At 55.1% G+C, this 115343-nt stretch carries 109 protein-coding genes and 4 tRNA genes (2 of these 113 only partly in view); 51 read left to right on the top strand and 62 right to left on the bottom strand.

Annotation, left to right across the window (positions count from 1 at the left end):
• From AC22LX_RS19910 to pmbA, 4 genes are all read right to left on the bottom strand, one after another.
• Nucleotides 1–76, bottom strand: the start of a protein-coding gene (locus AC22LX_RS19910) for an SFCGS family glycine-rich protein (RefSeq protein ID WP_015368576.1). The gene continues 287 nt to the left of window position 1, outside the view; the window shows 76 of its 363 coding nt (coding positions 1–76); it begins with the start codon at nt 74–76; the stop codon falls past the left edge of the window.
• 10 nt (nt 77–86) lie between these two features.
• Nucleotides 87–425, bottom strand: a complete 339-nt coding sequence (locus tag AC22LX_RS19905; RefSeq protein ID WP_015368577.1) for a PRD domain-containing protein — start codon at nt 423–425, stop codon at nt 87–89.
• A 289-nt stretch (nt 426–714) separates the two neighbouring features.
• Complete coding sequence (gene cybC, locus AC22LX_RS19900; protein ID WP_015368578.1) at nt 715–1101, bottom strand: cytochrome b562; 387 nt, start codon at nt 1099–1101, stop codon at nt 715–717.
• Between the two features lie 64 nt (nt 1102–1165).
• A complete protein-coding gene (gene pmbA / locus AC22LX_RS19895) occupies nt 1166–2518 on the bottom strand; it encodes a metalloprotease PmbA (RefSeq protein ID WP_045360325.1) in 1353 nt (450 codons plus the stop codon).
• Nucleotides 2519–2612: 94 nt separating this feature from the next.
• On the opposite strand from pmbA, the gene yjgA reads away from it, so the two are divergent.
• Nucleotides 2613–3164, top strand: a complete 552-nt coding sequence (gene yjgA, locus AC22LX_RS19890) for a ribosome biogenesis factor YjgA (RefSeq protein WP_015368580.1) — start codon at nt 2613–2615, stop codon at nt 3162–3164.
• A gap of 101 nt (nt 3165–3265) precedes the next feature.
• On the opposite strand, the gene AC22LX_RS19885 is transcribed toward yjgA, so the two are convergent.
• Both AC22LX_RS19885 and mpl read right to left on the bottom strand, forming a co-directional pair.
• Complete coding sequence (locus AC22LX_RS19885; RefSeq protein WP_487334160.1) at nt 3266–3787, bottom strand: GNAT family N-acetyltransferase; 522 nt, start codon at nt 3785–3787, stop codon at nt 3266–3268.
• Between the two features lie 68 nt (nt 3788–3855).
• A complete protein-coding gene (mpl, locus tag AC22LX_RS19880) occupies nt 3856–5229 on the bottom strand; it encodes a UDP-N-acetylmuramate:L-alanyl-gamma-D-glutamyl-meso-diaminopimelate ligase (protein WP_032709697.1) in 1374 nt (457 codons plus the stop codon).
• Nucleotides 5230–5403: 174 nt separating this feature from the next.
• On the opposite strand from mpl, the gene fbp reads away from it, so the two are divergent.
• Complete coding sequence (gene fbp, locus AC22LX_RS19875) at nt 5404–6402, top strand: class 1 fructose-bisphosphatase (RefSeq protein WP_015368583.1); 999 nt, start codon at nt 5404–5406, stop codon at nt 6400–6402.
• Nucleotides 6403–6444: 42 nt separating this feature from the next.
• Here the strand turns inward: fbp and yjfF are convergent, their stop codons facing one another.
• From yjfF to ytfQ, 4 genes are all read right to left on the bottom strand, one after another.
• On the bottom strand, nt 6445–7443 hold the full coding sequence (gene yjfF, locus AC22LX_RS19870) for a galactofuranose ABC transporter, permease protein YjfF (RefSeq protein ID WP_487334159.1): 999 nt from the start codon (nt 7441–7443) through the stop codon (nt 6445–6447).
• Nucleotides 7430–8455: a galactofuranose ABC transporter, ATP-binding protein YtfT gene (ytfT, locus tag AC22LX_RS19865; protein ID WP_049059431.1), complete on the bottom strand. Its 1026-nt coding sequence runs from the start codon at nt 8453–8455 to the stop codon at nt 7430–7432. Before ytfT ends, yjfF begins: the two co-directional genes overlap by 14 nt.
• A gap of 10 nt (nt 8456–8465) precedes the next feature.
• Nucleotides 8466–9968, bottom strand: a complete 1503-nt coding sequence (gene ytfR / locus AC22LX_RS19860) for a galactofuranose ABC transporter, ATP-binding protein YtfR (RefSeq protein ID WP_045394681.1) — start codon at nt 9966–9968, stop codon at nt 8466–8468.
• A gap of 103 nt (nt 9969–10071) precedes the next feature.
• Nucleotides 10072–11028: a galactofuranose ABC transporter, galactofuranose-binding protein YtfQ gene (ytfQ, locus tag AC22LX_RS19855; protein ID WP_015704195.1), complete on the bottom strand. Its 957-nt coding sequence runs from the start codon at nt 11026–11028 to the stop codon at nt 10072–10074.
• Between the two features lie 404 nt (nt 11029–11432).
• Here ytfQ and ppa point away from each other — a divergent pair, with 404 nt between their 5' ends.
• Both ppa and AC22LX_RS19845 read left to right on the top strand, forming a co-directional pair.
• Nucleotides 11433–11963 carry an inorganic diphosphatase gene (ppa, locus tag AC22LX_RS19850; RefSeq protein ID WP_015368588.1) on the top strand — a complete coding sequence of 177 codons (531 nt, stop codon included), beginning with the start codon at nt 11433–11435 and terminating at the stop codon, nt 11961–11963.
• A 74-nt stretch (nt 11964–12037) separates the two neighbouring features.
• Nucleotides 12038–13225 (top strand): hypothetical protein, encoded by a 1188-nt coding sequence (locus AC22LX_RS19845; protein WP_063447584.1) that lies wholly within the window; start codon nt 12038–12040, stop codon nt 13223–13225.
• A 188-nt stretch (nt 13226–13413) separates the two neighbouring features.
• On the opposite strand, the gene AC22LX_RS19840 is transcribed toward AC22LX_RS19845, so the two are convergent.
• From AC22LX_RS19840 to tamA, 3 genes are read right to left on the bottom strand one after another with little or no spacing between them, the layout of a single operon-like run.
• Nucleotides 13414–13755: a gamma-glutamylcyclotransferase family protein gene (locus AC22LX_RS19840; protein WP_015704194.1), complete on the bottom strand. Its 342-nt coding sequence runs from the start codon at nt 13753–13755 to the stop codon at nt 13414–13416.
• 2 nt (nt 13756–13757) lie between these two features.
• Complete coding sequence (gene tamB, locus AC22LX_RS19835) at nt 13758–17534, bottom strand: autotransporter assembly complex protein TamB (protein WP_049059252.1); 3777 nt, start codon at nt 17532–17534, stop codon at nt 13758–13760.
• Entirely contained in the window at nt 17531–19264 is a 1734-nt protein-coding gene (gene tamA / locus AC22LX_RS19830) for an autotransporter assembly complex protein TamA (RefSeq protein ID WP_049059251.1), read from the bottom strand. Before tamA ends, tamB begins: the two co-directional genes overlap by 4 nt.
• 202 nt (nt 19265–19466) lie before the next feature.
• Here tamA and msrA point away from each other — a divergent pair, with 202 nt between their 5' ends.
• Both msrA and paeA read left to right on the top strand, forming a co-directional pair.
• A complete protein-coding gene (gene msrA / locus AC22LX_RS19825) occupies nt 19467–20105 on the top strand; it encodes a peptide-methionine (S)-S-oxide reductase MsrA (protein WP_047065991.1) in 639 nt (212 codons plus the stop codon).
• 181 nt (nt 20106–20286) lie between these two features.
• Complete coding sequence (gene paeA / locus AC22LX_RS19820) at nt 20287–21639, top strand: polyamine export protein PaeA (RefSeq protein ID WP_045411099.1); 1353 nt, start codon at nt 20287–20289, stop codon at nt 21637–21639.
• A 63-nt stretch (nt 21640–21702) separates the two neighbouring features.
• On the opposite strand, the gene AC22LX_RS19815 is transcribed toward paeA, so the two are convergent.
• Nucleotides 21703–21909, bottom strand: coding sequence for a DUF1107 domain-containing protein (locus AC22LX_RS19815; RefSeq protein ID WP_015368594.1), 207 nt, complete (start codon nt 21907–21909; stop codon nt 21703–21705).
• A 319-nt stretch (nt 21910–22228) separates the two neighbouring features.
• Here AC22LX_RS19815 and AC22LX_RS19810 point away from each other — a divergent pair, with 319 nt between their 5' ends.
• Entirely contained in the window at nt 22229–22786 is a 558-nt protein-coding gene (locus AC22LX_RS19810; RefSeq protein WP_045396912.1) for a YtfJ family protein, read from the top strand.
• Here the strand turns inward: AC22LX_RS19810 and cysQ are convergent.
• Nucleotides 22776–23519: a 3'(2'),5'-bisphosphate nucleotidase CysQ gene (cysQ, locus tag AC22LX_RS19805; RefSeq protein WP_015704189.1), complete on the bottom strand. Its 744-nt coding sequence runs from the start codon at nt 23517–23519 to the stop codon at nt 22776–22778. The two genes, AC22LX_RS19810 and cysQ, sit on opposite strands and share 11 nt — an antisense overlap.
• Nucleotides 23520–23710: 191 nt before the next feature.
• Here cysQ and cpdB point away from each other — a divergent pair, with 191 nt between their 5' ends.
• On the top strand, nt 23711–25654 hold the full coding sequence (gene cpdB, locus AC22LX_RS19800) for a 2',3'-cyclic-nucleotide 2'-phosphodiesterase (RefSeq protein ID WP_049060294.1): 1944 nt from the start codon (nt 23711–23713) through the stop codon (nt 25652–25654).
• A 790-nt stretch (nt 25655–26444) separates the two neighbouring features.
• On the opposite strand, the gene AC22LX_RS19795 is transcribed toward cpdB, so the two are convergent.
• Complete coding sequence (locus AC22LX_RS19795; protein WP_015704186.1) at nt 26445–26816, bottom strand: winged helix-turn-helix transcriptional regulator; 372 nt, start codon at nt 26814–26816, stop codon at nt 26445–26447.
• Between the two features lie 89 nt (nt 26817–26905).
• On the opposite strand from AC22LX_RS19795, the gene AC22LX_RS19790 reads away from it, so the two are divergent.
• From AC22LX_RS19790 to ytfE, 4 genes are all read left to right on the top strand, one after another.
• Nucleotides 26906–27754 (top strand): SDR family oxidoreductase, encoded by an 849-nt coding sequence (locus AC22LX_RS19790; protein WP_032709690.1) that lies wholly within the window; start codon nt 26906–26908, stop codon nt 27752–27754.
• 80 nt (nt 27755–27834) lie between these two features.
• Nucleotides 27835–28659, top strand: coding sequence for an AraC family transcriptional regulator (locus AC22LX_RS19785; RefSeq protein ID WP_487334158.1), 825 nt, complete (start codon nt 27835–27837; stop codon nt 28657–28659).
• Nucleotides 28660–28735: 76 nt separating this feature from the next.
• Complete coding sequence (locus AC22LX_RS19780) at nt 28736–29710, top strand: DMT family transporter (RefSeq protein WP_063447591.1); 975 nt, start codon at nt 28736–28738, stop codon at nt 29708–29710.
• Nucleotides 29711–29792: 82 nt separating this feature from the next.
• The gene (gene ytfE / locus AC22LX_RS19775) at nt 29793–30458 is read left to right on the top strand and encodes an iron-sulfur cluster repair protein YtfE (RefSeq protein WP_045396903.1); all 666 of its coding nucleotides are present in this window, start codon (nt 29793–29795) and stop codon (nt 30456–30458) included.
• A 64-nt stretch (nt 30459–30522) separates the two neighbouring features.
• Here ytfE and cycA read toward each other — a convergent pair whose 3' ends face one another.
• The gene (cycA, locus tag AC22LX_RS19770) at nt 30523–31926 is read right to left on the bottom strand and encodes a D-serine/D-alanine/glycine transporter (protein WP_015368603.1); all 1404 of its coding nucleotides are present in this window, start codon (nt 31924–31926) and stop codon (nt 30523–30525) included.
• Nucleotides 31927–32233: 307 nt separating this feature from the next.
• A complete protein-coding gene (bamJ, locus tag AC22LX_RS19765) occupies nt 32234–32854 on the bottom strand; it encodes a BamJ family beta-barrel-assembly machinery protein (protein WP_002886687.1) in 621 nt (206 codons plus the stop codon).
• A 209-nt stretch (nt 32855–33063) separates the two neighbouring features.
• Here bamJ and AC22LX_RS19760 point away from each other — a divergent pair, with 209 nt between their 5' ends.
• Entirely contained in the window at nt 33064–33735 is a 672-nt protein-coding gene (locus tag AC22LX_RS19760) for a LysM-like peptidoglycan-binding domain-containing protein (RefSeq protein ID WP_047046269.1), read from the top strand.
• Nucleotides 33736–33767: 32 nt separating this feature from the next.
• Here AC22LX_RS19760 and AC22LX_RS19755 read toward each other — a convergent pair whose 3' ends face one another.
• The 5 genes from AC22LX_RS19755 to rpsF form a co-directional block, all read right to left on the bottom strand.
• The gene (locus AC22LX_RS19755; RefSeq protein WP_045396899.1) at nt 33768–34703 is read right to left on the bottom strand and encodes a DMT family transporter; all 936 of its coding nucleotides are present in this window, start codon (nt 34701–34703) and stop codon (nt 33768–33770) included.
• Nucleotides 34704–34848: 145 nt separating this feature from the next.
• Entirely contained in the window at nt 34849–35298 is a 450-nt protein-coding gene (gene rplI / locus AC22LX_RS19750; RefSeq protein ID WP_015368607.1) for a 50S ribosomal protein L9, read from the bottom strand.
• Nucleotides 35299–35339: 41 nt separating this feature from the next.
• Entirely contained in the window at nt 35340–35567 is a 228-nt protein-coding gene (gene rpsR / locus AC22LX_RS19745) for a 30S ribosomal protein S18 (protein WP_000135199.1), read from the bottom strand.
• 4 nt (nt 35568–35571) lie between these two features.
• Nucleotides 35572–35886: a primosomal replication protein N gene (gene priB / locus AC22LX_RS19740; protein ID WP_015704181.1), complete on the bottom strand. Its 315-nt coding sequence runs from the start codon at nt 35884–35886 to the stop codon at nt 35572–35574.
• 5 nt (nt 35887–35891) lie between these two features.
• The gene (rpsF, locus tag AC22LX_RS19735; RefSeq protein ID WP_004098001.1) at nt 35892–36287 is read right to left on the bottom strand and encodes a 30S ribosomal protein S6; all 396 of its coding nucleotides are present in this window, start codon (nt 36285–36287) and stop codon (nt 35892–35894) included.
• A 339-nt stretch (nt 36288–36626) separates the two neighbouring features.
• Here rpsF and AC22LX_RS19730 point away from each other — a divergent pair, with 339 nt between their 5' ends.
• Both AC22LX_RS19730 and AC22LX_RS19725 read left to right on the top strand, forming a co-directional pair.
• On the top strand, nt 36627–36902 hold the full coding sequence (locus AC22LX_RS19730) for a YdgH/BhsA/McbA family protein (protein WP_045396896.1): 276 nt from the start codon (nt 36627–36629) through the stop codon (nt 36900–36902).
• Nucleotides 36903–37050: 148 nt separating this feature from the next.
• Entirely contained in the window at nt 37051–38244 is a 1194-nt protein-coding gene (locus AC22LX_RS19725) for an MFS transporter (protein ID WP_045396893.1), read from the top strand.
• A gap of 61 nt (nt 38245–38305) precedes the next feature.
• Here the strand turns inward: AC22LX_RS19725 and AC22LX_RS19720 are convergent, their stop codons facing one another.
• Genes AC22LX_RS19720 through ulaA form a run of 6 tightly spaced genes read right to left on the bottom strand, consistent with a single transcriptional unit; the run spans nt 38306 to nt 42720 of the window.
• The gene (locus tag AC22LX_RS19720; protein WP_015704178.1) at nt 38306–38992 is read right to left on the bottom strand and encodes an L-ribulose-5-phosphate 4-epimerase; all 687 of its coding nucleotides are present in this window, start codon (nt 38990–38992) and stop codon (nt 38306–38308) included.
• On the bottom strand, nt 38992–39846 hold the full coding sequence (locus tag AC22LX_RS19715; protein WP_045396890.1) for an L-ribulose-5-phosphate 3-epimerase: 855 nt from the start codon (nt 39844–39846) through the stop codon (nt 38992–38994). Before AC22LX_RS19715 ends, AC22LX_RS19720 begins: the two co-directional genes overlap by 1 nt.
• A gap of 9 nt (nt 39847–39855) precedes the next feature.
• The gene (ulaD, locus tag AC22LX_RS19710) at nt 39856–40509 is read right to left on the bottom strand and encodes a 3-keto-L-gulonate-6-phosphate decarboxylase UlaD (RefSeq protein ID WP_015368613.1); all 654 of its coding nucleotides are present in this window, start codon (nt 40507–40509) and stop codon (nt 39856–39858) included.
• Nucleotides 40510–40524: 15 nt separating this feature from the next.
• Entirely contained in the window at nt 40525–40992 is a 468-nt protein-coding gene (gene ulaC, locus AC22LX_RS19705) for a PTS ascorbate transporter subunit IIA (RefSeq protein ID WP_015368614.1), read from the bottom strand.
• Between the two features lie 9 nt (nt 40993–41001).
• Nucleotides 41002–41307, bottom strand: a complete 306-nt coding sequence (gene ulaB / locus AC22LX_RS19700; RefSeq protein ID WP_001577590.1) for a PTS ascorbate transporter subunit IIB — start codon at nt 41305–41307, stop codon at nt 41002–41004.
• 12 nt (nt 41308–41319) lie between these two features.
• Nucleotides 41320–42720, bottom strand: coding sequence for a PTS ascorbate transporter subunit IIC (gene ulaA / locus AC22LX_RS19695; protein ID WP_015368616.1), 1401 nt, complete (start codon nt 42718–42720; stop codon nt 41320–41322).
• Nucleotides 42721–43084: 364 nt separating this feature from the next.
• Here ulaA and ulaG point away from each other — a divergent pair, with 364 nt between their 5' ends.
• Nucleotides 43085–44149, top strand: coding sequence for an L-ascorbate 6-phosphate lactonase (gene ulaG / locus AC22LX_RS19690; protein ID WP_045396887.1), 1065 nt, complete (start codon nt 43085–43087; stop codon nt 44147–44149).
• A 103-nt stretch (nt 44150–44252) separates the two neighbouring features.
• Nucleotides 44253–45008: an HTH-type transcriptional regulator UlaR gene (gene ulaR, locus AC22LX_RS19685; protein ID WP_015368619.1), complete on the top strand. Its 756-nt coding sequence runs from the start codon at nt 44253–44255 to the stop codon at nt 45006–45008.
• On the opposite strand, the gene yjfP is transcribed toward ulaR, so the two are convergent.
• Nucleotides 45005–45721, bottom strand: coding sequence for an esterase (gene yjfP, locus AC22LX_RS19680; RefSeq protein WP_213292853.1), 717 nt, complete (start codon nt 45719–45721; stop codon nt 45005–45007). The two genes, ulaR and yjfP, sit on opposite strands and share 4 nt — an antisense overlap.
• 208 nt (nt 45722–45929) lie before the next feature.
• Here yjfP and bsmA point away from each other — a divergent pair, with 208 nt between their 5' ends.
• Both bsmA and yjfN read left to right on the top strand, forming a co-directional pair.
• Entirely contained in the window at nt 45930–46238 is a 309-nt protein-coding gene (bsmA, locus tag AC22LX_RS19675) for a biofilm peroxide resistance protein BsmA (RefSeq protein ID WP_015368621.1), read from the top strand.
• A gap of 140 nt (nt 46239–46378) precedes the next feature.
• A complete protein-coding gene (yjfN, locus tag AC22LX_RS19670) occupies nt 46379–46654 on the top strand; it encodes a DUF1471 family protease activator YjfN (protein ID WP_020079815.1) in 276 nt (91 codons plus the stop codon).
• On the opposite strand, the gene AC22LX_RS19665 is transcribed toward yjfN, so the two are convergent.
• On the bottom strand, nt 46645–48282 hold the full coding sequence (locus AC22LX_RS19665; protein ID WP_487334157.1) for an isovaleryl-CoA dehydrogenase: 1638 nt from the start codon (nt 48280–48282) through the stop codon (nt 46645–46647). The two genes, yjfN and AC22LX_RS19665, sit on opposite strands and share 10 nt — an antisense overlap.
• 179 nt (nt 48283–48461) lie before the next feature.
• Between AC22LX_RS19665 and AC22LX_RS19660 the strand changes: the two genes are divergently transcribed.
• Nucleotides 48462–49757 (top strand): MFS transporter, encoded by a 1296-nt coding sequence (locus AC22LX_RS19660; protein WP_063416161.1) that lies wholly within the window; start codon nt 48462–48464, stop codon nt 49755–49757.
• Nucleotides 49758–49777: 20 nt separating this feature from the next.
• Here AC22LX_RS19660 and rlmB read toward each other — a convergent pair whose 3' ends face one another.
• From rlmB to nnr, 14 genes are all read right to left on the bottom strand, one after another.
• Nucleotides 49778–50509 (bottom strand): 23S rRNA (guanosine(2251)-2'-O)-methyltransferase RlmB, encoded by a 732-nt coding sequence (gene rlmB, locus AC22LX_RS19655; RefSeq protein ID WP_015704174.1) that lies wholly within the window; start codon nt 50507–50509, stop codon nt 49778–49780.
• Between the two features lie 81 nt (nt 50510–50590).
• On the bottom strand, nt 50591–53032 hold the full coding sequence (rnr, locus tag AC22LX_RS19650; protein WP_063447478.1) for a ribonuclease R: 2442 nt from the start codon (nt 53030–53032) through the stop codon (nt 50591–50593).
• A gap of 91 nt (nt 53033–53123) precedes the next feature.
• Nucleotides 53124–53558, bottom strand: coding sequence for a nitric oxide-sensing transcriptional repressor NsrR (gene nsrR, locus AC22LX_RS19645; protein WP_045379682.1), 435 nt, complete (start codon nt 53556–53558; stop codon nt 53124–53126).
• Between the two features lie 150 nt (nt 53559–53708).
• Nucleotides 53709–55007, bottom strand: coding sequence for an adenylosuccinate synthase (locus tag AC22LX_RS19640; RefSeq protein WP_045396875.1), 1299 nt, complete (start codon nt 55005–55007; stop codon nt 53709–53711).
• A 103-nt stretch (nt 55008–55110) separates the two neighbouring features.
• The gene (locus AC22LX_RS19635; protein WP_015368629.1) at nt 55111–55308 is read right to left on the bottom strand and encodes a DUF2065 domain-containing protein; all 198 of its coding nucleotides are present in this window, start codon (nt 55306–55308) and stop codon (nt 55111–55113) included.
• Between the two features lie 197 nt (nt 55309–55505).
• A complete protein-coding gene (gene hflC / locus AC22LX_RS19630) occupies nt 55506–56510 on the bottom strand; it encodes a protease modulator HflC (RefSeq protein WP_015368630.1) in 1005 nt (334 codons plus the stop codon).
• 2 nt (nt 56511–56512) lie between these two features.
• On the bottom strand, nt 56513–57775 hold the full coding sequence (hflK, locus tag AC22LX_RS19625; protein WP_045396872.1) for an FtsH protease activity modulator HflK: 1263 nt from the start codon (nt 57773–57775) through the stop codon (nt 56513–56515).
• 58 nt (nt 57776–57833) lie between these two features.
• Nucleotides 57834–59114 carry a ribosome rescue GTPase HflX gene (gene hflX, locus AC22LX_RS19620; RefSeq protein WP_032713510.1) on the bottom strand — a complete coding sequence of 427 codons (1281 nt, stop codon included), beginning with the start codon at nt 59112–59114 and terminating at the stop codon, nt 57834–57836.
• A gap of 75 nt (nt 59115–59189) precedes the next feature.
• A complete protein-coding gene (gene hfq / locus AC22LX_RS19615) occupies nt 59190–59498 on the bottom strand; it encodes an RNA chaperone Hfq (protein WP_045396870.1) in 309 nt (102 codons plus the stop codon).
• Nucleotides 59499–59590: 92 nt separating this feature from the next.
• Nucleotides 59591–60541: a tRNA (adenosine(37)-N6)-dimethylallyltransferase MiaA gene (miaA, locus tag AC22LX_RS19610; protein WP_032706712.1), complete on the bottom strand. Its 951-nt coding sequence runs from the start codon at nt 60539–60541 to the stop codon at nt 59591–59593.
• The gene (gene mutL, locus AC22LX_RS19605) at nt 60534–62402 is read right to left on the bottom strand and encodes a DNA mismatch repair endonuclease MutL (RefSeq protein WP_049059546.1); all 1869 of its coding nucleotides are present in this window, start codon (nt 62400–62402) and stop codon (nt 60534–60536) included. The genes miaA and mutL overlap by 8 nt, the downstream gene beginning before the upstream one ends.
• Before the next feature lie 10 nt (nt 62403–62412).
• Nucleotides 62413–63765 (bottom strand): N-acetylmuramoyl-L-alanine amidase AmiB, encoded by a 1353-nt coding sequence (amiB, locus tag AC22LX_RS19600; RefSeq protein ID WP_063447479.1) that lies wholly within the window; start codon nt 63763–63765, stop codon nt 62413–62415.
• Between the two features lie 16 nt (nt 63766–63781).
• On the bottom strand, nt 63782–64243 hold the full coding sequence (gene tsaE / locus AC22LX_RS19595) for a tRNA (adenosine(37)-N6)-threonylcarbamoyltransferase complex ATPase subunit type 1 TsaE (RefSeq protein ID WP_032715469.1): 462 nt from the start codon (nt 64241–64243) through the stop codon (nt 63782–63784).
• Nucleotides 64236–65747, bottom strand: a complete 1512-nt coding sequence (nnr, locus tag AC22LX_RS19590) for a bifunctional ADP-dependent NAD(P)H-hydrate dehydratase/NAD(P)H-hydrate epimerase (protein ID WP_163310980.1) — start codon at nt 65745–65747, stop codon at nt 64236–64238. The genes tsaE and nnr overlap by 8 nt, the downstream gene beginning before the upstream one ends.
• A 13-nt stretch (nt 65748–65760) precedes the next feature.
• Between nnr and queG the strand changes: the two genes are divergently transcribed.
• Nucleotides 65761–66900: a tRNA epoxyqueuosine(34) reductase QueG gene (gene queG, locus AC22LX_RS19585; RefSeq protein ID WP_045396859.1), complete on the top strand. Its 1140-nt coding sequence runs from the start codon at nt 65761–65763 to the stop codon at nt 66898–66900.
• A gap of 270 nt (nt 66901–67170) precedes the next feature.
• Here queG and AC22LX_RS19580 read toward each other — a convergent pair.
• From AC22LX_RS19580 to AC22LX_RS19570, 3 genes are all read right to left on the bottom strand, one after another.
• A tRNA-Gly gene (locus AC22LX_RS19580) sits at nt 67171–67246 on the bottom strand.
• A gap of 71 nt (nt 67247–67317) precedes the next feature.
• Nucleotides 67318–67393: transfer RNA gene (locus AC22LX_RS19575), tRNA-Gly, on the bottom strand.
• A gap of 71 nt (nt 67394–67464) precedes the next feature.
• Nucleotides 67465–67540: transfer RNA gene (locus tag AC22LX_RS19570), tRNA-Gly, on the bottom strand.
• 292 nt (nt 67541–67832) lie between these two features.
• Here AC22LX_RS19570 and AC22LX_RS19565 point away from each other — a divergent pair.
• The gene (locus AC22LX_RS19565; RefSeq protein WP_045396538.1) at nt 67833–68564 is read left to right on the top strand and encodes an arginine ABC transporter substrate-binding protein; all 732 of its coding nucleotides are present in this window, start codon (nt 67833–67835) and stop codon (nt 68562–68564) included.
• Nucleotides 68565–68605: 41 nt separating this feature from the next.
• Here AC22LX_RS19565 and orn read toward each other — a convergent pair whose 3' ends face one another.
• Nucleotides 68606–69151 (bottom strand): oligoribonuclease, encoded by a 546-nt coding sequence (orn, locus tag AC22LX_RS19560; RefSeq protein ID WP_015704162.1) that lies wholly within the window; start codon nt 69149–69151, stop codon nt 68606–68608.
• 94 nt (nt 69152–69245) lie between these two features.
• On the opposite strand from orn, the gene rsgA reads away from it, so the two are divergent.
• From rsgA to mscM, 3 genes are all read left to right on the top strand, one after another.
• Nucleotides 69246–70307, top strand: coding sequence for a small ribosomal subunit biogenesis GTPase RsgA (gene rsgA, locus AC22LX_RS19555; protein WP_015368642.1), 1062 nt, complete (start codon nt 69246–69248; stop codon nt 70305–70307).
• Nucleotides 70308–70457: 150 nt separating this feature from the next.
• On the top strand, nt 70458–71420 hold the full coding sequence (gene asd, locus AC22LX_RS19550) for an archaetidylserine decarboxylase (RefSeq protein ID WP_063447482.1): 963 nt from the start codon (nt 70458–70460) through the stop codon (nt 71418–71420).
• Between the two features lie 24 nt (nt 71421–71444).
• On the top strand, nt 71445–74771 hold the full coding sequence (gene mscM / locus AC22LX_RS19545) for a miniconductance mechanosensitive channel MscM (protein ID WP_063447483.1): 3327 nt from the start codon (nt 71445–71447) through the stop codon (nt 74769–74771).
• 43 nt (nt 74772–74814) lie between these two features.
• Here mscM and yjeM read toward each other — a convergent pair whose 3' ends face one another.
• Nucleotides 74815–76317, bottom strand: a complete 1503-nt coding sequence (yjeM, locus tag AC22LX_RS19540; RefSeq protein WP_045396398.1) for a glutamate/gamma-aminobutyrate family transporter YjeM — start codon at nt 76315–76317, stop codon at nt 74815–74817.
• A gap of 202 nt (nt 76318–76519) precedes the next feature.
• The gene (epmA, locus tag AC22LX_RS19535; protein ID WP_045380118.1) at nt 76520–77497 is read right to left on the bottom strand and encodes an elongation factor P--(R)-beta-lysine ligase; all 978 of its coding nucleotides are present in this window, start codon (nt 77495–77497) and stop codon (nt 76520–76522) included.
• A 277-nt stretch (nt 77498–77774) separates the two neighbouring features.
• Between epmA and frdA the strand changes: the two genes are divergently transcribed.
• The 5 genes from frdA to AC22LX_RS19510 all read left to right on the top strand — a co-directional run bounded on the left by frdA (nt 77775) and on the right by AC22LX_RS19510 (nt 81712).
• Nucleotides 77775–79565, top strand: coding sequence for a fumarate reductase (quinol) flavoprotein subunit (gene frdA, locus AC22LX_RS19530; protein ID WP_032713498.1), 1791 nt, complete (start codon nt 77775–77777; stop codon nt 79563–79565).
• The gene (gene frdB, locus AC22LX_RS19525; RefSeq protein WP_045362546.1) at nt 79558–80292 is read left to right on the top strand and encodes a fumarate reductase iron-sulfur protein; all 735 of its coding nucleotides are present in this window, start codon (nt 79558–79560) and stop codon (nt 80290–80292) included. Before frdA ends, frdB begins: the two co-directional genes overlap by 8 nt.
• A gap of 10 nt (nt 80293–80302) precedes the next feature.
• A complete protein-coding gene (gene frdC / locus AC22LX_RS19520) occupies nt 80303–80698 on the top strand; it encodes a fumarate reductase subunit FrdC (protein WP_487334156.1) in 396 nt (131 codons plus the stop codon).
• Nucleotides 80699–80708: 10 nt separating this feature from the next.
• Nucleotides 80709–81068 (top strand): fumarate reductase subunit FrdD, encoded by a 360-nt coding sequence (gene frdD / locus AC22LX_RS19515; protein WP_015368650.1) that lies wholly within the window; start codon nt 80709–80711, stop codon nt 81066–81068.
• Nucleotides 81069–81181: 113 nt separating this feature from the next.
• Nucleotides 81182–81712 carry a lipocalin family protein gene (locus tag AC22LX_RS19510; protein ID WP_047046300.1) on the top strand — a complete coding sequence of 177 codons (531 nt, stop codon included), beginning with the start codon at nt 81182–81184 and terminating at the stop codon, nt 81710–81712.
• On the opposite strand, the gene sugE is transcribed toward AC22LX_RS19510, so the two are convergent.
• The 4 genes from sugE to efp form a co-directional block, all read right to left on the bottom strand.
• Nucleotides 81709–82026: a quaternary ammonium compound efflux SMR transporter SugE gene (sugE, locus tag AC22LX_RS19505; protein WP_045380130.1), complete on the bottom strand. Its 318-nt coding sequence runs from the start codon at nt 82024–82026 to the stop codon at nt 81709–81711. The genes AC22LX_RS19510 and sugE overlap by 4 nt on opposite strands.
• A gap of 138 nt (nt 82027–82164) precedes the next feature.
• A complete protein-coding gene (gene ecnB, locus AC22LX_RS19500; protein WP_015368653.1) occupies nt 82165–82311 on the bottom strand; it encodes a lipoprotein toxin entericidin B in 147 nt (48 codons plus the stop codon).
• 151 nt (nt 82312–82462) lie between these two features.
• Nucleotides 82463–82594, bottom strand: coding sequence for an entericidin A/B family lipoprotein (locus tag AC22LX_RS19495; RefSeq protein ID WP_047066041.1), 132 nt, complete (start codon nt 82592–82594; stop codon nt 82463–82465).
• 64 nt (nt 82595–82658) lie between these two features.
• Complete coding sequence (efp, locus tag AC22LX_RS19490) at nt 82659–83225, bottom strand: elongation factor P (RefSeq protein ID WP_003855940.1); 567 nt, start codon at nt 83223–83225, stop codon at nt 82659–82661.
• Between the two features lie 42 nt (nt 83226–83267).
• Between efp and epmB the strand changes: the two genes are divergently transcribed.
• The gene (gene epmB / locus AC22LX_RS19485; protein ID WP_487334155.1) at nt 83268–84299 is read left to right on the top strand and encodes an EF-P beta-lysylation protein EpmB; all 1032 of its coding nucleotides are present in this window, start codon (nt 83268–83270) and stop codon (nt 84297–84299) included.
• Between the two features lie 164 nt (nt 84300–84463).
• Here epmB and AC22LX_RS19480 read toward each other — a convergent pair whose 3' ends face one another.
• Entirely contained in the window at nt 84464–85021 is a 558-nt protein-coding gene (locus AC22LX_RS19480) for a winged helix-turn-helix domain-containing protein (protein WP_045396416.1), read from the bottom strand.
• A 500-nt stretch (nt 85022–85521) separates the two neighbouring features.
• Between AC22LX_RS19480 and AC22LX_RS19475 the strand changes: the two genes are divergently transcribed.
• From AC22LX_RS19475 to yjeJ, 8 genes are all read left to right on the top strand, one after another.
• A complete protein-coding gene (locus AC22LX_RS19475) occupies nt 85522–86085 on the top strand; it encodes a fimbrial protein (protein ID WP_045396419.1) in 564 nt (187 codons plus the stop codon).
• Nucleotides 86086–86142: 57 nt separating this feature from the next.
• The gene (locus AC22LX_RS19470) at nt 86143–86829 is read left to right on the top strand and encodes a fimbrial biogenesis chaperone (RefSeq protein ID WP_213292857.1); all 687 of its coding nucleotides are present in this window, start codon (nt 86143–86145) and stop codon (nt 86827–86829) included.
• A 35-nt stretch (nt 86830–86864) separates the two neighbouring features.
• Nucleotides 86865–89408 carry a fimbria/pilus outer membrane usher protein gene (locus AC22LX_RS19465; RefSeq protein ID WP_487334154.1) on the top strand — a complete coding sequence of 848 codons (2544 nt, stop codon included), beginning with the start codon at nt 86865–86867 and terminating at the stop codon, nt 89406–89408.
• Nucleotides 89409–89431: 23 nt separating this feature from the next.
• Nucleotides 89432–90448, top strand: a complete 1017-nt coding sequence (locus tag AC22LX_RS19460; protein ID WP_049061538.1) for a fimbrial protein — start codon at nt 89432–89434, stop codon at nt 90446–90448.
• A gap of 132 nt (nt 90449–90580) precedes the next feature.
• Nucleotides 90581–90952: a hypothetical protein gene (locus AC22LX_RS19455; protein WP_045396432.1), complete on the top strand. Its 372-nt coding sequence runs from the start codon at nt 90581–90583 to the stop codon at nt 90950–90952.
• Between the two features lie 71 nt (nt 90953–91023).
• Nucleotides 91024–92313 carry an HlyD family secretion protein gene (locus AC22LX_RS19450; RefSeq protein WP_487334153.1) on the top strand — a complete coding sequence of 430 codons (1290 nt, stop codon included), beginning with the start codon at nt 91024–91026 and terminating at the stop codon, nt 92311–92313.
• Nucleotides 92306–94429 (top strand): peptidase domain-containing ABC transporter, encoded by a 2124-nt coding sequence (locus AC22LX_RS19445; RefSeq protein WP_487334152.1) that lies wholly within the window; start codon nt 92306–92308, stop codon nt 94427–94429. The genes AC22LX_RS19450 and AC22LX_RS19445 overlap by 8 nt, the downstream gene beginning before the upstream one ends.
• Nucleotides 94430–94439: 10 nt before the next feature.
• The gene (gene yjeJ / locus AC22LX_RS19440; RefSeq protein WP_045396441.1) at nt 94440–95303 is read left to right on the top strand and encodes a YjeJ family protein; all 864 of its coding nucleotides are present in this window, start codon (nt 94440–94442) and stop codon (nt 95301–95303) included.
• Between the two features lie 42 nt (nt 95304–95345).
• Here the strand turns inward: yjeJ and AC22LX_RS19435 are convergent, their stop codons facing one another.
• The 3 genes from AC22LX_RS19435 to AC22LX_RS19425 all read right to left on the bottom strand — a co-directional run bounded on the left by AC22LX_RS19435 (nt 95346) and on the right by AC22LX_RS19425 (nt 97804).
• Nucleotides 95346–95699: a DUF4156 domain-containing protein gene (locus AC22LX_RS19435; RefSeq protein WP_015368664.1), complete on the bottom strand. Its 354-nt coding sequence runs from the start codon at nt 95697–95699 to the stop codon at nt 95346–95348.
• Between the two features lie 127 nt (nt 95700–95826).
• Nucleotides 95827–97473 (bottom strand): chaperonin GroEL, encoded by a 1647-nt coding sequence (gene groL, locus AC22LX_RS19430; protein WP_015368665.1) that lies wholly within the window; start codon nt 97471–97473, stop codon nt 95827–95829.
• A 37-nt stretch (nt 97474–97510) separates the two neighbouring features.
• Nucleotides 97511–97804, bottom strand: a complete 294-nt coding sequence (locus AC22LX_RS19425) for a co-chaperone GroES (RefSeq protein WP_003855929.1) — start codon at nt 97802–97804, stop codon at nt 97511–97513.
• A 231-nt stretch (nt 97805–98035) separates the two neighbouring features.
• Between AC22LX_RS19425 and yjeH the strand changes: the two genes are divergently transcribed.
• On the top strand, nt 98036–99283 hold the full coding sequence (gene yjeH, locus AC22LX_RS19420) for an L-methionine/branched-chain amino acid transporter (protein ID WP_487334151.1): 1248 nt from the start codon (nt 98036–98038) through the stop codon (nt 99281–99283).
• Nucleotides 99284–99314: 31 nt separating this feature from the next.
• On the opposite strand, the gene AC22LX_RS19415 is transcribed toward yjeH, so the two are convergent.
• On the bottom strand, nt 99315–99785 hold the full coding sequence (locus AC22LX_RS19415; protein WP_015368667.1) for an FxsA family protein: 471 nt from the start codon (nt 99783–99785) through the stop codon (nt 99315–99317).
• Nucleotides 99786–100120: 335 nt separating this feature from the next.
• On the opposite strand from AC22LX_RS19415, the gene aspA reads away from it, so the two are divergent.
• From aspA to AC22LX_RS19370, 9 genes are all read left to right on the top strand, one after another.
• Nucleotides 100121–101557: an aspartate ammonia-lyase gene (aspA, locus tag AC22LX_RS19410; RefSeq protein ID WP_045380159.1), complete on the top strand. Its 1437-nt coding sequence runs from the start codon at nt 100121–100123 to the stop codon at nt 101555–101557.
• 116 nt (nt 101558–101673) lie between these two features.
• Nucleotides 101674–102975, top strand: a complete 1302-nt coding sequence (locus tag AC22LX_RS19405) for an anaerobic C4-dicarboxylate transporter (protein WP_015368669.1) — start codon at nt 101674–101676, stop codon at nt 102973–102975.
• A gap of 99 nt (nt 102976–103074) precedes the next feature.
• Nucleotides 103075–103398 (top strand): divalent cation tolerance protein CutA, encoded by a 324-nt coding sequence (gene cutA / locus AC22LX_RS19400; protein ID WP_045396450.1) that lies wholly within the window; start codon nt 103075–103077, stop codon nt 103396–103398.
• A complete protein-coding gene (locus tag AC22LX_RS19395; protein ID WP_045396452.1) occupies nt 103374–105098 on the top strand; it encodes a protein-disulfide reductase DsbD in 1725 nt (574 codons plus the stop codon). Before cutA ends, AC22LX_RS19395 begins: the two co-directional genes overlap by 25 nt.
• A gap of 35 nt (nt 105099–105133) precedes the next feature.
• Nucleotides 105134–105709 carry a transcriptional regulator gene (locus AC22LX_RS19390; protein ID WP_047046398.1) on the top strand — a complete coding sequence of 192 codons (576 nt, stop codon included), beginning with the start codon at nt 105134–105136 and terminating at the stop codon, nt 105707–105709.
• Nucleotides 105710–105774: 65 nt separating this feature from the next.
• Nucleotides 105775–107862, top strand: coding sequence for a DUF1176 domain-containing protein (locus AC22LX_RS19385; protein ID WP_487334150.1), 2088 nt, complete (start codon nt 105775–105777; stop codon nt 107860–107862).
• Between the two features lie 114 nt (nt 107863–107976).
• A tRNA-Phe gene (locus AC22LX_RS19380) sits at nt 107977–108052 on the top strand.
• A 1212-nt stretch (nt 108053–109264) separates the two neighbouring features.
• The gene (locus AC22LX_RS19375) at nt 109265–110098 is read left to right on the top strand and encodes an RNase A-like domain-containing protein (RefSeq protein ID WP_047078504.1); all 834 of its coding nucleotides are present in this window, start codon (nt 109265–109267) and stop codon (nt 110096–110098) included.
• A gap of 13 nt (nt 110099–110111) precedes the next feature.
• Complete coding sequence (locus tag AC22LX_RS19370; protein WP_045396464.1) at nt 110112–110438, top strand: contact-dependent growth inhibition system immunity protein; 327 nt, start codon at nt 110112–110114, stop codon at nt 110436–110438.
• A gap of 61 nt (nt 110439–110499) precedes the next feature.
• On the opposite strand, the gene AC22LX_RS19365 is transcribed toward AC22LX_RS19370, so the two are convergent.
• The gene (locus AC22LX_RS19365; RefSeq protein ID WP_020079839.1) at nt 110500–110787 is read right to left on the bottom strand and encodes a PerC family transcriptional regulator; all 288 of its coding nucleotides are present in this window, start codon (nt 110785–110787) and stop codon (nt 110500–110502) included.
• Nucleotides 110788–111118: 331 nt separating this feature from the next.
• Nucleotides 111119–111685 carry a helix-turn-helix transcriptional regulator gene (locus AC22LX_RS19360; protein WP_045396469.1) on the bottom strand — a complete coding sequence of 189 codons (567 nt, stop codon included), beginning with the start codon at nt 111683–111685 and terminating at the stop codon, nt 111119–111121.
• 650 nt (nt 111686–112335) lie between these two features.
• On the opposite strand from AC22LX_RS19360, the gene pgaA reads away from it, so the two are divergent.
• Both pgaA and pgaB read left to right on the top strand, forming a co-directional pair.
• A complete protein-coding gene (pgaA, locus tag AC22LX_RS19355; RefSeq protein ID WP_213292864.1) occupies nt 112336–114783 on the top strand; it encodes a poly-beta-1,6 N-acetyl-D-glucosamine export porin PgaA in 2448 nt (815 codons plus the stop codon).
• 38 nt (nt 114784–114821) lie between these two features.
• A protein-coding gene (gene pgaB, locus AC22LX_RS19350) for a poly-beta-1,6-N-acetyl-D-glucosamine N-deacetylase PgaB (protein ID WP_487334176.1) crosses the window boundary here: on the top strand, nt 114822–115343 show its 5' end (the start). 1464 nt of this gene lie beyond the right edge of the window; the window shows 522 of its 1986 coding nt (coding positions 1–522); its start codon is at nt 114822–114824; the stop codon falls past the right edge of the window.

The raw sequence follows: 115343 nt of genomic DNA, 5'->3' as shown, positions 1-115343 counted from the left end.
CGGCTTTTTCTGCGCCTGCCGCGACTTTTTGTCCTTTACCCAGACGGTCGCCAATAACTACGGTGATTTGTTCCATGTTTTGCTCCTTACAGGTTTTCTTTTGCGACTTCGAAGTGGACGGACAGCAACCAAGCCTCTTCATCAGGCAGGTTGCCGAACTGCGCGACCACTTCGCGGGCCAGCATCATTGAATCTTCAGAAATTTCTTCGAACAGACTGGCATCCACTTCCGGTAGCGGTTCGCCACTGATTGACCGGTGGGCCATGGCCCGCACGTGGGAAGTCAGCATTTGCTCCTGAACGTCGTTAGGGACGATGTCGTGACGGCTTAACAGGGCGAATACCTGCTGTAACATCTTGTCAGCCAGGCGTTCGGTCTGCGCCGCCTGCTCCCCTACGTCGTTTATTACCGCTCCGTTATTCACTTGTGTTACCCCGCTGATGTCTCTGGAATCCAAAGTAGCGCCGGGGGTCAGGAGTTTGTAGCGAGTTGTTTTCCACTTCGAAGTGGAAAGGGAGAAGGCTTAGGTGATCGACTCCACATATTCACCGGATAAATGTAAAAACAGGCGATATGGCGTGATGCTCATCACAACAATGCGCGAGGTTTAGCGGAAAACGACGATGGAAAAACCGGAAAAAGAAAAGGGAAAAATGTGATGCGGGTAGGCTTTTAGGCGGGAGACATCGGCTGACGCCTCCCGAAAACGGCGATTAGCGATACTTCTTATGGTAGGTATTGCGGGTAGTTTTGAAGTCCTCCGCGGCGGCCTGCGCCTCTTTCAGCTTACCGGCGTCAGCTAACTTCAGCGCGCCGTCGATCTGGCCGACCAGCGTTTCCAGACCGTGGCGGAAATCTTTCATCTCCGGGCTATCGGCCGCTTTGCCTTCCAGTTTTGGCGGCGTCTCTTTCTGCGCGTCAACCGCAGCAGTACGCATCTTATTCAGCGCCGCTTTCAACTCGCCAATGTCTGAGGTTTTCTGTACCACCTGCAGATTTTCCGCAAGGGTGTCCATGTCTTCGCCAAGGTCGGCAAACGCCGATGCCGAACCGAGCGCAAAAGCAGAGACGGCCAGCATCGCTAACAGTTTTTTACGCATTGCTCACTTCCTTTTTATTATGAAGATATCAAGCGGGCGCGGCAGGACGCGCCCGGCACACAGGTCATTGACCGGCGATTTTCATCTCCGGCAGCAGCACGGAACCACACTGAATATTGCTGCGCGTTTCGATATCGTCGCCGACGGTGACAATATTACGCCACATTTCTTTCAGATTTCCGGCGATGGTGATCTCACTAACCGGATACTGAATCTCGCCGTTTTCTACCCAGAAACCGGATGCGCCGCGCGAGTAGTCGCCGGTCACGCCACTGACACCCTGCCCCATCAATTCGGTGACCACAAGCCCGGTGCCCATCTCTTTAAGCATCTTTGCAAAACTCAGGCCGCGGCCGTTGATGCGCCAGTTATGGATGCCGCCGGCGTGGCCGGTGCTTTTCATACCCAGCTTGCGCGCGGAATAGTTGGTCAGTAACCACTGGGTCAGCACGCCGTCTTTGATGATGTCGCGACGTTCGGTGCGCACGCCTTCGCTGTCGAACGGCGTGGAAGCCAGCCCCTTCAGCAGATGCGGATGTTCTTCGATGGTCAGCCACTCCGGCAGGATCTGTTTGCCGAGGGAGTCGAGCAGGAAGGTCGATTTACGGTAGACCGCGCCGCCGGCAATCGCCCCGACCAGATGGCCAAACAGCCCGGTCGCGACTTCGTTGGCGAAGATAACCGGCGCTTTCATCGTCGACAGCTTACGCGGCGCCAGGCGCGACAAGGTGCGGCGGGCGCATTCGTTGCCGACCCACTCCGGGGTCTGTAAATCGCCAAGGGCGCGGCCAATGGTGTAGGCGTAGTCGCGTTCCATATCGCCGTTTTCTTCGGCAATCACGCAGCTGGAGAGCGAGTGGCGAGTCGAACAGTAGCTCTGGAGCATGCCATAGCTGTTACCGAACACTTTAATTCCATAGTGGCTGTTGAAGCTGCCGCCTTCGGTATTGGTAATGCGTTTGTCGGCCTGCAGGGCGGCCTGCTCGGCGCGGGCGGCCAGCTCGATGGCTTCATCGGGGGAGACCTCCGCCGGATGGAACAGGTCCAGATCCGGGGCGTCAAAGGCCAGCAGTTCTTTATCCGCCACGCCGGCAAACGGGTCCGGCGAAGTGTAACGCGCGATATCCAGCGCCGCCTGCACGGTACGCGCGATAGCGTCCGGGCTCAGGTCGGTCGAAGAGGCGCTGCCTTTACGATTTTGATGATAAACGGTGATGCCAAGCGCGCCGTCGCTATTGAATTCAACATTCTCCACCTCACCGTAGCGGGTGCTGACGCCGATGCCGGTGGTCTTGCTGACGGAGACTTCCGCACCGTCGGATTTGCCTGCCGCCAGTTCCAGTGCCGTACTAACGGCTTCTTCCAGCGTCTTACGCTGCTGTGCAACCTGAGAGATGACTTTCATTGCTAATGCCATAATGTAAGAAGGAGTTAACTGAAGTCTAACAGAGAACCGTTTTTCAGTGCGCGCCTTAACTGGTAACATTAGCCTCTTTTTTAAGGAGCCTGAGATGACAAAGCAGCCCGAAGACTGGCTCGACGACGTGCCCGGTGATGACGTTGAAGATGAAGATGATGAAATTATCTGGGTCAGCAAGAGTGAAATTAAGCGCGACGCGGAAGAACTGAAGCGTCTTGGCGCGGAAATGGTAGACCTCGGTAAGAACGCGCTGGATAAGCTGCCGCTCGATACCGACCTGCGCGACGCCATTGAACTCGCCCAGCGTATCAAGAAAGAAGGCCGCCGCCGCCAGCTGCAGCTGATTGGTAAAATGCTGCGTAATCGCGACGTCGATCCGATTCGCCAGGCGCTGGATAAGCTGAAGAACCGTCACAACCAGCAGGTGGCGCTGTTCCATAAGCTGGAACAAATCCGCGATCGCCTGATTGATAATGGCGATGATGCGGTCGTAGAGGTATTGAACCTGTGGCCAGACGCTGATCGTCAGCAGCTGCGCTCACTGATCCGCAATGCCAAAAAAGAGAAAGAAGGCAACAAGCCGCCGAAATCCGCGCGCCTGATCTTCCAGTATCTGCGCGAACTGGCCGAGAACGAAGGCTAGTTCCCACGCTAACCGCCATCTCCCGGATGGCGGCGCGTTGCGCCTTATCCGGGCTACGAATCGGTATCCGGTGGCTAGCTCCGGTCAGCGCATCGCAAACCTTACCTCATGACCTCGTGCCCTAAATCGCTGGCAAACTGCTGATACCGCGCCACATCGATCGGCTGCGGATAGCTCAACACCAGCAGTTCATGATCGTCGATCCCTTGATGATAGGTTGGATGGCGGTGCGCCCAGGCATTGGCATGGAATCCCATCGACTGGTAAAAGCGCAGCCGTTTATGGGCGATTTCGCTGGTGAGCGGATCGATTTCCAGAATAGTCAGCGGCGCGCGCGTCAGGATCTGCGCCAGCAGCTGTTTGCCATAGCCGCGCGAACGCAGGGTGTCGTCAATCGCCAGATGTTCGATATAGCTATAACCGGCAAACTGCCAGCAGCCGCTCAGGCCAATAAATACCCCGTTATCAAACCACGCTTCCAGCGCATAGTGCGGGTTGCTCAACGCCTGAAGTTTGGCGTCGCTTTCGCGCTGTTCGTGCCACGGAAAGGCACGGGCGTACAGCGCGTCAAGCGCGGCGAAATGGGGCGAGTCGGTAGAAATGACTTTTTCACAGGTCAGCATCAGACAATCCCTGGTGGCGAAAACAAAACTGCCCTCACGCGGAGGGCAGTAACCGGAGGCGTTCGCGCTTACTCTGCCGCGGCCGCTTTTTGCGCCAGTTTATCCAGCAGCTTCTGATGAATGCCGCCGAAACCGCCATTGCTCATCACCAGAATATGGTCGCCCGGATGCGCGGTTTTCACGATCATATCCACCAGCGTATCAACGTCGGCGCTCCAGTGCGCCGGCTGTACGCAGGCTTCCGCCACTTCCGCCACCTGCCACGGGATATGCTGCGGCTGCAGCAGGAAGACTTCATCGGCGCGGCCGAGAGACGGCGCCAGATCGTCTTTACAGACGCCCATTTTCATGGTGTTGGAACGTGGCTCCAGCACCGCCAGAATACGCGCGGTGCCGCCGACTTTGCCGCGCAGCGCCTGCAGCGTCGCGAGAATGGCCGTCGGATGGTGGGCAAAATCGTCGTAGACGGTCACGCCGTTGGCTTCGCCGCGCAGCTCAAGGCGGCGGCGGGCGTTGATAAAGCTGCCCAGCGCGTTAGCGGCATCCGCCGGCACCACGCCGACATGACGCGCCGCGGCAATCGCCATCAGGCCGTTGTGCATATTATGCTCGCCAACCAGCGCCCAGTTCACCTCGCCGACCTTTTCGCCGTCGAGCAGGACTTCCCACTGCGAGGCATCGGCGTTGAGTTTCTTCGCCTGCCAGTGCCCCTGCTCGCCCACCAGCTCCTGTTCGCTCCAGCAGCCCATCGCCATCACCTGCTTCAGGTTGATGTCGCTCTCCGGCAGAATAATCTTGCCTTTGCCCGGCACGATGCGCACCAGGTGGTGGAACTGTTTCTGAATCGCTTTCAGGTCGTCAAAGATATCCGCGTGGTCAAACTCAAGGTTATTGAGGATCAGCGTGCGCGGGCAGTAGTGAACGAACTTGGAACGCTTGTCGAAGAAGGCGCAGTCATATTCGTCGGCTTCAATCACGAAGAACGGGCTGTCGCCCAGGCGTGCGGAAACATCGAAGTTCCCCGGTACGCCGCCGATAACGAAGCCCGGCTTATAGCCGCAGGCTTCGAGGATCCATGTCGCCATGCCGGCGGTGGTGGTTTTACCGTGGGTACCGGCAACGGCCAGCACCCAGCGGTCGCGCAGGACGAAGTCGTGCAGCCACTGCGGGCCGGACATGTACGGAATGTTGTTTTCCAGCACCGCTTCGACGCACGGATTACCGCGGGTCATGGCGTTACCGATAATCACCAGATCCGGCTGCGGGTCCAGTTGGCTGGCGTCGTAGCCCTGAATCAGATCGATACCCTGATTTTCCAGCAGGGTGCTCATTGGCGGATAAACGTTAGCATCCGAGCCGGTTACTTGATGCCCGAGGGAACGTGCCAGCATTGCCAGCCCCCCCATAAACGTGCCACAGATTCCTAAAATATGAATGCGCATTCGTTACTTCCCTCATTAATCTGACCCGCATTTTACCCATATGTATGCCCCCTGAGAAATGCATTTCAGGCAAATCTGCATTTGCTGGCGCGATTCACCTGTGCGCAGTTTTTTTATTATTTGTTAAGATTGTTGCGTTCGTTTTACTCAACATAAAAATGCAGGGAACGAGTTATGAAAACGTTAGGTGAATTTATTGTCGAAAAGCAGCACGAGTTCTCCCACGCTACCGGTGAGCTGACTGCTTTGTTGTCGGCAATAAAACTGGGCGCCAAGATCATCCACCGCGATATCAATAAGGCCGGTCTGGTCGATATCCTGGGTGCCAGCGGTGCGGAAAACGTTCAGGGTGAAGTTCAGCAGAAGCTGGACCTGTTCGCGAATGAAAAATTAAAAGCTGCACTGCGCGCACGTGATATCGTCGCCGGTATCGCCTCGGAAGAAGAAGATGAAATCGTGGTCTTCGAAGGGTGCGAACACGCCAAATACGTTGTGCTGATGGATCCGCTGGATGGCTCCTCCAACATTGACGTTAACGTCTCCGTGGGGACTATCTTCTCTATCTACCGCCGCGTCACGCCGGTCGGTACGCCGGTCACCGAAGAAGACTTCCTGCAGCCGGGTAACAAACAGGTTGCCGCGGGTTATGTGGTTTACGGCTCCTCCACCATGCTGGTCTACACCACCGGCTGCGGCGTGCACGCCTTTACCTACGACCCGTCACTCGGCGTCTTCTGCCTGAGCCAGGAGCGGATGCGCTTCCCGGAGAAAGGCAAAACCTACTCCATCAACGAAGGTAACTATATCAAGTTCCCGATGGGCGTGAAGAAGTACATCAAGTACTGTCAGGAAGAAGATAAAGAGACCCAGCGCCCGTACACCTCGCGCTATATCGGTTCTCTGGTGGCCGACTTCCACCGTAACCTGCTGAAAGGCGGCATCTACCTGTATCCGAGCACCGCCAGCCACCCGCAAGGGAAACTGCGTTTACTGTACGAATGCAACCCGATGGCGATGCTGGCGGAACAGGCGGGCGGCAAAGCCAGCGATGGTAAAGAGCGTATTCTCGATATCATCCCGGAAAGCCTGCACCAGCGCCGTTCGTTCTTTGTCGGCAACGACCACATGGTAGAAGACGTCGAGAACTTCATTAAAGAGTTCCCGGACGCTTAATTTCTGCCTTCCCTTCCCGCCTTGCGGGAAGGGAGCTCCCTGTCAGCGATTCACCGCCCCACCCACGCGAGTCACCGCCGCATTCTGGCGATTTTCCCAAAGCACCGTCAGCCCGCGCTGCAGCGCAATGAAGATAAACAGCAGGATACCGATGGCAATCTTCGTCCACCATGAACTGAGCGTACCGTCAAAGTTGATGTAGGTCTGAATAAGCCCCTGAATCGCCACGCCGAACAGCGTCCCCAGCACCGTTCCGACGCCGCCGCTCAGCAGCGTGCCGCCTATCACCACCGAGGCGATAGCGTCCAGCTCCACGCCGACGCCCGCCAGCGCGTAGCCCGCCTGGGTGTAGATAGAGAAGACGATTCCGGCAAGCGTCGCCAGGCCGGTCGACAGCATATAGATGCGAATAGTGGTGCTACGCGTGGAAATGCCCATCAAATTGGCCGACGTGGCGTTGCCGCCGATAGCATAAACCTGATTGCCAAAGCGGGTACGGTGGGCGAGGAAAATGCCCAGCACCACCACCACCAGCATCAGCAGCCCCATCGCGCTCAGGCGGCCGCCGCCGGGGATGGTCCACGCCAGCCCGGACAGAGTGTCATACAGCGGATGGTTAATAGGAATCGACTCTTCCGAGACCAGATAGCTCACGCCGCGCAGGAAAAACATACCGGCGAGGGTGATGATAAATGCCGGGATCTTCAGCGCATCGATCAGCAATCCCATAAACGCGCCAAAGGCGCAGCCCATGGCCAGTACCAGCGGAAAGGCCAGCAGCGGCGAGATCCCCCAAAAGCCGATCGCTTTGGCGAGAAACACGCCGGTGAAGGCAATCACCGACCCGACCGACAGATCGATACCGCCGCTGAGGATCACGAAGGTCATGCCGACGGCGATAATGCCAAGGAAAGCGTTATCGGTCAGGATATTGCAAATCACCCGCGTCGACGCAAACCCCGGAAACTGGGTCAGGCAGTAGAGATAGCCCAGCACGAATACCGCGAGGGTAATCATCAAAGGTAAATTACGTTTTATCACGGCCGCGTACTCCTTTCAGTAGACCGATAAAGCGCGGCGACTGAACGATCAGTACGCACAGCACCACCACCGCTTTCACCACCTGGTTAAGCTCCGGCGGGAAACCGGAGAGTAAAATCCCGGTGTTCATCCCCTGGATAATCAACGCCCCCACAACCGACAGCAGCAGATTGAAGCGCCCGCCCATTAGCGAACCGCCGCCGATCACTACCGCCAGAATGGCGTCCAGCTCCAGCCATAATCCGGCGTTGTTGGCGTCGGCGCCGCGGATATCCGCCGCCACGATAATGCCGGCTATCGCCGCGCAGATGCCGCTTAGTACATAGGCCAGCATCACCACGATGCGGGTGTTCACCCCGGCATTTTTCGCCGCGCGGATATTAATCCCCACCGCTTCAATAAACATGCCGAGCGCGGTCCGGCGGGTAAACAGCCAGAACAGCAGCAGCGTTGCGACGGCGATAATCACCGGCGTCGGCAGCAGCAATAGCGAGCCGCTGCCAATCCAGGAAAGCGCCGGCGAATCAAAGGTGACTATCTGCCCGGAGGTAATCAACTGCGCGACGCCGCGCCCGGCAACCATCAGGATAAGCGTGGCCACGAAGGGCTGGATCTTCAGCACGGCCACCAGAATGCCGTTCCACAGGCCGGCCAGCGCGCCTGCGCCTAACGCGGCGAGCAGCACTACCGGCAGGCTGTGCCCGGCGACGGTCATCGAGGCGGCGGTCGCCCCGGCGATGGCCATCACCGCGCCGACCGACAGATCGATGCCGCCGGTGGCGATGACCAGCGTCATACCAATCGCCAGCAGCGCCACCGGCGCCGCGCGGTTGAGAATGTCAATCGGGCTGCCGAACAGCCGCCCATCCTGCAGCAGAATCTGGAAGAAATGCGGCGCCACCAGGCTATCCACCGCCAGTACCAGCAATAGCGCGATAATTTGCGGCATTCCTTTCGGCCAGCTAAAGCGCCGTTTTGGCTGTCCGCTTTGTGAAACAGTTCTGGGCATCATGCTGGGCTCCTTATGCCGCAATCGCGTTCATGATCGCCGGGACCGATAGCTCGGCGAGCGGGATTTCCGCTACCTGCTGGCGATCGCGCATGATAATCACCCGGTCGGCGTAGCCCACCAGTTCTTCAAGCTCCGAGGAGATAACCAGTAGCGCCAGGCCATCGGCGCAGAGGGTTTCTATCAGACGAATAATCTCGGCGTGGGCGCCGACGTCGATACCGCGTGTCGGCTCATCGAGGATCAAGAACTGGGGTTTGGTCAGCAGCCAGCGCGACAGCAATACCTTCTGCTGGTTGCCGCCGGAGAGAAATTCGATTGGCTGTTCGGCGCTGGGCGTCCTGATACCTAACTGGCGAATAAAGCGTTCGGCAATCTCATGCTGTTCACGGCGCGGGATCGGCCGCAGCCAGCCGCGCTGCGCCTGTAGCGCCAGCACAATATTTTCCCGCACCGAAGCAGCGGCGATGATGCCGTCGGTTTTGCGGTCTTCCGGGCAGAAGCCAATGCCGAGGCAGGAGGCCTGATGCGGCGAGCGCAGCGTTTGCGGCTTGCCCTTGATCCACGCTTTACCGCTGTCGGCGGGCTTGATGCCGAAGATGACCTCCGCCGTTTCAGTGCGACCGGATCCCAACAGCCCGGCCAGGCCGACGATCTCGCCCGGCCGCACCTGCAGAGTAAACGGCGCAATCGTGCCCTTCTTGCCAAAATCTTCAAACGCCGCCACCGGCTTATCGCTGAGCAGCGTGCGCCCGGCGCGCTGCAGCGCCTGATGGTCCAGCTCGCGCCCCAGCATCATTTTGACCAGTTCGATTTGCGGCAGCTCGCGGGTCTCCCGACAGCCGACGAAGCTGCCGTTGCGCAGCACGGTAATACGGTCGCTGACGGCATAGACCTGGTCGAGAAAATGGGTCACGAAAATCAGGCTAACGCCGTTATCGCGCAGCTGGCGCATCAGGGTGAACAGCATTTCCACTTCCTGAGTGTCGAGGCTGGCGGTCGGTTCATCGAGGATTAGTACTTTCGCCGACAGGTCGATGGCCCGGCAGATAGCGACGATTTGCTGCATCGCCACCGAAAAACGGTTTAGCGGTTCGCGCACGTCGAGCGAGAAGCCGTAAGAGGCCATCAGCGCGGTGGCGCGCTTTTCCATCTCTTTGCGCCGCAGCAGGCCAAAACGCTTCGGCTCGCGACCAATAAACAAATTATCCGCCACCGACATATTCGGCAGCAGGTTAACTTCCTGGTAAACGGTACCGATACCCAACTGCTGAGCGTGGGCGGTGTTTTTCGGCGAAATTTGCTGGCCTTCCAGCCAAATCGCTCCGCGTTCGGCATGGTACACGCCGGTGAGCGCTTTAATCAGCGTCGATTTTCCGGCGCCGTTTTCGCCCAGCAGGGCCATGATTTCGCCACGCCGCAGGCTGAAATTGACATTATCCAGCGCCTTCACGCCGGGGAAGAATTTGCTGAGTCCTTCGGTACGAAGGATCTCCTGGTGTTGGTCGCTGGTCATGGTTCCCCCTGCATCACGCCGGATGGCGCTGCGCTTATCCGGCCTACAAAAGAGCGAAATGTAGGCCGGGCAAGCGTAGTGCCCCCGGCATTTTCATGAAGGCTTAGTAACCCATATTTTTCTTCTTCTCTAACTCTTCTTTTGCCGTATCCGGCAGATAAAGAGTTGATTTGGTAATGGTCAGCTTCTCAGGCAGGGTGCCGTCTTTTTTGTATTTTTCCAGCGCATCAAACGCCGGACCGGCCATATTCGGCGTCAGCTCGACGCTGGCATTCGCCTCGCCGGCGATCATGGCTTTATAGATATCCGGCACGCCGTCGATAGAGCCGGTGAGGATATCTTTGCCCGGCTTCAGCCCGGCCTCTTTAATGGCCTGGATCGCGCCAATGACCATGTCATCGTTATGGGCGTAGACCATGCAGATGTTCTTGCCGTTATTCTCCGCTTTGATAAAGCTCTCCATCACCTCTTTCCCCTTACTGCGGGTGAAGTCGCCGGACTGCGAGCGGATAATCTTGATGTTGGGGGCTTTGGCAATCGCCTCGGCGAAGCCTTTCTTACGATCGATAGCGACGCTGGCGCCCACGGTGCCCTGGAGCTCCACAACGTTACACGGCTTGCCATCGACGGTTTTCACCAACCAGTCGCCAATCAGTTGGCCTTCCAGCACGTTGTTGGCGGTGACCGTGGTCATATACAGCGACTTATCTTTAACGTCGATCGAACGGTCGAGGAGGAACACCGGGATATTGGCCTCTTTCGCTTCTTTCAGTACCGGCTCCCAACCGGTCGCCACCACCGGCGCGATAAAGATCGCGTCCACGCCCTGGGCAATGAACGAGCGCACGGCTTTAATCTGGTTTTCCTGTTTTTGCTGACCGTCGGCAATCTTCAGAGTGATGCCACGCTTCGCCGCTTCTTCCTTAGCAACATTCGTTTCGGCCGCGCGCCAGCCCGATTCAGAGCCGACCTGCGAAAATCCTACGGTCAGGTTGGCGGCCATCGCCATAGACGACATAGCTGCCGAAACCGCGGTGACAAGAAGTAAGCGCTTCCACATAAGATGATCCTCGTAGGGTTATTGTTGGTTAAATGCTCACCTGCGAACAAACTATAGACAATCCGTTATGTAACTGAATGCGTTACATCACACTTCGAAAAAGTAAATAAAATGTTAATTACTGCGATTTATCTGAGCTGAGCGGCGATAAGGCTTCCCGCCCAACGGCATGGCCTGCGCCAATGGCGAAAATTTGTCTTCTGGATAACCGCCGTTCGCGATAATGAAAGCGTTTACACAATTTTATTCAGAATGTAGCTATCTTTATGGATTTTAGGGTTATCTGATGAGGAGAAATTCAGACGCTTCCCCCTGCATCAGGGCAAAAAGAAGCGAAGACATTCGATGTGAGTTGGCTATAATACCGGGCACTTGTTTGCCAAACATTTTTAAAGGAAACAGACATGAGCTTACTCAACGTACCTGCGGGCAAAGAGCTGCCGGAAGACATCTACGTCGTTATCGAAATCCCAGCTAACGCAGACCCAATCAAATACGAAGTTGACAAAGAGAGCGGCGCGCTGTTTGTTGACCGTTTCATGTCCACTGCGATGTTCTATCCGTGCAACTACGGCTACATCAACCACACCCTGTCTCTGGACGGCGACCCGGTTGACGTGCTGGTCCCGACCCCGTACCCGCTGCAGCCAGGCTCAGTTATCCGCTGCCGTCCGGTTGGCGTACTGAAAATGACCGACGAATCCGGTGAAGATGCCAAGCTGGTTGCGGTACCGCACACCAAGCTGAGCAAAGAATACGATCACATCAAAGATGTGAACGACCTGCCGGAACTGCTGAAAGCCCAGATCACTCACTTCTTCGAGCACTACAAAGATCTGGAAAAAGGCAAGTGGGTTAAAGTCGACGGTTGGGACAACGCTGAAGCGGCGAAAGCTGAAATCGTTGCTTCCTTCGAGCGCGCTAAACAGAAGTAATTCTGTCTCAGGCAGGGTCATCCCCTGCCTGACTGCGGCACGGATTGCCGCAATATCACCATGGAGGGTACCCCGTGAAAAGCACTCGCTATTTCACCCTGAACTATTCCGGTTTCACCACAGCAGCCTCTGAAGGGCAAACCTATTTGCGCCTCATTGCTGGCGAGCATGTCTTTTATACCAATAAACGCCATTTTAGCGATCCCACGCTTTTTGACCGCCTGCAGCTTAACTACCCCCTGCACATCGGCGCCCGCCGCTTGCGTAACGGTTGCTACTGGATCCACTGGTTGAGCGACGGCACAACGCTACTTGAACCTGACCAATTAGCAAAGCCATGGGCCCGGCCGCTGCTGTTGGTTAGCCTACTGGTCCTCATCGCAACGCTCATCCCTGTCATTTACATCGATTCAGAATGGGGAAAGATGGGCTTCGGCATTATCGCGGTACTGGCGTTAATCGCGCTGCTGTCTGGCCTCTGCGAGCTACTGTTTCGCCCGGCGTTAAAACGCCTCCCCGATATGCGCGATCTGCTGGCGAAGATGAATTTGGCGCGCCGCGGCGACTTCTCATTTTGTCAGGCGATACAGGCAACGCCGCCGGTCGATCGTCAGGCGGCGCTGGCTTTTACCGAAACGCTTCCGCAACGCTATGCCCTCAGGACGGGAAAAATTAGCAATATCATTTTTAAGAAGTGGTTCACGGGAACCCCAACGCGGGAATACCACGGTGTTGGGATGCAATGCGATGCTGCGCCGCTGGCTTTCTTCTGGCAGATCGGTTTCGCCAATTTCGGCCTGCATCCCCTTTTTTACCGCCGTCAACCGCCCTTTCTCGCTATCGGCGATCGGATAGTCGCCGTTTACCAACGGGAAAATAACGACATCCATGCGTTATACAACGTCAGCGACGGGGGCGCTTTTCTGAAAAATCATTCCTGTTATCCCGGCGACCGGCAAATGTCGCTACTCTATAACCTGTTCTATGGCATCGCGCTGGTGCTGTACTTACTCGTACTTGGCATGGAGTTAAATAACCCCTACAAGTCAGGCAGGGATTTTTGGTGGTTGCTTCGCGATTCACTGGACATGTTGTCTCTCTTACTACTTTGCTTCAGCGGAACGCTGGTAATCCTGGAGCTTATCGGCCCAGTTGCCCGCTGTTTGTCACAAAGCGTACGTGACTGGCTGGGGCTGCGAACGGCGGTAAGAGGTTACCTCAGGCGAGTCGCCGCCAACACCCCATTACAGGAGATAACATAATGTTCAGCACCCTAACACGGCGGTTGTTGTTTCTCGCGCTCACCACGCTGGCGGCCCTCCTGTTGCTTGGCAAGAGTCATTTTCATTTGTGGTAATGGTATAGCGATTAAACGAGGAATATACGCTGACAGCTAATGGCCACAAGGTAAAAAAACAACGCCACCCGAAGGTGGCGTTGCCGTTTTCAATTACTGGTCTCTGTCCAACCAGTTTCCGCTCTCAATCTGCGCAAACCCCTCGACGGAGCGCTGGTAGACATACATCCACGCGCTGCCGTAAGGCGTTTGGATCAGATGGCGCGCGTATTCACCGCCCTTGGTGCGCAGCGCATCCAGCTCGGCCAGCGTCGATGCGTCGATACGATACACTTCACCATGTACTGTGCCCTCGCCCGGCACCGCGCCTGGATAGTGGCCCAGGCTGTACAGCTGATAATCGTCGACACTATGAGCGCCCAGCAACTGGGCGTTGGTCATCCAGTGGCTGTTGCCTTGTTTGCGTCGTAAACTGCCGTAAACAAATATTCGCATTGCTAAAACTCAAACTGATAGAGCAAATCGAGAGCCTGGTCTACGCCAGACACCGCTTCCATATATAGCTTAGGCATCAGGCGATAACGCAGGGTAAGCGTCGCCAAAGAGTCGAAGATGCCGACGCCGTATTTTACCTGAAGACCCGGCAGCACATAGCCGCTGACCACCACCTGGGAGGAGTCGCCTACCCCCTGGGTATCCAGCGCCAAATTGCTTACGCCAAACGTCTCGCCGATTTTACCCACAACCTGACCACTTTGTGCAACCCCCATTCCAATAAGCATTGAGGTCATCGCCGCACTATCGCTCTGTTCGCTGCCTAAACCCTGGCCGCGCAGCAGATAAGAAAGCGCCTCCTGCTGGGACATTGCCGGGTCGGAGAAGATCTCGGCCTTCGGCTGATCGGCAGAACCGGTGACGCGAACGCCGGCGATCACGTCGTCTTCCGTGGCTTCCGGGTTACGAATCGCTTCGATATTAAGCAGCGGCTGATCCGGCGGCCCGGAGAACAGCAGCTCGCCTTTACGCACGATCAGGTCCTGACCGTAAGCGTGGAAACGGCCTTCCGGAATATTAATCTGGCCGTTGAGCCCCAGCCCCTGCTTATCCTGCGCCACTTTCAGATCGCCGGTCAGACGCGCTTTCAGGCCGAAAGCGTCCAGACGCACGTTGTTGCCGACGTGAATCGTCAGGTTGCTGTTGATCGGAATACCGGCGCTCTGCGGCTTGATCGGTTTCAGATCTTTATCCAGCATCACCTCATCGGAAGAGACGCCCACCGCGCTCTCCGGCACCTCGTTCACGACGATGCGCGCCCACGGTACGTCAACGCGGCCATCGAGGTTAAACAGGCTTGGCGTCGCGGTAAACACCACATCCGGAGAAACATCCAGGCGGACCATCGGCGGCACGGTAATGCGCACCCGGCTGCCCTTCGCCGCAATCTGCGCGCGCCAGTTATCGATTTGCGTCCAGTCGGCGTTGCCGCTCAGCGCAATCTGTCCCTGTTTGGTATTCACCGTCCCCTGCAGGGTCGAGCGAGTCCCGTTGAAGTTCATCGCCAGCTGGCTCGGCTGCATATCAAACGGCATAAAGTTGCCGTCGATATCGACGCCGCTCAACTGCATCTGGCCAAACAGCTGCGGGCTCTGCAGATTACCGCCCAGACGCAGACGGGCATTAAGCTTGCCTTCCGCTTTCTCGCCGCGAGCGAAGATCGGGTTAATCATCGCCAGCGAGAAGTTGCTGATGTTGACGTTGCCGCCAAGGTTACGCCGCCCCTGCGGGTCGGTCACTTCCACCTGGCCATCAAGCTGGCCGTTATTGGTCAGGCGTATCAGCCAGCCCAACTGCGCCCGGTTGTTATGCAGGTCGGCGCTGAGGTTAAGCGTATCGAACGCCACCGGCAGCGGCGCGTCGTTGACCGTCTGGGTAACTTTGACGTTGCGCCCGCTGAGGGTGACTTTGCCCTGCGGCAGCCCCTCTTTGGTAGTATCCCAGCTCACATCGGCGTTACCGCTAAACACGCCGCTTGCCTGGGTCGCGTCCGGCATAAACGGCTTCAGCATCGCCAGATCGAAACGGTTGAGATTGACCACCGCGCGCCCGCTGGCGCCGGCATCAATGGTTTGCGGTACGCACAGCTCGGCGTTCGGGTTGCTCCAGCAGTGCGGCCCGATGCTGATTTTCTGTTCCTGATTACGATAATCCAGCGCGATGTTGCGCGTCAGCGCTACCGGCCCGACCGGCGTCTGGAAACGGGTATTGCTCAGGGTGCCCTTCCAGCGCTCCTCTTTACGATCGAAGCTGCCCGCCAGCGTCAGCTGGCCCGACACCGGCTCGCCCTGTACGCGCAGCTGTAAATCATGCTGCTTCTCGGTACCTTTGGCATTCAGCTGCACCAGGCTGATGTTGACGCCCGGCTGGCTGATGCGATCGACGCGTACGTCAAGATTACCGCCAATCTGATCGCTGGACCTCACGTCGCCTTTGACGTTGACCTGGGCCACCGTCAGTTCCTGCCAGCGTAAAGCGCGGGCGGTGATATCCGCCAGCAGCTGCGGCGCGTCGATGGTGCCGCGCACCTTCAGCAGACCTTTCGCCGTGCCGCCAAGCCCCGGCAGCGCGTTGTCGAGATGCGGCGCGTCGATGGTGGCGTCAAGGTTGAGGTCTTTCACTCCCAGCTCGCCTTTTACGTCGGCGCTGTTTGGGCCAAGCGCCAGATGCAGTCCCGGCACTTTCCACTGCATATAGCTGTTACCCTGCAGCGAACCGTGGACATCCACTTTATTCTGTTTCACGTTGCCGGTAATTTTCAGCTCGGGAACCGCCATCTGCCAGCTGCTGCCGTACAGGCTACCCTGGGTTTTGATAATCCCGTTCAGCTTCGACGGCCAGTCCGGCACCTCTTTGGCGGTATTAATGCCATCGAGCGTCAATTCACCGCGCCAGCTGATCGCCTGCTGCCAGTCGAGCAACGCTTTCAGTTCGGTTTTCCCCTCCAGCGCCGCTACGGTCAGCTTATCGAGATTTACCTGCTGTTCGTTGCCTTTAGCATTAAGGGTAATTTTAGCCGGCGGCAGCGACTGCCCTTTCACCGCGGTACTGAACGCCATGGTGTAGTCGGTCATTTTGCCGCTGAATTTCAGCTGCAGATCATCCGCCTGGAACTGTTTCTCGCCGGTAAACGGCCAGTACAGCTGTTTACTCTTCACTTCCATATTCAGCGGCAGACCGGCTTCCGCCAGCTGCGCTTCGGCGCGCAGGGTCATGGCCACCGAGCCGGCTAAATCCACGCCGACCTGCAGTTTTTTACGCAGCTCGCCGCCTACTTTCAGCTTCACCTTCTCGCCTTTCAGCGGGTCGATGTTCAGCGTGCTGTCGAGGGTGATATCAACCGGCCAGTTATCCTGCAGTTGCGCGGTGCCGGAAGCGGTAACCTTGCCCTGGTCGGAATCGACGTCCAGCGCATCGAGCTTCATCTGCCCGTCGATGCTGCTGACCTTCAGCAGCAGGTTGTAGACGGTCATATCGGTGTCGCCGGTCAGGCGCAGCTGTTCGCCGCGGAACTCCTGAATATTAAGATTCAGCGGCAGATGCACATCGACCATTTCCGGCAGCACCGGCTGCGAGAACAGATCTTTCATCGTCTCGCCGAGCGGTTTCTCTTCCGGTTTCGGATGGTCAATTTTCGGCTCCACCACCTGCTCCTGCGCCACTTTCGCCACCTTCGGCAGGGCGATGAGCAAGCCCTGGAGCGAAGTCGGCGTCAGGGTCAGGTTTTTCTCCTGCCAGTTCAGGCCGGTGGAGAAATCGCGCAGCGAAACGGCGGTGTCGTCGATTTTGACATTGACGTTATGCAGCGCCACGCGGCTGAGGGTAATAGGATATGGCGTCGACAGGTTCAGCGGGCCGGAATCTTCTTCCTCTACCGGCGTCGAAGGCGGCATCTTTTTGGTATCGATAGCGACGTAGATATCGCGCAGCGAGATATCATTAACGCACAGGCTGCTATCCCACAGACAGCGCAGCTTGACGCCGAGATGGAACTGGCCGGCCGTCACCGCTACGCCCGGCTGTTCGAAGCGCACATTCTGTAAGGTCAAGTCACGCCAGCCGCCGGTGACCTTGCCGATCTCCAGCCCCGGCACCCAGCGGTCCGCCGCTTTCAGTACCAGATGCAGACCTGTCGTGGTGCCGACTAAAAAGCCGACCGCGCCAATCAGCAACACTAAAAAGAGTAATACGCCGAGGCTTATCTTCTTCCATAAACTCATAATTCAGGCCCCAGACCGATATAAAACTGTAAACCGTGTTCTTCTTTGTCGCCGATGGGTCGGGCGATATCCAGCTTGATCGGCCCAACCGGCGACTGCCAGCGCACGCCGACGCCCGCGCCGGTTTTAAAATCGCTTTTGCGGATATCGCTCACCGCTTCGCCGCTGTCGATAAACGCCGCGCCCCACCATTTCCCGGTGACGTTGTATTGATACTCCAGCGAGCCTGTCGCCAGCTTTGACGCACCGATCAGCTTGCCGTCGTCGTCTTTCGGCGAGATCGACTTGTATTTATAACCACGAATGCTGCGGTCGCCACCGGCGAAGAAACGCAGATCCGGCGGGACTTTGCTGAAGTCATCGGCTTCAATCCAGCCGAGGTTGCCGCGCACCACGAAGCGGTGGCGGTCATAGAGGGTGCGGATCCACACGTCCTGCGCCTGCATGACGATAAAGTTAATGTCCGAGCCCCACATGGTGTTGGAGTAGTCCACCGAATAGCGCTGAGAATCGCCCCAGGTCGGCATCAGGCCGCCGCGGGAACGGGTGCGGTTTACCGAGACGCCGGGATAAAGCAGCATGGTGGTATTGGTGACGTTGGCCTGGGTAAAGTGGTCCAGACTCCAGCGCAGGTTAATCGCGCGCTGCCAGCCGCTCGACATCTCCCAATAGCGCGACAGCGCCAGGGTGGTGGAGTCGGCCTTGGTATCGTTAAGGTCGGTACGCTTAAAACCGCCCTGCATCAGGTAATACTGCTCAAGCGGGCTTTTTAACAGCGGGACTTTGTAGCTGAAATCGAGCTGCTGTTCCGGCGCGGAGAGGCTGACGCTGGAGGTCAGGCTGTGGCCGTAGGAGTTCATCCACGGCTTTTTCCACGTCGCTTTCACGCGCGGTCCGACGTCTGTCGAATAACCGATCCCGGTTTCCACGGTGTTCTCTTTGCGTGGCGAAACGACGCCCTGCAGAGGCAGCACCTTGGTTTTACGTGATTTATCAAACTGCGGCGCGACGACCACCGAGTTAAACCAGCCGGTCGCCGCCAGGCGGCGGTTCAGCTCCGCCAAATCCTGTGAGGTGTAATAATCACCCTGTTTAAAGGGCACCAGGTTTTGCAGGTACTCTTCGCGGATCTGCGAACCGGTAAAACTTACCGGGCCAAAGCGGTAACGCTCGCCGCTGTTGTAATCGATGTCCCAGAAAGCCTGATGGCGATCGAGCGATACGCCAAGCTGGCTTTTATTGAACTCGCTATCGAAATAGCCTTTGCGCAGCGCCACCTTGGTGAGCGAGCTCTTGAAGCCGTCATAGTCGCTGTGATTGAGCACCGAGCCAATTGCCGGACGCGTTTTCAGCAGATCCAGGTAATCGTGGTCGGTGCGCGCGCCGCCGCGCAGGATCACCTCGGTACCGCCAATGCGCACCGGCTCGCCGGGAGTTACTTTGGCAATCAGTACCTGGCGCCCTTTCTTGGGCGGCGGACGTAGATCGAAATCGATGGTGGGTTCATAGTAACCCAGCGCTTTCAGCCCCTCGCGGATGGCGTCATCGACGCGCGCGCGAAAACGACGGTCCGGCGTGACTTCATCGCTCTGGATCGTGGATAGTTGGGCGCGGACGTTTTTTTCCAGTTCCCCGGATAACCCCTCAACCTGCAAACGCACATTCGCTGCGCTGGCGACCCCGCTGACCAGCAAAAGGCTGGTAACGCATATCTGGCGGATTTGTTGCACGTGTTCTCCTGAATATCCTTGTTTCCCCCCGAAGGAAACGCAAGTGCCGCTCCACGGCTTAACAAAACCCTAACAACTAAGGGTTGAAAAAGTGACGGTAACCCAAATAATTCTTATGTTTAAATTTAGACGTATTGAGCGTGTTTATTGTCTAAAAAGATACGCGACGTTACAACCTTAACCACAAATTGCGAGGCCAACCGTGAGTCTATTTGATAAAACGCATCTTGTCGCCCAGGCGGATGCGCTGCCGGGGCGCAACACGCCGATGCCGGTAGCAACGCTCCACGCCGTTAACGGCCACTCAATGACCAACGTTCCTGAAGGAATGGAGGTAGCGCTGTTCGCGATGGGCTGCTTCTGGGGCGTCGAGCGTCTGTTCTGGCAATTGCCGGGGGTCTACAGCACCGCGGCGGGCTATACCGGCGGTTACACGCCAAACCCGACCTATCGTGAAGTGTGCAGCGGCGAGACCGGGCACGCGGAAGCGGTGCGCGTGGTATATGACCCGCAGGTCATCAGCTATGAGCAGCTGCTGCAGGTTTTCTGGGAGAATCACGATCCGGCGCAAGGGATGCAGCAGGGTAACGACCACGGCACGCAGTACCGTTCGGCTATCTACCCGCTGACGCCGGAGCAGCTTGAAGCGGCGCAGGCCAGCCTGGCGCGCTTCCAGAAGGCGATGCACGAGGCCAACGATACCCGCGAGATCACCACCGAGATCGCCACGGCAAAACCGTTCTACTACGCCGAGGACGATCATCAGCAGTACCTGCACAAAAACCCGTACGGCTACTGCGGTATCGGCGGGATTGGCGTTTGCCTCCCCCCGCAGGCGTAATCCTGAAGAATAAGGCCGCTGGCGAGAATAATTATCGCTCTGGTGGCTTTACAGACATTTACGCTATACTACGCTGTGTCATAGCCGGTCCAGCGCCTTCGGACCGGTTTTTTATGTATTCCACATTAAAAGAGTTATCCACTTCCCTTCCGAGGATCTGGCCTCAACGGTCAGAAAAGATATGTTAAACAGTATTTTAGTAATACTTTTCCTTATTGCCGTCAGTGCGTTTTTTTCGATCTCTGAAATCTCACTGGCCGCATCGCGTAAAATCAAACTCAAATTGCTGGCTGATGAAGGCAATGTGAACGCGCAGCGCGTTCTCAAAATGCAGGAAAACCCTGGCACCTTCTTCACCGTCGTGCAGATCGGCCTCAACGCCGTGGCCATTCTGGGTGGTATCGTCGGCGACGCCGCCTTTTCCCCTGCTTTCCACAGCGTGCTGAGCCGCTACATGTCGCCGGAGCTTTCCGAGCAGCTGAGCTTTATTTTCTCCTTCACCCTGGTCACCAGCTTATTCATCCTGTTTGCTGACCTGACGCCGAAACGCATCGGTATGATTGCGCCAGAAGCCGTGGCTTTGCGCATCATCAACCCGATGCGCTTCTGTTTACTGGTCTTCCGCCCGCTGGTGTGGCTGTTTAACGGCATGGCGAACAACATCTTCCGTCTGTTTAAAATCCCGATGGTGCGTAAAGACGACATCACCTCCGATGATATCTACGCGGTGGTGGAGGCCGGCGCGCTGGCCGGGGTGCTGCGTAAACAAGAACACGAATTAATTGAAAACGTCTTTGAGCTGGAATCCCGTACCGTTCCCTCTTCAATGACGCCGCGCGAAAACGTGATCTGGTTCGATCTGCACGAAGACGAGCAGAGCCTGAAGAATAAAGTGGCGGAGCATCCGCACTCCAAGTTCCTGGTGTGTAACGAAGATATCGATCACATCATCGGCTACGTCGATTCCAAAGACCTGCTGAACCGCGTGCTGGCAAACCAGAGCCTGGTGTTAACCGGCGGCGTGCAGATCCGCAATACGCTGATCGTGCCGGATACCCTGACGCTCTCTGAAGCGCTGGAAAGCTTTAAAACCGCCGGCGAAGACTTCGCGGTGATCATGAACGAATACGCGCTGGTGGTAGGGATCATCACCCTCAACGACGTCATGACCACCCTGATGGGCGACCTGGTCGGCCAGGGGCTGGAAGAACAAATTGTCGCCCGCGATGAGAACTCATGGCTGATTGACGGCGGTACGCCAATTGATGACGTAATGCGCGTGCTCGATATCGATGAGTTCCCGCAGTCCGATAATTACGAGACTATCGGCGGCTTTATGATGTTTATGCTGCGCAAGATCCCGAAACGCACCGATGCGGTGAAGTTCTCCGGCTACAAGTTTGAAGTGGTGGATATCGATAACTACCGTATCGACCAGCTGCTGGTCACCCGTATCGATAACAAACCAACGGTGCTGGTACCGAAACTGCCTGATGTCGAAGACGCGGCAAAAAAAGAGAAAGGTGCGGCGTAAGCGGCCCTGAAAACATCAACGGCTCCCATCGGGAGCCGTTTTTTTTCGTGCCGTCATACCACGTTATGCGGTCTCTGTTTGCAGACGCATAACCTGACGATTGACCTCGGACATCACTGAGAAGTGCAGCTTGTCCTTAACCTTCGGGATAAGGATTTTGCCCTTATCAAATTCAAAAGCGCCAACGTCCTTGATGTACAACCGTCCACGAAACAGGATCTTCACGTACTTCGCCACTTGCAGCGGATTGTAGCGTTGGAAAATTTTCATTGTTGTCTCCTGCCAGGGTTACGCTCCTGCGGTGCCACAGTTAGCCCGCGTATCGGGAGCGCAAATTTTAATGCCCTAAAACTATAGTCCAGATTTCCGAAGTCACCCAGTCTGTAGAAGTTTTTTTACCCTTTGATGACAATAATTCAGAATTTTCGTTTCAGGCATACGTAGTTGTTAGTATAAGTTTCCGTTTTTTATTGAATGTGTGCGTTGGCACGCAAACTGGCATCACGCTTGCGGGTAATGGCGACAATTCGCACTTATCATTAAACAAGACCAAGTGGTCGGATCACCTGCATATAAAAAAGGATATCTCATGACCCTACGTAAGTTGCTGGCGGTTTCCGCCCTCCTGTTGCCGTTAATGGCTTCGGCACATAATTTTGTCGACGGTCAACGCGTCGCGCCGGTAGGCATCGCCGACCGCGGAGAACTGGTACTGAGTAACGATAAGTTTAGCTACAAAAACTGGAATAGCTCGCAGCTGGCGGGAAAAGTGCGCGTCATCCAGCATATTGCCGGGCGCACCTCGGCAAAAGAGAAAAATGCCAATCTGATTGAAGCGATTAAGGCGGCTGGCCTGCCGCACGACCGCTACCAGACCACCACCATCGTCAATACCGATGACGCGATCCCCGGTTCCGGGATGTTCGTGCGCAGCAGCATTGAGAGCAATAAACAGCTCTATCCGTGGTCGCAGTTTATCGTCGACAGCAACGGTCTCGCACGCAAAGCCTGGCAGCTCGATGAAGGCAGTTCGGCGATTGTGGTGTTAGACAAAGACGGACGCGTTCAGTGGGCAAAAGACGGCGCGCTGACCCAGCAAGAGGTACAGCAGGTCGTCGACCTGCTGCATAAGCTGCTTAATAAATAGAGACGCGGAAGCCGGGGTTGAGGAAGGATTCACGCGGCGTGTAGTCGAGGGTTTTACCCTGCCAGTCGTGAACGTGCGCCCCGGCGGCTACCGCGACCGCATGACCGGCGGCGGTATCCCAGGTGCTGGTCGGCCCGAAGCGCGGATAGAGCTGCGCCTGGCCTTCCGCCACCAGGCAGAACTTCAGCGACGAACCGATTGAGGTGGTCTGGTGCTCGCCCAGTTGCTCCAGATACTCCTGTAGTTCCGGGTCATTACCGTGGGAGCGGCTAATTACCACCAGCGGCGGGCGAGCATCGCGAACCTGAATCTGCTTGCGCACGCCGCACTCTTCTTTCCACGCCTTGCCATTTTGCGCGCTGTACATCACTTTCATCACCGGCGCGTACACCACGCCCAGCGTTGGTTTGCCGTTTTCAATCAGCGCGATATTGACGGTGAATTCACCGTTGCGCTTGATAAATTCTTTGGTGCCGTCCAGCGGGTCCACCAGCCAGTAGCGCTGCCAGTGCTGCCGCACTTCCCACGCCGGCGGATCTTCTTCCGACAGGATGGGGATTGCTGCATCCAGCGCCTGCAGGCCGCTGACAATGACTTTATGCGCGGCGATATCCGCCGCGGTAACGGGAGAATCATCCTTTTTGCTGCTCACATCCATCGGCTGGTTCCCATCGTAGACATCCATGATGGCATCGCCCGCGGTCCGTGCAAGCTGACATACTTGTTCTAACATTCTCCACCTCTTCTGGTTACAGTGGCGTTAACTCGTTGTTTTATTTATATCGCATCATCACCAGTTCCGCTATCTGTGATAACACTAGCGGTTTCCATTCACGCTTTTCTGGCAGAATTCACAATTCTGTAAGCAACAGAATGTAAATACATTTTCTTTTGTGCCATTGCTCATAAAAAAGGACGCCTCTGATGATTAAGTTTAGCGCAACGCTGCTGGCCACGCTGGTGGCGGCCAGCGTCAACGCGGCGACGGTCGACCTGCGGATCATGGAAACCACCGATCTGCACAGCAATATGATGGATTTCGATTACTACAAAGATGCCGCGACGGAAAAATTCGGCCTGGTCAGAACCGCCAACCTGATTGAAAAAGCCCGCGCGGAAGCGAAAAACAGCGTGCTGGTGGATAACGGCGATGTTATTCAGGGTAGCCCACTGGGCGACTATATGGCGGCAAAAGGACTCAAAGAGGGGGATGTGCACCCGGTTTATAAGGCGATGAACACCCTGAATTACGCCGTCGGCAACCTGGGCAACCATGAATTCAACTACGGTCTCGACTTCCTGCACAAGGCGCTTGCCGGGGCGAAATTCCCCTACGTTAACGCCAACATTATCGATCTCAAAACCGGCAAACCGATGTTTACGCCCTACCTGATTCAGGATACCCAGGTTCAGGATAGCGATGGTCAATCCCATACCCTGCGCATCGGCTATATCGGTTTTGTGCCGCCGCAGATCATGACCTGGGATAAAGCCAACCTCAACGGCAAGGTGAAGGTCAACGACATCACTGAAACCGCGCGTAAGTACGTGCCGGAGATGCGCGCGAAAGGCGCTGATGTGGTGGTCGTGGTTGCGCATTCCGGCCTCTCCGCCGACCCCTATCAGGCGATGGCGGAAAACTCGGTCTACTACTTAAGCCAGGTACCCGGCGTTGACGCCATTATGTTCGGCCACGCCCACGCGGTGTTCCCCGGTAAAGACTTCGCCACTATTAAAGGCGCGGATATCGCCAAAGGTACGCTAAACGGTATTCCGGCGGTGATGCCGGGAATGTGGGGCGATCATCTCGGGGTGGTCGATTTGGTGCTGAATAACGACAGCGGTAAATGGCAAGTGACGCAGGCCAAAGCCGAAGCGCGGCCTATTTACGACCCGGTGGCGAAAAAGTCGCTGGCGGCGGAAGATAGTAAAATGGTGGCGGTGCTGAAAGCCGATCACGACGCTACTCGCGAATTCGTCAGCAAACCTATCGGCAAGTCCGCCGACAACATGTACAGCTACCTGGCGCTGGTGCAGGACGACCCAACGGTGCAGGTGGTCAACATGGCTCAAAAGGCCTATGTCGAACACTACATCCAGGGCGATCCGGATCTGGCGAAGCTGCCGGTGCTTTCCGCCGCCGCGCCGTTTAAAGTCGGCGGACGTAAAAACGATCCGGCAAGCTTTGTCGAAGTGGAAAAAGGCCAGCTCACCTTCCGTAACGCCGCCGACCTCTATCTCTACCCGAACACGCTGGTGGTGATGAAGGTAAGCGGTAAAGAGGTCAAGGAGTGGCTCGAATGCTCCGCCGGGCAGTTTAATCAGATTGACACCGCCAGCAGCAAACCACAGTCGCTGATTAACTGGGACGGGTTCCGCACCTATAACTTCGACGTGATTGACGGCGTAAACTATCAGATCGACGTGAGTCAACCGGCGCGCTACGACGGCGAGTGCCAGATGATTCACCCGCAGTCAGAGCGCATCAAAGACCTGACCTTTAACGGTAAGCCTATCGATCCGCAGGCCACCTTCCTGGTCGCCACCAATAACTATCGCGCCTACGGCGGCAAATTCGCCGGTACCGGCGACAGCCATATCGCTTTTGCCTCCCCGGACGAAAACCGTTCGGTGCTGGCGGCGTGGATTGGCGCGCAGTCGAAGAAAGATGGCGCGATCCATCCGGCGGCGGATAACAACTGGCGGCTGGCGCCGATCCTCAGCAAAACGCCGCTGGATATTCGCTTTGAGACCTCGCCAGGCGACAAAGCCGCGGCGTTTATCAAAGAGAAAGCGCAGTATCCGATGCGGCAGGTAGCGACCGATGATATCGGCTTCGCTATTTATCAGCTGGATTTGAGTCAGTAATGCCTGTTCCCCGGTGGCGCTGCGCTTACCGGGGCTACAAAGTGAAGCTGGCTGGTAGCCCGGATAAGGCGCCAGCCGCTATCCGGGTATAGCTACCCGGTGGCGCTGCGCTTACCGGGGCTACAAAGCGAAGCTGGCCGGTAGCCCGGATAAGGCGCCAGCCGCTATCCGGGTACAGCTCCCCGGTGGCGCGGCGCTTACCGGGGCTACAAAGCGGAGCTGGCTGGTAGCCCGGATAAGGCGTAAGCCGCTATCCGGGTATAGCCCGTACGGCCTGCCGTTAATTTATTCACCATGCAGGCTGAAACTGCCGGTGTTGGTGGCCTCAAAATCGCTGAGACGTTCCCGGAAGGCCGGGGCAGCCCGCATGGATGCGGGCTGAGGGCCGTGATTTGCAGGGACGCTGCCTCGGCCCGACCCGGAGCCTGCCGGGATAAGTCGAAGGCACCACGAAGTGGCGATTTTGGCGGCCAGAGCCCGGGAGTACAGAGGGCGGCGGCGACTGGCCGCCCTCTGTGCGCTACCCGCGCCATGAGAAACATAACGCAGGAGACAGTTCGGGAGCGCAATGTGCTCTGAATGAATACAAAACAACGGTTTTTCCCGGACCAAAACAGTTGCAAACCGATAACACCGGGTACCCCGGTGGCGCTGTGCTTACCGGGGCTACAAAGCGGAGCTGACTAGTAGCCCGGATAAGGCGCCAGCCGCTATCCGGGTACAGCTCCCCGGTGACGCTACGCTTACCGGGGCTACAAAGCGAAGCGGGCTGGTAGCCCGGGATACATTTTCACTCCCCGTGGTTAGCCAGCACCGCGGGGAGATTCAGCTCGATCCAGTCCGCCAGCGCCGCCACCTTCTCGCTCACCTGCAGGCCGAGCGGCGTCAGGCTATATTCAACATGCGGCGGCACCACCGGATACGAAACGCGGTCGATAAAGCCATCCTGTTCCAGCGCCTGTAAGGACTGCGCCAGCATCTTTTCACTGACGCCGCCCATTTTGCGCCGCAGATCGCTAAAGCGGTGGGTCCCCTCGCGTAGCGCCACCAGAATCAACACGCCCCAGCGGCTGGTCACGTGTTTTAGCACATCACGCGACGGGCACTGTTCAGCAAACAGATTCCCGTTGCGCAGTTTGTCGCTCAGCGTCGGTTCGGCCATTTTATACTTACCTTTTTGTACGTACTTACTAAAAGTTAGTTAAGGTGTTAGCTTACCACAACTGCCAATGAACACGAAGGAGAAGACCTATGATCGCGATTACCGGCGCTACCGGCCAGCTTGGCCAGCACGTACTGCATGATCTGTTAAAAACCGTTCCCGCCAGCCAGATTGTGGCGATTGTCCGCAACCCGGCAAAGGCGCAAGCGCTCAGCCAGCAGGGCGTCGTCGTGCGCCAGGCCGAGTACGGCGATGAAGCCGCGCTTACCGCCGCGCTGCAAGGGGTTGATAAACTGTTATTAATCTCTTCAAGCGAAGTCGGCCAGCGCGCCGTTCAGCACCGTAACGTCATTAACGCCGCTAAAGCCGCTGGGGTGAAATTTATCGCCTATACCAGCCTGCTGCATGCCGATACCTCACCGCTGGGCCTGGCCGGTGAACATATCGAAACCGAACAAATGCTGGCCGATTCCGGTATTCCTTACGCGCTGCTGCGCAACGGCTGGTATACCGAAAACTATTTGGCCAGCGCGCCGCCAGCGCTGGAACACGGCGTGTTTATCGGCGCCGCCGGCGAAGGTAAAATCGCCTCCGCCACCCGTGCCGATTATGCCGCCGCCGCCGCTCACGTTATCGCCGGTGAGGGCCATGCCGGGAAAGTTTACGAACTGGCGGGAGATAACGCCTGGACCCTGAGCGAACTGGCAGCCGAGCTGAGCAAGCAAAGCGGGAAAAATGTGGTTTATCAAAACCTCAGCGAAGCCGATTTCGCCGCCGCGCTGAAAAACGTCGGCCTACCGGCCGGGCTTGCCGATATGCTGGCGGATTCCGATACCGGCGCGTCGAAAGGCGGACTATTTGACGACAGCCGCACCCTGAGCAAACTGATTGGCCGCCCGACCACGTCGCTTGCCGATAGCGTGAAAGGCATCATCTAATCGCTCCCTGTCAGTTTTTGCGGTTGCTTCCCGGCGCTTCATCTCTAATATTGAAGGGATGAATCGTCGGGAGACACGGCATGCAGGGCGTACCACCACAATTTAGCGATGAAAAAGACCACGCGCGCTTTCGCCATCTCGAACAACTCCCCGGCGTTGAGCTCTATCACGCCCATATTTCCCGCTATGCCTTTGAACCGCATACCCACGAAGCCTTCGGCATCGGCGTGATTGAACAAGGCGCCGAACGCTTTCGCTATCGCGGTAGTCAGCACGTCGCCTCAGCCAATTCCATCGTCACCATGAATCCGGATGAGCTCCATACCGGCGAGGCGGAAACCGCCGAAGGCTGGCGCTACCGGATGATTTATCTGGAGCCGGATCGGCTGGAAGCCTTCACCGGCGTTCGCCACTGGTGGTTCAGCGAGGTCGTGCGCCAGGAGCCGCAGCGCGCCCGGCAAATCGGCCAACTGATTTACGGCCTGTGGCACGCAGACGATCCGCTGGCGCAGCAGGGGATACTGCTCGACCTGGTTGATACCTTCCGCCCGCTGGCTCACCATTCGCCAATGGCGCCGGAAGCGGCGCATCGCTTCGATCGGGTACGCGACTACCTGCACGATAACTATATGCGTGCCGTCAGTCTTGATGAACTGGCGCAGGTCGCGGCGCTCAGCCCCTATCACTTCCAGCGCCAGTTTAAAGCCCACTTTCACGTTACCCCGCACCAGATGCTGATGGCGATTCGCCTGTGGCGCGCCAAGGCGCTTTTGACCCACGGCATGCCCGCCGCCGAAGTGGCCATCGCCGCCGGGTTAACCGACCAATCGCACTTAACCCGCGCCTTCACCCGCCGCTACGGCATTACGCCGGTGCGTTATCAAAAGCAGGTCGCCGGGCGCTAAAGCGCAATCTCATACAATATTCTTTCCCCCACGCCCTTCTACACTTGGCGCAAGCAAACTGAAGATGGATGTCATCATGATTAGCGGCGTGTTGTATGCCCTGCTGGCGGGGTTAATGTGGGGGCTGATTTTCGTCGGCCCGTTGCTGGTGCCGGAATATCCGGCGGTGCTGCAGTCGATGGGGCGCTATCTGGCGTTGGGACTTATCGCCCTGCCGCTGGCGTGGCTCGGCCGCGCGCGTCTACGCCAGCTGAACGGTAAGGACTGGTGGACCGCGCTGGCGCTGACCATGATGGGGAACCTGATCTATTACTTCTGTCTGGCCAGCGCCATTCAGCGCACCGGCGCGCCGGTATCGACGATGATTATCGGCACCCTGCCGGTGGTACTGCCGGTGTGCGCCAACCTGCTTTATAGCCAGCGCGATGGCAAGCTGCCGTGGCGGCGGCTATTTCCGGCGCTAATCTGTATTGCGCTGGGGCTGGTATGCGTCAACGTAGCGGAGCTGCAGCACGGGCTTCCTGATTTCAGCCCGTGGCGCTATGGTTCGGGCATTCTTCTCGCGCTGATCTCCGTCGTCTGCTGGGCGTGGTATGCCCTGCGCAACGCTCGCTGGCTGCGTGAAAACCCGGATAAGCCGCCAATGATGTGGGCTACCGCGCAGGCGTTGGTCACCCTTCCGGTCTCGCTGGTCGGTTATATCGCCGCCTGTGGGTGGCTGCAGAACCAGCATATCGACTTCCCGCTCCCCTTCGGCCCGCGCCCGGCGGTGTTCACCGTCCTGATGCTGGCGATCGCCGTACTCTGTTCATGGGTCGGCGCACTGTGCTGGAATATTGCCAGCCAGCGTCTGCCGACGGTGATCCTCGGGCCGCTGATCGTCTTCGAGACGCTGGCCGGTTTGCTGTACACCTTCCTGCTCCGCCAGAGCCTGCCGCCGCTGCTGACGCTCAGCGGTATCCTGCTGCTGGTGCTCGGCGTGGTGTCGGCGGTTCGCGCCCGCCCGGAGAAACCGGTCCTGCAGGAACTGCGCGTTGAGCCAAAAAAATAGCCTGGTATCCCAAAGGGGTATTCCCATCGATATAAGATGCATTTAATATGCATCTTATATTTTTGATGACGAGGTAATTGCTATGGCTTTCCGTGACCAACCTTTGGGCGAGCTGGCGCTGAGCATCCCGCGCGCCTCCGCGCTGTTCCGTCAATACGATATGGATTACTGCTGCGGCGGCAAACAAACCCTGGAGCGCGCGGCGACGCGCAAAGCGCTGGATGTTGCGGCGATTGAAGCCGAGCTGGCGAAACTGGCCGAGCAGCCGGTCGAGCGCGACTGGCGCGCCGCGCCGTTCGCCGACATCATCGACCACATCATCGTTCGCTATCATGATCGCCACCGCGAACAGCTGCCGGAATTGATCCTGCAGGCAACCAAGGTTGAACGCGTCCACGCCGATAAACCGAACGTACCAAAAGGGCTAACCAAATATCTGACCATGCTGCACCAGGAACTCTCCAGCCACATGATGAAAGAGGAGCAGATCCTGTTCCCGATGATCAAGCAGGGCATGGGCGCTCAGGCCGGTGGTCCTATCAGCGTAATGGAAAGCGAGCATGACGAAGCGGGCGAACTGCTGGAAGTGATCAAGCACATCACCCATAACGTGACGCCGCCGCCGGAAGCCTGCACTACCTGGAAAGCGATGTACAACGGCATTAACGAGATGATTGACGACCTGATGGAGCACATCAGTCTGGAAAATAACGTGCTGTTCCCGCGTGCCCTCGCCGGAAAATCATAAAAAAAGGCGCCCGCAGGCGCCCTCTCGACATTGTCAGTTTATTGGCCACTCCGGGTGGCCTTTTTTATTTCGCCAGACGTTTTTTACCGGCAAACAGCCAGCCCGCGCCCAGCAGAACAAACCACAACGGGGTGACCATCAGCGCTTCGCGGGTATCATCTTCCAGCGTCAACAGCACCAGTACGAAGACGAAGAAAGCCATGCACACCCAGCACATCACTTTACCCAGCGGCATCTTATAGATGGACTTCTCGTGCAGCTGCGGACGCTTTTTACGATAGACCAGATAAGAGCAGAGGATAATAGTCCAGACGAACATGAACAGAATCGCCGACACCGTGGTGATCATGGTGAAGGCGGCAATCACGCTCGGGTTGACCATCAGCATTACCACGCCGCCCAGCAGACACATGCAGGAGAAGGTTAAGCCCTTCGCCGGCACCGCGCGCTTCGACAGCTTGGCGAACATTTTCGGCGCCTGACCTTCCTGCGCCAGACCGAATAGCATACGGCTAGTGGAGAACACTCCGCTGTTAGCGGAAGAGGCGGCGGAAGTCAGTACCACGAAGTTGATCAGGCTGGCGGCAGCCGGCAGGCCGACCAGTACAAACAGCTCAACGAACGGACTCTTGCTCGGCACGACAGAGCTCCACGGCGTCACCGACATAATCACAATCAGCGCGAAGACGTAGAACATAATGATACGTAGCGGGATGGAGTTAATCGCCCGCGGCAGCGATTTTTCCGGATCCTTGGTTTCCGCCGCGGTGGTACCAACCAGCTCAATACCCACGAAGGCGAATACCGCTATCTGGAAGCCGGCAAAGAAACCGCTGAGGCCTTTCGGGAACCAGCCGCCGTCATTCCACAGATGCGCGAATGAGGCTTCGACGCCGGTCGGCGATTTAAAGTGCATCATCACCATCACCAGGCCGACCACAATCAGCGCCACAATGGCGACGATTTTGATCATCGCGAACCAGAACTCCATTTCGCCAAACATCTTCACGGTTGCGAGGTTCAGGCCCAGCAGCAGCAGGATAACCGCTAACGAAGCGACCCAGTCAGAAAGTCCGGGGAACCAGAACTGCGCGTAGGCGGTGATGGCGACAACGTCCGCCATCCCGGTGACCACCCAGCAGAACCAGTAGGTCCAGCCGGTAAAATACCCCGCCCACGGCCCTAACAGGTCGGAGGCGAAGTCACTGAATGATTTATATTCGAGGTTCGACAGCAGTAATTCGCCCATCGCACGCATGACGAAGAACAGCATAAAACCGATGATCATATAAACAAAAATAATGGATGGCCCGGCGAGACTGATGGTCTTGCCAGACCCCATAAACAGCCCGGTGCCGATCGCCCCGCCGATAGCAATAAGCTGAATATGCCGGTTAGTGAGATTTCGCCGTAGCGATTGTTCAGTCGTCTCCTGCTCGTCGGCAACGACTTTGACCTGATCTACCATGTGATTTTCTTCCTGTTGTACCTGTCTGTGTTGTTCAGGCTCTGTTGGCCTGTCATTTGTCGCAACCCTGGCAAGAGGGTTTATCGATATTAGGTAAGAATCGGAGGGATGAATACTATGATTTAGATATAATGTTAATTTTATGTTTAAAGTGAGTGTTATATCACCAATGTAACGCGAAACAGCTCACAAAAATACACTCAACGAACTTATATGCAATACAAAATTCCAATAAATTTATAACTTAAGGATTTTACACTGTTTTTATTGGCTCCCTCCCCCTGACAGGAGAGGAAGCCCCTGGTGCTTAAATAATGTCCAGCAGCTCAACTTCAAAGATGAGGGTGCTGAATGGCGGGATAGAAGCACCCGCGCCGCGCTCGCCATAAGCCAGGTTGTGCGGAATAGTCAGTTCCCATTTGGAACCCACCGGCATCAGAGTCAGCGCTTCGATCCAGCCGCCGATCACGCCGGTCACCGGGAATTCAGCCGGTTCGCCGCGGGCCACGGAGCTATCGAACACGGTACCGTCGATAAGTTTGCCGGTGTAGTGAACGCGTACGCGGTCGGTGCGCGCCGGGATCGGGCCTTCGCCCTGCGTCAGTACGCGGAACTGCAGGCCGGATTCAGTGCTGTTCACGCCTTCTTTTTCACGGTTTTCATCGAGGTATTTCTGGCCATCAGCGGCCATCGCCTGGAAGCGCTCGCGACGCACGGCGTCAGCGCGTTCATGGATTTCACGCAGCGCGCGGTGTACGGCTTCAACCGGCACCTGCGGCTGATTACCTTCCAGCGCATCGGCAATGCCGGCAACCAGCGCTTCCGGCAGCAGCCCCTGCAGGCCGGATTCGCTCAGTTGTTGTCCAACCTGCAAGCCGATACCGTAACTTGCCTGCGCTTCGATAGTGTCAAAAGTCGGGGTTGCCATCTTTGTTCCTTTTTTGGGTGATAAACATCTTGAGAAAAGCGTTCGAAAGCATAACAGCCATAGAGGAATGGGTAAAACTTTGTCGGCGGATGATGACAAATCTCAGCGAAACAGAAACAATAGGCGATATCAGGTTAACCTCTACCTTCAGGACGTTAGCCGTCTATACTCATAAGCAGGATAAAAATATGCGGAGCAGGAGGAAAGCCATGCCCGGGCGCTTTGAACTGACATCTACCCTGGCGAAGATCTGGCACGCCCCGGATCAACTTCGTCTCATGGATCCGCTACCGCCCATGCATCGCCGCGGCATCATCGCCGGCTTCCTGCTGGTGATTATTGGTTTCCTGCTCCCCTCCGGCGATAACAGCACGCCGACCCAGGCAAGCCGTGAAGCCAGTCTCGATTTGCAGTCCCAGTCTCAGCCGCAAGGTTCGGGTAATCAGGCCGTGCCGCTTCCGCCAATCACCAATACGCCGACGGTCAGCGATGCCGATCAGGTTGCGCCTGTGGCGCCTGAAGCCATTCAGGATGAACAGCCTGACCAGCCGCAAACGTCTTCCTCTTCTCAGCCGTATCAACAACCGGCGCAGCAGCAGTCTGCGCCGGGTATTGAACAGCAGTGGCGCACCTACCGGATTGAATCGGGCAAAACGCTGGCGCAACTGTTCCGCGACCACGGTCTGCCAGCCACTGACGTCTACGCCATGGCGCAGGTCGAAGGCGCCGGCAAACCATTAAGCACCTTGCAGAGTGGACAGACGGTGCAAATTCGCCAGAACGCCAACGGCGTCGTCACCGGCCTCACTATTGATACCGGCAACGGCCAGCAGGTGCTGTTCACCCGCCAGTCGAACGGCAGCTTCGTGCGTGCGCGATAAACGCTTCGCTTAGGCCGGGTTGTACGCCCGGCCTAACGCGCCTGGCTTTTGTTCACCCAGCGGATCCCTACACACACCAGGACCAGCGCGATCGCGTACTTCCACTCAAAGATATTCTCGCCAAGAAAGATCGCTGACAGCACCGTCCCGGCCACCGGGATAACAAAGTTAAACGGCGCAATCATACTGACGCGATTGTGCTTGAGCAGCACGCTCCATAGCGCAAAAGCTATCGACGACAGCAGAGTTAAATAGCCAAGGATCATCGCTGCGGTCAGGCTGTGCATCCGTAGCTCCCCGCCGGTCAGATACCCGCCCGCCACCAGCACCAGACCGCCGAAGGCCAGCTGCCAGCCGGTCATCACCGTCGGGTCGACGGTTTGCGAGATGCGTTTGCCGTAGAGCGTCGCCGCCGAGAGGATGAACGCCGCCAGCACGACAAAGCCATCACCCTGCCAGACAAAATTAAAATCGCCCAATGAGGCGTTGAAGTTCACCAACATCACGCCGACGAAGCCAAGCACGCAGCCGATAGTTTTGTTGTAGCTGAGCCGGTCATTCTGATAGATAAAATGCGCCAGCAGAACGCTGAAGAACGTCCCGGTGGCATTCATGATCGATCCCTTCACTCCAGTGGTGAACGCCAGGCCGACGTAGAAGAAGGCGTACTGGATAGCGGTCTGCGTTAGCCCCAGCATCGCCAGCTGCCCGCACTGGCGGCCATTGAGCCGGGCGATGGGTTTGCGCTGCGCCAGCGCAAACAGCAGCAACAATAAGCCCGCAAACAGAAAGCGATATCCGGCAAAAACAATTTTTGAGGGAACATCATCGGTGGCGATGTGCAGAAGCTCATACCCGTTTTTTATCGCGGGATAAGAACTGCCCCATAGCAGACAGCATAGCGTCGCGCAGACATAAGCAACTTTTTTATTGGCAAAAATCGAAGAGGTTGGAGAGGAAGCGTCCATTAGCTTTACCGGAAATAAAATCGTGTTTTATTTTATTATCCAGAAAGCGGCGAGAATAGCTACCATACCAGATAAAAATCAGGCAGGCGCTAAAAAGCAAAACGCCGGCACAAGGCCGGCGCATCGACGTGAGTTGAGTAAAAAATTACTCAGCTACAACGTTAACAACCAGTTTAGCGAAGACTTCGCTGTGAACCTGGAAGTCTACTTCGTGCTCACCGGTGGTGCGCAGAACGCCGTTCGGCAGGCGAACTTCGCTCTTCGCAACGGCAACGCCAGCTGCAGAAACAGCGTCAGCGATGTCGCGAGTACCGATGGAACCGAACAGTTTACCTTCGTCGCCAGATTTGGACGCGATGGTAACGGTGCCCAGTGCGTTGATTGCTTCAGCACGTGCGTTAGCAGCGGCCAGAACGTCAGCCAGTTTGGCTTCCAGTTCAGCGCGGCGCGCTTCGAAGAACTCAACGTTTTTCTTGGTAGCTGGAACAGCTTTACCCTGTGGTACCAGGAAGTTACGAGCATAGCCCGCTTTAACGTTTACCTGATCACCCAGGCTACCCAGGTTTGCTACTTTATCAAGCAGAATAACTTGCATTACCTTATCCTCTCAAAGTCGTATTAATGGACCGTGACCGATTACTGATGACGATCAGTGTACGGCAGCAGGGACAGGTAGCGTGCGCGTTTGATAGCGCGAGCCAGCTGACGCTGATATTTTGCACGGGTACCGGTGATACGGCTTGGGACAATCTTACCGCTTTCGGTGATGTAGTTTTTCAGCGTAGCGATATCTTTATAGTCGATCTCTTGAACGCCTTCCGCGGTGAAACGGCAGAACTTGCGACGACGGAAATAACGTGCCATATGGCTAGTCTCCAGAATCTATCAATTCAATCTGCTCGGCATGCAGAACCATTTTACTCAAGCCGTTCTTTGCCTTATGGCAACTAATGAACCCTTGAACGGTGACTGCGCTACCGACCGTTATACTGTGAGTAATGGCCTGGTTCTCGTGTCCGCTAATAATAACGGGCATTTGGCACCACGCCTGCCGGTGAAAACCGGCTTCCTCCTGCACAGAACGATGCTCAAGCACGAACTGGCAATGAGGAATTCCTGACGGGCTGACCTTTCGAAGGGGCATCCTGCACACGGTGCCGGACAACACCAGACGGTTGGTCATCAGGATTACTCTTCAGAATCCCCAGCTTCAGAATCATCTGCGGTTTCGTTAGCGAAATCTTCACGACGCTCACGGCGCTCGTCTTTCGCTTTAACCATCGGAGATGCTTCGGTAACAGCGTGCTTAGTACGCATTACCATGCTGCGGATAACGGCGTCGTTGAAGCGGAAGTTAGTTTCCAGCTCATCGATCGCTTCCTGCGGCGCTTCAACGTTCAGCAGAACGTAGTGAGCTTTGTGCAGTTTGTTGATCGGATAAGCCAGCTGACGGCGGCCCCAGTCTTCCAGACGGTGGATCGTACCTTCTGCTGCAGTGATTGCACCAGTGTAACGTTCGATCATGCCCGGAACCTGTTCGCTCTGGTCAGGATGGACCATAAAAACGATTTCGTAATGACGCATCGAATTGCTCCTTACGGATTATTCAGCCTCCTGTCTGGGTCAGCCGCGGCCCATGGAGGCAAGGAACGTGTTAAAGGGCGGCTGAAAAATTGACGCGTCATTCTAATTGCGCCCCCCCAGGAACACAAGCGCATTTGCACAAATAATTCGCACTAAGCGCCAAGCTGGGCTAAGTGGGTGATTTAAAATTAACCAATAAGGAACGCGGCATTTTTTTGAACAACTGCATCAGAAAAGGTCGCTATCAGGCGGCACGCCAGCGATTACAATTTAATCAATAGCCAGACACCAGCAAGAGGAGTCCAGCGTTTTACCCGTACTGTCAGTAAGGAGCGTTCTATGAAAAGCATTATCATCGCCGTAATGGCTGCGCTACTCCTTAGCGCCAACGCGCTGGCAGCCATCAAAATCGATGGGCGTCAGGCTCGCAACATGGACGATGTGCAGAGTCTGGGCGTAATTTATATCAATCATAATATGGCTAGCGAACAAGAGGCCGAACAGGCCCTGAACCAGGAAAGCGATGCCCTGGGAGCGAAGTACTTCCAGCCAATCCTGATTCACGAACCGCAGAGCAATGGCCTTATTCATGCCAGCGCCGCTATTTACCGCTAGCCCAGGTCGATGCTTCGCCTCTCCTCACGAGGGGCGAAGCGAATAACCGATGTAAACGCAATTGAGAATTATTTTCCCAACTGACTTACCAGCGTCATCGCAACCTGATTTAATCATCAATTCACCGTTTGATAATCAGGAGTGATTGATGGTCCCGCGTTTCGCGACCTTAGGTCGTATCCCGAAAGGAGTTTGGGTGCTCGGCGGCGTCAGCCTGCTAATGGATGTCTCGTCAGAGATGATCCACAGCCTGCTCCCGTTGTTTATGGCCACCACGCTCGGCGCCAGCGTCATTATCATCGGTCTTATCGAAGGGCTGGCCGAAGCCACCGCCTTAATCCTCAAAGTCTTCTCCGGCGTCATTAGCGACTACGTTGGCAAACGCAAAGGGCTGGCGCTGCTTGGCTACGGGCTGGGGGCGCTGAGTAAACCGCTGTTTGCCCTCGCGCCGAGCGCCGGGGTGGTATTTAGCGCCCGCATGATCGACCGCGTCGGAAAAGGCATCCGCGGAGCGCCGCGCGATGCGCTGGTCGCCGACGTAACGCCGCCGGAGATCCGTGGCGCGGCCTACGGGCTACGCCAGGCGCTGGATACCGTCGGCGCCTTCCTCGGCCCGCTGCTGGCGGTGCTGCTGATGTTTATATGGCATAACGATTTTCACGCTATCTTCTGGGTGGCGGTCATTCCCGCCGTACTATCCATTGCTCTACTGGGCTTTGGCCTGCAGGAGCCGAAATCCGCCATCGCGCACAAACGTAGCAATCCGCTGAAGCGCGAAAACCTGAAAAAGCTCTCCGCCGCCTACTGGTGGGTGGTCGCGATTGGCAGCATTTTCACCCTCGCCCGCTTCAGCGAAGCCTTTTTGGTACTGCGCGCCCAGCAGATGGAGATCCCGCTGTTTACTATTCCACTGGTCATGGTCGCGATGAACCTGGTCTACAGCCTCACGGCTTACCCGTTCGGTAAGCTCTCTGACAGCATGAGCCACAGCAAACTGCTGCAATGGGGGCTGCTGGTGCTGATCCTCGCCGATATCGTGCTGGCGCTCAGCGGCCACTGGAGCACGCTGCTAATCGGCGTCGCGCTGTGGGGGATTCACATGGGGATGACGCAGGGGCTACTGGCGGCGATGGTTGCGCATACCGCGCCGCCGGAACTACGCGGTACGGCATTCGGCATGTTTAACCTGATGAGCGGCCTGGCGCTGCTGCTGGCCAGTACCGGCGCAGGAGTACTGTGGGAAACCTTCGGCGCTGCCTCGACGTTTTACGCCGGCGCGATGATTTGCGTGCTCACGCTCATCGGCATGCGCTGTATGCCATCGGCCTATCGTCAGGGTTAAAAACGGCTCCGGGGCCAGACCAGTTGCTTCACCCTGAGGTGAAAGCCCCGGAGCGCGTAACTTACTTCTGCCCGTAGTAGGCGTCAGGCCCGTGTTTACGCAGAAAATGTTTCTCCATTAGCCAACTGTCGATGGGCTGTAGCTGCGGATTAATGCCGCGGGCGATCCACGCCATTCGCGCCACTTCTTCCATCACTACCGCATTGTGCACCGCCTCATGGGCATCTTTCCCCCAGGAGAACGGCCCATGCTGATAGACCACAATCCCTGGCGTATGTAACGGGTTGGCCTCGCCCAGCGTTTCGATAATCACCTTTCCGGTGTTCAGCTCATAGGCCTCTTCCACCTCCTGTGCGCTGAGCGCCCGGGTACAGGGGATATCGCCGAAGAAGTAGTCCGCGTGGGTGGTGCCGAGCGCCGGGATTGCCAGCCCCGCCTGCGCCCAGGCGGTAGCGTGCGTCGAGTGGGTATGCACCACCCCGCCGAGGCCGGAATAGCGACGATAGAGCGCAAGATGGGTCGCGGTATCGGAAGAGGGACGCCAGCGCCCTTCCACCACGTTGCCCTGTAAATCGACCACCACCATATCATCGACGGTCATTGACTCGTAGGCTACGCCGCTGGGCTTGATCACCACCAGCCCACGCTGCCGGTCGATTGCGCTGACGTTGCCCCAGGTAAAGGTCACCAGCCCGTAACGCGGCAGATCCATATTAGCTGCAAATACCTGCTGTTTAAGTTGCTGCATTATGCCGCCTCCGTCAGGCCCGCGCGCGCCATCCGCGCTTTCACCCAGTCGCGAGCCTTTGCGACTTCCGCCGCCGGGTCATCGGTGGTTTCACTCCACATCTCAATCAGATACGGGCCGCAGTAGCCCGTCTGCTTGAGCGTTTCGAAGCAACGTTCAAAATCGACGACGCCTTCACCGAACGGTACGTTTTTAAAGACGCCGGGCTTCGTATCTTTGACGTGCACCGCCACGATATGCCCCATACCGGCCTGCAGCTCCATCTGTACGTCGTTATCCCACGCCGACAAATTGCCAATGTCCGGATAAAGCTGAAACCATGGATTATTCAGGTAGTGGGCATAACCCAGCGCCTTGCTGATCGAGTTCATCAGCGGATAGTCCATGATCTCCATCGCCAGCGTCACCTGGGCCCGGCTGGCCATCTCGACGCTCTCTTTCAGGCCCTCGCGAAAACGGCGGCGCGTTTCATCGTTCGCCTGCTGATAATAAACGTCGTAGCCCGCCAGCTGGATCACCCGAATCCCCACATCCTGCGCCAGCTGGATGGCTTTACGCATAATTTCCAGCCCCTGATTACGCACCGCGTCATCTTCGCTGCCGAGCGGAAAACGACGATGGGCGCTGAGGCACATCGATGGCACCCGGACGCCGGTTTCGGCTACCGCCTTGACCAGCGCCAGGCGCTGCTCCTGGCTCCAGTCCAGCCGCGCAAGGCGGGCATCGGTTTCATCAAGCGACATTTCAACAAAATCAAAACCCAGCGTTTTCGCCAGCTGTAACCGCTCCAGCCAGCACTCCCCGGCGGGGAGCGCTTTTTCATAGATACCGAGCGGAATGTGTTTCGACAACATAGCCGCTCCTTAACCCCACAGCTGGGCGATAGAGCGTTTAAACTGGCGAGCCGCTTCCACCGGCGAAGCGGCATCGCGGATGCTGCGACCGGCAATAAAGACGTGAATAGGAATACCAGCGAACAGCGGCAGGTCTTCCAGCGCCAGTCCGCCGGTCACGGTGACTTTGAAGCCCATATCGGAAAGACGCTTAATCGCACTGATATCCGCCTCGCTCCACGCCACGCCCGCGGCCTGCGCGTCGCGGCTGCGGTGATAGACCACCTGCTGAATGCCCGCATCGCGCCACGCCTGCGCCTGCTCCCAGGTCCAGAAGCCGGTCAGCTCAATTTGTACGTCGCCGTTGAACTCTTTGGCGACATCCAGCGCCCCCTTGGCGGTGTTGATATCGGCGCAGCAGATCACGGTCACCCAGTCGGCGTTGGCTTCAAAGCACATCCGCGACAGGATTTTACCGGCATCGGCGATTTTGGCATCCGCCAGCACGATTTTATGCGGATACAGCGCTTTCAGATCGCGCACCGCGCGCACCCCTTCGCCGACGCAGAGAATAGTGCCGACTTCAATGATATCCACCTCTTCGGCGATCAGGCGGGTGGTCTCATAGGCGTGAGACAGGGTTTGGTTATCCAGCGCAACCTGCAACATTGGTAACTGAGACATCGTATCAACTCCCTCTTAAACAGCCGCCGCAGTGGCGTTTTCAATTAAATCCAGCACTTCCTGCTCGGTGCGGCAGGCGCGTAAACGGTCGAAATTGGCTTCATCATCAAACAGGTTAACGATCTGCATGATGCCCACCTCCTGGTGGGTGGTGGCGTCAACTGCCGCCATGGTGATCAGAATGTCGACCGGGTCGTTATCTTCGTGATTGAAAATCAGCGGTTTTTTTAGCGTCACCAGCGCAAAGCCGGTTTTCTTAACGCCCTCTTCCGGACGCCCATGAGGCATCGCCAGGCCCGGCGCGATAACAAAATAGGGGCCATGCTGCGCGACGCCATCGAGGATCGCCTGGTAGTAACGCGGTTCCACTACGTCGGCGGCCACCAGCAGATCGACGCCGATTTTCACCGCCTCCTGCCAGCTTTCCGCCTCCGCCTGCAGGCGTATGGAGTGGTTCTGCGCCAGAGAATCATGAAGTTTCATGGCGGCTCCTTATTTCACATCCTGCGGGAAGTGGGCTTTGATCACTTCAAGCAGTTTTGGGCCGAAATCCGCAGGGGACAGCATATTGCGCACGCCAACCACGTATTTATTGCCAGTGACGGTGATTTCGCCGGCGATGTGGGTCGAGGCAATAATGATATCCGCGCCGTTTAGCTCGCTTTTATACTCACCTACCGCGCAGCTGTTCACCGTGTGGTCGATGTTTGATTGCGTCAGGAACTGGTCCACCTTCATTTTCATGATCATGGAACTACCTTGCCCGTTGCCACACACAGCCAGAATACGTACGGTCATAATCAGAACTCCTTATTGAGCAGAGGCTTCTGCCAGTTGTTTTTCCGCGTCTTCCTCGGCGCGCAGCGCGCGGCCGGCGAAGAACATATAAGCCAGTGAAATCAGAATAATGACGGCCATAAACGCCAGCCCTATCGAGGCGAAACCCTGCATCATCGGCGGCGCCAGGATTGACCAATCCGCCATGCCCATCCAGGCGCTCATTCCGGTCAACTTCACCGCCCACACGCAGCCGAAGATTTCAATCATGCCCATCACCAGACAGATCTTGAGGGCCGCGCGCCAGCCGCCGAAGTGATTAGCAAAGACGCCAATCGTCGCGTTAGAGAAGAACATTGGGATAAAGCCCGGGATGATCAGAATGGAGGAGCCAACGCCGACGAGAATACCAACGGCAATCAGTTGGCCGATGGTGCCCCACATAAAGCCCCAGACCACGGCATTCGGCGCGAAGCTATAGATAGCGGCGCAGTCGATCGCCAGCACGGCGCCGGGGATCAGGCGCTGTGAGATACCGTTGAAGGCTTCGGACAGCTCGGCAACGAACATACGCACGCCCTGGGTAATGATGAAAATGGCCACGGCGAAGGAGAAACCGGTCTGCAGGATATAGACCGTCCAGTGGGTTTTGCCCGCCATCGCCTGTACAACATCGATGCCAAAGGAGAGCAGAATGGCGCCAAAGAAAATGGTCATCACAATCGCGGTAGAGACGATGTTGTCGTGGAAAATATTGAGCCAGCCCGGCAGCTTGAGGTCTTCGACGCTCTCCTCTTTTTTCCCCAGATACGGCGCCACTTTATAGGCAATCCACGAGGCAAACTGCTGTTGGTGACCGATAGAGAAGCCGCAGCCGTCGGTAACCAGTTGAGTCGGCTTAAACATCATGTTGGAGGTGATACCCCAGTACAGGGAGACCAGCACCGCGGTGCAGATAATGGTCGTCCACATGGAGTAGCCGAAGATGAAGAAAGAGACCGCAATCAGCCCCGCCTGCTGAAACATAATATGGCCAGTCAGCATGATAGTGCGGATGCCGGTAATGCGGCGCAGCAGGACGTAACAGATATTTAGCGCCAGGGCCAACAGCACCGCATACCCCACCCAGCTATAGGCCTCGCCCATCCGGTCGATGGTCGCCATCATTGAGGCGTAGGTATCGGAAATCGCGCCATTGATGCCATAAACCTCTGACATTTTCGCCACCACCGGCTTAAAGGTGCTGGTAAGAATGCCGGAGCCAGCTTGTAACAGCATGAAACCAATGATGGTTTTGATCGTGCCTTTGATAATCACGCTGACGCTTTTACGCAACAAGATATAGCCAAGGCAGGTCACGATACCCAGCAGCAGCGGGGCATTAGTCATTACCTGATTAAAGAAGACGGTAAAGATGTTGTAGAGGATCTCCATAACACACTCCAGAAGAGGAAGGCTTTGAACGCGCATGACGCTCAGCAGTTGTCGTCGCCCTCACTCTAATAATCAAAAACAATCACAACAAGATTGAATTTGATTAAATGTGACGCATCACGCAAATAATCATATTTTTTGTGCGTGTATTTTCCATTACGTCACGACATAACCAAACAAACCACTAATATCAACAATATACATACATGCTTGATATTAAATTCAGGGTTTATCAGCGCGTTAGCGCAACGCTCTCACCGCTTTTTCTTGAAAATAGCCGATTGCATTCCTGAAAAAACAGTGCCAGTATCAATCAAAACAAATCACCAATTGATTACTTTTGAAATAAAAGAGGAAGAGATCGATGAGTAAAGTGCAAACCATCACCCGTGAATCCTGGATTTTGAGCACTTTCCCGGAATGGGGTAGCTGGCTGAATGAAGAGATCGAACAAGAGCAGGTTGCGCCGGGCACCTTTGCCATGTGGTGGCTGGGATGCACCGGCATTTGGCTAAAATCGGAAGGCGGCGCTAATATTTGCGTCGATTTTTGGTGCGGTACCGGTAAGCAGAGCCACGGTAATCCGCTGATGAAAACCGGCCACCAGATGCAGCGCATGGCCGGGGTGAAAAAACTACAGCCGAACCTGCGCACTACGCCATTCGTGCTCGATCCTTTCGCCATCCGCCAAATTGACGCCGTGCTGGCGACGCACGATCACAACGATCATATCGACGTTAACGTCGCCGCCGCGGTGATGCAAAACTGCGCCGCCGATGTGCCGTTTATTGGACCAAAAACCTGCGTTGATCTGTGGATTGGCTGGGGCGTGCCGGCAGAACGCTGCATCGTCATGAAGCCGGGCGATGTGGTGAAGATCAAAGACATTGAGATCCACGCGCTCGACGCATTCGATCGTACTGCGCTCATTACCCTGCCAGCCGATCAAAAAGCCGCCGGCGTGCTGCCGGACGGAATGGACCAGCGCGCGGTCAACTATCTGTTCAAAACGCCGGGCGGCAACCTGTACCACAGCGGCGACTCACACTATTCCAACTACTATGCGAAGCACGGTAACGAGCATCAGATTGACGTCGCCCTCGGTTCCTATGGGGAAAACCCGCGCGGTATCACCGACAAAATGACCAGCGCCGATATCCTGCGCATGGCGGAATCGCTAAATGCCAAAGTGGTCATTCCGTTCCACCATGATATCTGGTCCAACTTCCAGGCCGACCCACAGGAGATCCGCGTACTGTGGGAGATGAAAAAGGATCGTCTGAAATACGGCTTCAAGCCGTTTATCTGGCAGGTCGGCGGTAAATTTACCTGGCCGCTGGATAAAGACAATTTCGAATACCACTACCCACGCGGATTCGATGACTGCTTTACCATTGAGCCAGACCTGCCGTTCAAATCCTTTTTGTAATCCTATTCCGGCGGGCGCGCCCGCCGGAATTCCCTTTCCACATTAGTATTTAGCGTTAATTTCAAATATCATCTTTGCTTGTCACTTTTAATCGGATTCGCTCATGACTGAAGCGCAAAGACATCAAATTTTACTGGATTTGCTGGCGCAAACGGGATTCGTTACCGTTGAACAGGTAATCTCCCGCCTCGGCATCTCTCCGGCGACGGCAAGACGCGATATCAATAAGCTTGATGAAAACGGCAAGCTGAAAAAGGTCCGTAATGGCGCGGAAGCCATCAGCGAACAGCGCCCACGTTGGTCGCCAATGAACATTCATCAGGCGCAAAACCACGATGAGAAAGTGCGGATTGCCCGCGCCGCCTCGCAGCTGGTTTCTCCGGGCGAAAGCATCGTTATCAACTGCGGCTCCACCGCCTTCCTGCTCGGCCGTGAATTATGCGGCAAACCGGTGCAGATCATCACCAACTACCTGCCGCTGGCCAACTATCTGATTGACCAGGAGCATGACAGCGTGATCATTATGGGGGGGCAATATAACCATAGCCACTTCATCACCCTCAGTCCGCAGGGTAGCGAAAACAGCCTGTATGCCGGGCACTGGATGTTCACCAGCGGCAAAGGGTTAACCGCCGAGGGATTGTACAAAACCGATATGTTGACCGCGATGGCCGAGCAGAAAATGCTTAACGTCGTTGGCAAACTGGCGGTACTGGTCGATAGCAGCAAAGTCGGCGAACGCGCCGGGATGCTGTTCAGCCAGGCCAGCCAAATCGACCTGGTCATTACCGGTAAGCAGGCCGATGAAACGATCCTCAAGCAGCTTGAGGATCAGGGCGTGCAGGTTATCCGCGTTTAAAGATGCTGCCGGAAAAAGGCGATGGTCGCGTCCAGCGCTTCAGGGGTAATGCGATGGCGCACGCCCTTTTGCCACTGGCAGGTCAGGTTAGTTGTCAGGCCGCTCTGCGTTAACGCCTGCTGGAGGCGGAAAGTTTCGCCGGGCGGAACCACGTCGTCTGCGTCGCCGTGCCACAGCAGCAGCGGCTTGTCGGCTAGCACCGCTAACTGATGAGTCACGTCCCACTCCTCCAGGCTTGCCGTATCGAATCCGGGCGACGGAAACAGCGTCTGCGCGAGGCTGCTGAAATAGCCCGAGCCCATCAGGCAGGCCACGCATTTTAGCTCCGGATGATGGGTCATGATACCGAGCGCGGTCATGCCGCCCATTGATGCGCCGGCCACCGCCAGCCGTTCATCTTCCAGCCATCCCTCAGCGATAATCGCGTCTCGCAGGGCGGGAAATTCAAGAAAATTCTGTCGCAGGATCGGCCAAAAACGCTGCATTCGCCCCTCCTCGTCGCCGCGAAAACGCGCGCCATGTTCGGCGGCATCCGGCATAATCACCCGGAAACCGGCTTCAGCCAGCGCGACGGCGAAGTAGCTGTAGACCAGCTTAGAAGAGGTAAAACCGTGATAAAAGACGATAACCGGCAGAGGCTTATCCGCCATCCCAGCCGGACAGGCATGGATCGCTTCACCGCCTGCCAGATTGCGCATTTCGAGTGTAATCAACTATCGTCTCCTTCTTTATAGTGGCACGGCATCTCGCACCAAAACATTCGTCAAAGCTTTGCGTTGAGCACGATTTATAATGTTGAGAGCTCGGTTACGCTTTCATAACATTTTCATTCGAAAATCGCGCGATAGATAACAATTCGGGAACATTCCCCAGAAATGATGTTCAGGCTACCACTACACTATCACTATCAGGAAACGAGATATGGTCATGCGTAGGTTTACACCGTGGTTACTGGCTCTCGCCTTAAGCGGATGTAGCGTCCTGCAGGGTACGCCGGAGGCGCCGCCGCCGGCAAGCGATCATCCGCAGGAAATTCGTCGCAATCAGACTGAGGGCCTGCAAAAGATAGGTACCGTCAGCGTGCTGATGTACGGTTCGCCGATGGATGTCGAGACCGCGTTGAAAGCCAAAGCAGAAGCCGCAAAAGCGGATTACTACGTCATCGTTATGATCGATGACACCATGGTTCCCGGCCAGTGGTATTCGCAAGCGATTCTGTATCATAAATAGCGGTGTGATGCGTTTTTAACCAGCTTTACACTGCTTTGCGTCCATTCACGTTCTCCTGCGCATAATAACGTTCGGCCAGCCTTTTTGGCAGAACGTTAGCAAACGGACTGCCCTCGGGATTACGTGAAATGGAGCTGACGATGAAACGATCACTGACCTTACCCAGCCTGTTGCTGACTACCGCGACGGCCAATACTTCCGCTCAGTCAGCCGAATTCGCCAGTGCGGATTGCGTCACTGGCCTGAACGAAATTGGTCTGATTTCCGTCAATAATATCTCCGGCAGTCAGCAGGATGTCGAGCACGCCATTGCCGTAAAAGCCGATGAGCAGGGCGCTTCCTGGTATCGTATCGTTCAGATGTATGAAGAGCCGCAGCCGGATAGCTGGCGGGTGCAGGCCATCCTCTACGCCTGAGACGGCTGTCGTCCGCGCCCCATCGCCCGTAGCAGCGCATCGTCCAGCAGTTGAGCGTCCAGGCGGATACCTCCTCGCGGATCCAGCATCATCCGGCACCATGCCTGGGCCAGCGGCGGCGATGCAAAGCGCAGCATCTGCGCCCCCGCCCCCAGGCAATACACCAGACGCGCAATTTCTCGTCCCTGCGCCTCAACAGGTCGCCGTAAGAGTTGCTGAAGCTGTCGCCACGCGCGGTCATAATGCCGGTTCTGCCCCTTGACCTCAGCGCACTCCGCCGCCAGCATTTCTAACGCCGCCGGCTGCTTGCCAAGCACCCGCATTACGTCGAGGCACATAATATTGCCGGAGCCTTCCCAGATACTATTCACTGGCATCTCACGATATAAGCGCGGGAGTTCGCTCTCTTCGCAATAACCGATACCGCCCAGCACTTCCATCGCCTCGGCGACAAACGGTATACCGGCGCGACAGATAGCAAACTTGGCGGCCGGGGTAAATAAACGAGCCCATAGCACTTCATGCGCATCGTCGCGCCGATCCCAGGCGCGAGCCAGACGGAACAGAAAAGCGGTTTGTCCTTCAAGACGCAGCGCCATCTGGCCCAGCACCTGACGCATCATCGGCTGATCGGCCAGATTCTTGCCGAACGCCTGACGCTGCAGCGCATGGTACAGCGCCACCGAGTATGCGCGGCGCATCAGGGCATGGCTGCCGGCCGCGCAGTCGAAGCGGGTCAGCGCGCCCATCTTGAGAATTTGCCGCACGCCGTCGCCTTCTTCGCCTATCAGCCACCCACAGGCGTCAAAGAATTCGGCTTCGCTACTGGCGTTAGAGCGGTTACCTAATTTATCTTTCAGCCTCTCCAGGCGCACGCCATTGCGTTGGCCATCGGGTAAAAAGCGCGGCACAAAGAAGCAGGAGAGCCCGCCCGGCGTCTGGCCTAATACCAGATGCGCATCGCTCTGCGGCACCGAGAAGAACCATTTATGGCCCACCAGCCGATAGAATCCTTCCGCCGTTTTTTCCGCTCGGGTGGTATTGCTGAGCACATCCGAACCGCCCTGTTTTTCGGTCATTCCCATGCCAATCAGCAATCCACGTTTCTGATCGCCCGGTGCGAGATGCGGGTCATAGCGATCGCTGAGTAATGGCGGCACCCAATCGCTGAACACCGCAGGTAACGCGCGCTGCAGCAGCGGCGTTGCGGCGAAGGTCATGGTTATCGGGCATAACGTTCCCGCCTCCACCTGGGCATGCAGCATAAAGCGGGCGGTACGGGCAACAAATGAACCCGCGCGGGCGTCTTCCTGCCAGGCGAGATTATGCACCCGGTTCGCGCACAGTCCCTGCATCAGCAAATGCCAGGCGGGATGAAACCGCACGTCATCCAGCCGGGCGCCGGTGGCGTCATAGCGTAATAGTTCTGGCGGGTTGCTATTCGCCAGTCGCCCCAGCTCCAGCGATTCCGCCGTGCCCAACTGTTGGCCGATGCTGGCGAGCAGATCGCCATCCCAACCGGCGCCTTCACGCACTACCGCCTCACAAAGCGCGGTATCGGACAAAAACAGATTGCTGTTACACAGCGGCGTCGGTTGATTGAATACGGTATGCGTTTGCCAGTGCATGATGTCTCCCTCCGTCAATGGCTCTGACAGTAAGTATGGTCGCCCGCATAGACGGTCACAAAAAAACCGCTACGCCTTCGTGAAGCCCATCACAGGCATAAGAATTTAAAATTTCCTCAGGAAAAATGTATGGAATAATTTATTCATTCGTTACTGTTTTGTATCAGTCGGGGCTTCCTATGCACACCGCCAGCACAACATCAGCGGCGCAAAAACGCGCGCTGATCGCCGGTTCTATCGGTAACTTTATTGAATGGTACGAGTTTGCGGTCTATGGCTTTCTGGCGACCGTAATTGCAAAAAACTTCTTCCAGTTGAACGGGGAAGCGCCGCTGACCGGGCTGATTCTGACTTACGCCTCTTTCGCGATTGCGTTCTTCTTTCGCCCGCTGGGCGCCATCGTTTTTGGCCGTCTCGGCGATCGTATTGGCCGCAAGCCGACGCTGATTATCGTGTTGGTACTGATGACGCTCGCCACCACGTCAATCGGGCTGGTACCGGTTTACACCAGCATCGGTATTGCGGCGCCACTCCTGCTGACCGGATTACGTATTCTGCAGGGGTTGTTTGCCGGCGGCGAGTATGGAGGAGCGGTATCGCTGATGACCGAGTTCGCCCCTAAAGGTAAACGCGGTCTGTATGGCGCATGGCAATCTTTTACCGTGGCATTAGGGTTGCTGGCAGGCGCAGGCGTGGTCGCGCTGATTTCCGCCGTACTGAGCCCCGAAGCGCTGCATGACTGGGGCTGGCGAATTCCCTTTTTCCTCGCCATACCGATGGGTATCGTTGCGCTATGGCTACGCGTTAAAATGGAAGAGACGCCGGGCTTTTTACGCCAGCAGCAGACTACGCCGCCTGCGGAAACCCGCGCCAGTTGGCGCCAGACGCTCAAAGCGATTTTCACCGGCATTGGCCGGCTGATGGTATGGTCGGCGGCGGGTTATACCTACCTGGTGATCATGCCCTCGTACCTTCAGTCCGCGCTGCACACCGGTTTTAATCAGGCGCTGCTGATTGCGGTGATCTCCAACATTGGCTTCGCCATCACCATCTTGCCTGCCGGGATGCTCAGCGATAAGTTGGGACGTCGGCGGGTGATGGTCGCGGCTGCGGTATTGCTGCTGGTACTGGCGCTGCCGCTGCTGAAAATATTGCAGGCGGAAAGCAGCACGCTGCTGGTGAAAGGTATCGTGGTGCTGATTGCGGGTGGACTGGTGGGGATTCTGGCCGGGCCTGGGCCGGCGATGCTGGCGGAGATGTTCCCTACCAGGGTGCGTTATACCGGGCTGGGGTTAGCCTATTCGCTATCAAATGCCGTGTTTTCCGGCTGCGCCGGATTGATTATTACCGGCCTGATTAAACAGACCGGTAATCTGGATATTCCGGCGTACTACGTGATGGCGACGGCCGTCGTCAGTATAGCCGCGCTAATGACGCTCAATAAGAACGACCATCTGCGCGCGCTGGACGACTAACCCGCCGCGCCAGCGGCGGCTTAGCTGCGCTGGCGCACCGCTTCAAACAGGCAGATACCGGTGGCGACAGAGACGTTCAGCGAAGAGACGCTACCCGCCATCGGGATGCTGATCAGTTCATCACAATGCTCGCGGGTCAAACGACGCATACCTTCACCTTCCGCGCCCATCACCAGCGCCATCGGGCCGGTCATTTTGCTCTGGAACAGCGTATGGTCGGCTTCGCCGGCGGTACCGACAATCCACACGTTTTCTTCCTGCAGCAGACGCATAGTACGCGCCAGATTGGTGACGCGGATCAGCGGCACGCTTTCCGCCGCGCCGCAGGCGACTTTTTTCGCCGTAGCGTTGAGCTGAGCGGAACGATCGCGCGGCACGATCACCGCATGCACGCCTGCGGCGTCGGCGCTACGCAGGCAGGCGCCGAGGTTGTGCGGATCGGTGACGCCGTCGAGGATCAGCAGGAACGGTTGATCGAACTGCGCCAGCAGATCCGGCAGATCGTTTTCCTGATACTGACGTCCCGGCTTCACGCGGGCAATGATGCCCTGATGCACCGCGCCTTCGCTTTTCTCATCGAGGAACTGGCGGCTGGCAACCTGAATCACCACGCCCTGCGCTTCAAGGGCATGGATCAGCGGCAGCAGACGCTTATCCTCACGGCCTTTCAGAATAAAAACTTCCTGAAAACGCTCAGGGGCGCGTTCCAGCAGTGCCTGCACCGCATGGATGCCGTAAATCATTTCACTCATTGATGTACTCGTTTTAGGTTCTGTTATCCGTTCCCTTCACCCCGTTCTGCGCCAGCAGACTTCAGGGCGAAGGGACGTCAATCACTCGGCGATCTTCTTTTTCGCCGCGCGCTTGGCTTTGGTTGCCGCGGCGATTTTCTGCGTTTTCGCCGACGGTTTTTTCGCTTTCTTTTCGCCTTTCGGTTTGGCTTTAGCTTTCTCTTTTTCCTTACGGAAGGCGCTATCTGGCTCGAAGTTGACCTGCTTGCCTACCTGACGACGACGGCCGCCGCCGTTTTTACCCGGCGCGCCCTTCTTCGCTTTTTCGCGTGCAGTTTTGCCAACATTACGCGGACCGCGTTCGCTGGAAATCAGGCTGAAATCAATCTTACGCTCATCCATATTGACCGCTTCGACGCGCACTTCCACGCGGTCGCCCAGGCGGTAAGTCTGGCCGCCGGACTCGCCGATCAGCCGCTGCCCGACCTGGTCGAAGCGATAGTAGTCATTATCCAACGAGGAGACATGTACCAGACCATCGATAAACAGATCGTTCAGGCGGACGAAGAAGCCAAAGCCGGTGACGCTTGCGATCACGCCGGAGAAGGTGTTGCCCACCTGATCCTGCATGAAGTCGCACTTCAGCCAGTCTGACACTTCGCGCGTCGCTTCATCGGCGCGGCGCTCGGTCATCGAGCAGTGCTCGCCCAGCTGCAGCATCTCTTCCATGCTGTAGTGCCAACCGCCGGTCTCGGTGCTATTGCCTTTATGTCCCTGCTCTTTCGCCAGTAAATACTTAATAGCGCGATGCAGCGACAGGTCAGGATAACGACGGATCGGCGAGGTGAAGTGCGCGTATGACTGCAGCGCCAGGCCGAAGTGGCCGCGGTTTTCCGGATCATAGACCGCCTGCTTCATGGAACGCAGCAGCATCGTCTGCAGCATTTCCGCATCCGGGCGATCGGCGATGGAAGTCAGCAGCTCGGCGTAATCGCGCGGCTCCGGTTTGTTGCCGCCCGGCAGCTCCAGCCCCAGCTCCGCCAGCACGGTGCGGAAGGCGGTAATCGCTTCGGTGCTTGGCTTATCGTGAATACGGAACAGCGCTGGCTCCTGCGCTTTCTCAACGAAACGCGCCGCGGAGATGTTCGCCAGAATCATGCACTCTTCGATCAGCTTGTGCGCATCGTTACGCTGAGTCTGTTCGATACGCTCGATACGACGCTCGGCGTTGAAGATGAATTTAGCTTCTTCACTTTCAAATGAGATACCGCCGCGCTCTTCACGGGCGCCATCCAGCACCTTATAGAGGTTATGCAGCTCTTCAATATGCTTCACCAGCGGCGCGTAGTGTTCGCGCAGCTCTTGATCGCCCTGCAGCATATGCCAAACCTTGGTGTAGGTCAGACGGGCGTGAGAGCTCATCACCGCTTCATAGAATTTAAAGCCGGTCAGGCGACCTTTTGACGAGATCGTCATTTCGCAGACCATACACAGGCGATCGACCTGCGGATTCAGCGAGCACAGGCCGTTGGACAGCACTTCCGGCAGCATCGGTACGACCTGCGAAGGGAAGTAGACTGACGTCCCGCGGCTACGCGCTTCGCCGTCCAGCGGCGTACCGGGGCGCACGTAGTAGCTCACGTCGGCGATAGCCACCCACAGACGCCAGCCGCCGCCGCGTTTTTTCTCGCAGTACACCGCGTCATCAAAGTCGCGGGCATCTTCGCCGTCAATAGTAACCAGCGGTAGAGAGCGCAAATCAACGCGCCCCGCTTTCGCCTCTTCCGGCACATGCTCTTTGAGGCCGGAGACCTGTTTTTCCACCGCCGGCGGCCAGATGTAAGGGATCTCATGGGTACGCAGCGCCATATCAACGGCCATGCCGGTGCCCATATTGTCGCCCAGCACTTCAACTATTTTGCCGACCGCCTTGGTACGACGGGTTGGACGCTGGGTCAGTTCGACCACCACCACGTAACCCATGCGGGCGCCCATGATCTCTTCAGGCGGGATCAGGATATCGAAGCTTAGACGGCTGTCGTCCGGCACCACGAAGCCCACGCCGGCATCGGTGAAGTAACGGCCGACGATCTGGCTGGTTTTCGGCACCAGCACGCGAACGATGCGCGCTTCGCGACGGCCCTTACGGTCCGCGCCCAGCGGCTGGGCCAGCACCTGATCGCCATGAATACACATTTTCATCTGCTCAGATGAAAGATACAGGTCGTCTTTGCGCCCTTCGACGCGTAAAAAGCCGTAGCCGTCGCGGTGGCCAATAACGACGCCTTTAACTAAATCGAGACGTTCCGGCAGCGCATAGCACTGACGGCGAGTGAAGACCAGCTGGCCATCGCGTTCCATTGCCCGCAGGCGGCGACGCAGCGCTTCAGTTTGTTCTTCGCCCTCGATATTTAACTCAATCGCCAGCTCGTCGCGGCTGGCCGGTTTTTCACGTTTGGTTAAATGTTCGAGGATAAATTCACGGCTCGGGATGGGATTCGCGTACTTCTCAGCTTCGCGTTCCTGGAATGGGTCTTGTGACATATCGGTTCCTCCGTTGTCATCTCCGATGAAAGTCTGACTGCGTTTTACGCCGCCGCTTTGTGGGTTCTCTTTACGCTGCGGCGCAAATCATTCAGCGCTTTTCTTCCACCAGTAATAATTTATATAGCGGTTGATTCTTTTCAACCAAATCGGCCAGCGTGTAGTTATCCAGTTCCTTCAGGAAACTTTGCGCGGCTTCGGCAAGTGCCTGTTTCAGGCGGCAAGCGGGAGTAATGTGGCAAAATTCGCTGCTGCAATTCACCAGCGATAGCGGCTCCAGATCGCGCACAACATCACCCACGCGAATCATTTTAGCCGGCTTGCCAAGGCGAATCCCCCCATTCTTTCCCCGCACGGCCGTCACATAGCCAACACGGCTTAACTGATTGATTATTTTGACCATATGATTACGGGAAACGCCATAGACATCCGTCACCTCGGAAATACTGGTCATTCGGTCATCCGGCAACGACGCCATGTAAATCAGCGCGCGTAATCCGTAATCGGTGAAACTCGTTAACTGCACATCAACCTCAGGGTAAGGGGAAAGCGGTGAATCCGCGGGTATTAACTCTATTGATGATAAACCAGCCAGCGCTCAGGCCGCTAATTTATTTGAAATGGGGCGGGCGAACTGCAAAAACAAGGGCGCCCGAACGGCGCCCCTGGATGATGATTACGCGTCGAACGGATCGCGCAGAATCATAGTCTCAGTACGGTCAGGACCGGTAGAGATGATATCAACCGGCACGCCGGTCAGCTCTTCAATACGCGCGATGTAGTTCAGCGCTGCCTGCGGCAGGCCGCTACGCTCTTTCACGCCGAAGGTGGTTTCGGACCAGCCCGGCATGGTTTCGTAGATAGGCTCGATACCTTCCCAGTTGTCGGCAGCCAGCGGAGTGGTGGTCACTTCACGGCCGTCCGGCATACGGTAACCGACGCAGATTTTCACTTCTTTCAGGCCGTCAAGGACGTCCAGTTTGGTCAGGCAGAAGCCGGACAGGGAGTTAATCTGCACCGCACGGCGTACCGCGACAGCGTCCAGCCAGCCGGTACGACGACGACGGCCGGTAGTGGCGCCAAATTCGTTACCCTGCTTGCACAGGAACTCGCCGGTTTCATCAAACAGCTCGGTCGGGAACGGGCCCGCGCCTACGCGAGTCGAGTAAGCTTTGATGATACCCAGAACGTAATCCACATAACGCGGGCCCAGGCCGGAACCGGTCGCCACGCCACCCGCAGTGGTGTTGGAGGAAGTTACGTACGGATAGGTACCGTGGTCGATATCCAGCAGCGTGCCCTGCGCGCCTTCGAACATCACGAAGTCGCCGCGCTGACGCGCCTGATCGAGCAGATCGGAAACGTCAACGACCATGCTGGTGAGGATGTCGGCAATCGCCATCACATCGTCCAGCACTTTCTGGTAGTCAACCGCTTCTGCTTTATAGAAGTTCACCAACTGGAAGTTGTGATATTCCATCACTTCTTTCAGTTTGTCAGCGAAGGTGGCTTTATCAAACAGGTCGCCAACGCGCAGGCCGCGACGGGCGACTTTATCTTCGTAAGCCGGGCCGATACCGCGACCGGTCGTACCGATAGCTTTCGCGCCACGCGCTTTTTCACGCGCTACGTCCAGCGCGACGTGATAATCGAGAATAAGCGGGCAGGCTTCAGAGAGCAGCAGACGCTCACGAACAGGGATACCACGGTCTTCCAGACCTTTCATCTCTTTCATCAGCGCAGCCGGAGACAGCACAACACCGTTTCCGATGATGCTGGTTACATTCTCACGGAGAATACCTGATGGAATAAGATGGAGGACGGTTTTTTCACCGTTGATTACGAGAGTATGGCCTGCGTTATGGCCACCCTGGTAGCGCACAACATATTTAGCCCGTTCTGTCAGGAGATCGACGATCTTCCCTTTACCTTCGTCACCCCATTGGGTGCCCAGTACGACGACGTTGTTACCCATTTTTTCAAAATCACCGTTTGCTTAAAAATGGATTCTACCATCGCTTTTTCAGAGTTACAGCACTTTTTGCACTCAAAATGAGGTTAATCCGATTATTTTTTGATCAGCCAATCGATTTCCTCAACATGTAGTAGATGACAATGCCAGCCACCACAAGACCGCCGCCAAAGCGACGCAATAAATTATCCGGCAGTTGGCTCATTGTCGCTACCATCTTGCGCCAGGCGCGGGGATAAAGCAGTGGGCCAAGACCTTCGAGAACTAAAACCAGCGCCAGTGCCAGCCAAATTGTTGCATTCATTATTGATGACCCTTATAGAAAAACAAAACCGCCGCCAGTTGGCGCCGGTGAGTATTACCGCAAACCCTTTTTCTTTCTTCACATTCTCCGGCATTTCACAGGCAATATGAAACCACTAGCTGAGAGAAAAATCACAATCTATGGCATGAAAAAAGGCGCCTCTTGCAAGGCGCCTTCTGATTTCACACTGACCCGGCTTATTTACGCACGGAATCCGGTGACTTCATGTAACGGAAGAAATCGCTATCCGGGCTGAGGACCATCACGTCCTGGTTGCTCTGGAAGCTCTTCTCATAGGCGCGCAGGCTACGGATAAAGGCATAGAAGCCCGGATCCTGACTGAATGCATCGGCAAACAGTTTTGCCGACTCGGCATCGCCTTCACCGCGCAGAATACGCCCTTGACGCTCGGCTTCCGCCAGGGTCTTGGTCACTTCATAGTCCGCGGTCGCGCGCAGTTTTTCCGCTTCTTCCTGACCTTGTGAACGATGGCGACGAGCAACCGCTTCACGCTCGGCGCGCATACGGTTGTAGATCGCTTCAGACACTTCAGCCGGCAGGTTGATCTGCTTGATACGTACGTCAACGACTTCAATACCCAGCGCCGCCATACTGTTCGGGTTGATCACCTGAACCTTACCGTTAGTTTCAGCTTCTACACGCTCTGCCGCTTTAGCGATAGCGTCATCGGCTGCCGGCGTCGAGACTTCATCTTCTGTACCAGCAGAACCGGAGTTCAGCGCATCACGCACCTCCAGGGTCAAACGACCGCGGGAATCAGTCACGATGTCTTTCACGTCCAGACGACCAATCTCAGAGCGCAGACGGTCAGAGAACTTACGCTTCAGCAGAACTTCGGCCTGGGAGACGTCGCCGCCGCCGGTCGCCAGATAGTAACGACTGAAGTCACTGATGCGCCACTTGATATAGGAGTCGACGATCAGATCTTTCTTCTCTTTGGTAACAAAGCGGTCAGCCTGGTTGTCCATGGTCTGGATACGCGCATCCAGCATTTTCACGGATTCAATAAACGGGATCTTGAAGTGCAGACCCGGCGCATACACCAGCGGCTTGTTCTCATCGTCGCGCAGAACTTTGCCGAAGCGCAGCGTAATGCCGCGCTCGCCTTCTTTCACCACGAAGACAGACATGTAGAGCACTACCAGCACGACGACAATGATCGCGATAACAGATTTACGCATCGTTATTCCCCCTGACGCTGGTAGTCGTTACGCTGCGCGTTGGCGCGGCGTTGGTCCATAATGGTACCCCCGGTTGAACTCGAGGTTGATGAGGTGCTGGCGCTGCTTGAGCTGGACGCAGGCGGCAGACGCAGCAGATCGCTTGCGCCACTGCTATCGCTCTTTGCCGGCGCGCCGGTGGCGCCTTTCAGCATCTGATCCAATGGCAGAACCATCAGGTTGCCGCCCTTGCTGTCATTAACCAGCACTTTGCGGGTATGGCTCAGCACTTTTTCCATGGTTTCGATATACAGACGCTCGCGGGTAATTTCCGGCGCGGCTTTATATTCCGGCAGGATCTTCGCAAAGCGAGCGACTTCACCCTGCGCTTCCAGTACGGTCTGGGTTTTATACGCACGCGCCTCTTCGAGGATACGCTGCGCCTGACCGTTAGCACGCGGCTGAACTTCGTTGGTATAGGCTTCCGCTTCGCGGATGTACTGCTGCTCGTTCTCACGCGCGGCAATGGCATCATCAAACGCGGCCTTCACCTCTTCCGGCGGACGCGCCGTCTGGAAGTTGACGTCCAGCAGGGTGATACCCATGTTGTACGGACGAATGGTCTCTTCCAGCTCGCGCTGGGTATCGCTACGGATAACGGTACGACCTTCGGTCAGGATACGGTCCATGGTGTACTTACCAATGACGCCGCGCAGGGCGCTGTCGGTGGCCTGACGCAGACTATCGTCGGCGCTGGTCACGCTAAACAGGTAGCGCTCCGGATCGGTCACCCGGTACTGTACGTTCATCTCAACGCGCACAACGTTCTCATCGGAAGTCAGCATCACACCGGATGCGGCCAGTTCGCGAACCGACTCGACGTTCACCGCTTGCACATTATCGACAAAGGTTGGCTTCCAGTTCAGACCTGGCTCAACCAGATGACTGAACTTGCCAAAGCGTGTCACCACACCACGTTCCGCTTCCTTGATGGTATAGAAACCGCTGGCTGCCCAGATAATCACCGCCGCTGCAGCAACGATGCCGACAATGCGCCCACCCATCGGACCGCGCGGGCCCTGAGTCACATTACCGCCACCCTGGCCGCCTTTACCGCCGCCGAGACCGCCAAGTTTTTTGCTTAACTTGCGGAAGATATCATCCAGATCGGGCGGCCCCTGCTCGCGACCGCCTTTGTTGCCATTTCCCTCAGAGTTGCCGCCATTTTTGCTGCTTCCCCACGGGTCGCGGTCCTGTCCGTTATTACCGGGCTGATTCCACGCCATGTATATGCTCCATATTTGTTTTTGATATCCCCACAGGGGTTAATATCTTCAGGCCAGGTCAAACCACGTAGTCGACCAACGCAGGCTCTTGTTTGCAGAGGCGACGCCAGTCCACGATGGGCATGCGCACTTGCAGGCTTACGCTGCCGTCATCCTCCATCCACTCTTTTTCTATCGCCTGAAGCTGATAGAAACGGCTTCTCAGGCGACCTTCCTGCGGCGGTAAGCGCAGCGTATGCTGCGCCACTTCGCCGGAAAGACGCTCTGTTAACGCCTGAAAAAGCAGTGGTACGCCAATCCCGGTCTGGGCGGAGAGCCAGACCCGAATCGGTTTATTCTCTTCATCCCGATCGATGCGCGGTTCAAAATCGTCAAGCACATCGATTTTGTTCATCACCAGCAATGACGGAATTTCATCGGCCTCGATTTCAGCAAGGACCGTATTTACTGCATCAATATTTTCCTGCACGCGGACATCCGCGGCATCAATGACGTGCAGCAGCAGCGTCGCCTGACGCGTCTCCTGCAGCGTCGCTTTAAACGCCGCCACCAGGTCGTGCGGCAGATGACGAATAAAGCCTACGGTGTCTGCCAGTACCGTTTCGCCGACGTCGGTGACGTTAATACGGCGCAGCGTCGGGTCCAGGGTGGCGAACAGTTGGTCCGCGGCATAGACTTCCGCTTCGGTTATCTGGTTGAACAGCGTTGATTTTCCGGCGTTGGTATATCCCACCAGCGAGACGGTAGGGATATCGGCCTTGGCGCGTGACCGCCGACCTTGCTCGCGCTGTTTTTCTACTTTTTCCAGTCGCGACAGGATCTGCATAATACGGTTACGCAGCAATCGACGGTCGGTTTCGAGCTGGGTTTCACCCGGTCCGCGCAAACCAATCCCGCCCTTCTGCCTTTCAAGGTGGGTCCAGCCGCGTACCAGACGCGTGGCCAGATGGCGCAGCTGCGCCAGCTCAACCTGCAGTTTCCCTTCGTGGGTACGCGCTCGCTGGGCAAAAATATCTAAAATCAGACCGGTGCGATCGATAACCCGGCATTCGCATAGCTGCTCCAGGTTACGTTCCTGGGCCGGACTCAAGGCATGATCGAACAGCACGACCGAGGCGCCGGTCGCTTTTACGGCTTCCGCAATTTCAACAGCCTTACCTTCACCTACAAAATACTTCGGGTGCGGTGCTTTACGGCTACCGGTAATCACCTGCATTGCTTCGACACCGGCGGAAGAGACCAGGGATTCAAACTCCTGGAGATCCTCCATATCTTTGTCTTGCGAAAAATAGATGTGTACCAGTACCGCCTGCTCACCGGCATCATAACGGTCAAACAAGCGTAAACCCCTTATAAAATACCAGCGGGGAACGCAGAAAACCTGGCTCCCCGACGTGGAAAAACAGCATTAGCCTTATTCGGCGTCGTCGCTGTCTTGCTGCGGCGCAGAAGAACCTTGCGCGCTACCACCGTGGTGATAGTTGCTTGCACCGCCGCCAGCATTATTGCTGTGGTGAGACACCGGGCGGGACGGGACAACAGTAGAAATTGCGTGCTTATAGACCATCTGACTGACCGTGTTCTTCAACAGGATCACGAACTGATCGAAAGACTCAATTTGCCCTTGCAGCTTAATACCATTCACCAAATAAATAGAAACCGGAACACGTTCCCGACGCAAAGCGTTCAGGAACGGATCTTGTAAAGATTGCCCCTTAGCCATTCTCTCTTTTCCTTATATGTATGCTTGTTTTGTACTCAGAACCTTACGATTCTTAAAAAAAATTACGCACGATACCGTTCAATTGTACACGTTCAGTTCTGGCTAGCACCAACAACCTGTAATACTTTGTTGAGCGCTTGTTCAGGTTGCTCACTGTCTAACCAGTGAACATCTTCCCAACCGCGCAGCCAGGTGACCTGACGTTTAGCTAACTGTCTCGTCGCGCAAACACCTCGATAAACCATTTCATCATACGGGACCTCGCCTTCAAGGTATGACCACATCTGGCGGTATCCGACACAACGAATGGAAGGCATATCCGTATGCAAATCTCCACGGGCAAATAGCGCCCGCACTTCTGCTTCAAAACCTGAAGCCAACATCTGATGAAAACGCTGCTCAATGCGTTGATGTAGCAGTTCACGGCTCGCCGGGGCGATGGCGAACTGATGCACCTGATACGGCAGAGCCTCTCCTGACGTTTGCGTCAGTTCAGTTAAAGTTTTACCCGAAATGAAAAAAACTTCCAGTGCTCGGGAAAGTCTTTGCGGATCATTTGGATGAATACGCGCGGCGGCCACGGGATCGATCTCCTGTAACTGCCGGTGCAATGCGTGCCACCCCTGCTCTGCCGCTTGTTGCTCAATTCTGGCCCTGACTGCGGGATCCGCCGAAGGCAGCGGCGATAACCCTTCCAACAACGCTTTGAAGTACAACATCGTCCCGCCGACCAACAGCGGGATGCGTCCGGCGGCGACGATATCCGCCATTTCCGCCAACGCATCGCGACGAAAATCCGCCGCCGAATACGACTCTGCCGGATCAAGAATATCCAGCAACCGATGCGGCGCAGCGCTAAGCTCCGCGGCATCGGGTTTGGCCGTGCCGATATCCATTCCTCGATAGATGAGGGCGGAATCGACGCTAATCAACTCTACGGGCAAAACTTTACGCAAGGCGATAGCTAATGCGGTTTTACCGGAGGCCGTCGGCCCCATTAAAAAAATTGCCTTAGGCAGGCTCGCCTCAGTTACATCACTCATCTTTCAGGGCTGTCATTGCCGAATGTAAATCAACAGGTTGTAACAGACCACCCGGCGGCGCTTTAATCAGCTGCGGACATAAACGCTCAACGTCCGCCAGAACCGAAATCGCCTGCGCCATGCTCCACTGCGCGTGCTCGCTCGCCAGATTACGCGCTGTCCATTGGGCGATGTCGCCGACGTCGAATGCCGTTAGCTGCGCCAGGTAGCCTATCAGTTCAGGAATCAAGATTTGTAAATTTTGTTGTCTTAAGGGTAAAGGCACCGCGCGGACCGTCACGTGCTGGGAATCTGCTTGTAAATCGATACCCAATTCCGCCAGCGCCGGCTGCGCCTTTTCCAACGCTTTGCGTTCTGCTTCACTCACTTTAAGACGCAGCGGGATAAGCAGCGGCTGCGCGCAAACCGCTTCCGCGCCCGGCGTTAGCTGCGCCTGACGTAGCCAGCGTTCCGCCACCGGCAGCGCCAGCAACGCCAATGCGCCGCCGCGCTCAAGCAGCGCGCAATCGCCGCCGATAATAGTTAGCACCCGGCCAAAGCTTTGGCTGTGGGCTGCCAGACTTTCCGCAGGCGTCGGCGCAGGTTGTTTTTTTTCCGCCGCCGGGGTTTGCAGCAGTTGACGATAAAGCGCTCCCTGCTGTTTCTGATAGCCAGGCTGGGCGTGCGGCCAGCTGGCGCCGCCTGAGCTATAGGCGCCACCGGCGGCGGCAGGTTCCCGCGGCGCGCGAGTATCATAACCAGGCGCCGCCGGTTCGCGAGCAGGCGATGGGCGAGCGAAATGGTTCGCGCCCGCCGCTACGCGGTTTTCCGGCACCTGCCGCGGCGCGGGCGCTTCGTCTTCTTCCGCCAGCGGCGCATCAAGCTGCTGCTGAAGCACGCTCAGTACGCCCTGATAGATAAAGTCATGAACCAGCCGCGATTGATGGAAACGCACTTCGTGCTTCGCCGGATGCACATTGACATCAACCTGATGCGGGTCAATCTCCAGATACAGCACAAACGCCGGCTGCTGGTCAGCGCCCAGTTTATCTTCACAGGCCTGGCGAATAGCATGGTTGATCAGCCGGTCACGCATCATACGCCCGTTAACGTAACAGTACTGAATTTCCGCTAACGCCGGATTAGTATGCAACGGGTCGGCAACCCAGCCGCGCAGCGTCAGATCGCCATGCTGCCACTCAATGGCCAACGCGTGCTCCAGAAACGCCGCGCCGCAAATCGAGCCGAGGCGGCGCTCGCGCGGGCCGCCTTCCGCCACGGCACGATACTGGCGCATCATTTTGCCGTTATGGCTGAGATTAATCGTCACATCAAAACGCGCCAGCGCGATGCGGCGGACGATTTCATCAATATGATTAAACTCGGTTTTTTCTGTGCGCATGAACTTACGCCGCGCGGGGGTGTTGTAAAATAGATCCAGCACTTCCAGCGTGGTGCCAATCGGATGCGCCGCCGGTTTCACCGTTACCGCCTGGTCTCGACCTTCAGCATAGGCCTGCCATGCCTCTTGCTGCTCCGCGGTACGCGAAGTCAGCGTCAGGCGAGCGACGGAACTGATACTGGCCAGCGCTTCGCCGCGAAAGCCAAGACTGATGATCGCCTCAAGGTCATCCAGCGAGGCGATTTTACTGGTGGCGTGACGAGCCAGCGCCAGCGCCAGTTCGTCTTTTTTAATCCCGCAGCCGTTATCGCGAATACGGATAAGCTTCGCGCCGCCGCGTTCAATATCAATGTCGATACGGGTCGCGCCGGCATCAAGGCTGTTTTCGACCAGCTCTTTCACTACCGACGCCGGACGTTCCACCACCTCGCCAGCGGCAATCTGGTTGGCGAGTTGCGGCGGCAGGACCTGAATCGGCATGACCTTCTCCTTAGTTAATCAACGACCCGCCAGGCGAACTGGCGCTGGCGGTTTGCGCAGCCGTGCCGCGCGGCGCTGATTGCAGCGGGTGCTGCATATAATAGTTACGCAGCCCTTTATAAATCGCCTCTGCAATCTGCTGTTGGTAATCATCGCTACCCAGCAGGCGCTCTTCGCCGTTATTACTGATAAAGCCGGTTTCGACAAGGATCGACGGAATATCCGGCGAGCGCAGAACGCCAAGGCTGGCGTGCTCCGGACGGCGTTTATGCAGATTGCCGATCCGCTGCAGCTGGCTCAGTACATCGGTTGCCACATCATAACCGACGCGCTGGGAATGGCCGAACTGTAAATCCAGGACCGCCTGGCTCAGATAAGGATCCGACTGGCTATTCGCCAGCACGTCGCCCGCGCCGCCCAGGAGTTCCGATTGTTTCTCATGCTGTTCAAGCCAGCCGGCCATTTCGCTGTTAGCGCGGCGGTTAGAGAGCACCCACACCGATGCGCCGGTCGCGTCGCGATTCGGAGCCGCATCGGCATGGATAGAGACCAGGAAATTAGCGTTTTGTTTCCGCGCCACGTCCGAACGCCCCATGACCGAGATGAAGTAGTCGCCATTACGGGTCAACACCGGTTTAAACTGCGGATCGTCGTTAAGCAACGCTCGCAGTTTATGGGCGATAGCAATCGTGACGTTTTTCTCTTTGGTGCCGCCAGGCCCGATAGCGCCAGGATCCTGGCCGCCGTGCCCGGCATCAATAGCGATAATAATCTTATCGTCAGAAGAGACGGTACGCGCCGCCGGACGGGTAATAGTCTGGTTGTTGGTCATCGCCGGCTGACTGCTGGTCACCACCGTGGTTCTGTCGCTGCCTGAGCTTTTAAACGGATTGCGCGGCGGCTCGCTCGGACGCGGCGACACTACCGGCGCTTCGACCCGCTTCGCTACCACTGGCGGCGGCGGAGGTGGCGGCGGCACATCGGCATTAATGGTAAAGACGACGGTATAGTTGGCGCCGTTTTGCTGCTTCACCGCCCGCGTTTTTCCATCTTCCGTCAGATCGACCAACAGACGCAGAGATTGCGTATCCTGAGGCGAGCCGGAGCGAATGCTTTTGACCAGGTTATTACCGCTAAACTGCAACGGCAGCCCCTGAAGCACCCCGGTTTGTTTGATATCCAACGCCACCACGCGCTTACCTTGCGGGGTGAAGGAATATTCGGGATCGCCGACAAAACTTAGCGTTATGCGGGCCTGCCGATCGCCGTTTGAGACCTGGATATCGGATAAACTTGCCGCGGATGCCTGAGTGCCGAACAGCATCAGAGCGGCGGTCAGCCAACTGGTTATACGATACTTCATCCCGTCATCCTATAGGCTAAATGGCTAAACGCGCCAATAAAGACTCACCCAATGAAGAGACCGCCGTTACGCGCGCCTCACGCCCTTGCGCCTGGTAATCCAGGTGAATTTCGACATCCGGGTCAGGCAGTACACCCGCGCCTTGTTGCGGCCATTCCACCAGGCAGATGGCATCGTTAGCGAAGTAATCGCGGATCCCCATAAATTCGAGCTCCTCAGGATCCGCCAGGCGGTACAGGTCGAAGTGATACACCATCAGATTTTCGAGGGTGTAAGGCTCTACCAGCGTATACGTTGGGCTTTTGACATTGCCGCGGTGGCCAAGGGCCTGTAGAAAACCGCGGCTGAAGGTGGTTTTACCCGCGCCTAAATCGCCATACAGATAGATAACCGTCGCGCCGCTACAGGCCTGCGCTACGCGGTTGCCAAGGTCTAATGTCGCCTGCTCGTCGGGTAAAGGAATCACACGGTTAATCATGGTCTAGGTCAATCACATCCGGGTTAACAACACGCCTTAGCGTGCAAAAAAGATCGGTCGCCAGCATCCCGCGGGCGCCATCTCTGGCGGCCAGCCGGTCTGCGGCTTCGCCGTGCGCCACGCAGCCTGCGCAAGCGGCATCATACTGGGTCAGCCCCTGTCCCAACAGCGCGGCGATAATGCCGGTGAGCACATCGCCCATCCCGCCGCTGGCCATTCCGGGATTACCGGCATCAATGATACCGATTTCGCCCGCGTCATTCGCCACTACGGTTCCTGCGCCTTTTAGCACCACCACGCCGCCATACCGTTTTACCAGACGCTGTACAGAATGTAAGCGATCGCTTTCAACTTCTGCCACGCTGATATTCAATAAACGGGCGGCTTCGCCAGGATGAGGGGTTAACACGCGATTGTGACGTTTATCGGGATTGATTGCCAGCAGGTTCAACGCGTCGGCATCCCAGACCATCGGTTTGCGAAAATTCTCTACCTGTCGCAGCGCCGCTTTACCCCACTCGCTTAGCCCAAGACCGGGACCAATCGCTACGACATCCGCCCACTCCAGGCTTTCGGTAAGAGAGTCACCGTTCAGCTCATGGACCATCAACTCCGGCCTGGCAGTCACGATCCCCGCGATATTTTCCGCCCTGGTCAGCACGCGTACTAAACCCGCGCCGGCACGCAGCGCGGCCTCGCCCGCCATACGAATGGCGCCAGCGGTGCCGCGATCGCCGCCAATAATCACCAGCCGACCATGCGAACCTTTATGCGACGTCGGACGACGCGGCGGCAGCCAGCCTGCCAGCTGCGCCGCAGAAAAACGGCGAATAGCGGTGTTTTGCCCGGCAAGCCAGCGCTCCAGACCGAGCGCATGATGATGTAAGCGCCCGACAACGTCGCGGGCATTACCGGTCAGCAGACCGGGTTTTAGCGCGATAAACGTCAGGGTATGGGCGGCGTGGATCGCCGCGCCAGGCGTCGCGCCGGTTTGCGCGTTCAGCCCGGAGGGAATATCAAGCGCAATAACCGGCGCGGGATAGGCGTTCGCCAGTTCAATCAGCCCGGCGACATTAGCGCGCGGCGCGCTATGCAGGCCGGCACCGAGCAGACCGTCAATAATCAATGAGATATCATCCGGCCAGGCGCTATCGGCGGCGTGGATGACGCCGCCGGCATTGAGCCACTCTTCCCGTGCGGCCTGCGCCTCTTCCGGCAGCGGCTTATCGCTTTCCAACGCCAGTAGCGTTACCGCGATGCCCTGCGCCTGCGCCAGCCGCGCGACCACGTAGCCGTCGCCGCCGTTATTGCCGTGGCCGCAGAGGATTAACCAGCGCTGGCTGGCGGGATAAAGGCTGCGGGCCAGCTGGAACGCCGCCTCGCCGGCGCGGCGCATCAGTTCAAAAAGCGTCAGCCCGAGACTATCCGCCGCCTCTCTTTCCGCCTGGCGCAGCGTCTCCGCTGGCCACACGATGTGTGGTATACTGTCAGGGTTTTTCGTCATTGTATGGTCCATCATGTCACAGCCCCTCGATCTCAATCAGTTAGCGCAACAAATCAAACAATGGGGCACCGAGCTTGGCTTCCAGCAGGTTGGTATTACCGATACCGATCTCAGCGCCAGCGAACCTAAGTTACAGGCATGGCTGGATAAACAATACCATGGCGAAATGGAATGGATGGCTCGCCACGGCATGATGCGCGCCCGGCCGCATGAACTGCTGCCCGGTACGCTACGCGTGATTAGCGTGCGTATGAACTATCTGCCCGCCAATGCTGCTTTCGCCAGCACCCTGAAAGATCCCGCGCTGGGTTACGTTAGCCGTTATGCCCTGGGGCGTGATTATCATAAGCTGCTACGTAACCGCCTGAAAAAACTTGGCGAGATGATTCAGGAACAGTGTGCTTCGCTCAATTTTAGACCGTTTGTCGATTCCGCGCCTATCCTGGAGCGGCCCATCGCTGAAAAAGCGGGGCTTGGCTGGACAGGTAAGCACTCACTTATCTTAAGCCGCGACGCCGGATCGTTTTTCTTCCTCGGCGAATTGCTCATCGATCTTCCGCTGCCGGTAGACCAGCCGGTTGCCGAAGAGTGCGGGCGCTGTGTCGCCTGTATGACTATCTGCCCGACCGGCGCCATCGTCGAGCCCTATACCGTCGACGCGCGGCGCTGCATCTCCTATCTGACCATCGAGCTGGAAGGCGCCATCCCGGAAGAATTTCGTCCGCTGATCGGCAACCGTATTTACGGCTGCGATGATTGCCAGTTGATTTGTCCGTGGAACCGTTTTTCGCAGCTTACCGATGAAGAGGACTTCAGCCCGCGTAAAGCGCTACATGCGCCGCAGCTGATTGAGCTGTTCGCCTGGAGCGAAGCCTGGTTCCTGAAAGTCACCGAGGGGTCGGCGATACGTCGTATCGGCCACTTACGCTGGCTACGCAATATCGCCGTCGCGATCGGTAATGCCCCGTGGAATGAAGCCAATCTGGCGGCGCTGGAAAGTCGCCGAGGTGAGCACCCACTTCTCGATGAACACATTGAATGGGCGGTTGCGCAGCAGATCGAAAAGCGAAATGCCAACGTTGTCGAAGTGCAGTTGCCGCAGAAACTACGCCTGGTCCGGGTGGTCGAGAAAGGATTGCCGCGCGACGCCTGATTCATTCACAGGCTGTGAATAAAAACAAAAACACATTGCGTTTCAACGGGCAGACGTACGTCAAGTGATCGAATTAACAGTTTGAAATGAAATTTAAATGTTAAATTTCAATCAGATACAACAATACTATTTACAAAGTGAAGCATTTGTCGCGCAGTCAGCCAAACGACAGCCTGTGGATAACTCTGTTTACAGTATTTTGGGATAGGCAATGAAAATCATCCCCGGCGCGATTTCGCACTGTGGATAAATTGGATAAAGGAAGAAATTTGGAGCGGGAAACGAGACTCGAACTCGCGACCCCGACCTTGGCAAGGTCGTGCTCTACCAACTGAGCTATTCCCGCTTACATCGGTTTCCAATTTACCTGCTGGTAACCTGAAAACTATGCTTTGGTATGGTGTGTCTTTCAAATTTTGGAGCGGGAAACGAGACTCGAACTCGCGACCCCGACCTTGGCAAGGTCGTGCTCTACCAACTGAGCTATTCCCGCTTACATCGGCTTTCAATCTACCTGCCGGTAGCCTGAAAACTATGTTTTGGTATGGTGCTGCTTTCAAATTTTGGAGCGGGAAACGAGACTCGAACTCGCGACCCCGACCTTGGCAAGGTCGTGCTCTACCAACTGAGCTATTCCCGCGTTACTGCTTTTTTGCCATATTTCGATGGCGTCGTAATTTGCATTTCTGCGTCGTTACGGGAGGCGCATTATACGAGAATTCGATTCACCTGCAACCCCCTGGCGAGCACTTTTTTTCGTTTTTTGTTTGAATGGACATTTTCTCGCCACACAGCCCACTGAATTGTATAAATAACCGCCATAATTAGCAAAATATCTTTTTCCCCCCGCGCGAATGGCGCAAAATCGCCCGCATGACACCGCGGTGGCTATCCGCGAAAAGGTCCACCATGACGACTATCAGGGATTCAGAATGAAAAAAGCGCTTTCCGTCCTGCTGCTGACCACATCGATTATCGGAACGGCTTCCGCCGAGACGCTCCATTTTGGCACCACAACCGCCAATCCGCCGTTTGAGACCGTCAAAGGCAAAGGTCAACCTACGGGTTTTGACATTGATTTGGCCAATGCGCTGTGTAAACAGATGCAGGCGGAATGCAAATTCACGCCGCAGCGCTTTGATACCCTCATCCCGGCGCTACGCTTTAAAAAGTTCGACGCTATTATTGCCGGCGTTGAAGTATTGCCGATGCGTGAAAAGCAGGTTGCCTTCAGCCAACCTTATCGCCAGGAGCTCTCCGGAGTGGTAGTCACGGCAAAAGACGCCGCCCACGGGTTTGCCGACCTGCAGGGTAAAAAGCTCGCCGTCGTCAAAGGTAGCGTCCACCAGCGTTATCTACGCGATAAACAAAAAGGCATTCAAACCGTCGCCTTTGGCAACGATAGCGACGCGCTGGCGGCGTTGAAAAGCGGCGAAGTCGACGGCGCGATCGGCGACTTAGCGACAATGGACCAGTGGCTGGCGGATAATCCTGATTACGCCGAGATGAAAGAGCGCGCCAGCGACCCGGCCTACTACGGCAAACAATATGCGATCGCGGTACGCAAAGACGACCCGGAATTGCTTAAGCAGATTAACGACGCGCTGGAGGCCGTGAAGGCGTCGCCGGAGTTCCAGCAGATGGAACAGAAATGGTTTAAGTAAGGCAGCAAAAAGAACGGGGCCATGTCGGCCCCGTTTACGCTTCAGAGCTTAATAAAATGCTCGCGATAGTAAGCCAGTTCGGCGACGGATTCGCGGATATCGTCCATCGCCTGGTGAGTGCCCTGCTTTTTAAAGCCATCGAGGATTTCCGGCTTCCAGCGGCGCGCCAGCTCTTTCAGGGTGCTGACGTCGAGATAGCGATAATGGAAGTAAGCTTCCAGTTCCGGCATATATTTGAACAGGAAGCGGCGGTCCTGACCGATGCTGTTGCCGCAAATTGGCGATTTTCCCGCCGGCACCCACTGCTTGAGAAACTCAATAGTGGCCAGTTCCGCTTCGCGGTCGCCCACGGTACTGGCCTTCACGCGATCGACCAGCCCGCTGCCGGTATGAGTGCGCACGTTCCATTCGTCCATTAGCGCCAGCTGAGCATCAGACTGGTGCACGGCAATGGTCGGGCCTTCTGCCAGAATATTAAGATTCGCGTCGGTGACCAGGGTGGCGATTTCGATAATGCGATCGCGCTCGGGATCCAGCCCCGTCATCTCAAGATCGATCCAAATCAGGTTGTTTTCATCTGCACTCATGCTATTTTCCACCCTTCTTGCGTGACTATATTCATCTAAAATAGCGTGTATCATAGAGGTTTTGCCCCATCAGGGCGACCAGGAGCCAGTTCGATTGAGTAAAAATAAGCTCTCCAAAGGCCAGCAGCGCCGCGTCAAGGCCAACCACCAGCGCCGCCTGAAAACGACTTCGGAGAAGGCCGACTACGATGACAACCTGTTTGGCGAGCCTTCTGAAGGTATCGTCATCAGCCGTTTTGGTATGCATGCCGATGTCGAATCCGCGGATGGCACGACCCACCGCTGCAACATTCGCCGGACCATTCGTTCCCTGGTGACCGGCGACCGCGTGGTCTGGCGGCCAGGTAAAGACGCCGCCGACGGGGTCAACGTCAAAGGTATCGTCGAAGCGGTACATGAACGCGCCTCGGTGCTAACGCGCCCGGACTTTTACGACGGCGTGAAGCCTATCGCGGCAAATATCGACCAAATCGTCGTGGTTTCGGCCATTTTACCCGAACTGTCGCTCAATATTATCGATCGCTATCTGGTGGCCTGCGAAGCGCAGAATATCGAACCGTTACTGGTACTGAATAAGATAGACCTGCTGGACGATGACGGCATGGCCTTCGTCAACGAGCAGATGGATATCTATCGCCAGATCGGTTATCCGGTATTGATGGTGTCCAGCCATACTCAGGACGGCCTGAAGCCGCTTGAAGAGGCGCTGACCGGGCGCATCAGCATCTTTGCCGGCCAGTCCGGGGTGGGTAAATCCAGCCTGCTGAACACGCTGCTGGGACTGCGGGATGAGCAAATCCTGACGAACGACGTCTCCGATGTGTCAGGGCTCGGCCAGCACACCACCACCGCCGCGCGTCTTTATCACTTCCCGCACGGCGGCGATGTGATTGACTCTCCGGGCGTGCGCGAGTTCGGGCTGTGGCATCTTGATGCGGAACAAATCACCAACGGCTTTGTCGAATTCCATGATTATTTAGGCCATTGCAAGTATCGCGACTGCAAGCACGACACCGACCCAGGTTGCGCCATTCGCGAAGCGGTAGAAAAAGGCGCTATCGCTGAAAGCCGTTTCGCCAACTATCACCGCATCCTGGAAAGTATGGAACAGGTGCAGGTAAAAACGCGTAAAAGCTTTTCATCAACCGACGACTGACATTTAAGCTGTCGTCGCTATACGTACTCGCTTTGCCAGCAAGACGGCGCGGATACAATTCGCTGAAGTTTACGTATAGAATCGTCCCCCTTTTCAGTACCCCGCGCCAAAGCGGGGTCAGGAACGACAATTAACGGCCTGGAGGCTACCTTGTTAAACTCGTTTAAACTCTCACTGCAATACATTCTGCCTAAACTGTGGCTCACCCGCCTCGCAGGCTGGGGGGCAAGTAAACGAGCAGGCTGGCTGACTAAACTGGTTATCGATCTGTTCGTCAAATACTACAAGGTCGATATGAAAGAGGCGCAGAAGCCGGATACCGCCGCTTACCGCACCTTCAACGACTTCTTCGTCCGCCCGCTGCGTGATGACGTTCGCCCGCTCAACACCGATCCCAACGTACTGGTGATGCCGGCTGACGGCGTTATCAGCCAGCTTGGCGCTATCGAAGATGACAAAATTCTGCAGGCCAAAGGCCACAATTACACCCTGGAGGCCCTGCTGGCAGGTAACTACCAGATGGCCGACCTGTTCCGTAACGGTAGCTTCGCCACCACCTACCTGTCACCGCGCGATTATCACCGCGTGCATATGCCGTGCAACGGCATCCTGCGCGAGATGATCTACGTTCCGGGCGATCTGTTCTCGGTCAACCACCTGACGGCGCAAAACGTACCGAACCTGTTTGCCCGCAACGAGCGCGTCATCTGCCTGTTCGATACTGAATTCGGTCCAATGGCGCAGATTCTGGTGGGCGCAACGATTGTTGGCAGCATCGAGACCGTCTGGTCCGGCACCGTGACGCCGCCGCGCGAAGGCATTATCAAGCGCTGGACCTGGCCTGCGGGCGAAAGCGAAGGCTCCGTTGCGCTGTTGAAGGGTCAGGAGATGGGGCGCTTTAAACTGGGCTCAACGGTGATTAACCTGTTTGCGCCAGGCCAGGTGAAGCTGGTTGAAGAGCTGCAAAGCCTGTCAGTCACCAAAATCGGCGAACCGCTGGCGACGGCCGTAGAAGCGGACATATCCGCGGAACCTGCGCCGTTGCCGGAAGAAGAGATCCGCGCCGAACATCGCGCCAGCCCGCTGGTTGACGACAAACAAGACGAAGGTTAATTCCTGACGACAAAGGGTTACGCCGTGCGCCTGATATACACTTTTCTGTTGGCCTTGAGCCTCAGCTTCGGGGCGTACGCAGCGACGGCCCCGGACGTCAAACAAATCACCCAGGAACTGGAACAGGCGAAGGCGGCGAAACCCGCCCAGCCTGAAACCGTTGAGGTCCTGCAAGCCGCGTTGAATGCGCTGGAGGAACGCAATGCCTCCGTTGAGCGTGCTCGCCAGTACCAGGATGTCATCGATAATTTCCCCAAACTGTTTCAAACTCTCCGCACCCAGTTAGCGAATGTCAGCGAAACGCCGCACCAGGTACCTACCGCCCTCACCGCCGACGCGCTGAATCAGGAGATCCTGCAGGTCAGCAGCCAACTGCTGGAAGCCAGCCGCCAGGCGCAGCAGGAGCAGGATCGGGCGCGGGAAATTGCCGACTCTCTCAACCAATTGCCTCAACAGCAAACCGATGCCCGCCGCAAGCTTAATGAGATTGAACGCCGCGTCGGCGCGCAGCCCGGCAATACGCCGCTGGCGCAGGCGCAAAATCTCGGCCTGCAGGCGGAGTCCGCGCGTCTGAAAGCGCTGGTCGACGAGCTGGATCTGGCCCAACTCTCCGCTAACAACCGCCAGGAGCTGTCGCGCATCCGCTCTGAGCTGGCGCAGAAACAGAGCGAACAACTCGATGCCTACCTGCAGGCGCTGCGCAATCAGCAGAACAGCCAACGCCAACGCGAAGCAGAAAAGGCGCTGGAGAGTACCGAGCTGTTGGCGGAAAACAGCGAAAACCTGCCGCCGGGGATCATCGACCAGTTCAAAATCAACCGCGAGCTGTCGCAGGCGCTCAACCAGCAGGTCCAGCGCCTTGATCTGGTTGCCTCGCAGCAGCGGCAGGCAACCAATCAAACGCTCCAGGTGCGTCAGGCGCTGAACACCCTACGCGAACAGTCGCAGTGGCTGGGATCATCGAATCTACTCGGCGAAGCGCTTCGCGCCCAGGTCGCCCGCCTGCCGGAGCGCCCGCGCCCGCAGCAACTGGATACTGAAACGGCCCAGTTGCGCGTGCAGCGCTTGCATTACGAAGACCTGCTCAGCAAGCAGGCGCAATTACGTCTGATTCGCCAGGCCGACGGCGAACCGCTCACCGCGGAACAAAACCGCATCCTGCAGGCGCAACTGCGCACCCAGAGCGAGCTGCTTAACTCGCTGCTGCGCGGCGGTGATACCCTGCTGCTCGAACTGACGAAACTGAAGGTCGCCAACGGCCAGTTAGAAGACGCGCTGAAAGAGATTAACGAAGCAACCCACCGCTATCTGTTCTGGACCTCGGACGTCAGCCCGATTGGCTTCTCCTGGCCGCTGGAAGTAGTGCAGGATCTGCGTCGTCTGATCTCGCTTGATACCATCAACCAGCTCGGCAAGGCCAGCGTCATGATGCTGACCAGCAAAGAGACGCTGTTCCCGCTGTTTGGCGCGCTGGTACTGGTGGGCTTCAGTATCTATTCACGCCGCCACTTTACCCGCTTCCTTGAGCGCTCCAGCGCGCGGATCGGCAAGGTGACTCAGGATCACTTCTGGCTGACGCTGCGCACCGTGTTCTGGTCAATTCTGGTGGCATCTCCGCTGCCGGTATTGTGGATGACGCTCGGCTATGGATTGCAGGCGGCCTGGCCCTTCCCGCTGGCGGTCGCCATTGGCGACGGCGTGACCGCCACCGTGCCGCTACTATGGGTGGTGATGATTTGTGCCACCTTCGCCCGGCCGAATGGATTGTTCATCGCCCACTTCGGCTGGCCGCGCAACCGCGTCGCCAAAGCCATGCGTTACTACCTGATGAGCATCGGGTTGATCGTACCGCTGATTATGGCGCTGATCATGTTCGATAATCTCAACGACCGTGAATTCTCGGCCTCTCTGGGCCGCCTGTGCTTCATGCTGATATGCGGCGCGCTGGCGCTGGTTACCTTGAGCCTGAAGCACGCCGGGATCCCGCTGTATCTTGATAAAGCAGGCGACGGCGAGAACATGGTGAACCGTCTGCTGTGGAACCTGCTGCTCGGCGCGCCGCTGATCGCGATGCTGGCGGCGGCAGTGGGCTATCTTGCCACCTCGCAGGCGCTACTGGCGCGACTGGAAACCTCGGTCGCCATCTGGTTCCTGCTGTTGGTGGTCTACCATATCATCCGCCGTTGGATGCTGATTCAGCGTCGGCGTCTGGCCTTCGATCGCGCCAAACACCGCCGGGCGGAAATCCTCGCCCAGCGCGCCCGCGGCGAAGAAGATACCGCCCACTCCACCAGCACCGAAGGCTCGGTCGAAGCGGAAGTCAGCGAAGTCGACCTCGACGCCATCAGTACCCAGTCCCTGCGCCTGGTCCGTTCGCTGCTGATGCTGATAGCCCTGCTGTCGGTGATTATCCTGTGGTCGGAAATTCACTCGGCATTCGGCTTCCTCGAAAATATCTCGCTGTGGGACGTGACCTCCACGGTACAGGGCGTCGAAAGTCTTGAGCCCATTACCCTCGGCGCGGTATTGATCGCCATTCTGGTGCTGATTATCACCACCCAGCTGGTGCGCAATCTCCCGGCGCTGCTGGAACTGGCGATTCTGCAACATCTGGATTTGACGCCGGGTACCGGCTACGCCATCACCACCATCACCAAATATCTGTTGATGCTGATCGGCGGACTGGTTGGCTTCTCGATGATTGGTATTGAGTGGTCGAAACTGCAGTGGCTGGTGGCGGCGCTCAGCGTCGGTCTAGGTTTTGGTCTACAGGAAATCTTCGCCAACTTTATCTCCGGCCTGATTATCCTGTTTGAGAAACCGATCCGTATCGGCGATACGGTCACTATCCGTAGCCTGACCGGTAGCGTGACGAAAATAAATACCCGCGCCACCACCATCAGCGACTGGGACCGTAAAGAAATCATCGTGCCGAACAAAGCGTTCATCACCGAACAGTTCATCAACTGGTCGCTGTCGGATTCGGTCACTCGTGTGGTGTTGACTATCCCGGCGCCCGCGGAGGCCAATACGGAAGAGGTTACACAGATTCTGTTGACCGCCGCTCATCGCTGCTCGCTGGTGATTGATACCCCGGCGCCGGAAGCGTTTCTCGTTGACCTGCAGCAGGGGATTCAGATTTTCGAGCTGCGTATTTACGCCGCCGAGATGGGCCACCGCATGCCGCTGCGTCATGAGCTGCATCAGCTGATTCTGGCAGGTTACCGCGCGCACGGCATCGACATGCCGTTCCCACCGTTCCAGATGCGTCTGGAAAGCCTGGATGGTCTGCGCAGCAGTCAGCCGCTGAACTCAGCGGGTAAAAGCAGCCGTATCCCAGGAAGTTTGTAAGCACTAACTAGCCCGGTGAGCGATTCACCGGGCATTCTCTTTCTTAACCCTCCGCCAGGGCTACCTGTACCGCCGTTCTCTGACGATAGTTCTCGTAGATCCCTAATGCCAACAGCGAGAAGAAAATCGGCCCGCCGACCATCCATAGCGTACTGTTCCAGTCACCGGAATCCATCACCGGCTGAATAACGGTGAAGATATTGGCGAACGCTACCACCAGTACCACTATCGTCGTTGCCAGCAGCGTACTTATGCGGCTTTTGAACATCACAAATGGACGATCGAGCTCGGCTTTGGCCTTAAAGAACGGGAACGCGATCGCCAGGAACAGATACGGCAAGGTCATCGAGACGTTAGCCATCAGCGTTAGCTTGTTATAAAACGCCGAGGCGGTATCGCCACCGAAAGAGACCAGCAGAATAAACAGACTCACCAGCAGGCATTGCAGCCACATGGCGTTAGCCGGCATACCGTTAGCGTTGACTTTGGTCATCATCGTCGGCCACAGCGCTTTCGGCGTCCCCTGAATGATCGCCTTCAGCGGTGAATAGCTCAGGGTGAAGAATGCGCCGGTATAGGCGAGGAACATCGACAACCCGGTAATGCGCGCAAACCATACGCCGGTCAGCGCCGCCGCCTGCGGCGACAGATGCAGCGCTTGTCCAAGCGTTGCGCCAAGGCTGGTCATCAACACGTAGGTGATATTGCCGAGGTTGGTACTGTGGTTGCTCAATACCTGCTGCCAGTTGGCGCTGACGCCCCACAGCACGATGGCCAGCGAGTAGCCGATCGAAATCACCAGCGCGGCGATAATAATGCCTTTGGCAAAGTTCTTTTCCGGCTTCTCGGTTTTATCCACCAGCCCACCGACCGCTTCAATCCCGCCATAGGCGAAAATGGCGAACACCACGAAAGACAGCATCGCCAGACCCGATTGATATCCTGGATTCGGCGACGCGGTGAAATCCAGCGGCTGGGCGAAATGGCCGCCGTTCAGTAGCAGAATCGCCCCGCTCACCAGCAGCAGTACCAGATTCAGGCACATCACCGCGATACCGCCGACGGCGGTAATTTTGGCAATCTTATTTATCCCTTTCGCCGCCACCAGCGTCACCAGCACCATCCAACAGGCGGCCAGTACGCCGACGGTTTGCGTCGAGGTTAAGCCGGCAAAAGCCCAGCTCTGAGTTTTATCCGCGCCGAACAGAAAGGTCGAAAACGGGACCCAAATTTTCGCCGCGGTGCTGACCATCCACACCACATAGGATGAAAACCACATAAAGGTGCCAATAAATGCAAAGCGCGGCCCGACGCTACGGTTCATCCACGAATAGATCCCGCCCTCTTCCTTACGATAGGCCGAGCCCATCTCCGCCATCATTAAGGCGAAAGGAATAAAGAAAAACAGCGCCGAGAAAAGATAAAACGGCATCGCGCTATAACCCATCAGATAAAACGCCGAAGGGCTATTGGCAAAGCCAAACACCGAAGTGAAGATCATTAATATCAGCCCAATCAGGCTCATCTTCTTGATTTGTTGAGGCATAAACCGATCCAAACGTGAGCGTCGCCGAACGACGTCGCCAGGTAAGCAGAAATAGAACGCGGATCCTAGCAATATTCCAGTTTGAAATTGTGGTTATTAGGGCTAATGCAGTCGGGAGAACTGTAAAAATCTTTGAATGAAGGGGATAACGCTAACGGCGGGAAACGGCTTCCCTCTCCTCATGAAAGGGAAGCGCAGTTAATCAGGCGCGATCGACGGTGAACGAGATCACTTCGCCGATGGTCTCTACCCCCAGTGCCAGCATCACCAGGCGGTCTACGCCCAGCGCGACGCCGGAACAATCCGGCAGGCCGGCTTCCAGCGCGGCCAACAGGTTATAGTCGATGGGCTGCTCCGGCAGGCCGCGGGCCGCACGTTTGCGGTTGTCCTGCTCAAAACGCTGCTGTTGTTCGCGCGCGTCGGTTAGTTCATGGAAACCGTTCGCCAGCTCCATCCCCTTGTAGTAGACCTCAAAGCGCTCGGCGACGCGGTGATCTTCGGTGCTAATCTGCGCCAACGAAGCCTGGCTTGCCGGGAAGTGATAGACGAAAGTCGGACGTTCTTTACCGATGTGCGGCTCTACGCCCATGGTGAACAGCAGCTGCAGCAGCGTATCGCGATCTTCTTCCGTATCAGCGATATTACTGAGATCGAGTTTTGCCGCCACTTCACGCAGTTGGGTTTTGTCCGCCGACAGCGGATCGATCTCCAGATAGCGCTGGAAGGCCTGTTGATAAGAGAGGCTTTCCGCGGGTTGGCACTCGAGCACCTGCTGCAGTAAATCGTCAACTTCGTTAATCAGACGATACATGTCGTAGCACGGACGGTACCACTCCAGCATGGTGAACTCTGGATTGTGGTGACGGCCCATCTCTTCATTGCGAAAGCTACGGCACAGCTGAAATACCGGCCCGCACCCGGCGGCCAGCAGCCGCTTCATGTGGTATTCCGGGCTGGTCATCAGATACAGATTCAGACCCTGAGAGTGGCCGGGACCGACGAAACGGGTTTCAAACGGGAACATGTGGATATCGGTCACCGTTGCCTGACTCATACAAGGCGTTTCCACCTCCAGCACGCCGCGGTCGGTAAAGAAACGGCGAATTTCCGCCATTACAGCCGCACGTTTTAACAGATTTGGAATGGATGCGCTCGGCTGCCAGGTTGCCGTCTCGCTCATGGTACTTTTCTCCGATTTCATACAAGGGCACGAAGTCTACTCGCAACCGTCGAGTGAAACAAATTTTGTGCAATCCGGCGGCGATATTACATCCTGATAATTTATTGCTAACTTAATTGCATAAATAAAATTGATAAATCAGCGCACGGATTGATAAAAAAATCGAACGCGTCAATTTTCCCCAACATCCCTATGGCTATACTCATTTACCTATAAAGGAGCAGTGATACTTTTTCGCCAGCCCGGCGGCGAAATACACAAAAACTGGAGGAATGTCGTGCAAACTTTTCAAGCCGATCTTGTCGTCATTGGCGCAGGCGGAGCAGGTCTTCGCGCAGCCATCGCCGCTGCGCAGGCTAATCCAAAAGCCAAAATCGCACTGATTTCAAAAGTCTATCCAATGCGTAGCCATACCGTCGCCGCCGAAGGCGGTTCTGCGGCGGTCGCGCAGGATCACGATAGCTTTGAATACCATTTTCACGACACCGTCGCCGGCGGCGACTGGCTCTGTGAACAGGATGTCGTAGACTATTTCGTACACCACTGCCCCACGGAAATGACCCAGCTTGAGCTGTGGGGCTGCCCGTGGAGCCGCCGCCCGGACGGCAGCGTCAACGTTCGCCGCTTCGGCGGGATGAAAATCGAACGTACATGGTTCGCCGCCGATAAAACCGGCTTCCATATGCTGCATACCCTCTTCCAGACCTCCCTCCAGTTCCCGCAAATTCAACGTTTCGACGAGCACTTCGTGCTGGATATTCTGGTCGATGACGGCCAGGCCCGCGGCCTGGTGGCAATGAATATGATGGAAGGCACGCTGGTGCAAATTCGCGCCAATGCGGTCGTCATGGCTACCGGCGGCGCTGGCCGCGTCTATCGCTATAACACCAACGGCGGCATCGTCACCGGCGATGGCATGGGCATGGCGCTGGGCCACGGCGTCCCGCTGCGCGACATGGAGTTCGTCCAGTATCACCCAACCGGCCTGCCGGGCTCGGGGATCCTGATGACCGAAGGCTGCCGCGGCGAAGGCGGTATTCTGGTGAATAAGAACGGCTATCGCTACCTGCAGGATTACGGCATGGGGCCGGAAACGCCGCTCGGCGAGCCGAAAAACAAATACATGGAACTCGGCCCGCGCGATAAAGTTTCTCAAGCCTTCTGGCACGAGTGGCGCAAAGGCAACACCATTCCGACGCCGCGCGGCGACGTGGTTTATCTCGACCTGCGTCATCTCGGCGAGAAGAAACTGCTTGAACGCCTACCGTTCATCTGCGAACTGGCGAAAGCCTATGTTGGCGTCGATCCGGTGAAAGAGCCCATTCCGGTGCGCCCGACCGCCCACTACACGATGGGCGGCATCGAAACTGACCAACAGTGCGAAACCCGCATCAAGGGCCTGTTCGCCGTCGGAGAATGTTCCTCCGTCGGTCTCCATGGCGCCAACCGTCTGGGATCCAACTCGCTCGCCGAGTTGGTGGTCTTTGGCCGCCTTGCCGGTGAGCAAGCCATGCAGCGCGCAATGGCCGCGGGCGAAGCCAACAACGCGGCGCTGGATGCGCAGGTCAACGACGTTGAAAACCGTCTTAAAGATCTCGTTAACCAGCAGGGCAATGAAAACTGGGCCAAAATCCGCGATGAAATGGGTATGTCGATGGAAGAAGGCTGCGGTATCTATCGCACGCCGGAGCTGATGCAGAAAACCATCGATAAGCTGGCCGAGCTGCAGGAGCGCTTTAAGCGCGTGCGTATCACCGACACCTCCAGCGTGTTTAATACCGACCTGCTCTACACCATTGAGCTGGGCCATGGTCTCAACGTCGCCGAATGTATGGCGCACTCCGCTATCGCGCGTAAAGAGTCACGCGGCGCCCACCAGCGTCTCGATGAAGGCTGTACTGAACGCGACGACGTCAATTTCCTCAAGCATACGCTCGCCTTCCGTGAGGCCGACGGCAGCACGCGCCTGGAGTATGGCGATGTGAAGATTACCACTCTGCCGCCTGCTAAACGCGTCTATGGCGCCGAAGCGGAAGCCGCTGAGAAGAAGGAGACGACCCATGGCTGAGATGAACAAACTGAAAGTTGAAGTGGTGCGCTACAACCCGGAAGTCGACACCGCGCCGCACAGCGCTTTCTATGAAGTCCCCTACGACGAACAAACCTCGCTGCTCGACGCGCTGGGCTATATCAAAGATAACCTCGCGCCGGATTTAAGCTACCGTTGGTCATGCCGCATGGCGATCTGCGGCTCCTGCGGCATGATGGTCAACAAGGTGCCCAAACTGGCCTGTAAAACCTTCCTGCGCGATTATACCAAAGGGTTGAAGGTCGAAGCGCTGGCCAACTTCCCGATTGAGCGCGATCTGGTGGTCGATATGACCCACTTTATCGAAAGCCTGGAAGCGATTAAGCCGTATATCATCGGAAATAACCGCACGCCGGATCAGGGGCCAAATAAACAAACTCCGGCGCAGATGGCGAAATACCATCAGTTCTCCGGCTGCATCAACTGCGGTCTGTGCTATGCCGCCTGTCCGCAGTTTGGTCTGAACCCGGAGTTCATTGGCCCGGCGGCGATCACCCTCGCCCATCGTTACAACGAAGACAGCCGCGACCACGGCAAAAAGGAACGTATGGCGCAGCTCAACGGCCAGAACGGCGTGTGGAGCTGTACTTTCGTTGGCTTCTGCTCCGAAGTTTGTCCGAAGCATGTCGACCCGGCGGCCGCCATTCAGCAGGGTAAGGTAGAAAGTTCGAAAGACTTCCTGATCGCCACCCTGAAACCACGCTAAGGAGTGCACTATGACGACTAAACGCAAACCCTACGTGCGGCCCATGACCTCCACCTGGTGGAAGAAGCTGCCGTTTTATCGCTTCTATATGCTGCGTGAAGGGACGGCGGTGCCGACGGTCTGGTTCAGCATCGTGCTAATTTACGGCTTGTTCGCCCTCAAGCACGGCGCCGAAAGCTGGGATGGCTATGTGGCCTTCCTGCAAAACCCGATTGTGGTGATCCTCAACCTGATCACCCTCGCAGCCGCGCTGCTGCACACCAAAACCTGGTTTGAGCTGGCGCCGAAAGCCGCCAACATCATTGTTAAAGGCGAGAAAATGGTGCCTGAGCCGCTGATTAAAGGGCTGTGGGCGGTTACGGCGCTGGTTAGCATCGTGATCCTGTTTGTCGCGTTGTTCTGGTAAGGAGGCTGATATGATTAATCCCAATCCAAAACGTTCTGATGAACCGGTGTTCTGGGGGCTATTTGGCGCGGGCGGTATGTGGGGGGCGATTATCGCGCCGGTGATGGTGCTGCTGGTCGGCATTCTACTGCCGCTGGGGCTCGCGCCTGGCGATGCTTTCAGCTACGAACGCGTTTACGCCTTCGCCCATAGCTTCATCGGTCGCCTCTTTATCTTCCTGATGATTGTTCTGCCGCTGTGGTGCGGCCTGCACCGTATCCACCATGCGATGCATGACCTGAAAATCCACGTGCCGAACGGCAAATGGGTCTTCTATGGCCTGGCGGCGATTTTAACCGTCGTCACCCTGGTCGGCGTGTTATTTATCTGATGCAACATCTCGCCCGGTAGCAATCTGTTACCGGGCTCGCTTATCGACAAAATCACCCTACTTTTTTCCTGCCGCTATCTACACTTAGAGAAAAAGCGGTAAGGAAAATACCTATGCGTCTGCTGCCAGTGTTAACCGTGGTTATCGCGTCATTGCTGAGCGTTGCGTGCAGCAATCCCGTTCCTCCCGCTGGCGTGACCGTCGTCAGCCCATTTGAAAGCCAACGCTTCCTCGGCACCTGGTATGAAATCGCCCGCTTCGATCATCATTTCGAAAGCGGGCTGGAAAAGGTTACGGCGACTTACAGCCTGCGCGGCGATGGCGGCATTGATGTGGTCAATAAAGGTTATAACCCTGACCGCGGCATCTGGCAGAAAACAGACGGCGTTGCCTGGTTCACCGGCGATCCCAACCGCGCGGCGCTGAAGGTCTCTTTCTTCGGCCCCTTCTATGGCGGCTACAACGTCATTGCGCTGGATAAAGAGTACCGCCATGCGCTGGTTTGCGGGCCGGATCGCGATTACCTGTGGCTACTGGCGCGCACGCCGAAGATTTCGCCGCAGGTGAAACAGCAGATGCTGGATATCGCCACCCGACAGGGCTTCGACGTAAGCAAACTGATTTGGGTTAATCAGCGCTATTAATGCGCGCTCATTTTCAGCCCGATAATGCCGATCACAATACAGGCCAGGCTCGCGATACGCATCGGGCTTGCGGATTCGCCCAGCAGCACAATGCCGGTTATCGCTGCGCCAACGGCGCCGATCCCGGTCCACACCGCATAAGCGGTACCCACCGGCAGTGATTTCATCGCCCACGATAGCAGCGCCATACTGACGACCATAGCAGCAATAGTAATCACGCTTGGCAGCAGACGGCTAAATCCATGGGTATATTTGAGGCCGACGGCCCACACGACTTCCAGCAAACCGGCGATAAAGAGAATGATCCAGGACATAAGGCTCCAGTAATGGGGCCGTCCCCGAATGAGATACGCTCACGGGTCGTCCCGCAAGGTGGTTGAAAACGCCGGGATTATAAACAACGGCGCCGTGAATGTGAAGACCGGTACGGCGCAAGGCCGTACCGGTAATGTTTAATTCTGAGCTTTGGTCGCCGCGCCAGAGATAGCGCTGCCGCCGTCAGAGATGTCTTCACCGATACCACGCGTGGTGTTACATGCGGTGAGCACAGAGGAAAGGACCAAAACAGTAAAGAACGCCGCAATCGTTTTTTTCACCATAATATCATCCTTATAAACAGTTTTTGTTTTCTTGCCCTATAAGCATAGCCAAACTGATTCAGAATGAAGGGATAGTCGCGTTTTTTAAGAGAAAAAGAGGTTCAGGGTGAACTGAGCAAAATGAATTGCAGGGAAGGCAGATGAAATGAGACTAGCTAACGGCGTGAGAAATCGCGTGCCCCAGCCCCTGGATATCCTCGCCAATACCGCGGGCGGTATTGCATCCAGTAAGCAGCGCGCCGCTGAGCAGCAGCAAGGCAAGAAGTTTGAGCATCTGGTTCATGTTAGTTCTGGCGCGAAACTGAAGGCGCAGCAGCAAGGCTGCGCCCACCGTCTCAAAGCATGAATTACTTCACGCGAGATACGTATTCGCCGGAGCGGGTATCTACTTTGATGACTTCGCCAATCTGAACGAACAGCGGAACTTTAACCACAGCGCCAGTGGACAGAGTCGCCGGCTTGCCGCCAGTACCTGCGGTGTCGCCTTTCAGACCCGGATCGGTTTCAACGATTTCCAGTTCAACGAAGTTAGGCGGGGTCACAGCGATAGGCTGACCGTTCCACAGGGTTACGATGCACTCAGCCTGATCCAGCAGCCATTTAGCATTGTCGCCGATAGCTTTAGCATCAGCAGACAGCTGTTCGAAGGTTTCGTTGTTCATGAAGTGCCAGAACTCACCGTCGTTGTACAGGTAAGTCAGGTTCATATCGACAACGTCCGCGCCTTCTGCAGAGTCGGTGGACTTGAAAGTTTTTTCTACACGGGTGCCGGTCAGCAGGCGACGCAGCTTAACGCGTGCGAATGCCTGACCTTTACCTGGTTTAACGAATTCGCTGGCTTCAACCGCATACGGTTCGCCATCCATCATGATTTTAAGACCAGCACGAAAATCGTTGCTATAGTAAGTCGCCATAAGGCCCTCTGAAATTGTTTAACTTGGTAGCTAAGCCACAAAATGGCGCATATTGTAACCCTAAATACCCCATCCAGAGAAGATTGGATCACGCAACTTGCCGATGTTGTGACCAGTCCCGATGAACTATTGCATCTTTTAGATCTGGAAACAGATGCAAACCTATTGGCGGGACGTGATGCGAAGCGTCTCTTCGCGCTGCGCGTGCCGCGCGCGTTTATTGCACGAATGGAGAAAGGAAATCCCCACGATCCTCTTCTTCTTCAGGTACTTACCGCGCAAGAAGAGTTTATTGCCGCTCCTGGTTTTTCCACCGATCCGCTGGAAGAGCAACACAGCGTGGTGCCCGGCCTACTGCATAAATATAGCAACCGGGCGCTATTGCTGGTGAAAGGCGGCTGCGCGGTCAACTGCCGCTACTGCTTCCGCCGTCACTTCCCCTATGCCGAGAACCAGGGTAATAAACGCAACTGGCAGGCGGCGCTGGAGTACATTGCCGCCAATTCGCAATTAGATGAGATTATTTTCTCCGGCGGCGATCCGTTGATGGCGAAAGACCACGAACTGGAGTGGCTGCTGACGCAACTGGAAGCTATCCCGCATATTAAACGGTTACGCATCCATAGCCGCTTGCCGATTGTCATTCCGGCGCGGATCACCGAAGGGCTGACGGCTCGCTTTAGCGCCTCCTCGCTGCAGATATTGTTAGTTAACCATATCAATCATGCCAACGAGATCGGCCCGGAATTCCGGGCGGCAATGGCGCTGCTACGGCAAGCGCGCGTGACGCTGCTCAACCAAAGCGTCCTGCTGCGCGGTGTTAACGACAATGCACAAACCCTGGCGAATCTCAGTAATGCGCTGTTCGATGCCGGGGTAATGCCCTACTACCTGCACGTGCTCGATAAAGTCCAGGGCGCGGCTCATTTCATGGTAGAAGACGAGGAAGCTCGTGCCATCATGCGTGAGCTATTAACGCTGGTATCCGGATATATGGTGCCAAGATTGGCACGTGAAATAGGCGGCGAACCGAGTAAAACGCCGCTGGATTTAGGTTTAAAGCAACAAAACTAAGTTTTTCTGCCGGCCCTGTCCGGCAGATACCTAAATGACAAATGCGTTTTCCTGGCAAATAATAGATATAAAATTTTTCACCAGCGTTATCCAGAAGGCAGTGTTTGCTTAACATTTATAATTATATATACGCGTATCTATTAAATGATGCGCTAATAAGACATCTAAAAAAGCAGTGAAAGTATATTGGTTGCAACCATAACAATAAACATCACCACAATCCATCTGGGTAATTTAAATGCTGTCCCTCTGCGACTTTCGATTCGATTATCACTTACAGTATCTATAACTTCGTACCTTTCACTCTCCTCGCACTCTCTATCACTTACAGGATCCTCTACATTCGCCGATGGACTCGCTTTCACCTCTTCCGCTTTGGTCACTGGTGTGATCACTGCATCCGTAGCAAGGATAAATCCGCGTTGTCTGACGGTAATAATGATATCCTGAGATAATCCAGCCTTTACCAGTGATTTTCTGAGCAATGATATATTTTGGTAAAAGGTGTTTTGCGCAACTATTACACCCCTTGTTTTCCAGACTGTTTCCAGAAATTCCTCACGTGAAATGATCCTTCCATTACTTTCTATTAGCAACAATAAACAACGAGCGGTCGGCCCATTTAAGTTAACGGTAGTGCCATTTTCATTAACAGTTCGCAACTCACTCATATTCACATCAAAAATAACTTCATCGTTAATGATGAATTCACTAAATGCCATAATGTCTTCCCTTTTTCATTAGCTATGTGAAATAAACATGAAATTAATGAAATTCCATCTTTAATGTTGAGCGAATAGCCTTGAACAGGCCTGCTATTAGATGGCTTCACATATCAATCATTGAGTCTCGATTTTGCATCCAGGATAAGACTAACATGATATTTAAACTGAATGGAAGCCAGAGACACCGCACAACATTCATCGAATCAACGCTATCACTTATAGTTCAAATAAAAATGTGAATCGTTCCTTTGAACATTAAAAAATTTATTCAATTAAAATTCACATGCATTTTCCCTAACGGCGAATTAGATTCCTCAGTGCTCCCGTCTTAAGCTAAATGCAGGCCACCATCTGCTTATTAGCCTAAGGGACAACAAGGAGTACAGAGATGGGATAGTGTAGTTCTTGGGCAATTATCGGATAATTAGACAAACCAATAATTAGCAATTAGAGCGATATCTATTTCAAGGATTACGTATTTATACATGGACAAATAAATGAAAAAAACAATCGTAGCTGTTATGGTTGCTGCATCTGCAGTTCTGAGCGCTCAGGCAATGGCAGCTAACACTGCTGAAGTGACCGTTCTGGGTGAAGTCAATGACTCCTCCTCTTCTTGCGTAGTCACCCCGACAGGTACTCTGAACAACGGCATCGTTCGTCTGACTTCTGTTACCACCAGCGAAGCGAACGCGCAGGCTGCAAACACCCTTTTCAAAAGCCAGAAGTTTGGTTTTGATGTTTCTGATTGCGCCAAAGGCAGCAGCGATCCGGCAACTGGCCTGACTGTTGCTGTTACTGGTACAACCAGCAGCGATGCGGCCATTCTGGACAACACCGCTGACGACGGCGCAGCTGGTATCGGTATCGGTATCGCGAAAGTAAGCGACGGTTCTCGTGTTAAGTTCGATGGTTCCAGCACCATGTCTGAAACCTACACTGACGGTTCCGTCACTTCCCTGAACTACTATGCTGGTTATGTGAAAGTAAATGCCACAACTGCTGTAACCGAAGGTCCAGTTAAAGGCGTTGCAACCTTTACTATCGATTACACCATCTAATTCTATTTTAAAGGGCTCGCCGTCTGGCGAGCCCTTTTTTCCGTTTAGAGAAATGCTATGTTAAGCACCTTATTTAAACTTCTCATTCCCTTTTTTTTATTGATTAGCGGTTTTGCACATGCCGGTATCGTTATTGAGTCAACTCGCTATCTCTACAAAGAGGGTGCCCGCGAAATCACCGCCCAGATAGAGAACAAAGACGGTATTCCTTACTTAATTAAGTCCTGGATTGAGACACAAAAAGGGCAAACACCATCTTTCACGGCTACTCCGCCGCTATTCCGACTTGAAGCAAAACAGCAAAATACCGTGCGTTTGTTTTCAACCAATAATGTCACAGCGCCAACCGATCGTGAATCTGTATTTTATTTCAACGTTATGGCTATCCCGCCAGCGGATGAGACCAACGCCAAAAACAATACGATTCAGCTAGCTGTTCGCCACCGTATGCGTCTGGTGTATCGGCCAAAATCGCTGTTTGATATGAAACCGAATGAGGAAGCGGCAAAACTCCAATGGAGTAAATCAGGCAATAAATTGTTCATTAAAAACCCGACACCTTTCTTCTATTACTTCAACACAATAAAAATTGGCAGTGCCGAAATAAAAAATGAAGTAAACACGGTCCCACCGATGGAAACAAAAGAAGTAACGTTAAAGGGAAATATAAACGCATCAAGCGTGACATGGAAAATAGTTAATGATTATGGTGGGGCTGGATCGCTCTATTCATCACCGTTGTAATTGGGAACTTTTATTAACGTTATAGGGATGTGTTTATGCAAAATAAAAATAAAGAGCTATTCAAACTATCAACGCTCTGCATCACTTTGTTGCCAGCGTTTTTTTGTGGTTTGGATAACAAAGCGCAAGCACGTGATTTCTTCGATCCCTCATTCATCAATTCATTGAATGGTAGCGATCCTTCAAACGCCCCAGATTTATCTATTTTTGAAGCCAGGAACGCTCAGGCGCCCGGGGATTATCGGGTGGATATTGTCTTCAATGGCCAATATCTGGATACCCGTACCATCAAGTTTGTTATTGATAGTCATACTGCCGACAAGAGTGATGATATCAAATTAGCCCCCTGTTTCACTCTTAAAGACCTTTCGGAATATGGTGTCAGAGTGAAATCCTTCCCAGCGCTGAAAGAAGATGCCAATAACTGCGTTAACCTAACAGCAATACCGGATACAAAAGCGGATTTCGATTTTACTGCACAACGGTTAAATATCTCTATACCACAGGCAGCATTATCCACCGTCGTGCAAGGCTTTATTCCGGAAGATCAATTTGATGAAGGTATTAACGCGCTGTTAATGAATTACCAGTTCAGCGGCTCGAATGATTTCGAATCAGAAGATGAATACTATAGCCTTAACCTCCAGTCCGGTTTAAATCTTGGTCCATGGCGTATCCGAAATTTGAGCACCTGGAATAAAACGAAAGGTGAATCCAGCAACTGGGAATCAGCTTACCTGTACATGCAGCGCAGCATTCGCCCTCTTAATAGTAATCTGGTAATGGGTGAAAGCTCCTCGCTTTCCAGTATCTTTGATAGCGTGCCGTTTACCGGGATTCAAATGGCAACGGATACTTCCATGCTGCCGGAGAGCCTTCGCGGCTATGCGCCAATTATCCGTGGGATTGCAAAAACCAACGCCAGGGTGATCGTTAAGCAGAATGGCTACCAGGTATATCAGACCTACGTCGCGCCCGGCGCCTTTGAAATCACCGATATGTACCCAAGCGGCGGTAGCGGCGATCTGTACGTTACGGTAGAAGAATCGGATGGCTCAAAGCAAGAATTCATCGTGCCGTTCGCCACGCTGCCGGTGATGGTACGCGAAGGCCAGCTGCAATATGAAATCACTTCAGGTAAATATCGTCCATATGATGACGGTGTCCATGAAACGCCATTCACCCAAGCAACGATAAGCTACGGTGTATCCAGTAGCCTGACGGCCTACGGCGGGATGCAAATGGCCTCACATTATCAGGCATTGTCATCCGGTCTCGGCTATAACCTCGGCGATTTCGGCGCCGCGTCAGCGGATGTCACCCAGGCCTGGTCAAAAATGCAGGATCGGGAAAAGACTTCGGGACAGTCCTGGCGAATCCGCTACGGTAAAAACATCCTTGATACTGGAACCAACATTACCATCGCTGGCTACCGGTACTCTACTGAGGGATTTAACACTTTATCCGAGGTGCTGGATAGCTATGCTAATGACGGTAGCTATACCACCCGTTCATTACGCAATCGAACCAACCTGACACTCAACCAAAGCCTGGGTAAAGGGCTCGGAAGCCTCTCTATTAGTGGTCTGGTAGAGGATTATTGGGATGATAAACGCACCAATAAATCTATCAGCGTTGGCTATAACGGTGGGTTTAAAAACGTGAACTTCTACCTGGGTTATAGCTATAGCCGCTACACCTGGGGCGGCAATAGCTCTAATAAAGATGCCCAGGACGATCAGCGTATAACCCTGACCGTTACCCTACCGATCAGCAACTGGCTTCCTGGCACCTATACCAGCTACCAGCTCACAAATAGCAATCCAGGCTCAACGGATCAATCGGTTGCAATCGGCGGCGTCGGGCTGGAAAACGATAGTCTGGACTGGAGTATTCAGCAAGGATACAGCAACCGCGAATATTACAGCGGCGACATGCGCGCCACTTATAACAGTTCTCAAGGAAGTGTTAACGCCGGTTATAGCTACGATCGCGATAGCCAACGTATTGATTATGGTGCCAACGGCAGTATTGTCGCGCACGCCGACGGCATCACTTTAGGTCAGGACATTACCGATGCAGCCGTACTGGTTAAGGCTCCAGGGCTGGATGACGTCAAACTGAGCACCGATAACACCATTTCAACCGACTATCGCGGCTATGCCATTGTGCCTTATGTTACCCCTTATCGTCGCACCGATATCACACTCGACACCGCCACGCTTGGCGATGATATGGAACTACCGGAAACAACGCAAACCGTGGTGCCGACTCGCGGCGCTATCGTGCGGGCCAACTACGACGGCAAGATTGGGCAGCGCGCCTTTATTCACCTGAAAACTGTCAGCGGCAATGATGTTCCTTATGGCGCTATGGTCTTACTGGCTGGTGATACGAAAAGCCAGGCCAGTATCGTCAGCGATGCCGGGATGGTCTATATGTCCGGGCTGCAGCCAACCGGAACGCTCAACGTGCAGTGGGGAAAAAGTTCTAACCAACAATGTAACGCTCCATTCACGCTGCCACCGCGGGAAGGCAAAACCGCTGGCTTAAACCAGGTCGAAGCGGTGTGTCGCTAGCAATTATTTAAGGACGAATATTGATGAAGAGAATGTTTATTCTATTAATGCTTTTAGTTACCTGTGGTGAGGCGGCTGCAAAATGTAGTTACTCAGGTAGCATCCAGCGGCAAGCATTTACTATTAGAGCAAAAATACCGACAGACGACTCAATTCCAGTGGGCAGCATATTATATTCGACTAAATACGGCACTGGTAACTATAAAAACTTCACATGCAGCCAGAAAGATAACGATCAGTATATTACGACTATCAGTACTGCGGAGGTCGCTGGCGTTACAGGAATACATGGAATGCCGGTGTATGAAACCGGAATTGACGGTATAGGATTCCAGGTATCCGATCTGCTGGAAAGTAAAAATGGCGCACTGGTTCCTGCCGTTGCGGGTTCGGTACTGGTACCGTTTGAGAAAACCTCAGATAACTACTATAAGTTTGTTACCGTGTGGTTTATCAAAACAAAACAGGTCATTGATACTTCAGGATCGGATTCAAACCCGTCAATAAGTTTCTCTGTCGGCAACCCTACAACCAACCCAAGCGCCAGTGATAGACTTTTATACACTACGACCATCAAACTGAAAAATACTACCTATCAGGCAACATCCTGTGATATATCGCCCTCCAGTTCACAGATAACACTCGGTCGGATTAAAAAAAGCACGCTAATGTCAGTCTCCCGCGGCGGTGTGACACCAGAGCAAAAAAATATTTTATTAACTATTAACTGTCCAGCCGGTTCTATCGGGAATACGTTAATGTACTGGTTTAATCCAATAGGTACCTCCAGCACATCTGGCGATGGCATCATTAATAATATGATAACCGATAATAGCGGCGCCAAAAATGTCGGCATTATTTTCAAACAAACTGGGACGCCTTTAGTTTTCTATGATATGGATAGCTATAGCTTCAACAGTGCAGCAACTTCGCAGGTCATCAATCTTACCGCTGACTACTATCGCCAAAGCAATAGTGTTGACGATATTACTAACGGTAAAGTTAAGGCAATGTTAGAGGTGGTAATACAGGAACAATAACATTAAGAAAATAGACATGAATTCACAAACAATTCATGTCTATTACATTGCTTAAAAAGCAATCGTCGCTTACATTTCTGTCCGATCTGTAATTAGATCAATCCGTAATAATATTAATTTAAAGGAATAAATATGAAGCAATTAACAGTATTTGAGATGGAAGAGATCTCCGGAGGCTATTCATGGGATTTCTCTTCTATTTCTTCTACCGTGACATCTTTACTTGGTAATGCGGCTGAAGCCGCAGGCTCCGCAATCCTCGGTTCCGTTATTGTCGGTGCAATTGGTGCCTCTGTTGGAGGAACATTAGGTGGGACAAATGGTGGGCTTTTAGGTTTCGGCCTGTTGGGTAACTTGGTTGGATTATTTGCTGGTGCAGCCGTCGGTGCAATTGCAGGTGCTGTCGGCGCCGTGGCAGTAGGCTGGGATAAGTGCATTGATTATTTAGGTCAACTTATCGACGCCGGGCTTGATGGTACCTTTGTACCTTGGCCATCATCGTAAATATTTTTTTACATAAACAAAGGCCATATTGGCCTTTGTTTCCCCGACTACTATAATCAGAATCATCATTCATGAATAATAAGCTTTATCGCAAGGAAGCGATCGAATACAAAAGAAATCACTGGAAGGGTAAAGCCTTATTGCTCGCTGGCTTACCTGCATGGTTGATTGCATTGTTATCGGCACTATTTCTCATTGCGCTTATTTGCGCATTGATTTTTTGTAAATTTACCCAGCGTGTCGATGTGCGGGGCGAGGTAATTACTCTCCCACACTCCATTAACGTATTTGCGCCCCAGCAGGGATTTATCGTTAAGCAGCATGTTAAGATAGGCGACATGGTTAAAAAAAACCAACCGCTCTACGAAATTGATGTTTCGCGCAGCACTACCAGCGGTAATGTCAGCGCGGCACAGATAGAAGTCATCAATGAAAAAATCGCCAACTCAGAAGATATTATAAAAAAACTGGAAGACAATAAAAGCCAAACATTAAATGCGCTGAACGAGCAATTAAAAACCACCACAGACTCCCTGAAGGAGACCAACCGTATGCTGGTCAACACTCAGGTAGGTCTGAAAAAAATGCACGACAATCTTTCCAGCTATGATAAGTATCTTAGCAATGGGCTGATAACCAAAGACCAATATAATTATCAGCACTCTCTGTATTTTCAGCAACAGAGCGCCTATCAGTCTTTAGTTAGCCAGAAGATGCAACTGGAATCGCAAATTACCCAGCTTAATAGCGACAAAATTACTAAAGCCGCTGATTTTGACAATCAAATATCCAGCCAATACAACCAGTCCAACGATTTTAAAAATCAGCTAGTCGAATCCAATGCTAACGGCAATATAATTATTAAATCAACCAGCGATGGCAGAATTGAGTCACTCTCTGCCACACAAGGGCAAACCGTTGATAATGGCAGCAGTCTGGCACAGATAAAACCGACCGGAAACGTTGAGTATTATCTCATTCTATGGCTACCCAACAATACGATTCCATATTTAAAAGTAGGGGATACTATCAATATTCGCTACGATGCTTTCCCATCGGATAAATTTGGTCAATTCCCAGGAAAGCTCATATCCATTTCTTCCATGCCAGCATCACGGCAAGAAATGTCTGAATACACCAACGTCAGTAACGGTTCCAATCAGCAGCAAGAACTGGCGCTGTATAAAGCAATTGTCAAAATTAAAGATAAGCAGTTCGAATATGACGGGAAAAAGCTAAGTCTGTCCAATGGGCTTAAAGCGCAGGCCGTTGTCTTCCTTGAAGAACGCCCTCTCTACATGTGGATGTTTACTCCGGTTTATAAGATTACTCAAAGCGTGAGCGGCCCGATTCATGACTAATGAACTGTTTGAAAAAATTACGGCGAAAGTTAATTTTTCAATCTTGAAAAAGACGCCAGTAATATTGCAATCTGAAGCCGCCGAATGCGGCATTGCCTGCCTGGCGATGATTTGCGGCCATTATGGTCTCGATATCGATCTCTTCAATTTCCGCCAGCGCTTTGGCAGCCCCTCTCAGGGGGTCACGCTGATGTCATTAAGCAAAACGGCAGAGCATGCAGGTTTAAAGAGCCGGGCGCTATCGCTCGATCTGGATGAGATCAAACAATTAAAGCTGCCCTGTGTTATCCACTGGGGAATGAACCACTATGTCGTTTTGACCAAAGTGCGTAAATCCAGCTTTATCGTCCACGATCCGGCACTGGGTAAACGCATTATCGGCATCCAGGAAATGTCGAATAATTTTACCGGCATCGCGTTAGAGCTATGGCCCGATCAGAACTTCCAGCAGGAAAAAGCCAAATCTCGCCTGCGTTTGTTAGACCTGATGCGCAATATCGTTGGCTTAAAATCTGCGCTGCTGAAGATTTTCGCTTTTTCCGTCGTCGTTGAAGCCATTGGATTGCTGCTGCCGATAGGCACGCAGTTAGTCACTGACCACGTGATCATGGCCCACGATCAAAGCCTACTCTCGGTTATCTGTATTGGCCTGGTTTTCTTTACCCTCTTCCGCACCTTTATCAGCATGCTACGCGCATGGACCTCGCTAACGCTGAACACGCTGACCAATATTCAGTGGAAAACCACTCTTTTCGATCATTTGGCCAGCCTACCGCTGTCTTTTTTTGAAAAGCGCCATCTGGGGGATATTCAGTCACGTTTTTCATCGCTGGACACGATTCGCTCCACGTTCACTAACAGCATCGTCAGCGGCATTATTGACTCCATCATGACGATCGGCCTGCTGATTATGCTTACACTTTATGGCGGCTGGCTGACATGGGTCGTCGTTGGCTTTACCTTGTGCTACGCGCTCATGCGTTTGGGAACCTACCGCTTCTATCGCCGCGTTGCGGAAGAGCAGGTAATCAAAGGCGCGCGCTCCAGTTCGCATTTTATGGAGTCGCTGTATGGTATTTCGACCATCAAAGCGCTGAATCTGAAAGAGCGTCGCTCTCAGCACTGGCTAAACATCAATATCGACGCCTGTAATGCGGGGATCAAACAAACCCGTTTCGACATGATGTTTAGCGGTATCAATACCTTCATTACCGCTATCGATCAGGTAGCGGTACTGTGGCTGGGCGCCATTATGGTCATTGATAATGAAATGACCCTCGGTATGTTTATGGCCTTTAACGCCTACCGAGGCCAGTTCTCCCAGCGAGCATCCAGCCTGGTTGACCTGACCATGCAGCTGCGCATGCTCTCGCTGCATAACGAACGTCTTTCTGAAATCGTCTTCAGCGAACCCGAGCAAGAGTTGCCATCACGGGACGTCTTTTCGAAAGATGCCGGCGCCAGGCTTGAAGTCAAAAATCTTAGCTATCAGTACGATCCATTTTCACAGCCAATTTTCTCGAACCTGAACATCACCGTTGAGCCCGGTGAATCCGTCGCGCTGGTCGGCCCGTCCGGCGTCGGTAAGACCACGCTATTGAAAGTGATGTGCGGGCTGCTCTCCCCCACCAGCGGAGATGTGTTTGCCGATAATCTCGATATCCAGAAAATAGGTTTAAATAACTATCGGCAAGGAACCGCCTGCGTATTGCAGGAGGATAGGCTCTTTTCCGGTTCGCTTATTGATAATATCAGCGGCTTTGAAGACAACGCCGATCTGGGTTTTGTCGTAGAATGCGCCAAACGCTGCAACATCCATGACGAAATCATGAAAATGCCGATGGGCTATGAAACCATCATCGGTGAGTTAGGCTTAGGGATTTCCGGGGGCCAGAAACAACGTATTTTGATTGCTCGCGCGCTTTACCGTAAGCCGAGCATTCTGTTTATGGATGAGGCCACCAGCCATCTCGATTTAAGAAATGAGTCGGTCATTAACCAATCGATTTCAGGGCTCAGTATTACCCGCGTCATCGTTGCCCACCGCCCGTCAACTATCGCCTCTGCCGATCGGGTTATTGATTTGTCGCAGTCCAAAATACCAATGCCAGCGTAAGGAGAAGAATATGCAAGGAACGTTTATTGGTTTTAACACCGCCGGAATTACCTATGAAGACCATTTCATGGCGCTGCTGCTGAAAGTACAAAACCAGAATGGCCTGTGTCGGACGTTCTATTTACAGGCGCCGGCGCTGGCTGACCTGCTCATGGTCCTGACAACTCGAATGTCTGTTTTCTTACAGCGCTTGCAGCAAAGCGACGACACGCTGAAAGAGGAACTTATTGCCTACAATAATGAGCTCATCGCCAATACCCCAGCAGTCGATATGGCAGAGGTACAAAACCCGAATCCGGAGCTGCGGATCATGTCGATCACGTTGAAACCGGGGGTAAATGAGTCAACGCTGATCCTGATGCTGCAGAACGAGCAAATCGCGACATTACGCATTGAAGACCGACAGGTAGAGGCATTGATTCTGGGTATCAATCAATCTCTAAAAATGGTTGCTGATACGAAATTAAATGAGTACCTGGCGCTGGCTTTGGATTATGTACTGCTGTATACCGTCGATTTAACGACCCAACCTAACATTGAGTACCAACAATATGCTCAGGAAGAGTGGAAGCTGAATTTGTTTAGCCACCATCTGGCCGTGTTATACAGCTACGAGCAGGAGGAGGGTAAAAAAGTACTCTCCGGTGCGGTGATTAAAACCAGCGCCGCGCATCAGTCCGATGTTGAAAAGAGTATCGTGCTGCGTCTGCTTGAAAAGAGTCAGAAGCTAAAACAGGTCCACAGCCAGCATACGCCGTATCAAATCTTCAGTAAGGTAATTCCATCCGCCCCGGGACAAATGCTGACCAGAGATGAATGTATGCTGTCGCTGCGTGAATTCTACGTGGCTACCAGAGCAGCGCTAGAGGCATAAATTGTTAAGCACTCTCTGCACAGGCAGAGAGTGCTTAACGCATCAGTTCGGGCACTTATAAACCTGGCCGTTCATCTGGCTATCGGTCGGAACAAAGCTCGACAGCAGGTTTTGCGTCGGGCTGCTCACGCCATAAATGACGTTACCGCCCATGGCCGCCGCCTGGTTACGCAGAGCATTCGCCGCGCCGCGCATCGAGCCGCCTTCATCGCCATTCTGGCCTGACAGCCAGTTGCTTTGCGTGCCGGTAGCCGTCCCTAACAACTGGCATTCCGTTCCCGGTTTATCTTCAACAAAACGCACGCTCTGGCCGCCTGCGGTTAATTCGTTGCTGGAACTGCAACCCGCTAACAATAATGCTGCGCCGACAATCCCTGCTAAATATTTTACCTGCATGTTATTCCCCAATGAGCTGGACGCACTGGCCCGGATGTAAACCTTATACTAAAAAGCCAGCAAAAAGAAAAACCCCCAGCCATTTCTGACCGGGGGTTTCTGCGTTTTTATGCCGTATAGCGCACGATTACATCATGCCGCCCATACCGCCCATGCCGCCCATGCCGCCAGCAGCACCTAAGTCAGGCGCATCGCCTTTCGGCAGGTCGGTCACCATGCACTCGGTGGTGATCATCAGACCAGCAACGGATGCCGCGTACTGCAGCGCAGAACGGGTGACTTTAGTTGGGTCCAGGATACCGAAGTCGATCATGTTGCCGTACTCTTCGGTTGCCGCGTTGTAACCGTAGTTACCGTCGCCAGCTTTCACATTGTTAGCAACAACAGACGGCTCTTCGCCGGCGTTGGAAACGATCTGACGCAGCGGCGCTTCCATTGCGCGCAGCGCAACTTTGATACCGACGTTCTGATCTTCGTTCTGACCGGTCAGGCCAGCGATTTTCGCCGCAACGCGAACCAGCGCTACGCCGCCGCCAGCTACCACGCCTTCTTCAACCGCAGCACGGGTCGCGTGCAGGGCATCGTCAACGCGCGCTTTTTTCTCTTTCATTTCAACTTCGGTAGCAGCACCGACTTTGATTACCGCAACGCCGCCGGCCAGTTTAGCCACGCGCTCCTGCAGTTTTTCACGGTCGTAATCAGAGGTCGCTTCTTCGATCTGCTTACGGATCTGAGCAACGCGGCCCTGAATCGCCGCTTCTTCGCCAACGCCATCGATGATGGTGGTGGTGTCTTTGTTGATAACAACGCGTTTCGCCTGACCCAGGTCTTCCAGAGTCGCTTTTTCCAGCTCCATACCGATCTCTTCAGAGATAACGGTACCGCCAGTCAGAGTCGCGATGTCCTGCAGCATAGCTTTACGACGGTCACCGAAGCCCGGCGCTTTAACCGCAGCAACTTTCACGATGCCGCGCATGGTGTTAACCACCAGGGTCGCCAGCGCTTCGCCTTCAACGTCTTCAGCGATGATAACCAGCGGTTTGCCAGCTTTCGCTACGGCTTCCAGAACCGGCAGCATTTCGCGGATGTTGGAGATTTTTTTGTCAGCCAGCAGGATGAACGGGCTTTCCAGTTCAACGGCGCCGGTGTCCGGCTTGTTGATGAAGTATGGGGACAGGTAGCCGCGGTCGAACTGCATACCTTCAACCACGTCCAGTTCGTCTTCCAGACCGGTACCGTCTTCAACGGTGATAACGCCTTCTTTACCGACTTTATCCATCGCTTCAGCGATCAGTTTACCTACGGTTTCGTCGGAGTTAGCGGAGATAGTACCAACCTGAGCAATCGCTTTAGAGTCGGAGCACGGTACGGACAGCGCTTTCAGTTCTTCAACGGCGGCAACGACAGCTTTGTCGATACCACGTTTCAGATCCATCGGGTTCATGCCAGCGGCAACGGCTTTCAGGCCTTCGTTAACGATAGCCTGAGCCAGTACGGTTGCGGTGGTGGTACCGTCGCCTGCAGCGTCGTTCGCTTTAGAGGCAACTTCTTTCACCATCTGCGCGCCCATGTTTTCGAATTTGTCTTCCAGTTCGATTTCACGAGCAACGGATACGCCATCTTTAGTGATGGTCGGCGCGCCGAAGGATTTGTCCAGAACAACGTTGCGGCCTTTCGGGCCCAGGGTCACTTTAACTGCATCTGCCAGTACGTTTACGCCGCGCAGCATTTTTACACGAGCGTCGTTACCGAATTTTACGTCTTTTGCTGCCATTTCTTTTATTCCTCAAATTCGTTCAGGGTCGTGCGAATTACGCTTCAACAATTGCCAGAATGTCGCTTTCAGACATGATCAGCACTTCTTCGTTGTCGATCTTCTCAGACTTCACGCCGTAACCATCGTTGAAAATCACGATGTCACCAACTTTAACGTCCAGCGGCTGCACAGTTCCGTTTTCCAGGATGCGGCCTTTACCGACAGCGATGATTTCGCCACGAGTTGATTTAGCTGCCGCAGAACCGGTCAGAACGATGCCGCCTGCAGATTTGGTTTCAACTTCTTTACGTTTGACGATCACACGATCATGTAACGGACGAATACTCATTGATAGCTCTCCTTCGAGAAAGTCATTATCAGTTATGGATGGCGCCGGGCCGTAAACGGTTTCCGACTAGTGCAGAGAGAGATGGGGATGGCCATTTACCGCTTCAAGGGGAAAATTAAAAAAAAATTTCCGCCTGTGCGCTGACGCGCAAAAATATTCCCGCGGCGGCCGCGCTTTCTGGCGCAAGGGGTTGTGATAACATCGTTTTTTTGCCGCGCGCAGGATTGAGTCATGAGTGGTTTAAAACAGGAGCTGGGGTTAGGTCAGGGAGTCGGGTTACTTTCAACATCACTACTGGGAACCGGCGTATTCGCCGTACCGGCGCTGGCGGCGCTGGTCGCAGGCGATAATAGCCTGTGGGCGTGGCCGGCGCTGATTCTGCTGGTCTTTCCCATCGCTATCGTGTTTGCCGTGCTTGGGCGCCACTTTCCCAGCGCTGGCGGCGTGGCTCATTTTGTGGATATGGCGTTCGGCCCGCGTCTGGCGCGGGTAACCGGTTGGCTGTTTTTATCGGTGATCCCGGTAGGCTTACCCGCCGCCCTGCATATCGCCACCGGTTTTGGCCAGGCGCTGTTCGGCTGGCACGATACTCAACTGCTGCTTGCCGAGCTCGGCACGCTGGCGATCGTCTGGTGGGTGGGTTCGCGCGGCGCCAGTTCCAGCGCCAATCTACAGACGCTGGTTGCGGTAATGATTGTCGCGCTGATCGTCGCCATCTGGTGGCGCGGCGGCATAAACCCGGCGCAGATCCCTTTCCCGCAGCCTAAAGATGTCGACACGTCGCAGCTGTTTGCGGCCCTATCGGTGATGTTCTGGTGCTTCGTCGGCCTGGAAGCCTTTGCTCATCTGGCATCAGAGTTTAAACGTCCGGAGCGGGACTTCCCCCGAGCGCTGATGATTGGCCTGGTGCTGGCTGGCACCGTTTATTGGGGCTGTACGGTGGTCGTTCTACATTTTCGCGCCTTCGGTGAGAAAATGGCGGCGGCGGCTTCGCTGCCAAACATCGTAGTGCGACTGTTCGGCGTGCAGGCGCTGTGGGTTGCCTGCGTAATCGGCTACCTCGCCTGCTTCGCCAGCCTTAATATCTATATCCAAAGTTTTGCCCGCCTGGTCTGGTCGCAGGCGCAGTTCAAACCGGAGAGCTATCTGGCCCGCCTGTCGCCGCGCCAGGTACCGCGCAACGCGCTGAATGCGGTCTTAGGCTGCTGCGTACTCAGTACGCTGTGCATTTACTGGCTGAACATTAATCTCGATGCGCTTATCGTCTATGCCAACGGCATTTTCATCATGATTTATCTGCTGTGCATGCTGGCGGGATGCCGACTCCTGCACGGTAAATACCGTGTGCTGGCCACGGTGGGAAGCGTGCTATGCCTGCTGCTGTTGGCCATGGTCGGCTGGAAGAGTTTGTACGCCATCATCATGTTGGCGGTGCTGTGGTTCGCCTTGCCAGCACGCTCACCTTCAGCAAACAGATAACAAAAAACCGGCGTAGGCCGGTTTTGTCGTTTTAGCGGTCGTCTTTGTGATCCAGACGGTCGCGTTCGTCGTCTTTGCGCTGGAACTCCCCTTCGAAGGTGTCTCCGTTGCCGGCGCCGGCGCTAAAACCGCCGCCCGGCATCCGGCTAAAGCGCAGATACGGCATCAGTTTTAAGGTCATCAGCTTTTGCACCGGCGGCAACAGCAGCAGCAGGCCGAGGAAGTCGGTAAAGAAGCCTGGGATCAGCAGCAGAAGCCCAGCGATAATCAGCGACACGCTTTTAATCATTTCTGCGGCAGGGCTTTCGCCAGCCGCCATTTTCTGCTGCATCAGCATCAGGTTTTTGAAGCCCTGGTTGCGCACCAGCGACATCCCCACCACCGAGCTAAAGATAACCAGGATCAGCGTCAACAGCACGCCGAGCACATGCGCGACCTGGATAAAGATCGAGATCTCGACGTAAACGTATAAGAAAAAGGCAATAAATGGGATCCAACGCACCGGCGTCTCCTTCAATCGGCCGTCGTCGCAGACGCCCGTAGTGATAAATTTGCTATTCGCGTCATAGGAATGTGGGGTTGGCGCGCCATTTTTCAATCAACGGCAACGGCATTTTTTTCAAAAATAGTAAAGCGGTGACTCATTTCACAGATTAATAATTCTTATCCGCCGCGCTATATAATAAGTGATCAAGGTTACTGAACTTCGCTATCATCAGCATATGATCGTGGGCACCGGGCCGGTTAAGGAAATAATCTTCGGTCTGAAAATACGCTAAATCCTATAAATTCTGTGTATTTGGTGAATTCATTGGCAGCTTGAAAAAGAAGGTTCACATGTTAAACAACATTCGTATCGAAGAAGATCTGTTGGGCACCAGGGAAGTTCCAGCTGACGCATACTATGGCGTTCATACTCTGAGAGCGATTGAAAACTTCTACATCAGCAACAACAAGATTAGCGACATCCCTGAGTTTGTTCGGGGCATGGTGATGGTGAAGAAGGCCGCCGCGCTGGCTAACAAGGAACTGCAAACCATTCCTAAAAGCGTAGCGAACACTATTGTCGCCGCATGCGATGAGGTGCTGAACAACGGTAAATGCATGGACCAGTTCCCGGTTGATGTGTTCCAGGGCGGCGCGGGCACCTCCGTCAACATGAACACCAACGAAGTGCTGGCGAATATCGGTCTGGAACTGATGGGCCACCAGAAAGGTGAATACCAGTTCCTCAACCCTAATGATCACGTCAACAAATGCCAGTCCACTAACGACGCCTACCCAACCGGTTTCCGCATCGCGGTCTATGCTTCGATTCTCAAACTGATCGACGCCATCAAACAGCTGGGCGAAGGTTTCCAGGCAAAAGCCGTCGAGTTCCAGGATGTCCTGAAAATGGGCCGCACGCAGTTGCAGGATGCGGTGCCGATGACCCTCGGCCAGGAATTCCACGCTTTTAACGTTCTGCTGAACGAAGAAACCAAAAGTATTCTGCGTACCGCAGAACTGCTGCTGGAAGTGAACCTCGGCGCGACCGCTATCGGGACTCGCCTGAACACCCCTGACGGTTATCAGCAGCTGGCGGTACAGAAACTGGCGGAAGTCAGCAACCTGCCGGTCGTTCCGGCGGAAGACCTGATTGAAGCGACTTCTGACTGCGGCGCGTATGTGATGGTTCACAGTTCGCTGAAACGCCTGGCGGTCAAACTGTCCAAGATTTGTAACGACCTGCGCCTGCTCTCTTCCGGCCCGCGCGCTGGGCTGAATGAAATCAACCTGCCAGAACTGCAGGCCGGTTCCTCCATCATGCCGGCAAAAGTTAACCCGGTGGTGCCAGAAGTGGTTAACCAGGTGTGCTTCAAAGTTATCGGCAACGATACCACCGTGACCATGGCCTCCGAAGCCGGTCAGCTGCAGCTGAACGTGATGGAGCCGGTGATTGGCCAGGCGATGTTTGAATCTATCCACATCCTGACCAACGCCTGCTACAACCTGCTGGAAAAATGCGTGAACGGCATTACCGCTAACAAAGCGGTATGCGAAAGCTACGTCTACAACTCCATCGGTATCGTGACCTACCTCAACCCGTTCATCGGCCACCACAATGGCGATATCGTCGGCAAGATTTGCGCCGAAACCGGTAAGAGCGTACGTGAAGTAGTACTGGAACGCGGGCTGCTGACCGAAGCCGAGCTGGACGACATTTTCTCTCCGCAAAACCTGATGCATCCGGCTTATAAAGCAAAACGGTATACCGATGAAAGCGAACAGTAAGCTTTCAGGGTAAACTAACCAAAGGCATGTCAGTGATGACATGCCTTTTTGCTTTTTTGGGTTTACGAAACGACAACAATTCAATATCAACTTGTTAAAAAACAAGGAAGGCATATATGTTTGGTGCAGAGCTCGTGGTTGTCTTGCTGGCAATCTATTTGGGGGCCCGACTGGGGGGCATTGGTATCGGCTTTGCCGGTGGCCTCGGCGTCCTCGTCTTAACCTTAATTTTTCAAATTCCACCCGGGGCAATCCCCTTTGACGTCATTGAAATTATCATGGCGGTTATCGCCGCTATCGCCGCGATGCAGGTCGCCGGAGGGATGGACTATCTGGTCAGCCTCGCCGAACGTATGCTACGCCGCCATCCCAAGTACATTACCTTCCTTGCGCCGCTGGTCACCTGGTTTATGACCGTGCTGGCAGGCACCGGTCATACCGCGTTCTCTACCCTGCCAGTGATTACCGAAGTGGCGAAAGAGCAGGGTATTCGCCCTTCCCGCCCGCTCTCCATAGCCGTTGTCGCTTCGCAGATTGCGATTACCGCCTCGCCGATCTCCGCGGCAGTGGTCTTCTTTGCCGGTATTCTCGAACCGCTTGGCGTCAGCTACCTGACGCTGCTGGCGATCTGTCTGCCGGTTACCCTGATTGCCGTCATGCTGACCGCCGTCGTCTGTAACTTCCTCGGCTGCGAGCTGAAAGACGACCCGGTATACCAGGAGCGACTGGCAAAAGGGGAAGTGAGCCTGCGCGGCAGTCAGGTCTTCGAGCTGAAGCCGCATGCTAAACGCTCCGTTCTGCTGTTCCTGGTGGGCATCGTCGCGGTCATGTTCTACGCTACCGCCATCAGCGACACCGTCGGCCTGATCCAGAACCCGGTGCTGCCGCGTAACGAAGCGATCGTGGTCTTCATGCTGACCATCGCTACGCTGATTAGCATCACCTGTAAGATCGATACCGGCGAAGTGCTGAACGCCAGCACCTTCAAGTCCGGGATGAGCGCCTGCGTCTGCGTGCTCGGCGTCGCCTGGCTTGGGGATACCTTCGTCAAAGCACATATTGCCGATATCCAGACGGTGGCGGGCGATCTGCTGCACAACTATCCGTGGCTGCTGGCGGTGGTGCTGTTCTTCGCGGCTACGCTGCTCTATTCACAGGCCGCCACGACTAAGGCGTTAATGCCCGCCGCACTGCTGCTCGGCGTCACCCCGCTGACGGCAATTGCCTCATTCGCCGCGGTCTCAGCGCTGTTCGTGCTGCCAACCTATCCGACCCTGCTGGCCGCGGTCGAAATGGACGACACCGGCTCCACGCGTATCGGCAAATATGTCTTTAACCACGCCTTCCTGATCCCGGGCGTCATCGCCATTACGCTTTGCGTGATCCTCGGATTCATCTTCGGCGGCCTCATGCTGTAAGATCGTTAAAAAGGGGCCAGTGTAGTAACTGGCCCCTTTGGTTAATCTCTCCGCATCATGCATGCTATAGTGCCTCTTTTCGCTGATACGAGGTTCACGATGACTACGCCTGATGCTGTTGTTGTACTCTGTACCGCGCCGGATGAAGCGACCGCCCAGGATCTGGCGGCCAAAGTGCTCGGAGAAAAACTCGCCGCCTGCGCCACCATCCTGCCGGGAGCGACGTCGCTCTACTACTGGGAAGGGAAGCTTGAGCAGGAGTATGAAGTCCAGATGCTGCTCAAAACCAATCAGACCCATCAGCAGGCGTTACTGGACTGCCTGAAGTCCCATCACCCGTATCAAACCCCCGAACTACTGGTCCTGCCGGTTACTCACGGAGACAACGATTACCTCTCATGGCTCAACGCATCATTACGCTGATCCTGCTACTGTGCAGCGCATCGGCCAGCGCCGGGTTGTTTGACGCCCCCGGGCGCTCAAACTTCGTGCCTGCCGATCGGGCTTTCGCCTTTGACTTTCAGCAGAATCAACACGACCTCAACCTGAGCTGGCGCATCAAGGATGGTTACTACCTCTACCGTAAGCAGATCACGCTGACGGCAAAAGATGCGGCGATCGTCGAACCTTCGCTACCGCCTGGCGAATGGCATGAAGACGAGTTTTACGGCAAAAGCGAAATTTATCGTCAGCGCCTGACCTTGCCGATTACCCTTACGGAAGCCAGCAAAGCAGCCACGCTGACCGTCACCTATCAGGGCTGTGCCGACGCCGGATTCTGCTATCCGCCGGAGACCAAAGTCGTGCCGCTCAGCGCGGTGCTCGCCGATTCCGACAAGGCGCAAGCGGCCAAACCATCAGCGCCCGCCGCGCTCCCGGCCAGCGGCAGCCAAACCGGCGCGGAGCCCGCGTCGCTGCCATTTTCGGCGCTATGGGCGCTGCTGATTGGTATCGGTATTGCCTTTACGCCTTGTGTGTTACCGATGTATCCGCTGATTTCCGGGATTGTCCTCGGCGGTAAGCAGCGCTTATCGACGGCACGCGCCCTACTGCTGGCCTTTATTTATGTCCAGGGGATGGCGGTTACCTATACCGCGCTGGGGTTGGTCGTGGCCGCCGCCGGTCTGCAATTCCAGGCCGCGCTGCAGCACCCTTACGTATTAATCGGGCTGTCAGTGGTATTTATCGCGCTGGCGCTGTCGATGTTCGGCCTGTTTACGCTGCAGCTGCCTTCATCGCTGCAAACCCGACTGACGCTAATGAGCAATAAGCGCCAGGGGGGCTCGCCTGGCGGCGTGTTTGCAATGGGCGCCATCGCCGGGCTTATCTGTTCCCCTTGCACTACGGCCCCGCTTAGCGCCATTCTGTTGTATATCGCTCAAAGCGGTAATCTGTGGCTTGGCGGCGGCACCCTGTATCTGTACGCGCTGGGAATGGGGCTGCCGCTGATCCTGGTGACCGTGTTCGGTAACCGTCTGCTACCGAAGAGCGGGCCGTGGATGGCTCACGTCAAGACCGCGTTTGGCTTCGTGATCCTCGCGCTGCCGGTCTTTTTACTGGAGCGCGTGATCGGCGAAGCCTGGGGTTTACGCCTGTGGTCTCTGCTTGGCGTCGCCTTCTTTAGCTGGGCATTTATCACCTCGCTTGGCGCGAGCAAACCGTGGCTACGGCTGGTGCAAATCGTCATGCTGGGCGCCGCGCTGGTTAGCGCGCGTCCGCTGCAGGATTGGGCCTTTGGCGCACCAACCGCCCAGCAGCAGGCGCATCTGGAGTTTACCCGTGTCAGTACCGTGGATGAACTCAACCAGGCGTTAGCGCAGGCCAAAGGGAAACCGGTCATGCTCGATCTGTATGCTGACTGGTGCGTGGCCTGTAAAGAGTTCGAAAAATATACCTTTAGCGCTCCTGAAGTGCGACAGGCCCTAAAAGAGACCGTTCTGTTGCAAGTGGATGTCACTAAGAACAGCGCGCAAGACGCGGCCCTGCTGAAGCATTTACAGGTGCTCGGCTTGCCGACGATTCTGTTCTTCAACGCGCAGGGAGAAGAGCAGCCCGCGCAGCGCGTCACCGGGTTTATGGATGCTGCGGCATTCAGCGCCCATTTGCGCGATTGGAAACCGTGAACGACACTTGAGGAGGATAAATGGAGGAGACTACCGTGCAACGTGAAGATGTCCTGGGTGAAGCCATACAAATTCTCGAAATCGAGGGTATCGCCAACACCACGCTGGAAATGGTCGCCGACCGCGTCGCATATCCGCTTGATGACCTCAAGCGCTTTTGGCCCGATCGCGAAGCGTTGCTCTATGACGCCCTGCGTTATTTAAGCCAGCAGGTAGACGCCTGGCGTCGCCAACTGTTGCTGGATGAGACGCTGAGCGCAGAACAAAAGCTGCTGGCGCGCTATAGCGCGCTGACCAAATGCGTCAGCAACCACCGCTATCCGGGCTGCCTGTTTATCGCCGCCTGTACTTTCTATCCGGATGCTCAGCATCCGATTCACCAGTTAGCGGAACAGCAGAAGCAGGCGTCACTGGCCTACACACATGAGCTGCTGACCCTGCTTGAGGTGGATGATCCGGAAATGGTCGCCAGGCAGATGGAATTAATCGTCGAAGGCTGCCTGAGCCGCATGCTGATCAAGCGCAGCCAGGCCGACGTCGATACCGCCCAGCGTCTGGCGGAAGATATTCTGCGCTTTGCCCGCTGCCGGATGGGCGGCGCGCTCACGTAATTCGGATTTCCGAACCCCTGCAAGGCGCATATAATTCCCTGACACTTTCTGTGGCAGGGATTTCTATGCGTCCACTTCTCTGGGCCGCCGTACTGGGGCTTTGTTCGACCTCGCTGATGGCCGCCCCTCCTCGCGGTTTCTCTTTCGCCTACAAAGACTGGGAAGTCGCCTGCGATAATACCGGCACCTGCCGGGCTGCGGGCTATGGCGCGACAATGGGCGAGGTCAGCGTTCTGCTGACCCGAAGCGCCGGCCCCGGGCGGCAGGTAACCGCGCAGGTCACGTTTGCGCAGACCGAGCACGATATTCCGCCAGATGCCAGCGTAAATCTGTTTATCAACGATAGCGATCGCGGGACGCTTGAGGCTATCGACGATAACCATTTTCACTTTGACAGTACGCAAACCAGCGCGCTTATTACCGCCCTGGAGCAAAACGCGAAAATCGAACTGGCGCTCAATGGCCAGCGCAAACGCCTATCTAACGCGGGCAGCAGCGCGGTATTCCTTAAGGTCGATGAATTCCAGCAGCGGATTGGCACCGCCGATGCCCTGTTACGTAAAGGCGACAGCGATGAGAGTGCCGTCCTGCACGCCATTCCCGCGCCGGAGATCCTTAGCGCGCCGTTTATTCACAACGCCCAGCCCGTTGCGTTAACAGCTAAACAACAGCAGAAATGGCTCCCGCAATTGGAAAGCGCGCTCAACAGCCGTTGTGATGACTGGCAAAACGCCGATATTCCGGCCAGCGAACGGCAGATCACCGTCACCCCGCTGGATAAAAATCACTCGCTGCTGCAGACTCTGTGCTGGCGCGCCGCCTATAACGACGGCTACGCGATGTGGGTTGTCGATAACACACAGGCCGCCAGGCCACAGCTGATAACCACTGATGCCTCCAGCTATAACGATGGCGTAATGACCTTCTTCAACAAAGGGCGCAGCGTCGCCGACTGCGTTAATGGGGAAGAACGTGTGTGGGATGGCAAAACCTTTGTGCAAAGCCTCAAGTACAGCACCGGCATGTGTCGGGAAATCACCCCAGGCGGAACCTGGCAGCTTCCCACCTTCGTCAGCAAGGTTATTCCCCGCAAGCAACGAGAGGCCGATATACTCGCGCTGAAGACGTTGCACGACGCGCTCCTAAAAGAGCAAAAACGCAATCCGGAACTCGCATTAGAGAACATTGCGGAACAGTTTCCGCTCAGCGGACACATCAGCCACTTTACCCTCACCTATGCCGACGACGCGCCGGTCTCAACCACCAAGCCAGCGGCGGATATCAGCGACGATGAGTGGCAGGCGTTTTTACATTCCGATATCAGCGCCGATTCGGAAAACGGCAAAGTCAGCTTCACGCTTATCGACCTCGACGGCGACGGCAAACGCGACCTCATCATCGATAGCTATGTTGGCGGTACCGGCCTGTTCAGCTATACCGGCGTGCTGAAACGCGGCGATAGCGCCTTTGAATCGGTGAACGATGCCGACAGCAATGACGACGATAACTTCGATGCCGGCGTGCCCGGCGCCCTTTACTCTATTAACGATCGCGGAGCGAACCAGTGGGGCCGCTGGGTCAGAATCAACGGCCAGGTTTACGCCCTGTGGTTTAACGGCGTGTTTGGGGAAGATAACCTCTATCTGCTGCGTCCGTTTAACCAGAGCGACCTGACGCCGGCCATCACCATCCGCTACCGTTATAACCTCAATATCATCAGCGCTGCGGAAAACGGGCAGTCACCCACCCCAGCCTTAAACGATAAAGATAAAGCGGGCTTATTGAAGTCATTGGACGTCATGCAAGGTAGCCTGCTAAAGGATAAACCTGCTGACGATAACGATGAGCCGATTTGTCCTGTTCCCCCCGGTACCGCTAAAGATGATGCGGACAACTACTATGGCGGCGTTGCGGGGCACTACACCGTTGAAACGGTGGCATGGATCCCGGTGTGGCTCAACGATAAATGCTTTATCGGCACGATCTTCAGCCATCATGGCGCCTATCGCCACGGAGTAGATGCCATCCTAACCATCAGTTCGCCACGAGATGATGAAGAGATCGTTGGCGATTACGACATCTCCGGAAAACGCCATGCCATCGCCATCACCAGCGGCTGGAAAGTTCGCGAAGGCGATCACGGGGTGATGTGATTTTAAGCAAAACGCGCCTTTTGGCGCAGAATTGCCGCAAAGATAAGCAATCAAACAATAAATAGAGAAATTTCATTGACGCAGTGGGCGGATTACGGTTTAATGCGCCCCGTTGCCCGGATAGCTCAGTCGGTAGAGCAGGGGATTGAAAATCCCCGTGTCCTTGGTTCGATTCCGAGTCCGGGCACCACTTATTCAGAGAACCCAGCCTATGGCTGGGTTTTTGCTTTTCTACGGCCGGACTCTTCATCGAACTGCGTTCGATTATTCGCCGCAATGCGGCTCACCCCTTCGGGGCCAGCGCGACAAGCGCGCTGTTCAACGCCTGCGGCGTTAGTCCGAGTCCGGGCACCACTATTTAAAGAACCCGCCCAAAAGGCGGGTTTTTGCTTTTCTGCGACCGGACTCTTCATCGAACTGCGTTCGATTATTCGCCGCAATGCGGCTCACCCCTTCGGGGCCAGCGCGACAAGCGCGCTGTTCAACGCCTGCGGCGTTAGTCCGAGTCCGGGCACCACTATTTAAAGAACCCGCCCAAAAGGCGGGTTTTTGCTTTTCTGCGACCGGACTCTTCATCGAACTGCGTTCGATTATTCGCCGCAATGCGGCTCACCCCTTCGGGGCCAGCGCGACAAGCGCGCTGTTCAACGCCTGCGGCGTTAGTCCGAGTCCGGGCACCACTATTTAAAGAACCCGCCCAAAAGGCGGGTTTTTGCTTTTCTGCGGCCGGACTCTCCATCGAACTGCGTTCGATTATTCGCCGCAACGCGGCTCACCCCTTCGGGGCCAGCGCGACAAGCGCGCTGTTCAACGCCTGCGGCGTTAGTCCGAGTCCGGGCACCACTATTTAAAGAACCCGCCCAAAAGGCGGGTTTTTGCTTTTCTGCGGCCGGACTCTCCATCGAACTGCGTTCGATTATTCGCCGCAACGCGGCTCACCCCTTCGGGGCCAGCGCGACAAGCGCGCTGTTCAACGCCTACGGCGTTAGTCCGAGTCCGGGCACCACTTATTCAGAGAACCCAGCCTATGGCTGGGTTTTTGCTTTTCTACGGCCTACCGAGAACCGTATGCCTGATAAGCACAGCGCCATTAGGCATTCAATGCCCATCGTTTTTACCTTTAACTTCAGCCATCGGTTATTCATCACTAACGCAGGCCTTCAGTTCGGATGTGACATACTGCATTGAGTCACATAAAAACGTTAAGATGAATCTTCGTTTCAGCCGCCCCTCTTTATAAGCCACTTACGCAAAATAATAGTGCCAATTTATCTTCAACCCACTCTAATCAGAACGTATCTGAGAAAAATAAGAGCAATAGCAGCTTATCCGGTAATAAAAATTCATGCTAATGACTGTTATGATAGTGTCGAATATTTAATCACAACAGGAAGTCTGTGATATGCAAGAGAATAACGGAATAAGAATGGCTCTTTCTCCCGTACAACTAGCCGCCGTTCTGGCCGATAAATCCGTCAGTGAGGGGGAAACACTTAGTAATCGCCTCTGGGGTGGTCTAGGATTGGCCAACGGTCTGGTTGAAATGTTTGGTGCCGGAGTCATGTGCATAGCCCCCGAACCAACAATGATCACTAAAATCGGGTGTGTCATCGTGGGAACCCACAGCCTGGATACGATACAGGCTTCCTTTCGTCAGGTATGGACCGGTAGGCAGGTCAGTACCGATACATACAATTCTGTAGTATCTCTGGCCGAAAGTCTGGGTTCCGATCACCAAACTGCCGTGAACGTTGGAATGACTCTGGATCTTGCGATTCCTATGGGATTTGCGCTGACAATGGGTGCTATCCGCGTTGCTTCTATACGTGGAGGACGGATAAAACTGGCTGAACATGAATTTTTGAGGAGTCGCTCATCAGGTGGCCATACTCTCCAAAATCATGTTGGCAAAACGCCAGAAGGGCTGAGAATGAGACTGGATACTACTCCCCGATTAAAGTCTGTCAGTAGTTTCAAAAGTACCAGTGAAGCTGAGCGCTTAGTATCTGCCGTTATTCAGGACAATAAGACTCAGATAGAGATGTGGGTAAGACATCTACCACCAGGGATGAATGCAAAAATGCAGTTGGATCGCATGTTTGCAAACCAAACAGGAATATTATTATTCAAAGGTGCGAAAGAAGTAACTACTTGCTACAAAGTCCGGGTAGTCATCGAGTTTACGCACTGGCATGGAAAACCCTATTTTGTATTGACAGCCTTTCCTCTACCCTGAACACGGTTTGTACATGACAAAAATGAACCTGAATGAACTTAACGGCTTTATCACGGTTTACTTCGGGCAAGATTATGATCTTATCGATGATAGTGATGAGATCGAGCCCAAAATTGACGCATTTATCGCCGATAGTCATCTCGCCATAAAGTATGGCCTTATCGCAGACATTGACCTTCTGCTGAAGGAAGCAGATAACCCGGAAGAGGAATTCAGGATGCGCTATGGTTCAGACTTTGATCCTCACCTGTGGGGAACAGATGCCCTTAGCTTCCTGAAACGGGTAAGAGATAGAATTAGTCATTCCCTGAATGAGGCGGAGCCGACAGGCCGTCAGTAACCCGCGGCTTCCTTACCACACTATCGGTTTGATCTGATTCAGCGAGATGTCGCCGAAAACGCTAGCGCCGCGTCGCTTTCTTTTTAGCGGGAAGGCGGAACACTTCGCCATTCGGCTTGGCAATCCCCATACGGTACTGTGTCTCTCTGGCAGCCTTATGGATATCAGCAAACTCCTCTTTACGCGCCGGCGGCAGCTTCGCTTTTTTCAGGCATTTATTGCGGTGCATCCTTATCCATTCGCGATCGTTGTCATCGACGCACGTCTGCATCACATCCACCCAGCGCGAAGCAGCCCGGCGATACAATCCGCGAGCTTCCAGAGATTCGGCGATACTGTCCTTGATCATTCGATAATTTCTCTCACATATGCTAGCTAATTTGCGTATATAAATATAACCACGCCATTCGAAGAAATAATGAAAGAAAACCCCGGTAATTTGATCCACGATAAATCTATGCCAACTCAATATTGAGAGCATTTATAATATTAATTGCTGTGTGCATTAAAACTGCCGAAGCAGTAAGTACTTCCAAAGAGCATTTTTATCATATACCGCGGGTTATCATCTGAGTCATTCCTGAACTACGGTTATACCTATCAATGATTGATTAAATTAAAATAATACCGTTGTTTAGTGGCTTGTATGTAGATAGCTTACTCTGCATTCATTTCCCTTTTTATCGCTTCGGCGCGGGACACTCGAGCAGTCTATTTTTAAAAATAAACAGACAGGCTTCATTAAAGTTAGCCAACCCCAGACGTTCATAAAGCTCAATGCGCTTGCGATACAGGCTTTTCACCGAAGTATTAAGTACCCCAGCTATTTGCTCCATGGTCATCCCCGCTCTGAGTAAAGTCAACGTCATATGTTCCTGCGGTTTCAGGCTGAAATTCTTGAGCCATTCTCGGGTCAATCGCTTACTCTTCACGTCAAGAAACAGGCTAAATAAATTAGCCATATCCGTCGGCGTCAAAGACATGTTGAGAAACCACTTTAAGCTCAGCAAATGCTCTTCCCGATGGCGCATATCAAGCATAATACAGCAGATACGTTTACCCGCTTCCGCTGCACCAGGAATAAGATAATCGTAAAAACAAAGCGGCGCCCGACTATCCACCAGCACCGAAAACTCCTCGGCATCACTCTCAAAAAGCTTACGCTCTATCGAATGTAACTGGATGATATCTGGAAAGAAAATCCTCACCCCTTCAAAGAGATAGTGATCCTGAGTTACTAAAAACATTGTCGTTGCCACAAATCATCCCTTTAACAATAAAGCAACAAAACCCCTCCAGGGAGAATATGCACAGCGCCTGGTAGCGTGCTGACTATGGCGAGCCAAATAAAGCATGTGATTGTCTTTTAGTAATCCCCCAATCTCTCCATCTATAGTGAACGCTCCACTCCACTATCCTTACGTCATTTCTTAATTATCTGTGCTCAGGCTAATTATAAATAAAAAACTCGCACAAAAAAGAAGCTTTTCTACTATTGAGAATTTTTGTCAAAAATCGTCTTAAATATCTACAGCAACCGCCTGACATTATGCATGAAAAAGCCAACCAAAAACATTAAAACAGAATTTCGGACACCATTTAACTTTTTTCAATTCAGTAAGTTATGCGTAACATAAGACAATTAATTAATTCATTAAAGGTCAATTTCCAGATTTATCTTAAAACTACAGGCCTATTATTTGGCATATTTTCAGGCAAACATATCAGGTGTACATTAATCGCCACCCCGTTATCGCGAGGAGATATTTTATTACCTTAAATAAGTAATCGCAGTCGCGTACCGTCAGGTAAAAACTCATTACCCCATCCTTTTGCATTCAGCTAAAAGGCCGACGTGTTGTGCAATGGATTCTTGATGGACATATGGTAAATAGTTATGGGAAGATCAACTCGTTTCAATAAGTTATTCTTTTATCGCCGCACGACATTCTCGCTTTCAATTAGTTTATTGTTGTTAACCCCTATTCTGGCTCAGGGGGCTGAGTCGATATATGATCGGCATGTGCTACAGGCGCGTGAAGGTAATTACTCCCCTTTTCTCGATTATCTTCAGCAATATCAACAACAACATGCTTTGACGCCTGAGCAAGTCGCCGACTGGCTTCAAATTGCCTCCTGGGCTGGACGTGATGAGGAAGTAATCCAGGTCTGGCAGCGTTATCAGGTTTATATGGCGCTACCGGCACGCGGTACGGCGGCAGCGGCACAGGCTTTCCGTAATCAAAAACGGTGGTCTTCAGCGCTGGCGCTCTGGGATCAGGCAATTGGCCAGCAGCCGATGAACGACGATTATCTTATTGGTCGGATTAAAACGCTGGCCGATGCGCGCCATGACGGGCAGGCGCTAAGTGAAGCCCGCCGCTTGGTCGCCACCACGCCCAGCGCCGCTCACCTGCAGACACTCTCCTACGTCTATTTACGTCAGGGAAAAAGCTGGGACCAGCTGCTCACCGATATGCGCGCGCAGGAACTCGCGCCGCAAAACAGAGAAACGCTCAATAGCCTGATTGATAGCCTGAGCAGCAATCGCATCAATTCGCCTGCGCTGCAATGGTCAGCGAAAACCACCTTAACGCCCGCGCAGCAGCGAAAGCTGGAAATGGACGCGGCGGCGGAGTGGGTACGGCTGGCGCACACCCCGGCCCGCGGTGAACAGGAGCGCTTTCGCCTCGCGCAAACGGCGCTCAACCGCTACGACGCGCTGTTCGCCCGTTGGCGTCAGGATCCGCAGGCTGCAGAGGATCTTGCCCGCGCGCGTATTGACCGCCTCGGCGCGCTATACACCCGCGGCTATTACGCCAAGGTCATTAAGGAATATCAGTCGCTGACCGCCGCTCAACAGCCCGTCCCTGACTGGGCCATCGGCTGGGTTATCTCCTCTTATCTTGCACAACAAAACGTCGAGGCCGCGCTGGCGATCGCCCGCCAACATCCACTTTACCGGCCTGACCCGCAAGATGATCAGCATGAATTATTTTATGCGCTGCTGGATAGCGGCCAGTATCAGGCCGCCCGCGAGTATCTCGCTAAAGTGACGAATGGCGTTCCCTACACCCGCCGCCTTTACGGCTCGCCGACGCCGCAGCCAAACGACCCGTGGCTGAACGCTCAATCGCTGAAGGTACAGTATCTACTGAGTACTAACGCGCTGCCGGAAGCCGAACGGCTCTCCGACCGACTGGCCACCACCGCGCCCGGTAATCAGGGGCTGCGCATTGACTACGCGGCGATACTACAGGCGCGCGGTTTACCCCGCGCCGCCGAACGGGAACTGAAAGCGGCGGAAGCGTTGGAGCCTTCGAACATCCCCCTCGAACGTCAGCAGGCCTACGTGGCGATGGATCTTCAGGAGTGGCGGCAGATGGAGCTATTAACCGATGACCTGCTGGCGCGCAGCCCCGAAGACCTGAGCACGCAAAAATTAGCTCGCGCTCGCGAGGTGCACCATATGTCGGAATTGCGCCTTAACAGCACGCAAGGGATCCACTCGGATAACCCGGTCAGCGGTAGCCACGACTTTAGCTGGGATGCGGCGATTTACGGCCCGCCAATCGCGGATAACTGGCGACTTTTCGCCGGTTATCGCTTCGCCAAAGGGAATTTTGATGAAGGAAAAGGCTCCAGCCGCCAGCTATTTGGCGGCATCGAATGGCGCCCGCGCGATGCCTGGGCTGAACTGGAAATCTCCAACAACAATTTCGCCGGCGACAACAAACCCGGCGCCCGACTTTCCGCCTGGCAAAGCTTCAACGACAGCTGGCAAATTGGCGGCGAGGTCGAACGTCTGTCGCGGCAGACGCCGCTGCGCGCGCTGCGTAACGGTATCAGCGCCAACCGCGGCGAGGGCTGGGTTCGCTGGTATCAAAACGAACGACGCGAATATCGCTTCAGCGCCGCCGCCACCCGCTTCTCCGACCACAACCGTCGTCAGGAATATACATTCTCCGGCAAAGAGCGGCTCTGGCAATCGCCAACCATCACGCTCGATCTGGAACCTGGGCTCTCCGCCAGCGTCAACAGCCGGGCGGATACCCTGTACTACAACCCGAAACGCGACTTCGCCGCCACCTCGGCGCTGGTCGCCGATCACGTCATGTATCAGCACTACGATACCGTCTGGAGCCAGCAGCTTGCGGCAGGCGGCGGCGCCTACTGGCAAAAAGCGTATTCGACCGGCGCTATCGCCATGCTCGGCTACGGCCAGCGTATTCGCTGGAACAACGTGATCGACACCGGCGTGATGCTGAACTGGGACAAGCGTCCCTACGACGGCAAACGCGAAAGCAATCTCTCCATTGCCCTTGATGCGAATTTACGGTTTTAAGGATAAACATGGTCAACAAAAGTATCCGCATCAGCCTGATGGTTATCGGCTGGCTCCTGATGACCTGCGCGCTTCGCGCAGAAACGATTCCTTTTCTGCCGCCGGACGCGCGGCCGCAGCCGGAGGCGAATAAGCCCTGGCCACAGAATAAGTTTCTGGTATTGGCCTATCACGATGTAGAAGACGATGCCGCCGATCAGCGTTATCTGGCGGTGCGTACCAGCGCGCTCAACGATCAAATCGGCTGGCTGCTGCACAATGGTTATAAGGCCGTCAGCGTGCAAAATATTCTCGACGCCAACGCGGGGTTAATCACCCTGCCGCCAAAGGCATTTCTGCTGAGTTTCGATGATGGCTACAGCAGTTTTTACACCCGGGTCTGGCCGCTGTTAAAAGCCTGGAACGTCCCGGCACTATGGGCGCCGGTAGGCAGTTGGGTCGATACGCCGGAGCAGAAAAAAGTCGATTTCGGCGGTCTGATGACTCCGCGCGAGCGTTTCGCCACCTGGGAGATGGTGCGCGAGCTCGCGCAATCGCCGCTGGTTGAAATCGGCGCGCAT

The organism is Klebsiella sp. PK01, from assembly GCF_057624675.1.
This window is presented reverse-complemented; position numbering and strand designations above follow the sequence as displayed.

Bases quoted from the DNA above. Each gene is read 5' to 3' on its own strand.
- cpdB (WP_049060294.1), top strand. From the start codon at position 23,711: ATGATTAAGTTTAGCGCAACGCTGCTGGCCACGCTGGTGGCGGCCAGC.
- cybC (WP_015368578.1), bottom strand. From the start codon at position 1,101: ATGCGTAAAAAACTGTTAGCGATGCTGGCCGTCTCTGCTTTTGCGCTC.
- ulaB (WP_001577590.1), bottom strand. From the start codon at position 41,307: ATGACCGTACGTATTCTGGCTGTGTGTGGCAACGGGCAAGGTAGTTCC.
- bamJ (WP_002886687.1), bottom strand. From the start codon at position 32,854: ATGGCAACCCCGACTTTTGACACTATCGAAGCGCAGGCAAGTTACGGT.
- AC22LX_RS19810 (WP_045396912.1), top strand. From the start codon at position 22,229: ATGACCCTACGTAAGTTGCTGGCGGTTTCCGCCCTCCTGTTGCCGTTA.
- tsaE (WP_032715469.1), bottom strand. From the start codon at position 64,243: ATGATTAACCGTGTGATTCCTTTACCCGACGAGCAGGCGACATTAGAC.
- bsmA (WP_015368621.1), top strand. From the start codon at position 45,930: ATGGTCATGCGTAGGTTTACACCGTGGTTACTGGCTCTCGCCTTAAGC.
- cutA (WP_045396450.1), top strand. From the start codon at position 103,075: ATGACTACGCCTGATGCTGTTGTTGTACTCTGTACCGCGCCGGATGAA.
- nnr (WP_163310980.1), bottom strand. From the start codon at position 65,747: ATGACGAAAAACCCTGACAGTATACCACACATCGTGTGGCCAGCGGAG.
- cysQ (WP_015704189.1), bottom strand. From the start codon at position 23,519: ATGTTAGAACAAGTATGTCAGCTTGCACGGACCGCGGGCGATGCCATC.
- hflC (WP_015368630.1), bottom strand. From the start codon at position 56,510: ATGCGTAAATCTGTTATCGCGATCATTGTCGTCGTGCTGGTAGTGCTC.
- miaA (WP_032706712.1), bottom strand. From the start codon at position 60,541: ATGAGTGATGTAACTGAGGCGAGCCTGCCTAAGGCAATTTTTTTAATG.
- hfq (WP_045396870.1), bottom strand. From the start codon at position 59,498: ATGGCTAAGGGGCAATCTTTACAAGATCCGTTCCTGAACGCTTTGCGT.
- fbp (WP_015368583.1), top strand. From the start codon at position 5,404: ATGAAAACGTTAGGTGAATTTATTGTCGAAAAGCAGCACGAGTTCTCC.
- mpl (WP_032709697.1), bottom strand. From the start codon at position 5,229: ATGCGCATTCATATTTTAGGAATCTGTGGCACGTTTATGGGGGGGCTG.
- frdB (WP_045362546.1), top strand. From the start codon at position 79,558: ATGGCTGAGATGAACAAACTGAAAGTTGAAGTGGTGCGCTACAACCCG.
- AC22LX_RS19395 (WP_045396452.1), top strand. From the start codon at position 103,374: ATGGCTCAACGCATCATTACGCTGATCCTGCTACTGTGCAGCGCATCG.
- priB (WP_015704181.1), bottom strand. From the start codon at position 35,886: ATGACCAACCGTCTGGTGTTGTCCGGCACCGTGTGCAGGATGCCCCTT.
- tamB (WP_049059252.1), bottom strand. From the start codon at position 17,534: ATGAGTTTATGGAAGAAGATAAGCCTCGGCGTATTACTCTTTTTAGTG.
- frdD (WP_015368650.1), top strand. From the start codon at position 80,709: ATGATTAATCCCAATCCAAAACGTTCTGATGAACCGGTGTTCTGGGGG.
- AC22LX_RS19365 (WP_020079839.1), bottom strand. From the start codon at position 110,787: ATGATCAAGGACAGTATCGCCGAATCTCTGGAAGCTCGCGGATTGTAT.
- AC22LX_RS19510 (WP_047046300.1), top strand. From the start codon at position 81,182: ATGCGTCTGCTGCCAGTGTTAACCGTGGTTATCGCGTCATTGCTGAGC.
- AC22LX_RS19465 (WP_487334154.1), top strand. From the start codon at position 86,865: ATGCAAAATAAAAATAAAGAGCTATTCAAACTATCAACGCTCTGCATC.
- orn (WP_015704162.1), bottom strand. From the start codon at position 69,151: ATGAGTGCAGATGAAAACAACCTGATTTGGATCGATCTTGAGATGACG.
- AC22LX_RS19405 (WP_015368669.1), top strand. From the start codon at position 101,674: ATGTTTGGTGCAGAGCTCGTGGTTGTCTTGCTGGCAATCTATTTGGGG.
- AC22LX_RS19565 (WP_045396538.1), top strand. From the start codon at position 67,833: ATGAAAAAAGCGCTTTCCGTCCTGCTGCTGACCACATCGATTATCGGA.
- yjgA (WP_015368580.1), top strand. From the start codon at position 2,613: ATGACAAAGCAGCCCGAAGACTGGCTCGACGACGTGCCCGGTGATGAC.
- rnr (WP_063447478.1), bottom strand. From the start codon at position 53,032: ATGTCACAAGACCCATTCCAGGAACGCGAAGCTGAGAAGTACGCGAAT.
- ulaR (WP_015368619.1), top strand. From the start codon at position 44,253: ATGACTGAAGCGCAAAGACATCAAATTTTACTGGATTTGCTGGCGCAA.
- yjeJ (WP_045396441.1), top strand. From the start codon at position 94,440: ATGCAAGGAACGTTTATTGGTTTTAACACCGCCGGAATTACCTATGAA.
- AC22LX_RS19460 (WP_049061538.1), top strand. From the start codon at position 89,432: ATGAAGAGAATGTTTATTCTATTAATGCTTTTAGTTACCTGTGGTGAG.
- AC22LX_RS19635 (WP_015368629.1), bottom strand. From the start codon at position 55,308: ATGAATGCAACAATTTGGCTGGCACTGGCGCTGGTTTTAGTTCTCGAA.
- AC22LX_RS19660 (WP_063416161.1), top strand. From the start codon at position 48,462: ATGCACACCGCCAGCACAACATCAGCGGCGCAAAAACGCGCGCTGATC.
- AC22LX_RS19785 (WP_487334158.1), top strand. From the start codon at position 27,835: ATGCAGGGCGTACCACCACAATTTAGCGATGAAAAAGACCACGCGCGC.
- frdC (WP_487334156.1), top strand. From the start codon at position 80,303: ATGACGACTAAACGCAAACCCTACGTGCGGCCCATGACCTCCACCTGG.
- mutL (WP_049059546.1), bottom strand. From the start codon at position 62,402: ATGCCGATTCAGGTCCTGCCGCCGCAACTCGCCAACCAGATTGCCGCT.
- AC22LX_RS19665 (WP_487334157.1), bottom strand. From the start codon at position 48,282: ATGCACTGGCAAACGCATACCGTATTCAATCAACCGACGCCGCTGTGT.
- AC22LX_RS19370 (WP_045396464.1), top strand. From the start codon at position 110,112: ATGACAAAAATGAACCTGAATGAACTTAACGGCTTTATCACGGTTTAC.
- groL (WP_015368665.1), bottom strand. From the start codon at position 97,473: ATGGCAGCAAAAGACGTAAAATTCGGTAACGACGCTCGTGTAAAAATG.
- amiB (WP_063447479.1), bottom strand. From the start codon at position 63,765: ATGAAGTATCGTATAACCAGTTGGCTGACCGCCGCTCTGATGCTGTTC.
- AC22LX_RS19360 (WP_045396469.1), bottom strand. From the start codon at position 111,685: ATGTTTTTAGTAACTCAGGATCACTATCTCTTTGAAGGGGTGAGGATT.
- ecnB (WP_015368653.1), bottom strand. From the start codon at position 82,311: ATGGTGAAAAAAACGATTGCGGCGTTCTTTACTGTTTTGGTCCTTTCC.
- AC22LX_RS19385 (WP_487334150.1), top strand. From the start codon at position 105,775: ATGCGTCCACTTCTCTGGGCCGCCGTACTGGGGCTTTGTTCGACCTCG.
- AC22LX_RS19495 (WP_047066041.1), bottom strand. From the start codon at position 82,594: ATGAACCAGATGCTCAAACTTCTTGCCTTGCTGCTGCTCAGCGGCGCG.
- aspA (WP_045380159.1), top strand. From the start codon at position 100,121: ATGTTAAACAACATTCGTATCGAAGAAGATCTGTTGGGCACCAGGGAA.
- AC22LX_RS19375 (WP_047078504.1), top strand. From the start codon at position 109,265: ATGCAAGAGAATAACGGAATAAGAATGGCTCTTTCTCCCGTACAACTA.
- paeA (WP_045411099.1), top strand. From the start codon at position 20,287: ATGTTAAACAGTATTTTAGTAATACTTTTCCTTATTGCCGTCAGTGCG.
- pmbA (WP_045360325.1), bottom strand. From the start codon at position 2,518: ATGGCATTAGCAATGAAAGTCATCTCTCAGGTTGCACAGCAGCGTAAG.
- efp (WP_003855940.1), bottom strand. From the start codon at position 83,225: ATGGCGACTTACTATAGCAACGATTTTCGTGCTGGTCTTAAAATCATG.
- ulaC (WP_015368614.1), bottom strand. From the start codon at position 40,992: ATGAAACTTCATGATTCTCTGGCGCAGAACCACTCCATACGCCTGCAG.
- pgaA (WP_213292864.1), top strand. From the start codon at position 112,336: ATGGGAAGATCAACTCGTTTCAATAAGTTATTCTTTTATCGCCGCACG.
- AC22LX_RS19790 (WP_032709690.1), top strand. From the start codon at position 26,906: ATGATCGCGATTACCGGCGCTACCGGCCAGCTTGGCCAGCACGTACTG.
- queG (WP_045396859.1), top strand. From the start codon at position 65,761: ATGTCACAGCCCCTCGATCTCAATCAGTTAGCGCAACAAATCAAACAA.
- rplI (WP_015368607.1), bottom strand. From the start codon at position 35,298: ATGCAAGTTATTCTGCTTGATAAAGTAGCAAACCTGGGTAGCCTGGGT.
- rlmB (WP_015704174.1), bottom strand. From the start codon at position 50,509: ATGAGTGAAATGATTTACGGCATCCATGCGGTGCAGGCACTGCTGGAA.
- yjeM (WP_045396398.1), bottom strand. From the start codon at position 76,317: ATGCCTCAACAAATCAAGAAGATGAGCCTGATTGGGCTGATATTAATG.
- AC22LX_RS19640 (WP_045396875.1), bottom strand. From the start codon at position 55,007: ATGGGTAACAACGTCGTCGTACTGGGCACCCAATGGGGTGACGAAGGT.
- AC22LX_RS19760 (WP_047046269.1), top strand. From the start codon at position 33,064: ATGCCCGGGCGCTTTGAACTGACATCTACCCTGGCGAAGATCTGGCAC.
- AC22LX_RS19425 (WP_003855929.1), bottom strand. From the start codon at position 97,804: ATGAGTATTCGTCCGTTACATGATCGTGTGATCGTCAAACGTAAAGAA.
- hflK (WP_045396872.1), bottom strand. From the start codon at position 57,775: ATGGCGTGGAATCAGCCCGGTAATAACGGACAGGACCGCGACCCGTGG.
- AC22LX_RS19480 (WP_045396416.1), bottom strand. From the start codon at position 85,021: ATGGCATTTAGTGAATTCATCATTAACGATGAAGTTATTTTTGATGTG.
- rpsR (WP_000135199.1), bottom strand. From the start codon at position 35,567: ATGGCACGTTATTTCCGTCGTCGCAAGTTCTGCCGTTTCACCGCGGAA.
- ppa (WP_015368588.1), top strand. From the start codon at position 11,433: ATGAGCTTACTCAACGTACCTGCGGGCAAAGAGCTGCCGGAAGACATC.
- AC22LX_RS19725 (WP_045396893.1), top strand. From the start codon at position 37,051: ATGGTCCCGCGTTTCGCGACCTTAGGTCGTATCCCGAAAGGAGTTTGG.
- AC22LX_RS19720 (WP_015704178.1), bottom strand. From the start codon at position 38,992: ATGCAGCAACTTAAACAGCAGGTATTTGCAGCTAATATGGATCTGCCG.
- AC22LX_RS19450 (WP_487334153.1), top strand. From the start codon at position 91,024: ATGAATAATAAGCTTTATCGCAAGGAAGCGATCGAATACAAAAGAAAT.
- ulaG (WP_045396887.1), top strand. From the start codon at position 43,085: ATGAGTAAAGTGCAAACCATCACCCGTGAATCCTGGATTTTGAGCACT.
- AC22LX_RS19455 (WP_045396432.1), top strand. From the start codon at position 90,581: ATGAAGCAATTAACAGTATTTGAGATGGAAGAGATCTCCGGAGGCTAT.
- cycA (WP_015368603.1), bottom strand. From the start codon at position 31,926: ATGGTAGATCAGGTCAAAGTCGTTGCCGACGAGCAGGAGACGACTGAA.
- AC22LX_RS19445 (WP_487334152.1), top strand. From the start codon at position 92,306: ATGACTAATGAACTGTTTGAAAAAATTACGGCGAAAGTTAATTTTTCA.
- yjeH (WP_487334151.1), top strand. From the start codon at position 98,036: ATGAGTGGTTTAAAACAGGAGCTGGGGTTAGGTCAGGGAGTCGGGTTA.
- ytfE (WP_045396903.1), top strand. From the start codon at position 29,793: ATGGCTTTCCGTGACCAACCTTTGGGCGAGCTGGCGCTGAGCATCCCG.
- yjfN (WP_020079815.1), top strand. From the start codon at position 46,379: ATGAAACGATCACTGACCTTACCCAGCCTGTTGCTGACTACCGCGACG.
- ytfQ (WP_015704195.1), bottom strand. From the start codon at position 11,028: ATGTGGAAGCGCTTACTTCTTGTCACCGCGGTTTCGGCAGCTATGTCG.
- AC22LX_RS19730 (WP_045396896.1), top strand. From the start codon at position 36,627: ATGAAAAGCATTATCATCGCCGTAATGGCTGCGCTACTCCTTAGCGCC.
- ytfR (WP_045394681.1), bottom strand. From the start codon at position 9,968: ATGACCAGCGACCAACACCAGGAGATCCTTCGTACCGAAGGACTCAGC.
- AC22LX_RS19755 (WP_045396899.1), bottom strand. From the start codon at position 34,703: ATGGACGCTTCCTCTCCAACCTCTTCGATTTTTGCCAATAAAAAAGTT.
- ulaD (WP_015368613.1), bottom strand. From the start codon at position 40,509: ATGTCTCAGTTACCAATGTTGCAGGTTGCGCTGGATAACCAAACCCTG.
- AC22LX_RS19795 (WP_015704186.1), bottom strand. From the start codon at position 26,816: ATGGCCGAACCGACGCTGAGCGACAAACTGCGCAACGGGAATCTGTTT.
- ytfT (WP_049059431.1), bottom strand. From the start codon at position 8,455: ATGATGCCCAGAACTGTTTCACAAAGCGGACAGCCAAAACGGCGCTTT.
- AC22LX_RS19715 (WP_045396890.1), bottom strand. From the start codon at position 39,846: ATGTTGTCGAAACACATTCCGCTCGGTATCTATGAAAAAGCGCTCCCC.
- AC22LX_RS19885 (WP_487334160.1), bottom strand. From the start codon at position 3,787: ATGCTGACCTGTGAAAAAGTCATTTCTACCGACTCGCCCCATTTCGCC.
- ulaA (WP_015368616.1), bottom strand. From the start codon at position 42,720: ATGGAGATCCTCTACAACATCTTTACCGTCTTCTTTAATCAGGTAATG.
- sugE (WP_045380130.1), bottom strand. From the start codon at position 82,026: ATGTCCTGGATCATTCTCTTTATCGCCGGTTTGCTGGAAGTCGTGTGG.
- AC22LX_RS19780 (WP_063447591.1), top strand. From the start codon at position 28,736: ATGATTAGCGGCGTGTTGTATGCCCTGCTGGCGGGGTTAATGTGGGGG.
- epmA (WP_045380118.1), bottom strand. From the start codon at position 77,497: ATGAGCGAGACGGCAACCTGGCAGCCGAGCGCATCCATTCCAAATCTG.
- rpsF (WP_004098001.1), bottom strand. From the start codon at position 36,287: ATGCGTCATTACGAAATCGTTTTTATGGTCCATCCTGACCAGAGCGAA.
- AC22LX_RS19815 (WP_015368594.1), bottom strand. From the start codon at position 21,909: ATGAAAATTTTCCAACGCTACAATCCGCTGCAAGTGGCGAAGTACGTG.
- AC22LX_RS19840 (WP_015704194.1), bottom strand. From the start codon at position 13,755: ATGCGAATATTTGTTTACGGCAGTTTACGACGCAAACAAGGCAACAGC.
- AC22LX_RS19470 (WP_213292857.1), top strand. From the start codon at position 86,143: ATGTTAAGCACCTTATTTAAACTTCTCATTCCCTTTTTTTTATTGATT.
- AC22LX_RS19435 (WP_015368664.1), bottom strand. From the start codon at position 95,699: ATGCAGGTAAAATATTTAGCAGGGATTGTCGGCGCAGCATTATTGTTA.
- epmB (WP_487334155.1), top strand. From the start codon at position 83,268: ATGGCGCATATTGTAACCCTAAATACCCCATCCAGAGAAGATTGGATC.
- AC22LX_RS19475 (WP_045396419.1), top strand. From the start codon at position 85,522: ATGAAAAAAACAATCGTAGCTGTTATGGTTGCTGCATCTGCAGTTCTG.